The 115,343-nt window shown below is 42.3% G+C and carries 115 protein-coding genes and 4 tRNA genes (2 of these 119 running past the window's edge); 41 read left to right on the forward strand and 78 right to left on the reverse strand.

Annotated features, from left to right (window positions below; genetic code table 11):
* Window positions 1-1,511 carry the 3' portion of a LamG domain-containing protein gene (locus NWF01_03625; protein ID MCW4024109.1) on the forward strand. It extends 406 nt beyond the left edge of the window, so the window shows 1,511 of its 1,917 coding nt (coding positions 407-1,917); its start codon lies off the left edge, out of view; its stop codon occupies window positions 1,509-1,511.
* Here NWF01_03625 and NWF01_03630 read toward each other — a convergent pair.
* Window positions 1,508-2,458 (reverse strand): DUF362 domain-containing protein, encoded by a 951-nt coding sequence (locus NWF01_03630; protein MCW4024110.1) that lies wholly within the window; start codon window positions 2,456-2,458, stop codon window positions 1,508-1,510. The genes NWF01_03625 and NWF01_03630 overlap by 4 nt on opposite strands.
* Window positions 2,459-2,636: 178 nt before the next feature.
* Between NWF01_03630 and NWF01_03635 the strand changes: the two genes are divergently transcribed.
* Window positions 2,637-2,714: transfer RNA gene (locus NWF01_03635), tRNA-Lys, on the forward strand.
* Window positions 2,715-2,741: 27 nt separating this feature from the next.
* Here NWF01_03635 and NWF01_03640 read toward each other — a convergent pair.
* From NWF01_03640 to NWF01_03665, 6 genes are all read right to left on the reverse strand, one after another.
* A complete protein-coding gene (locus tag NWF01_03640; GenBank protein MCW4024111.1) occupies window positions 2,742-3,110 on the reverse strand; it encodes a DUF1667 domain-containing protein in 369 nt (122 codons plus the stop codon).
* Window positions 3,107-4,360 (reverse strand): NAD(P)/FAD-dependent oxidoreductase, encoded by a 1,254-nt coding sequence (locus NWF01_03645; GenBank protein ID MCW4024112.1) that lies wholly within the window; start codon window positions 4,358-4,360, stop codon window positions 3,107-3,109. The genes NWF01_03640 and NWF01_03645 overlap by 4 nt, the downstream gene beginning before the upstream one ends.
* A complete protein-coding gene (locus tag NWF01_03650; GenBank protein ID MCW4024113.1) occupies window positions 4,353-5,828 on the reverse strand; it encodes an NAD(P)/FAD-dependent oxidoreductase in 1,476 nt (491 codons plus the stop codon). Before NWF01_03650 ends, NWF01_03645 begins: the two co-directional genes overlap by 8 nt.
* A 274-nt stretch (window positions 5,829-6,102) precedes the next feature.
* Window positions 6,103-6,243, reverse strand: coding sequence for a hypothetical protein (locus NWF01_03655; protein MCW4024114.1), 141 nt, complete (start codon window positions 6,241-6,243; stop codon window positions 6,103-6,105).
* A gap of 253 nt (window positions 6,244-6,496) precedes the next feature.
* A complete protein-coding gene (locus NWF01_03660) occupies window positions 6,497-7,366 on the reverse strand; it encodes a hypothetical protein (GenBank protein ID MCW4024115.1) in 870 nt (289 codons plus the stop codon).
* 67 nt (window positions 7,367-7,433) lie between these two features.
* Complete coding sequence (locus NWF01_03665) at window positions 7,434-9,527, reverse strand: PAS domain S-box protein (protein ID MCW4024116.1); 2,094 nt, start codon at window positions 9,525-9,527, stop codon at window positions 7,434-7,436.
* A 198-nt stretch (window positions 9,528-9,725) separates the two neighbouring features.
* On the opposite strand from NWF01_03665, the gene NWF01_03670 reads away from it, so the two are divergent.
* On the forward strand, window positions 9,726-10,637 hold the full coding sequence (locus NWF01_03670) for a hypothetical protein (protein ID MCW4024117.1): 912 nt from the start codon (window positions 9,726-9,728) through the stop codon (window positions 10,635-10,637).
* Between the two features lie 129 nt (window positions 10,638-10,766).
* Here NWF01_03670 and NWF01_03675 read toward each other — a convergent pair whose 3' ends face one another.
* Entirely contained in the window at window positions 10,767-11,732 is a 966-nt protein-coding gene (locus NWF01_03675; GenBank protein MCW4024118.1) for a 6-phosphofructokinase, read from the reverse strand.
* A 105-nt stretch (window positions 11,733-11,837) separates the two neighbouring features.
* Between NWF01_03675 and NWF01_03680 the strand changes: the two genes are divergently transcribed.
* Together NWF01_03680 and NWF01_03685 are read left to right on the forward strand one after the other, a co-directional pair.
* Window positions 11,838-11,991: transfer RNA gene (locus tag NWF01_03680), tRNA-Tyr, on the forward strand.
* A gap of 70 nt (window positions 11,992-12,061) precedes the next feature.
* On the forward strand, window positions 12,062-12,829 hold the full coding sequence (locus tag NWF01_03685) for a GNAT family N-acetyltransferase (GenBank protein ID MCW4024119.1): 768 nt from the start codon (window positions 12,062-12,064) through the stop codon (window positions 12,827-12,829).
* On the opposite strand, the gene NWF01_03690 is transcribed toward NWF01_03685, so the two are convergent.
* The 3 genes from NWF01_03690 to NWF01_03700 form a co-directional block, all read right to left on the reverse strand.
* Complete coding sequence (locus NWF01_03690) at window positions 12,826-13,317, reverse strand: GNAT family N-acetyltransferase (GenBank protein MCW4024120.1); 492 nt, start codon at window positions 13,315-13,317, stop codon at window positions 12,826-12,828. The genes NWF01_03685 and NWF01_03690 overlap by 4 nt on opposite strands.
* Window positions 13,318-13,344: 27 nt before the next feature.
* Window positions 13,345-14,406 carry a flippase-like domain-containing protein gene (locus NWF01_03695; protein ID MCW4024121.1) on the reverse strand — a complete coding sequence of 354 codons (1,062 nt, stop codon included), beginning with the start codon at window positions 14,404-14,406 and terminating at the stop codon, window positions 13,345-13,347.
* A gap of 163 nt (window positions 14,407-14,569) precedes the next feature.
* Complete coding sequence (locus NWF01_03700; GenBank protein ID MCW4024122.1) at window positions 14,570-14,749, reverse strand: hypothetical protein; 180 nt, start codon at window positions 14,747-14,749, stop codon at window positions 14,570-14,572.
* A 142-nt stretch (window positions 14,750-14,891) separates the two neighbouring features.
* Between NWF01_03700 and NWF01_03705 the strand changes: the two genes are divergently transcribed.
* A complete protein-coding gene (locus tag NWF01_03705) occupies window positions 14,892-16,961 on the forward strand; it encodes an exosortase/archaeosortase family protein (protein MCW4024123.1) in 2,070 nt (689 codons plus the stop codon).
* Between the two features lie 27 nt (window positions 16,962-16,988).
* Here the strand turns inward: NWF01_03705 and NWF01_03710 are convergent, their stop codons facing one another.
* Window positions 16,989-17,153 carry a hypothetical protein gene (locus tag NWF01_03710; protein MCW4024124.1) on the reverse strand — a complete coding sequence of 55 codons (165 nt, stop codon included), beginning with the start codon at window positions 17,151-17,153 and terminating at the stop codon, window positions 16,989-16,991.
* A gap of 180 nt (window positions 17,154-17,333) precedes the next feature.
* On the reverse strand, window positions 17,334-18,638 hold the full coding sequence (gene tuf / locus NWF01_03715; protein ID MCW4024125.1) for a translation elongation factor EF-1 subunit alpha: 1,305 nt from the start codon (window positions 18,636-18,638) through the stop codon (window positions 17,334-17,336).
* An 85-nt stretch (window positions 18,639-18,723) separates the two neighbouring features.
* Here tuf and NWF01_03720 point away from each other — a divergent pair, with 85 nt between their 5' ends.
* Window positions 18,724-19,593 (forward strand): hypothetical protein, encoded by an 870-nt coding sequence (locus NWF01_03720; GenBank protein ID MCW4024126.1) that lies wholly within the window; start codon window positions 18,724-18,726, stop codon window positions 19,591-19,593.
* Between the two features lie 9 nt (window positions 19,594-19,602).
* On the opposite strand, the gene NWF01_03725 is transcribed toward NWF01_03720, so the two are convergent.
* The 6 genes from NWF01_03725 to NWF01_03750 form a co-directional block, all read right to left on the reverse strand.
* Complete coding sequence (locus tag NWF01_03725; GenBank protein MCW4024127.1) at window positions 19,603-20,766, reverse strand: cytidylate kinase family protein; 1,164 nt, start codon at window positions 20,764-20,766, stop codon at window positions 19,603-19,605.
* An 85-nt stretch (window positions 20,767-20,851) separates the two neighbouring features.
* Window positions 20,852-21,346: a DUF1622 domain-containing protein gene (locus tag NWF01_03730; GenBank protein ID MCW4024128.1), complete on the reverse strand. Its 495-nt coding sequence runs from the start codon at window positions 21,344-21,346 to the stop codon at window positions 20,852-20,854.
* A 73-nt stretch (window positions 21,347-21,419) separates the two neighbouring features.
* Window positions 21,420-21,560 (reverse strand): hypothetical protein, encoded by a 141-nt coding sequence (locus NWF01_03735; protein MCW4024129.1) that lies wholly within the window; start codon window positions 21,558-21,560, stop codon window positions 21,420-21,422.
* Between the two features lie 117 nt (window positions 21,561-21,677).
* Window positions 21,678-21,809 carry a hypothetical protein gene (locus tag NWF01_03740; GenBank protein MCW4024130.1) on the reverse strand — a complete coding sequence of 44 codons (132 nt, stop codon included), beginning with the start codon at window positions 21,807-21,809 and terminating at the stop codon, window positions 21,678-21,680.
* A gap of 121 nt (window positions 21,810-21,930) precedes the next feature.
* Window positions 21,931-22,008: transfer RNA gene (locus NWF01_03745), tRNA-Gly, on the reverse strand.
* Window positions 22,009-22,153: 145 nt separating this feature from the next.
* A tRNA-Gly gene (locus NWF01_03750) sits at window positions 22,154-22,227 on the reverse strand.
* Between the two features lie 413 nt (window positions 22,228-22,640).
* Here NWF01_03750 and NWF01_03755 point away from each other — a divergent pair.
* Both NWF01_03755 and NWF01_03760 read left to right on the forward strand, forming a co-directional pair.
* Window positions 22,641-22,892, forward strand: coding sequence for a hypothetical protein (locus NWF01_03755; protein ID MCW4024131.1), 252 nt, complete (start codon window positions 22,641-22,643; stop codon window positions 22,890-22,892).
* A 147-nt stretch (window positions 22,893-23,039) separates the two neighbouring features.
* The gene (locus tag NWF01_03760; protein MCW4024132.1) at window positions 23,040-23,897 is read left to right on the forward strand and encodes a GNAT family N-acetyltransferase; all 858 of its coding nucleotides are present in this window, start codon (window positions 23,040-23,042) and stop codon (window positions 23,895-23,897) included.
* Between the two features lie 69 nt (window positions 23,898-23,966).
* Here NWF01_03760 and NWF01_03765 read toward each other — a convergent pair whose 3' ends face one another.
* Window positions 23,967-27,191 (reverse strand): PQQ-binding-like beta-propeller repeat protein, encoded by a 3,225-nt coding sequence (locus NWF01_03765; GenBank protein ID MCW4024133.1) that lies wholly within the window; start codon window positions 27,189-27,191, stop codon window positions 23,967-23,969.
* 143 nt (window positions 27,192-27,334) lie between these two features.
* Here NWF01_03765 and NWF01_03770 point away from each other — a divergent pair, with 143 nt between their 5' ends.
* Complete coding sequence (locus NWF01_03770) at window positions 27,335-28,234, forward strand: hypothetical protein (GenBank protein ID MCW4024134.1); 900 nt, start codon at window positions 27,335-27,337, stop codon at window positions 28,232-28,234.
* Here NWF01_03770 and NWF01_03775 read toward each other — a convergent pair.
* The gene (locus tag NWF01_03775; protein MCW4024135.1) at window positions 28,217-29,137 is read right to left on the reverse strand and encodes a DUF1385 domain-containing protein; all 921 of its coding nucleotides are present in this window, start codon (window positions 29,135-29,137) and stop codon (window positions 28,217-28,219) included. The genes NWF01_03770 and NWF01_03775 overlap by 18 nt on opposite strands.
* 632 nt (window positions 29,138-29,769) lie before the next feature.
* Here NWF01_03775 and NWF01_03780 point away from each other — a divergent pair.
* From NWF01_03780 to NWF01_03790, 3 genes are all read left to right on the forward strand, one after another.
* Window positions 29,770-29,940: a hypothetical protein gene (locus tag NWF01_03780; GenBank protein MCW4024136.1), complete on the forward strand. Its 171-nt coding sequence runs from the start codon at window positions 29,770-29,772 to the stop codon at window positions 29,938-29,940.
* Between the two features lie 85 nt (window positions 29,941-30,025).
* The gene (locus NWF01_03785) at window positions 30,026-31,672 is read left to right on the forward strand and encodes a site-specific DNA-methyltransferase (protein ID MCW4024137.1); all 1,647 of its coding nucleotides are present in this window, start codon (window positions 30,026-30,028) and stop codon (window positions 31,670-31,672) included.
* A complete protein-coding gene (locus tag NWF01_03790) occupies window positions 31,665-33,851 on the forward strand; it encodes a DEAD/DEAH box helicase family protein (protein MCW4024138.1) in 2,187 nt (728 codons plus the stop codon). Before NWF01_03785 ends, NWF01_03790 begins: the two co-directional genes overlap by 8 nt.
* A 402-nt stretch (window positions 33,852-34,253) precedes the next feature.
* Here NWF01_03790 and NWF01_03795 read toward each other — a convergent pair whose 3' ends face one another.
* Both NWF01_03795 and ileS read right to left on the reverse strand, forming a co-directional pair.
* A complete protein-coding gene (locus NWF01_03795; GenBank protein MCW4024139.1) occupies window positions 34,254-34,439 on the reverse strand; it encodes a hypothetical protein in 186 nt (61 codons plus the stop codon).
* 11 nt (window positions 34,440-34,450) lie between these two features.
* A complete protein-coding gene (gene ileS, locus NWF01_03800) occupies window positions 34,451-37,471 on the reverse strand; it encodes an isoleucine--tRNA ligase (GenBank protein MCW4024140.1) in 3,021 nt (1,006 codons plus the stop codon).
* Window positions 37,472-37,862: 391 nt separating this feature from the next.
* Between ileS and NWF01_03805 the strand changes: the two genes are divergently transcribed.
* Window positions 37,863-38,111 (forward strand): hypothetical protein, encoded by a 249-nt coding sequence (locus NWF01_03805; GenBank protein ID MCW4024141.1) that lies wholly within the window; start codon window positions 37,863-37,865, stop codon window positions 38,109-38,111.
* 153 nt (window positions 38,112-38,264) lie between these two features.
* Here the strand turns inward: NWF01_03805 and NWF01_03810 are convergent, their stop codons facing one another.
* From NWF01_03810 to ndhC, 10 genes are read right to left on the reverse strand one after another with little or no spacing between them, the layout of a single operon-like run.
* A complete protein-coding gene (locus NWF01_03810; protein MCW4024142.1) occupies window positions 38,265-39,779 on the reverse strand; it encodes an NADH-quinone oxidoreductase subunit N in 1,515 nt (504 codons plus the stop codon).
* A gap of 10 nt (window positions 39,780-39,789) precedes the next feature.
* Window positions 39,790-41,382 carry an NADH-quinone oxidoreductase subunit M gene (locus tag NWF01_03815; GenBank protein MCW4024143.1) on the reverse strand — a complete coding sequence of 531 codons (1,593 nt, stop codon included), beginning with the start codon at window positions 41,380-41,382 and terminating at the stop codon, window positions 39,790-39,792.
* A 4-nt stretch (window positions 41,383-41,386) separates the two neighbouring features.
* On the reverse strand, window positions 41,387-43,336 hold the full coding sequence (locus NWF01_03820; protein ID MCW4024144.1) for an NADH-quinone oxidoreductase subunit L: 1,950 nt from the start codon (window positions 43,334-43,336) through the stop codon (window positions 41,387-41,389).
* The gene (locus NWF01_03825) at window positions 43,336-43,653 is read right to left on the reverse strand and encodes an NADH-quinone oxidoreductase subunit K (protein MCW4024145.1); all 318 of its coding nucleotides are present in this window, start codon (window positions 43,651-43,653) and stop codon (window positions 43,336-43,338) included. Before NWF01_03825 ends, NWF01_03820 begins: the two co-directional genes overlap by 1 nt.
* A 2-nt stretch (window positions 43,654-43,655) precedes the next feature.
* Window positions 43,656-44,129, reverse strand: a complete 474-nt coding sequence (locus NWF01_03830; GenBank protein MCW4024146.1) for an NADH-quinone oxidoreductase subunit J — start codon at window positions 44,127-44,129, stop codon at window positions 43,656-43,658.
* A complete protein-coding gene (locus tag NWF01_03835) occupies window positions 44,126-44,590 on the reverse strand; it encodes a 4Fe-4S binding protein (GenBank protein MCW4024147.1) in 465 nt (154 codons plus the stop codon). The genes NWF01_03830 and NWF01_03835 overlap by 4 nt, the downstream gene beginning before the upstream one ends.
* A gap of 4 nt (window positions 44,591-44,594) precedes the next feature.
* Window positions 44,595-45,590, reverse strand: coding sequence for an NADH-quinone oxidoreductase subunit H (locus NWF01_03840; GenBank protein ID MCW4024148.1), 996 nt, complete (start codon window positions 45,588-45,590; stop codon window positions 44,595-44,597).
* A gap of 7 nt (window positions 45,591-45,597) precedes the next feature.
* Window positions 45,598-47,163: an NADH-quinone oxidoreductase subunit C gene (locus tag NWF01_03845; protein MCW4024149.1), complete on the reverse strand. Its 1,566-nt coding sequence runs from the start codon at window positions 47,161-47,163 to the stop codon at window positions 45,598-45,600.
* The gene (locus NWF01_03850) at window positions 47,164-47,622 is read right to left on the reverse strand and encodes an NADH-quinone oxidoreductase subunit B family protein (protein ID MCW4024150.1); all 459 of its coding nucleotides are present in this window, start codon (window positions 47,620-47,622) and stop codon (window positions 47,164-47,166) included. It abuts the gene before it with no gap.
* Complete coding sequence (gene ndhC / locus NWF01_03855) at window positions 47,622-47,951, reverse strand: NADH-quinone oxidoreductase subunit A (GenBank protein MCW4024151.1); 330 nt, start codon at window positions 47,949-47,951, stop codon at window positions 47,622-47,624. Before ndhC ends, NWF01_03850 begins: the two co-directional genes overlap by 1 nt.
* Window positions 47,952-48,385: 434 nt before the next feature.
* Here ndhC and NWF01_03860 point away from each other — a divergent pair, with 434 nt between their 5' ends.
* Window positions 48,386-48,703: a zinc ribbon domain-containing protein gene (locus NWF01_03860; protein MCW4024152.1), complete on the forward strand. Its 318-nt coding sequence runs from the start codon at window positions 48,386-48,388 to the stop codon at window positions 48,701-48,703.
* Window positions 48,704-48,874: 171 nt separating this feature from the next.
* Here NWF01_03860 and NWF01_03865 read toward each other — a convergent pair whose 3' ends face one another.
* Window positions 48,875-49,507, reverse strand: coding sequence for a hypothetical protein (locus NWF01_03865; GenBank protein ID MCW4024153.1), 633 nt, complete (start codon window positions 49,505-49,507; stop codon window positions 48,875-48,877).
* A gap of 119 nt (window positions 49,508-49,626) precedes the next feature.
* Here NWF01_03865 and NWF01_03870 point away from each other — a divergent pair, with 119 nt between their 5' ends.
* The 4 genes from NWF01_03870 (at window position 49,627) to pyrH (ending at window position 52,375) form a co-directional block, all read left to right on the forward strand.
* A complete protein-coding gene (locus tag NWF01_03870) occupies window positions 49,627-49,863 on the forward strand; it encodes a hypothetical protein (GenBank protein ID MCW4024154.1) in 237 nt (78 codons plus the stop codon).
* Window positions 49,864-49,900: 37 nt separating this feature from the next.
* Window positions 49,901-50,827 (forward strand): ATP-binding cassette domain-containing protein, encoded by a 927-nt coding sequence (locus NWF01_03875; protein MCW4024155.1) that lies wholly within the window; start codon window positions 49,901-49,903, stop codon window positions 50,825-50,827.
* Window positions 50,824-51,639, forward strand: a complete 816-nt coding sequence (locus tag NWF01_03880; protein MCW4024156.1) for an ABC transporter permease — start codon at window positions 50,824-50,826, stop codon at window positions 51,637-51,639. The genes NWF01_03875 and NWF01_03880 overlap by 4 nt, the downstream gene beginning before the upstream one ends.
* Before the next feature lie 61 nt (window positions 51,640-51,700).
* Window positions 51,701-52,375: a UMP kinase gene (pyrH, locus tag NWF01_03885; protein ID MCW4024157.1), complete on the forward strand. Its 675-nt coding sequence runs from the start codon at window positions 51,701-51,703 to the stop codon at window positions 52,373-52,375.
* An 8-nt stretch (window positions 52,376-52,383) separates the two neighbouring features.
* Here pyrH and NWF01_03890 read toward each other — a convergent pair whose 3' ends face one another.
* The 4 genes from NWF01_03890 to NWF01_03905 form a co-directional block, all read right to left on the reverse strand.
* Window positions 52,384-53,235 carry a geranylgeranylglycerol-phosphate geranylgeranyltransferase gene (locus NWF01_03890; protein MCW4024158.1) on the reverse strand — a complete coding sequence of 284 codons (852 nt, stop codon included), beginning with the start codon at window positions 53,233-53,235 and terminating at the stop codon, window positions 52,384-52,386.
* A 257-nt stretch (window positions 53,236-53,492) separates the two neighbouring features.
* The gene (locus tag NWF01_03895) at window positions 53,493-54,194 is read right to left on the reverse strand and encodes an ABC transporter ATP-binding protein (GenBank protein ID MCW4024159.1); all 702 of its coding nucleotides are present in this window, start codon (window positions 54,192-54,194) and stop codon (window positions 53,493-53,495) included.
* A gap of 4 nt (window positions 54,195-54,198) precedes the next feature.
* The gene (locus tag NWF01_03900; protein ID MCW4024160.1) at window positions 54,199-55,662 is read right to left on the reverse strand and encodes an FtsX-like permease family protein; all 1,464 of its coding nucleotides are present in this window, start codon (window positions 55,660-55,662) and stop codon (window positions 54,199-54,201) included.
* A 308-nt stretch (window positions 55,663-55,970) separates the two neighbouring features.
* Window positions 55,971-56,468, reverse strand: a complete 498-nt coding sequence (locus tag NWF01_03905; protein ID MCW4024161.1) for a hypothetical protein — start codon at window positions 56,466-56,468, stop codon at window positions 55,971-55,973.
* 192 nt (window positions 56,469-56,660) lie between these two features.
* On the opposite strand from NWF01_03905, the gene NWF01_03910 reads away from it, so the two are divergent.
* The 3 genes from NWF01_03910 to NWF01_03920 all read left to right on the forward strand — a co-directional run bounded on the left by NWF01_03910 (window position 56,661) and on the right by NWF01_03920 (window position 59,002).
* Window positions 56,661-56,963, forward strand: a complete 303-nt coding sequence (locus NWF01_03910; protein MCW4024162.1) for a winged helix-turn-helix domain-containing protein — start codon at window positions 56,661-56,663, stop codon at window positions 56,961-56,963.
* A gap of 30 nt (window positions 56,964-56,993) precedes the next feature.
* Window positions 56,994-57,425, forward strand: coding sequence for a hypothetical protein (locus tag NWF01_03915; GenBank protein MCW4024163.1), 432 nt, complete (start codon window positions 56,994-56,996; stop codon window positions 57,423-57,425).
* Window positions 57,426-57,565: 140 nt separating this feature from the next.
* Complete coding sequence (locus tag NWF01_03920) at window positions 57,566-59,002, forward strand: NAD(P)/FAD-dependent oxidoreductase (GenBank protein ID MCW4024164.1); 1,437 nt, start codon at window positions 57,566-57,568, stop codon at window positions 59,000-59,002.
* A gap of 38 nt (window positions 59,003-59,040) precedes the next feature.
* Here NWF01_03920 and NWF01_03925 read toward each other — a convergent pair whose 3' ends face one another.
* Window positions 59,041-59,355: a hypothetical protein gene (locus NWF01_03925; protein MCW4024165.1), complete on the reverse strand. Its 315-nt coding sequence runs from the start codon at window positions 59,353-59,355 to the stop codon at window positions 59,041-59,043.
* A gap of 182 nt (window positions 59,356-59,537) precedes the next feature.
* Here NWF01_03925 and NWF01_03930 point away from each other — a divergent pair, with 182 nt between their 5' ends.
* From NWF01_03930 to NWF01_03950, 5 genes are all read left to right on the forward strand, one after another.
* Window positions 59,538-59,996 carry a DUF4352 domain-containing protein gene (locus NWF01_03930; GenBank protein MCW4024166.1) on the forward strand — a complete coding sequence of 153 codons (459 nt, stop codon included), beginning with the start codon at window positions 59,538-59,540 and terminating at the stop codon, window positions 59,994-59,996.
* 64 nt (window positions 59,997-60,060) lie between these two features.
* Window positions 60,061-61,773 carry a type II/IV secretion system ATPase subunit gene (locus tag NWF01_03935; GenBank protein MCW4024167.1) on the forward strand — a complete coding sequence of 571 codons (1,713 nt, stop codon included), beginning with the start codon at window positions 60,061-60,063 and terminating at the stop codon, window positions 61,771-61,773.
* 6 nt (window positions 61,774-61,779) lie between these two features.
* Complete coding sequence (locus tag NWF01_03940; GenBank protein ID MCW4024168.1) at window positions 61,780-63,540, forward strand: type II secretion system F family protein; 1,761 nt, start codon at window positions 61,780-61,782, stop codon at window positions 63,538-63,540.
* Window positions 63,541-63,573: 33 nt separating this feature from the next.
* On the forward strand, window positions 63,574-64,065 hold the full coding sequence (locus NWF01_03945; GenBank protein ID MCW4024169.1) for a hypothetical protein: 492 nt from the start codon (window positions 63,574-63,576) through the stop codon (window positions 64,063-64,065).
* Between the two features lie 91 nt (window positions 64,066-64,156).
* Window positions 64,157-65,026, forward strand: a complete 870-nt coding sequence (locus tag NWF01_03950) for a hypothetical protein (GenBank protein ID MCW4024170.1) — start codon at window positions 64,157-64,159, stop codon at window positions 65,024-65,026.
* Window positions 65,027-65,184: 158 nt separating this feature from the next.
* Here the strand turns inward: NWF01_03950 and NWF01_03955 are convergent, their stop codons facing one another.
* Both NWF01_03955 and NWF01_03960 read right to left on the reverse strand, forming a co-directional pair.
* Complete coding sequence (locus NWF01_03955) at window positions 65,185-66,060, reverse strand: radical SAM protein (GenBank protein MCW4024171.1); 876 nt, start codon at window positions 66,058-66,060, stop codon at window positions 65,185-65,187.
* 240 nt (window positions 66,061-66,300) lie between these two features.
* Window positions 66,301-67,101, reverse strand: coding sequence for a class I SAM-dependent methyltransferase (locus tag NWF01_03960; GenBank protein MCW4024172.1), 801 nt, complete (start codon window positions 67,099-67,101; stop codon window positions 66,301-66,303).
* Between the two features lie 146 nt (window positions 67,102-67,247).
* Here NWF01_03960 and NWF01_03965 point away from each other — a divergent pair, with 146 nt between their 5' ends.
* Window positions 67,248-68,123 (forward strand): methyltransferase domain-containing protein, encoded by an 876-nt coding sequence (locus NWF01_03965; GenBank protein ID MCW4024173.1) that lies wholly within the window; start codon window positions 67,248-67,250, stop codon window positions 68,121-68,123.
* 3 nt (window positions 68,124-68,126) lie between these two features.
* Here the strand turns inward: NWF01_03965 and NWF01_03970 are convergent, their stop codons facing one another.
* From NWF01_03970 to NWF01_04050, 17 genes are all read right to left on the reverse strand, one after another.
* A complete protein-coding gene (locus NWF01_03970) occupies window positions 68,127-68,738 on the reverse strand; it encodes a DUF1616 domain-containing protein (protein ID MCW4024174.1) in 612 nt (203 codons plus the stop codon).
* Window positions 68,739-68,750: 12 nt separating this feature from the next.
* On the reverse strand, window positions 68,751-68,966 hold the full coding sequence (locus NWF01_03975; GenBank protein MCW4024175.1) for a hypothetical protein: 216 nt from the start codon (window positions 68,964-68,966) through the stop codon (window positions 68,751-68,753).
* Between the two features lie 81 nt (window positions 68,967-69,047).
* Window positions 69,048-70,325: a polysaccharide pyruvyl transferase family protein gene (locus tag NWF01_03980; GenBank protein ID MCW4024176.1), complete on the reverse strand. Its 1,278-nt coding sequence runs from the start codon at window positions 70,323-70,325 to the stop codon at window positions 69,048-69,050.
* A 23-nt stretch (window positions 70,326-70,348) separates the two neighbouring features.
* Window positions 70,349-71,653, reverse strand: a complete 1,305-nt coding sequence (locus NWF01_03985; protein MCW4024177.1) for a putative glycoside hydrolase — start codon at window positions 71,651-71,653, stop codon at window positions 70,349-70,351.
* A gap of 74 nt (window positions 71,654-71,727) precedes the next feature.
* Window positions 71,728-72,903, reverse strand: coding sequence for a Coenzyme F420 hydrogenase/dehydrogenase, beta subunit C-terminal domain (locus NWF01_03990; GenBank protein MCW4024178.1), 1,176 nt, complete (start codon window positions 72,901-72,903; stop codon window positions 71,728-71,730).
* A gap of 2 nt (window positions 72,904-72,905) precedes the next feature.
* Complete coding sequence (locus NWF01_03995) at window positions 72,906-74,135, reverse strand: polysaccharide pyruvyl transferase family protein (protein MCW4024179.1); 1,230 nt, start codon at window positions 74,133-74,135, stop codon at window positions 72,906-72,908.
* A 23-nt stretch (window positions 74,136-74,158) separates the two neighbouring features.
* The gene (locus NWF01_04000; protein MCW4024180.1) at window positions 74,159-75,094 is read right to left on the reverse strand and encodes a glycosyltransferase; all 936 of its coding nucleotides are present in this window, start codon (window positions 75,092-75,094) and stop codon (window positions 74,159-74,161) included.
* A gap of 22 nt (window positions 75,095-75,116) precedes the next feature.
* Entirely contained in the window at window positions 75,117-76,820 is a 1,704-nt protein-coding gene (locus tag NWF01_04005) for a hypothetical protein (GenBank protein ID MCW4024181.1), read from the reverse strand.
* Window positions 76,821-76,836: 16 nt separating this feature from the next.
* The gene (locus tag NWF01_04010; protein MCW4024182.1) at window positions 76,837-78,021 is read right to left on the reverse strand and encodes a glycosyltransferase; all 1,185 of its coding nucleotides are present in this window, start codon (window positions 78,019-78,021) and stop codon (window positions 76,837-76,839) included.
* Window positions 78,022-78,057: 36 nt separating this feature from the next.
* Complete coding sequence (locus NWF01_04015; GenBank protein MCW4024183.1) at window positions 78,058-79,281, reverse strand: hypothetical protein; 1,224 nt, start codon at window positions 79,279-79,281, stop codon at window positions 78,058-78,060.
* 4 nt (window positions 79,282-79,285) lie between these two features.
* Window positions 79,286-80,509, reverse strand: coding sequence for a glycosyltransferase (locus NWF01_04020; protein MCW4024184.1), 1,224 nt, complete (start codon window positions 80,507-80,509; stop codon window positions 79,286-79,288).
* 44 nt (window positions 80,510-80,553) lie between these two features.
* Window positions 80,554-81,414, reverse strand: coding sequence for a glycosyltransferase family 2 protein (locus NWF01_04025; protein ID MCW4024185.1), 861 nt, complete (start codon window positions 81,412-81,414; stop codon window positions 80,554-80,556).
* Window positions 81,415-81,430: 16 nt separating this feature from the next.
* Window positions 81,431-82,528, reverse strand: a complete 1,098-nt coding sequence (locus tag NWF01_04030; protein MCW4024186.1) for a DegT/DnrJ/EryC1/StrS family aminotransferase — start codon at window positions 82,526-82,528, stop codon at window positions 81,431-81,433.
* 131 nt (window positions 82,529-82,659) lie between these two features.
* Window positions 82,660-83,256: a DUF1616 domain-containing protein gene (locus tag NWF01_04035; protein ID MCW4024187.1), complete on the reverse strand. Its 597-nt coding sequence runs from the start codon at window positions 83,254-83,256 to the stop codon at window positions 82,660-82,662.
* Window positions 83,237-83,731 (reverse strand): hypothetical protein, encoded by a 495-nt coding sequence (locus NWF01_04040; GenBank protein ID MCW4024188.1) that lies wholly within the window; start codon window positions 83,729-83,731, stop codon window positions 83,237-83,239. The genes NWF01_04035 and NWF01_04040 overlap by 20 nt, the downstream gene beginning before the upstream one ends.
* Before the next feature lie 18 nt (window positions 83,732-83,749).
* A complete protein-coding gene (locus NWF01_04045; GenBank protein MCW4024189.1) occupies window positions 83,750-84,085 on the reverse strand; it encodes a winged helix-turn-helix domain-containing protein in 336 nt (111 codons plus the stop codon).
* A 212-nt stretch (window positions 84,086-84,297) separates the two neighbouring features.
* Entirely contained in the window at window positions 84,298-84,516 is a 219-nt protein-coding gene (locus tag NWF01_04050; protein ID MCW4024190.1) for a hypothetical protein, read from the reverse strand.
* A 494-nt stretch (window positions 84,517-85,010) separates the two neighbouring features.
* Between NWF01_04050 and NWF01_04055 the strand changes: the two genes are divergently transcribed.
* Window positions 85,011-85,307: a hypothetical protein gene (locus NWF01_04055; GenBank protein ID MCW4024191.1), complete on the forward strand. Its 297-nt coding sequence runs from the start codon at window positions 85,011-85,013 to the stop codon at window positions 85,305-85,307.
* Between the two features lie 54 nt (window positions 85,308-85,361).
* On the opposite strand, the gene NWF01_04060 is transcribed toward NWF01_04055, so the two are convergent.
* Complete coding sequence (locus NWF01_04060) at window positions 85,362-85,787, reverse strand: CBS domain-containing protein (protein MCW4024192.1); 426 nt, start codon at window positions 85,785-85,787, stop codon at window positions 85,362-85,364.
* A 106-nt stretch (window positions 85,788-85,893) separates the two neighbouring features.
* On the opposite strand from NWF01_04060, the gene NWF01_04065 reads away from it, so the two are divergent.
* A complete protein-coding gene (locus tag NWF01_04065) occupies window positions 85,894-86,403 on the forward strand; it encodes a hypothetical protein (protein ID MCW4024193.1) in 510 nt (169 codons plus the stop codon).
* On the opposite strand, the gene NWF01_04070 is transcribed toward NWF01_04065, so the two are convergent.
* From NWF01_04070 to NWF01_04085, 4 genes are all read right to left on the reverse strand, one after another.
* On the reverse strand, window positions 86,400-87,398 hold the full coding sequence (locus NWF01_04070; protein ID MCW4024194.1) for a cobalamin biosynthesis protein: 999 nt from the start codon (window positions 87,396-87,398) through the stop codon (window positions 86,400-86,402). The genes NWF01_04065 and NWF01_04070 overlap by 4 nt on opposite strands.
* Window positions 87,398-88,525 (reverse strand): threonine-phosphate decarboxylase CobD, encoded by a 1,128-nt coding sequence (cobD, locus tag NWF01_04075; protein MCW4024195.1) that lies wholly within the window; start codon window positions 88,523-88,525, stop codon window positions 87,398-87,400. The genes NWF01_04070 and cobD overlap by 1 nt, the downstream gene beginning before the upstream one ends.
* Window positions 88,522-89,724: a 2,3-bisphosphoglycerate-independent phosphoglycerate mutase gene (gene apgM / locus NWF01_04080; protein MCW4024196.1), complete on the reverse strand. Its 1,203-nt coding sequence runs from the start codon at window positions 89,722-89,724 to the stop codon at window positions 88,522-88,524. The genes cobD and apgM overlap by 4 nt, the downstream gene beginning before the upstream one ends.
* Before the next feature lie 347 nt (window positions 89,725-90,071).
* Entirely contained in the window at window positions 90,072-91,133 is a 1,062-nt protein-coding gene (locus NWF01_04085) for a hypothetical protein (GenBank protein ID MCW4024197.1), read from the reverse strand.
* 369 nt (window positions 91,134-91,502) lie between these two features.
* Between NWF01_04085 and dph5 the strand changes: the two genes are divergently transcribed.
* Genes dph5 through NWF01_04105 form a run of 4 tightly spaced genes read left to right on the forward strand, consistent with a single transcriptional unit; the run spans window position 91,503 to window position 93,619 of the window.
* Window positions 91,503-92,300: a diphthine synthase gene (gene dph5 / locus NWF01_04090; protein MCW4024198.1), complete on the forward strand. Its 798-nt coding sequence runs from the start codon at window positions 91,503-91,505 to the stop codon at window positions 92,298-92,300.
* Window positions 92,297-92,572: a DUF357 domain-containing protein gene (locus tag NWF01_04095; protein ID MCW4024199.1), complete on the forward strand. Its 276-nt coding sequence runs from the start codon at window positions 92,297-92,299 to the stop codon at window positions 92,570-92,572. The genes dph5 and NWF01_04095 overlap by 4 nt, the downstream gene beginning before the upstream one ends.
* On the forward strand, window positions 92,548-93,003 hold the full coding sequence (locus NWF01_04100; protein ID MCW4024200.1) for an FAD synthase: 456 nt from the start codon (window positions 92,548-92,550) through the stop codon (window positions 93,001-93,003). Before NWF01_04095 ends, NWF01_04100 begins: the two co-directional genes overlap by 25 nt.
* Before the next feature lie 7 nt (window positions 93,004-93,010).
* Window positions 93,011-93,619 (forward strand): rhomboid family intramembrane serine protease, encoded by a 609-nt coding sequence (locus NWF01_04105; GenBank protein MCW4024201.1) that lies wholly within the window; start codon window positions 93,011-93,013, stop codon window positions 93,617-93,619.
* On the opposite strand, the gene NWF01_04110 is transcribed toward NWF01_04105, so the two are convergent.
* Window positions 93,616-94,311 (reverse strand): DUF120 domain-containing protein, encoded by a 696-nt coding sequence (locus NWF01_04110; protein ID MCW4024202.1) that lies wholly within the window; start codon window positions 94,309-94,311, stop codon window positions 93,616-93,618. The genes NWF01_04105 and NWF01_04110 overlap by 4 nt on opposite strands.
* A gap of 114 nt (window positions 94,312-94,425) precedes the next feature.
* On the opposite strand from NWF01_04110, the gene NWF01_04115 reads away from it, so the two are divergent.
* Window positions 94,426-95,148, forward strand: a complete 723-nt coding sequence (locus NWF01_04115; GenBank protein MCW4024203.1) for a class I SAM-dependent methyltransferase — start codon at window positions 94,426-94,428, stop codon at window positions 95,146-95,148.
* Window positions 95,149-95,228: 80 nt separating this feature from the next.
* The gene (locus NWF01_04120; GenBank protein MCW4024204.1) at window positions 95,229-96,197 is read left to right on the forward strand and encodes a zinc metalloprotease HtpX; all 969 of its coding nucleotides are present in this window, start codon (window positions 95,229-95,231) and stop codon (window positions 96,195-96,197) included.
* Here the strand turns inward: NWF01_04120 and NWF01_04125 are convergent.
* The 4 genes from NWF01_04125 to NWF01_04140 form a co-directional block, all read right to left on the reverse strand.
* Window positions 96,194-96,790, reverse strand: coding sequence for an MBL fold metallo-hydrolase (locus NWF01_04125; GenBank protein MCW4024205.1), 597 nt, complete (start codon window positions 96,788-96,790; stop codon window positions 96,194-96,196). The two genes, NWF01_04120 and NWF01_04125, sit on opposite strands and share 4 nt — an antisense overlap.
* Before the next feature lie 60 nt (window positions 96,791-96,850).
* Window positions 96,851-97,102, reverse strand: coding sequence for a hypothetical protein (locus tag NWF01_04130; GenBank protein ID MCW4024206.1), 252 nt, complete (start codon window positions 97,100-97,102; stop codon window positions 96,851-96,853).
* A gap of 93 nt (window positions 97,103-97,195) precedes the next feature.
* Window positions 97,196-99,082, reverse strand: a complete 1,887-nt coding sequence (locus NWF01_04135; GenBank protein MCW4024207.1) for a phosphoenolpyruvate carboxykinase (GTP) — start codon at window positions 99,080-99,082, stop codon at window positions 97,196-97,198.
* A gap of 10 nt (window positions 99,083-99,092) precedes the next feature.
* Window positions 99,093-100,058, reverse strand: a complete 966-nt coding sequence (locus tag NWF01_04140) for an asparagine synthetase A (protein ID MCW4024208.1) — start codon at window positions 100,056-100,058, stop codon at window positions 99,093-99,095.
* 128 nt (window positions 100,059-100,186) lie between these two features.
* On the opposite strand from NWF01_04140, the gene NWF01_04145 reads away from it, so the two are divergent.
* Window positions 100,187-100,675: an Lrp/AsnC family transcriptional regulator gene (locus NWF01_04145; protein ID MCW4024209.1), complete on the forward strand. Its 489-nt coding sequence runs from the start codon at window positions 100,187-100,189 to the stop codon at window positions 100,673-100,675.
* A gap of 16 nt (window positions 100,676-100,691) precedes the next feature.
* Here the strand turns inward: NWF01_04145 and NWF01_04150 are convergent, their stop codons facing one another.
* The gene (locus tag NWF01_04150; GenBank protein MCW4024210.1) at window positions 100,692-101,705 is read right to left on the reverse strand and encodes an FkbM family methyltransferase; all 1,014 of its coding nucleotides are present in this window, start codon (window positions 101,703-101,705) and stop codon (window positions 100,692-100,694) included.
* Window positions 101,706-101,775: 70 nt separating this feature from the next.
* Complete coding sequence (locus NWF01_04155; protein ID MCW4024211.1) at window positions 101,776-102,207, reverse strand: helix-turn-helix transcriptional regulator; 432 nt, start codon at window positions 102,205-102,207, stop codon at window positions 101,776-101,778.
* Between the two features lie 99 nt (window positions 102,208-102,306).
* Here NWF01_04155 and NWF01_04160 point away from each other — a divergent pair, with 99 nt between their 5' ends.
* Together NWF01_04160 and NWF01_04165 are read left to right on the forward strand one after the other, a co-directional pair.
* Complete coding sequence (locus NWF01_04160; GenBank protein MCW4024212.1) at window positions 102,307-103,671, forward strand: NAD(P)/FAD-dependent oxidoreductase; 1,365 nt, start codon at window positions 102,307-102,309, stop codon at window positions 103,669-103,671.
* 99 nt (window positions 103,672-103,770) lie between these two features.
* Window positions 103,771-103,974 carry a hypothetical protein gene (locus tag NWF01_04165; protein MCW4024213.1) on the forward strand — a complete coding sequence of 68 codons (204 nt, stop codon included), beginning with the start codon at window positions 103,771-103,773 and terminating at the stop codon, window positions 103,972-103,974.
* A 7-nt stretch (window positions 103,975-103,981) separates the two neighbouring features.
* Here NWF01_04165 and clpB read toward each other — a convergent pair whose 3' ends face one another.
* The 4 genes from clpB to NWF01_04185 all read right to left on the reverse strand — a co-directional run bounded on the left by clpB (window position 103,982) and on the right by NWF01_04185 (window position 108,787).
* Window positions 103,982-106,576 carry an ATP-dependent chaperone ClpB gene (gene clpB / locus NWF01_04170; protein MCW4024214.1) on the reverse strand — a complete coding sequence of 865 codons (2,595 nt, stop codon included), beginning with the start codon at window positions 106,574-106,576 and terminating at the stop codon, window positions 103,982-103,984.
* A gap of 509 nt (window positions 106,577-107,085) precedes the next feature.
* Complete coding sequence (locus NWF01_04175) at window positions 107,086-107,400, reverse strand: hypothetical protein (GenBank protein ID MCW4024215.1); 315 nt, start codon at window positions 107,398-107,400, stop codon at window positions 107,086-107,088.
* Window positions 107,401-107,414: 14 nt separating this feature from the next.
* Window positions 107,415-108,335, reverse strand: coding sequence for a paraslipin (locus NWF01_04180; protein ID MCW4024216.1), 921 nt, complete (start codon window positions 108,333-108,335; stop codon window positions 107,415-107,417).
* The gene (locus tag NWF01_04185; protein ID MCW4024217.1) at window positions 108,323-108,787 is read right to left on the reverse strand and encodes an NfeD family protein; all 465 of its coding nucleotides are present in this window, start codon (window positions 108,785-108,787) and stop codon (window positions 108,323-108,325) included. Before NWF01_04185 ends, NWF01_04180 begins: the two co-directional genes overlap by 13 nt.
* A 157-nt stretch (window positions 108,788-108,944) precedes the next feature.
* Here NWF01_04185 and NWF01_04190 point away from each other — a divergent pair, with 157 nt between their 5' ends.
* Window positions 108,945-109,712 (forward strand): hypothetical protein, encoded by a 768-nt coding sequence (locus NWF01_04190; GenBank protein MCW4024218.1) that lies wholly within the window; start codon window positions 108,945-108,947, stop codon window positions 109,710-109,712.
* A 2-nt stretch (window positions 109,713-109,714) separates the two neighbouring features.
* Here the strand turns inward: NWF01_04190 and NWF01_04195 are convergent, their stop codons facing one another.
* From NWF01_04195 to NWF01_04210, 4 genes are read right to left on the reverse strand one after another with little or no spacing between them, the layout of a single operon-like run.
* Window positions 109,715-111,256 carry an AAA family ATPase gene (locus tag NWF01_04195; protein ID MCW4024219.1) on the reverse strand — a complete coding sequence of 514 codons (1,542 nt, stop codon included), beginning with the start codon at window positions 111,254-111,256 and terminating at the stop codon, window positions 109,715-109,717.
* On the reverse strand, window positions 111,243-112,577 hold the full coding sequence (locus NWF01_04200; GenBank protein MCW4024220.1) for an ABC transporter ATP-binding protein: 1,335 nt from the start codon (window positions 112,575-112,577) through the stop codon (window positions 111,243-111,245). Before NWF01_04200 ends, NWF01_04195 begins: the two co-directional genes overlap by 14 nt.
* Before the next feature lie 8 nt (window positions 112,578-112,585).
* Window positions 112,586-113,668: an iron ABC transporter permease gene (locus NWF01_04205; protein ID MCW4024221.1), complete on the reverse strand. Its 1,083-nt coding sequence runs from the start codon at window positions 113,666-113,668 to the stop codon at window positions 112,586-112,588.
* A gap of 9 nt (window positions 113,669-113,677) precedes the next feature.
* On the reverse strand, window positions 113,678-114,643 hold the full coding sequence (locus NWF01_04210) for an ABC transporter substrate-binding protein (GenBank protein ID MCW4024222.1): 966 nt from the start codon (window positions 114,641-114,643) through the stop codon (window positions 113,678-113,680).
* Between the two features lie 276 nt (window positions 114,644-114,919).
* Between NWF01_04210 and NWF01_04215 the strand changes: the two genes are divergently transcribed.
* On the forward strand, window positions 114,920-115,343 hold the 5' end (the start) of the coding sequence (locus NWF01_04215; GenBank protein ID MCW4024223.1) for a flippase-like domain-containing protein. It continues 641 nt past the right edge of the window; the window shows 424 of its 1,065 coding nt (coding positions 1-424); its start codon is at window positions 114,920-114,922; its stop codon lies off the right edge, out of view.

Here is a 115,343-nt window from a genome sequence, read left to right on the forward strand (position 1 = left end):
TAGATGAAGAAGACCAAGAAGTTGACCCTGTTGTGATTGCTGATGATGACCAAGCATCGTTTTGGTCTAAATCTGCAAGTTTAACTCTCACTAACGAAACAATTATCAAAAAAACAGGAACAAATTCACTGAAAATAGTTGGTTCTTCTGTTAATGTTCAGGATGGACTTTGGCATTTATATGCTGGAAATCAGGATTTGAGTGGTAAAAGTGTTTTAAGGTTCTGTTTTTTTGGGGCAAACACTGGTAATGTGTGGCGGCTTTATTTAACAAATGCTATAACAGATAATCAGTTTACGGGTTCTTCAGGTTATTTCTTGTATGGGTTTGTAGATGATTTTGTGGGTGAAAGAGAGTTTGTTTTGCCGATAAGTTCAATGACAGTAGGTAATAGTCCAGACCTTTCAACTATACGCAAAGTGATTTTGCGTTGTGAAGTTCCTACAACAAGCAGTTTTGTCGTCTATTTTGACCGTTTTGTTGTTGACGATGGTGTTCCAGCCATAGATTACAGCGGTAACAACAACGATGGTGCAGCAACAGGCACAACCATAAGTTCAACAGGTGGTAAATGGGCTGGATTAAGATATAGAGTATTAAACGGTTTAAGTGGCAGATTTGATTTTGGAGATATTTTAGACCAAGATTTAACTTCAAGCTTTAGTTTTATGGTGTATTTCAAAACTTCTACAACAGGAGTTACTCAAACTATTTTAAGAAAAGGCAATACCGGCTATAATCCCTATTACTTTTTGCGCATTGGAGTAGACAATAAACTTAACTTTGCAATCTTTGATGGCTCAAACAACACTGAAATTGCACCTTTTTCAACTGTAACTGACGGAAATTGGCATAGTGCTATTTGCGTATATAATGTTGTTGACCACAAACTATACCTACATTTAGATACTGTAAAATCAACTTCTCCAGACACTTCTTCGGTAACCTCGCTGGTTAATGATTTGCCTTTTAGAGTTGGCTCTGATTCTGAAGCGTCGGCTTCGGGCTGTTTTAATGGTTCACTTTCATCAATCTTGTTTTTTAACACTGCTTTATCTGATGCTCAAGTTTCAGTTTTAAACTCTGGTTATCCTGACCCCACGTTGATTGAGGGCTCCATTTGTGTGCGTAAATGGGCAACCACCACAATGCCAACATTTGGAGAATGGAGTGCTGAAGAAAACATTATTTTTGATACAATGTCACTGGCGGATGCTGCATTAATTTTTAAAACAATTACCTCCTGTGACGTAATCAACTTGGAAGAGTTAACCGTCAGAGACAAACTCTTGACAATAACTGAGTTACTTTCAACTCTTGATGGGACAATCACGCCCACACGACTAATACGAGCATTAGAAACCGCAGGCTTAAACGACATAACGCACGTACAAAAAATCGTGATAATAAATGACGCCACAACAGCTCAAGACGCCGCCGCCAAAGTGAAAAACACAAAGATTTTTCTGCTCATCGGCGATTTGGCAATTCAAATATCCAACGCAGACTAAGCATACAAAACCTGCTCTATTTTCTCCACATCCTCCCTGCTTTCATCATTTAGAGGTGTTAATTGCACATCAGCAGCAGATGCAGCTCCAAACCCTAATTCACAGGCGCGTTTAAGTTGGTCTTGGTCAAAAATGTTGCCTTGCGCCACTTTGCCTTCTACACCATACATGCGCAAAATTGCCACGCCCACAGCGTCAATGGCTACGCTGTCAGTGCTTGCCAACATCAAGTTTGGCTGCACCAATGTGCCGTCTTCAGGTCCACCCGTAGTGAACGCGTAGATGGCATCCATCAAAACCGCATCGACCCTGTAGTGATTGTTTATTTCTGCTATCATTTGCCGCTGAAACGGCGACCCATGCAACTCCCACATGTAATCATAAACAGAACCAGGCAACCTTTTTGCAATCAGACCTACAGAGTTTTTCAGCGACAACGTAAAATGCCCACCGAACCGATGAGTTTTAAGACAACAGGTTTGCACGACTTTATCAGCGTCAAGAAAAACTTTGGCTATATTAAAGCCTTTAAGCCAGTGGGTACCTGCCCGCTCAATTTTAGCCCACTCATCTTTGCCCACAGAATCCAAGACCACAACCTTAAACCCCAACTCCTTAGATAGGTCAAGCACACCCATTTTATCCAGCACTTCCCCTGTTTTGCCCATGCCACTGCGCTCCGCCAAGGTGATGGCTGCTACATCTGCCTGCTTGAGAGCTAAAACAATGGCGCGTAGTGTGTCTATATGTGTTGATGCTGGGAATGGGTCGGCACTGTTATAGTTGGCTTTTAAGGCGACTGTTCTGCCTGAAAAAGCCGTCAAGTTAAACTTGCCCAGCAAAGCTTGAATGCCTGCTGCTCTGTCGGAGGTTTTGAGTATGAAGACTTCGCTTTTTACCACAAAAACACCAATAAAAATAACCATAAGAGTCTTTTTAGGCTTCACTGCATCCAACCTGCAACAACAAAACTCTGGGCGCGGTTAATCTTGAGGAAGTTAGACTGTTTTGCCTTCAGGTGTTTTGCTTGGAAAATTGCGATTAATGCTTGGGGTTCTGCAAAGGGTTTTTAAATAACCAAAGAATCTATCAAAAAGCACTCTCAAGAAAACGGGAGCAACATGCGGGTCCGTGGCTCAGTCAGGCTAGAGCGGAGGACTCTTAATCCTTAGGTCGCGGGTTCAATTCCCGTCGGACCCGCCAACAATTCTAATTCTTTAAAACAACCAGTTAGCTTGCTTTTTTGGGGATATTCTTTGTGGCTACTATGTTAGCGTCGGTGTTGAAGATGTTTTGGATGATTATGTCCCCGATTTCTATTGGTGCTGCCATTTCAACTTTTGCAAGCAAATTCATAGCATCAAGAAGCCTGTTTTTTGGGATGGGCTTTGTTGTTCTCACGCTAACCAGAGGAACTGCACCGTTTTTTACTTTGACGGTTGATGTTAAGGTTCGTTGAGGATTAGAAATCTCTTTTTCAGCATATTGCAGTCCGACCTTGCAGCGGTTCCCGCTTACGCCTATGACTTTTTCTTCATCATAATCGACTGTGAGATAGCAACCCATTGGGCAACCGATACAAATCATTTCCTTCTTCATTTCTGCAAAACCTCAAGTTTTAGTGAGTTAATAGTGCTGGTTTCGTTTGCGGGCAGTTTTATTTTTATCATCTGAGCAGGATGGACCTTACGATACTTTATCGACTTTAGCAAGGTTTCACCGTCAAATAGTCCGATGGATACGTCTTCTTCGGGGCAGGTTACGCGAATGGACAATTCAAGATCAGCGCCAGAATGAATATTTTGGGGTAGTACGTACCGAATTTTATTTCCTGCTTCTACGGTGATGCGCTCAGCCTTCTGAGTTTTTCCAAGGACGTATTCTGCTGCGGCTTTTCCTGCTTTTTCTGCTTCAAGAGAAACAAAATCCACTAAATCATGAACATGCAAAGCGTTTCCACACGCAAAGACTCCGGGCACTGAGGTTTCAAGGTTTTCGTTGACGATGGCGCCTCCAGTTATTGGGCTGAGTTTAACTTCGCAGTTTTTGGAGAGGTCATTTTCTGGGATTAACCCAATTGAGAGAAGTAGTGTGTCGCAGGGGATTTTTTGTTCTTTTCCTGAGAGTGGTTTTAGGTTCTTGTCTACTGGGGAGATTGTGACTGCTTCCACCCTGTTTTGTCCATGGATTTCTGTGACTGTGTGGGATAGAAGAAGAGGAATATCATAGTCGATTAGGCATTGTTGAATGTTTCGCGGTAACCCATTGGAATGCGGAAGCAATTCAACTACAGCGTGAACTTTAGCGCCTTCTAATGTGAGACGCCGAGCCATAATCAAGCCGATATCGCCTGAACCAAGAATCACAACGTCTTTGCCAACCATTACATTCTTCAAATTAATCAGGTTCTGGGCTACTCCAGCCGTGTACACTCCTGCGGGTCTGGTTCCTGGAATGCAAATTTGTCCACGAGTGCGTTCACGGCACCCCATCGCAAGGATTATAGCTTTGGCGTTAAAGCAAAACAGGCCCTTTGGGCTGGCAACATACACTTTTTTGTCAGGTGTAACCTCAATCACCATGCTGTTTAGCAGATAGGGAACATTTAGTTTGGTGAGTTCATCTATGTATCTTTGGGCGTATTCGGGACCGGTGAGTTGTTCTTTGAAGAGTTCAAGACCAAACCCATCGTGTATACACTGGGGAAGGATGCCGCCTAACCAATCGTTCCGTTCTATCAGGATTAAGTTTTGGATGCCATTTTTCTTTGCACTAATTGCCGCCGATAACCCTGCTGGACCCGCACCTATCACAACCAAATCAACATTCTGAGAAGGCAAATCATTCACTTTTTTTGTCCTCCCTAAGACTTTTAGTTTCCCCGATAAACAAGGTTGAAGCAGGATTTTTCAGTTTGATTTCTTCAGTGGGTATGCCGTATTCTTCTTTTAGAATTTCCACAATTTTTGGTAAGCAGAAACCTCCATGGCATCGTCCCATTCCTGCGCGGGTGCGGTATTTGACTGCGGAGATTGTTTTGTCTGAAACGGGATTGTTTAGGGCGTCTGTAATTTCCTGTTTTGATACTTGTTCGCATCTGCAGACGATTTCGCCGTAGTCAGGGTTTTCCTTAATTAGTTCAGCTTGTTCGGTTCGTGAGGATTCCCTAAATGAGGGTTTTCTTTTTCGAATTGGGTTAAAATCAGTTTTTTCGGCTAGGACCATTTTTTGTTTAATCATTTGAGTGACCAGTTTAGCAATGGCAGGAGAGGATGTAAGACCAGGGGATTCCATGCCTATCATATTGATGAAGTTTTCAGCGTCTTCTTGGATGATGAAGTCACGGGAGCCTTTTTCGTTGGGTGGGGTAATTTTTGAGCGTACTGAGGAGAACCCGTAGATTATTTGGTTTAGTGGACTTGAGGGGAGCAGGTTTTTGGCTCCATCGATTAGTTGCTTGATTTTTTCTTTAGTGGTTCGTGTATCTTCTCGTGTGTCGATGAATTCTTCGCTGGGTCCAATCAGTATGTTGCCATCCATTGTGTTGGTGAGGTGAACACCTAAGACACCCGCGATTTTTGGTGGCACTGGATAAACTGGAGCGTTGATTATGTTTTGGCAACTCTTGTCAAGAAGCAGGTATTCACCACGGCATGGGTACAGCTTGTAATTATCAACACCGACCATTGCAGAGATTTTGTCTGCATAAAGACCCGCACTATTTACGACCAAGCCCGCGTGGAAGTCGCCTTGGTTAGTGGTTATTTTGTATCCGTTGGTTTCTTGTTTTATTGCAGATACTTCAGTGTTAACATGGATTTTAACACCATTTGCTAAGGCATTTTCGGCTAGGGCAATGGTGAAAAGATAAGGAGGAAAGATACCAGCCACTGGAGAGTACAGCGCGTAGAGGGCATCGATTAGGGGTTCTCGTTTTTTGAGTTCTTCCCCTGTGATTATGGTTAATCCTTCAACTCCGTTGCCTTCTCCTACGGCTTTTATTTTTTCTAAATCTTTGAGCTCCTCTTCTGACCGAGCAATGACGTGTTTTCCGCAGAGGTTGTAGGGTACGTCGAGTTGTTTGGCTAATTCGGGAAACATGAGTCGTCCTTCAACGCACAGTTTAGCTTTCAAGCTTCCCTTGGGATAGTAAAGGCCAGTGTGAAGGACTCCACTGTTACCTTTGCTAACGCCACATGCAACGTCGGGTTCCTTCTCTAATAGAACGGTTTTAATTTGGTATTTGGATAGTTCTCTTGCGAGGGCGCAGCCAATCACGCCAGCGCCTATGATTATTACGTCACTTCTACTGCTCACAGTGGGTCATCTTTGCATTTTTTAGCATTTATTAGTGAGAAGAATAAACTTGCTCAGATAAAAATTGTACTAAGACTTCATTAAAAATAGCGCATGCAGTAGTCGATAATTCAATTTTATTAAACCATCAATTATCAGGCGGTTACTTGTAAAAAGTAGGAAGCTTGTTTTAAAAAAGGGGGAACTAATTTGATTTTTGAAGGTTGGTTTTTCCTGTTCATTCTTTTGTTCAATTTTCCTCCGTTTTTTAGCGGTTAGCTGGAAAGTGGCTGGGTCATATTGACCTGTGATAGCTGTGATGTTTGATTACGGCGTGATTATTCCTTAATTTGCGGTATTGCATTGCGTAGTATGCAAGGCTTGCCGTTAGCGTGCTTGCGCATAACGCGATTAGAGCTACACTTGATGCAATCATTTTTTCTTCACCTTATACGTGTGTGAAGTACACGTTTTCTTTTCTGGTGAGGCGTTTTTTTCCGATTTTTATTTTTTTCATTTTCTTTCACCGTTTACTGATAACTGATTATGCAGGGGCTAATAAAAAGATTATTGAGATATGTTCATAATTTTTGTGAAAACCTGTACGTATGCACATATAAAACAAAACAACAGGAGCAAATGCACCATGTTACAAACAAAAAACCAAACAATTGAAAAAAGAAGACGGGTTATGGTTCAAGCAGCTTCTTTAAACGCAAAGTCAAGTTATGACGTTCCTCAGGACGATTCTGCCATAAGGCACGGTTTTCTCTAAATTGCTCACCTGAAAGTTTACCTTGCCGCTGCAACTCACCCAACAATTTTATGAAGCCTTGAAAACTCAATTGCTCATCAGTTACTTCATTCACGTTTTTTCTTTGACCCAAAGTTACCCCGCTGGGTTCAGTATCTGGCGGCGTGTAATTTTCATATAGAAAACGTGAAAAGTACATGTTATCCCATGCGTGTGTGAGGGCTGAGGTGCTTTTTGCTTTTAGCAGTTCACTTGTGTAGTATGCGTATTCTTGTCCAAGCGAGAAATACCTTGTCTGCCCCACGCCCCCATCGACTATACGATTAACAAAGTACCGCAGATGCTGATTGCTAACGATGGGCAGAACCTGCTGGTTTTCACCATTAAAACAATAGATGATTTTTTTAGCAAGAACCCTATCAGAACCCATACCACCAATTTTTTCCCAGGCAACATCAACTTTCTCTGCCAACGTTTTGCGGTCATCCACTGTGGTTCGGAGGAGGTTTTTGAAACTGCTGAGTTGGAGCCGAGCGTTGCGGTAAATGTTTTGATTGCCTGCAGTATTGTAGCCTAAAGCTTTGAATATGTCGTCTATGAACTGAAAGAACTCGCCGATTTCGTCAGGATTTATCTTATAGAGTTTGTCTGGGTCTAACCATTCTATTATTCGCAGGTTTTCATTAAAAGGATATTTTTGCCTTAACTCCTTGAGCACACCGTTTGAGCGGTTTACCTCATATTTTATTGTTCCGACTTGGTCGTAATTTTTTGCTTTTTCTGTGAAGGTTGATAATTTGGACATTTGAACCGTTAATATATGCTGTTGAGGGTTATAAGGGTCTGCAAGTGCAAAATTAACAAAAAGCAAGTCAGTATAGCGAGTATTTAGTGGTTTCCTTTGAAGACGCCGCAATTAAACAAACGGGTTCTCCCCGTTTAAGGTTAAGAGGCAGCACTAACGTGAAAGTGGTGCCTTTACCTTTTTGTGTTTCAACAAAAATTTTGCCACTATGTGCTTCAACTATGCGTTTACAAATGGGTAAGCCAAGCCCCATGCCTTTGGCTTTAGTTGTGAAGAAGGGCGTCCAGAGTTTAGCCATTTTTTGTTCGGGAATACCATCGCCCGTGTCTGAAATAGAAAGTTCAAGGTTTTGATTATTTTCCCTGCTGCTCACCGTTAGAGTTCCGCCGTCTTCCATTGCTTCGATAGCATTTGAAAAAAGATTAACCATAACGCGTTGCATTCGGTCTGTGTCAAGGAAAATTTTTGGCGCATCACTTGCTTGATTAACGATTTGCACTGTTTTAGGAATAATGAGAATCTTTAGCGCCCTGTTGACAATTGTTTGCGGGTTAGTTTCGGTTAAGTCAAGCCTAAAGTTCTCAGAATAATCGACAAGGTCATTGAGGATTTTGTTTGAGTACTTAATTGATTCCTCAATATGCTGAATTGCAGACGCCAATTTTTCATTAGGCACATTACGCGTGGCTTTCTTCACATAGAAAACAGCCGTTGATAAGCCCTGAAGTGGATTACGCAAATCATGTGTCACCATTGTTGCCATTTCGCCTATTGCCGCCAATTTTTCAGACTTAAGCAGTCTCTCCTCCATTGCCAGTTTTTCTGTGACGTCGCGGTCCACGCCTCGGTAACCCACCATTTTTTGGTCAACATAAACAGGAACGCCGTGGGTTTCTAAAACAATAGTGTGTCCATCCTTATGCAGGCAATACCTGTTAATGCCACCTTTATCGGGGTTCTTAAAAACCTGTAAAAAGTCCTGCCAGCCTCTTTTGCAGCTTGACGCATTGAAGTCGCAGTAGTTTCTGCCGATTATTTCTTCTGCAGTATATCCTAAAATGTCCGCTACAACTTGATTTGAGTAGATAAATTTGCCTTCAAGGTCGATTTCCCATATCCAGTCACCTGTGCTTTCAGCGATGCTTTGGAACCGTTCCTGCTCGTGTTCTAAGGATTTAAGTAACCTGTTTCTTTCAGTTAGGTTTCGTAAAACAACCATGTCAGCAGGTGACCCAGCATATTCAATTTTTAAGGCGTTAACCTCAAACTCTAATTTCCGCCCATCTTTATGGTAAAGTTCAATAATGTAAGGCTCAATTTGTGCGCCATGCATACGTTTCAAATGGTTCTTTATCAGCAAGTCTCTACTGCTCGGGGTTAACACTGTGGATGTTGTAAAGTTTGCGCCGATTAAGTCATCTCTTGTATAACCAGTCATTAAAGTCACACTTTTTGTCATTGCCAAAAAAATGCCTTGACCATCAACAATCACCGCTGGGTCAGGAAGCAGACTAAAGAGTTTGGAAAAATTCTGTTCAGCAGCCGTTAACTGCTGTTTTAAAGCAATAATAGGCAAAGCCGCACTGTCCTGTCTATTTGCAGCCTCAAAGGCCAGCAGCAAAGTTGCCATTGCGGAGAATCCAGCAAAAAGTGCTAGTTCAATTAATCCGGGACCAATCGCTAAGAAGCAAGCCGTAAAGCAGGGAACTGAAAGAAACATGAGTACTGATGAAATGTCAAATTCTTTGGAATATTGCAAAAAAGCAAGTCCTAAGGAGAAAACTACGGCACCGATTAAAAAGTAAAAAGAGTTTATCGTGATAGGAACAAAAAATAGTGCAACAGATATTGCGGTTCCTAAAAGGAAGACTGGAAAGATTTTTTTGTTGCCTATGAAGAAGCGGTTATCAAGCAAAGTCAAAATAAAAGCTAACAAGATAGGAAGGGGGGACCAGTAAAAAACGTTTTTTTCAAAAAAAGTGTTTCCTACGCCTATAGCGGCTAGTATGTAAATGCCCGAACATATCAAAAGTCCGATGGTGAACATTAATTTGCGGGTGTCTTTGTCTTTTCGGTATAGCAAGAAAATTTTTATAGCTACTGCAAAATCAAGAGTGATAATTGCGCCCCAAAGAAGTAATGAGTAAAAGAAAGGAATCATATGTGCCATTCCTCGATTACTTCAATGTTAAACATAGGGGCGATACCTGATTAATTTTTTTGGAGCCAGAAATACTAGAAAGCAACTGGCAATATATTAATTATGAATTTTTAGTACGGAAGTAGGCAAAAGAGACATCTTTTTATCAAAAGCTTATAATATCAACATTGGCTTCTTTGCACCTAAAGGTAAACCCCCATGAAATTTGCCACATTCACCTACAAACCTGAAAAACCTGAGGGCTTTGACTTTAGCCTGCTCCGAGTTAAACCTGAAACAGGCATAAGAATCCAGCCAGACCCAACCATGCATAGCAACATCGCAGTTTTCGCTGATACCGCAACAGGCAAAGTTCACCCTGACTGGGTTTCCCAATCTGAGCTTGGACCAGCCAAATTTGGAAACTACAATTACAACATTTACTGGGATGTGCTCTGCCCTACTCAACCCGAATACCAAGCCGAACAGCTGGATTATATCGAGGAGGTTTCCCGTATGTCCAAGGGCATCTGGCTAAACAGCCAATACTTTGCCGACCATGGACACTGCACCTGCCCCCGATGCAAAGAAAGATTTCAGAAAAGTGGGTTAAGCTGGGAACAGTGGCGCCGAAAAGAAGTTACTGATTACATTGCCCAAATCCGCGAGCGGGTCAAGGGTGATTTGGTTTTATGTCTTCAACCAGACCCAGTAAGCAGCCTTGAGCGTTACGGCGTGGACTTTGACGACTTCGCCAAATATGCTGATGCCTTCTGCGTGGTCATGTTTAGCAAAAACTATGCTACGCCATGGTACTGGGAAATGATCACCCGCGGATTCAAAAAACAACTCAAAAAACCATTCTACATCAGCCTCTACATTTACGGGCCAGGAGACCTGCCTCAAGACGTACCCACCACATCTGAACTGCTAACGGTTTCTGTGCGTTGCGTTCGAGTCGGCGGCATAGAAGGCATACTCTATCTGGTTGACAGTGAAAAAGAAGCTGTAGAGTTCCAAAAACAAGCAGTCGAAAACACTGCGCTAAGACAAAGGCTAAGAGCATTTGGCGGCGCGCCTGTGCAGGAATATCTTGACAGGGTAGCCAGTTGGGAAAACATAGTCAAATAACACAATTTTCTAATTTTATTTGTCTATTTGGAGCCTAATAGTAATTCATTGCAGAAACTATAGAGGGAGGTCCCCTAATGGCGCATTCCCCAACCAAAAAAGGGAAAGCCACTGAGCAACCAAAACCGACTATATTGCCAGCATTTCAGCGAGTTTTAGCATGCGCATATCCAACTGTTTTCTGTTGGTTGCAGCTTCGGTTAGGTCGATGTCGCAGATTTGCCCTTTCTGCAAACCAACTGCCCTGTTTCCTGCATCCCTGCAAATCAGCTCCACCGCGCGGTCCGCAAACAAACTTGCTAATAGTCTGCTTCGTGCTGTTGGGCTGCCTCCGCGTTGTGAGTAACCCAGAATGGAGAGGCGGACTTCGGATTCGGTTTGCCGTTGGAGTTCTTGCATAAGTTTGTGGGTGTCTCCGATGCCTTCGGTGGCGACGATTACGCCTGCACGTTTACCTTTTTTGGCGTTGGCATCCATCACCTGCATGATGTCGTCCATTTTTGTGGGGTTCTCGGGGATAAGAATGATTTCTGCACCCACGCTGATGCCTACTTCTAAGGCGAGGAACCCACGTTTACGACCCATAACTTCAACGATGAAGAGGCGTTCGTGACTGATTGCGGTGTCACGGATTTTGTCAATAGCATTAACCGCAGTGTTCACAGCCGTATCAAACCCAATAGTTTCATCAGTACCGTACACGTCGTTATCAATAGTTGCGGGAATCCCAACCATTGAAGTACCGCTTTTTTTGCTCAAGTCCAAGGCACCACGAAAACTGCCATCCCCGCCAATCACTACCAAGCCGTCTACGTTGTTCTTGTTTAGCATGTCCGCTGCGCAATCCACGCCTTGAGGGTCCTCAAATGCGGGGCAACGAAGAGTATGCAGAAAAGTTCCGCCGAGCTGGATGATGCCGCCTACGCTTCTTGGGGTAAGTTTACGGAAGGAATTAGTGAGCAGTCCATCCCAGCCACGTTCAAAACCGATAACTTGTAGACCATTGTAGTGGGCTACACGGGTGACTGCGCGTATGGCAGCGTTCATTCCTGGCGCGTCTCCGCCTGAAGTTACAATACCAATAGTTTTAACCAAATAAATCAGCCTCAGATTTCACTATCGGCTAGGGATTTTCAAAATAAAAACTTATCTCACAAGCAAAACACATAAATTCTTAGTTAGTGTCGTATTGGTTTTTGTCGGGAGGTAGCTCAGCCTGGCAGAGCTCTCGAGCCCGTTCCTTTCGGGGATGGACGGAGAAGCTGTAGAGGTCTACCCATGGTGGGCTTCATTCTAGCCTGTCTAGGCCACAGATACCGAGCCGTCGCAGGTTCAAATCCTGCTCTCCCGACCATTATTCCAAACTACAAACAAGTTAACGCTTTATTATTAACCAAACACACATGTAAGTGGTGACCCCTCAAATGAGCAATCTTGCAAGTCTTGAGCAGTTTTGGTGTGACCTTGTCTTAAATTTTAGGGGTTCCAAAAAACTTGATGACGCAATCGCAATCTCCTATCCCAAAGCGCCATTTTTTGCGGTTAACCATGTAGCAGACGTTAAAGCAAAAGAAGAATCATCAGCAAACCTGCTGGTTGAGGCTGAAGGGTTTTTCCGTTCCCAAAAAGTGCCCTTTAGCAGTTTTAGAATTTCACCACAGACCCCAAGCACATTTAGGAATTGTTTGGAGGAGAACGGGTTTTTGGCACAAAGCGACCAATCCGTTATGATATACAGCAAAACTGCTCTGCCGCAATTTTCAAACAGTCAAGGAACAACTGTTAAGGCAGTGGAGAACATGGAGGATGTTGAGGTTATGTCGGATTTGATGATGGAGATTTTTGAGATGCCACCCGAGTGGAAGCAGGGATTTTTAGAGTTTAACGTGGAAAGTTTCCAGAGGGGCTGGCGGTTTTACTTAGCATACGTTGATGACGAACCTGTGGGTACCTGTGCATTGTTTTCGTCTGGCGGCGTGAGTGGTATATTTAATGTTGGCACACTCAAACAGTACAGGGGTTATGGTACGGGTTCAGCTTTAACGATTCAAGCCCTTAAAGACTCCATGGCTGAAGGAAATGTTTTGCATTCGTTGCAGGCGGAGTGCGGGGGAAACGCAGAGAGGTTGTACCTGAAGCTTGGCTTTGTGGTGGACCATAAAATTCAGTTCTACGCCAAAGACCTGACTTAATCAGCTTTAACCAGCACAATTTCGCTTGGCGCAAACCATATAGCGCGGTAAAATTTGAAAACACGAAAACCAACCCGACGCCATAACCCCAAAAACCCAATCTTTGAATAACCTTCCTTGCTAAAAGTCGCCAATGACGCTGTGTTTCCTCGGGTAGCAGATGCAAAAACAGCTTTTGACCCGTGAGCTTGGAGATATTTTGTGCCAGCATTGACCAGTGTGGTGGCGTATCCTTTTCTGTGCTGGGTTGGGTGTACTGCAAGCCACAATATGCATCCGTACTGCTCATCTTTTATTGTAAACCAAATCAGCTTGGCAAATCCCACAGTAGAACCCTTTGCTTCCCCAAGCAGGGTGTTGCCGTCTTTGGATTGTAAACTGTGAAGAGCAAAAAATCGGAAGAACCGTGGAAAAGAGGCATCCACAATCGTTTTTAGGGCTGAGTCGTCTTGTGGCTGTGCTTGTCTTATCAGTAAGGAATTGTTCACGGATGGTTGCCTCATAAATAGGGAGTGTTAAATTGTTGGTGGCGTGGGCGGGATTGTGTCGGGTTCTTTTTTGCGTGTGAAAATGAGACTGGTTGACTTTACGATTTGTGGAATACCGACCAAGTCCTCAAAAATTAGCAAACCCCGGGCTAATAGGGCAAATACGCCTGCGGGTCCTGCAGCTATGCCTAAAAGACCCAGAATTCCGATGATTCCGAATTCTTGCACTCCAGCACCTGCGGGGGTTATTGGAACAAATGCTAAAGCTGTTACTAACGGGTGTATTAAGAAGAATGCAAGCCAAGGAATTTGAGTCATGCCTAATGCTAAGCCTAAGAACCACCATTCAAAGCCTTTCAAAAGCCAACAGGCAAAGGTTAGAAGGATTATTTCAGGTATGGCTTTGCTGGTGCTTTGGGAGCTTTCTTTGTATTCTTCGAGTTTTCCCAGTAGACCGCCTGTGAATCTTTTTAGGTATCTGGAGTTGGCGATTTTGTCAAATATTGATATGGCTCGTTTTGACCAAGTGAAGAGGGCAAGCACAATTGCGCCTGCAAGCATCATGGCGATGCCTAGTCCTGCAATGATCAGTCCAAGGTTTATTCCTGCAACAGTTTGGGGAAATAGTTGGTTCCAAGTTGCTGCTGGAACAAAGGTGACAAGATAAAGCACTGCACCTACTCCGCCTATTACTTTAACCAGAAATTCTATTGTTTGAATCCCTAAAATGGTTGAGAGTCCTTTTGATGCGGGCACACCTTGGTCTCTTAGGTAGACGGGGGTTAGAATGTAGCCTGACCGTCCGGGTGTTACATCACTTGTTAACATTCCTGCAAACTGTGCCTGCAAGGTTTTGCCAAAAGTTGTTTTGACACCTGCTTTGCTTAGGACACGTTGCAATCTTACTGTGAAGAGCAGGTTAATTCCAAAGTACATAAGAAAAGCAAGGGCTAAAAATTCTATTTTTATGGTTAATATGGTTGTGTAGAGGTAATCTACACCTCTAATAATGGTAGGTTCATCGGGGTGAAAATCAGCTGGAACAGTTGTTCCTACATACCAAAGTAAAGCTATGAAAATGGCAATCATTGCCACAACTTGAAGTAGAATTTTAAGAATTCTTTTTGAAGACCCCTGCGATTTCGTTTGAGGTAAAGGTTGTAGCTCGGACATATCGCTTAGAGATTAGTTTGGGAAGTTAAATGGATTTTGGATAAACACCTTTTATCATCCATGAAGCTCAATGTACAAGTTATGGTCTTACGCATTCAGCTTTGGGCCTGTAGGTTTTTTTGGCTGTTCGTTTACGCTTGTGATAATCGCATTCTTTGATGCGGGTCAGCATCCAGCCTAAGTCTTGGTATATGCATCCGCAGGGCAGATTTGTTATTTTGGTTTTGTTTGCTTCAGCGGGTTTTTTGTTTTCTGCCATTGGTTATCTGTTCTTTATTGTGGTTTATCAGAGGCTTATTTAACTTACCTTTTTGTTAGTGTTTATTTCGTTTTGGAAAGTTAGTTTAAATAATAAAAAATACATTGGGTTACAATCAACCCGTAATTGCTTTGGATATCAAATGGAAAAACAGAAAATTTCATCCAAAATCAGTTTATCCTCACTTCGTAACAGTATTTCTTTAGCTGTAGCAGTCAAGTTTTCTGCAATTGCGGCGGCAGTGATAGTTTTTTACCTTCAGGATTTAGGGTTCATCTTTAATAATGCATTAAGTGATGAATCCTCAACACACCTGCTAATAATTCCATTCATGTTTCTCTACATTCTTTACAGAAAAAGAAAAGTGCTGCTGGCATCGGTAAACCAGACGCACCGCGAAGGTTTAGGCAACATATTTGACACAGCAATAGGTGCCTTGCTGTGTGCAACTTCGGTTTTGATTTACTGGTATGGCTCCTATACCTTCACACCCATAGAGTACCATATGTTCACGCTTCCAATATTCACCACAGGCTTAACCCTGCTATTCTTTAACAGGCACACTCTGCGGCATCTTGTGGTTCCAATTCTCTTCCTGTTCTTCCTCACACCACCACCTACCGAAATCCTTTATGGAGCAGGTTCAGCGCTTTCTGTTGTCAGTGCTATAGTGGCAAACGGCGTCACTAACTTGGTAGGTATAGCAACAAATTTTTCTGCCAGTCAGTATGGAAGCCCATTAATTTCTATGGTAACACCCAGCGGAGAAAGCTTGACGTTTAGTGTAGATATTGCTTGTTCAGGAATTTACAGTTTAATTGGTTTTGTCGTGTTTTCAGCTTTCATAGCATACATCATAAGGGAAAGCCCAACAAGAAAATTAGTCACACTACTTATGGGCATACCGCTTATTGTTGCCTTAAACATTTTCAGAATAACTGCACTGTTAATTATTGGCTATAACTTTGGCGATGAAGTTGCCCTACAAGTTTTCCACACAGTAGGCGGAACAGTGCTAATGTTTATTGGCACAATAATTTTGTTTGGAATCACAGAGAAAATCTTCAAAAAACGAGCCATCCCAGCAGGTTGCCTAACATGCGAACAGACCCCAGTTACCCCGCCACATGGCTTTTGTGACAACTGCGGGAAACTGTTAAGTTATCCTAAAGAAAAACTGAAAAAGGTTGACTTAGTGAAAATTATTTCAGTCATCTTTATCGTGATTGTACTTGTTTCTATCCAGTCACCTGTCTTTGCATTAACAAATGTGGGGGCAGAATTAACGGTTCAGACACCTTCAGGAGAGCAGGGCAACTCAGAAATTCTCCCCCAAATTGAGGGTTATACATTGAATTTTCTTAAACGCGACACCGCCTTTGAAGCAACTGCAGGCCAAGATGCATCCTTGATTTATGTTTACACGCCCATTAACCCTGGCAACGGCTCGAATCCTCAAATTTGGGTTACCATAGAAGTTGCCACAGCCGTCAGTTCGCTTCACCGCTGGGAAACATGCCTTGTTAATTACCCGATTAGTCAAGGTTACAAGCCAAGCGTTACTCAGTTAGATTTAAGAGATGTACAAATAAATGATAACCCACCAGTTTTGGCGCGGTATTTCTCTTTCCAAGATAACACTGACGACCTAACCCAAGTGGTTCTGTACTGGTACCAAACAGGAACCTTTTCACAGAACGGAACAAGCATCTCTCAAAACGTGAAAATTAGCTTAATTTTGTACCCAAGCAGCCCAGCACTTGTTCAGGCAGCGGAGGATGCTCTTTTGCCAGTTGCGGTTACAGTTAACAGTTACTGGGAACCCATTAAAAGCTGGGCAACTTTCTCTATAATTATTTCTCAAAACGGATTAACGCTGTCAATTGTGTGCCTTGCTTTGCTTGTAGCTTTGATAGCCTACAAACTGTTATTTATTGACCGGGCGCAGCGGGAATTGCTTAAGAACTTGTATGGTAAAATCCCAGAAAAAGACCGATTCCTACTACAAATAATCAACAAAACAAAAGGCAACTTTACACTGGCAACACTATCAGAAGAACTACAAAAAAGCGCAGGAACACCCGTACCAGAAGATTGGTTAAAACAGGAACTTGAGCAGGCAGAACAGGCAGGTTTCATCGAGAAAATAATCGTTAACAAAAATGATGTGCCGATAATCAAATGGAGAATTAACCTGAAATTAACTACTTAATCAAAGTCGCTGGTTTATTTTTTTGGTTTATTCGTATCGTATTAGGAAGAGCGGTTTTTGAGCTTCTCGGTGTCTCTCACTTAGGGGAACATCTTTTAGAGTTATTATCTGCGAAGAGCTAGCCTTGTATTGGAGAATATAGGTTTTGTATAGGTCTTTTTCTAATGCTTTTAATTTTCCTTGAGATACCATTCTCCTCACCCTGTTATAGGCTTCCTTTCTGAAAATATTAACATTAGTGACTGTACTAGTACAACAACAGCAATAGTACATGTGAGTTAACTAAAAAATGGCAAAAACGCCAACAAATCAACAAACTTATCTATCAAATAATAAAAAACAAAAACTAATTAAATAAAAAAGGACAGGGTTTTATGGACCCTTTTTGGTGACTTCTTTTACTGCGCCAGCGGCTACAGTTGTGCCCATGTCTCGGATTGCAAACCTGCCGAGTTCGGGGAAGTCATTGAAAGTTTCGATAGCAATGGGGTGCAGTGGCTCCATGCGTACCCAAGCAGCATCACCAGTTTTGAGATAGCTTGGGTGCTCCTCAGATACTTGACCAGTTCTTGGGTCAATCTTCTTGATTAGTTCAGTGAAGCGGCATGCGATTTGTCCTGTGTGGTAGTGAAGCACTGGAGTGTATCCTGCTGCGATTGCTGTTGGGTGGTAGATAACGATGATTTGCCCGATGAATTCTTTAGCAACTGTTGGTGGATTGTCAACTGGACCTGCAACGTCTCCACGGTGGACATCGTTCTTTGCGATGCCTCTAACGTTCATACCAATGTTGTCTCCTGGTTCTGCAGCGGGGATGCTTGTGTGGTGCATTTCGATAGATTTGACTTCAGCTGTCTTGTTTGATGGCATGAAGATAAGGCTTTGTCCTGGTTTTAGAACACCTGTTTCAACTCTGCCAACTGGGACAGTGCCGATGCCTGTGATTGTGTAGATGTCTTGGACTGGAACACGGAGTGGTTTGTTGGTTGGTTTTGCTGGAAGTTCTAGAAGGTCAAATGCTTCCATCATGGTTGGACCATTGTACCATGGCATCTTCTCGCTCTTCTTGAGCAAGTTGTCGCCTGTCCAGCCTGAAACTGGTATGAAGTGAACTTTCTCAATCTTGTAGCCGACCATTCTGAGCATTCTTGAAATTTCATTCTTCATTTCATCGTAACGTTCTTGGCTCCAGTTAACTGTGTTGTCATCCATCTTGTTGATGGCAACAATTAATTGGCGTATACCCAAGGTGAATGCTAAGAAGGCGTGTTCTCTTGTTTGACCACCTGCGCCGATGCCTGCTTCGAATTCGCCTTTCTTGGCTGAACTGAAGAGGACAGCTGCGTCAGCTTGGCTTGCGCCAGTAATCATGTTTTTGATAAAGTCTCTGTGTCCTGGTGCATCAATGACAGTCATGTTGTATTTCTTGGTTGGGAATTGTAGGAATCGAAGGTCAATGGTGACACCGCGTTCTCGTTCTTCCTTCAAGTTGTCGAGCACCCACGCGAAGTGGAATGTTCCTTTTCCTAGTTTTTCTGCTTCTGCCTTGTAAGCGTCGATTGTCCTTTGGTCAATAACGCCTGCTAGATATAGTAAGTGTCCGGTGGTTGTTGATTTGCCGTTGTCAACGTGCCCCATGATGATAATGTTCAGGTGGGGTTTATCACTTTTACTCATTTTTTCATCCTCAAACTTTTAATTTAAATTTTATGAATTCGTTAACACATCAGTCCTTCCAATTATTTTAAGCTTGCGACACTTATTGCCCGCACTACTCTTAGAAAAGCACCCAGTTACAGGCACAATCAGTACTGAAGAAATATTTAACCTCACAACAGAAGAAACCAAAAAAGCGCGCGCCAAGATCAAGGAAACTTGGATTTTAGATTTACCTTTTTATGTCTGTTCAACTGGATATGTGACTATGAGCGCTAAAAAGAGAGTTTGGGTGATTTGCAAGAAAATCTTCAGTCTCTCACTATTGTTCAACGCTCTTCTAACTATCGCCTACAGCGTCGGAATCCTTGCAGGTTTTTACTGGATATACAACAATTGGCAACCCTACTCACCCTACGTGATTAACGGCAACCTTTTCTGGATAGCAGTAGTTGCTGGGTTCATCAATATTTTCCCAAGCGCATTTGTGGGCAGAAAACTTCACACAGGACGCTTTCTTTTTCATCATTACTTTTACGGCTTAATTGTTTTGGCAGCAGCAATCTTTTACGTGACACTTTTTACGCCAGTAAACTTGCTAAACCTGTTTTTTGTAAATGACACCACCGTAGCGGTTAATATTGGCAGGTTTTTCATTTTAGGCGGCTTAACCTTGTTGCTGGATGATTTGCCTGACCTTGCCAAAGTGCTTGAACGTGGACTGGGCTGGTTGGATAGAAAAGCCATCAAAGCAAAAAAGCCCATCTACGCACTACAGTACCTTACAGGGTTTGTTTCCTTGTATCTTTTTGTTGCCATACTGCTGTTCTTTAACGATAACCCCGGCTGGATAACCCTTGCTAACTGCATACTTGCGGGCACTATATGCATAACGGGGTTGTGTTCAGTTATTTTTGCTTATAGAGGGTGGCTGGGTAAAGAAGAAACTCAGAAGGCAAAGAAAATGCCGCATTAAAGCAAAATGCTACCATTTCTTTGATGCTGCTGAAGCAATTATTCCCGCGGCTGTGTTTTCATCCATTTTCCAAGTATTCAAAACCAAATCATAAACGGCGGGGTCTTCCCAGTTTATACTGTAGAATCGGTGCAGATACTCCGCTGATGCACGGTCATGGTCTTCAATTAGTTTTTGAGCATCCTCTTTTGTTAATGCTTTAGTTTTCATGATTCGTTCAATTCTCTCATTGAGGGGCGCAATTATCCTTACGTGAAGCACTCCCACTTTATGCTTCAATATTGCTTGACCGCCCCGTCCTACAATAACCGTGTTACCTCTACCTGCCAAGTTGTTGATAACTGTTTGAATCACAGAGAGGCATTTTTCCTCGTCAAGAGTTTTACTGATTACCTCGTCGCCCTTCTGAGTTATAGATATAGCGGCAGGTTTCTCACGAAGCAAGATTTTATCCACTAAACTTTTAACCGTGTAAACATCCTCAGAAAAATCTGCAATATCCTCCTCAGAAACACCGATACACTTAGCCACATTCATCAGCATATTCTTATCAAAATAAGCATAGCCCAGAAGCGTGCTGACTTTCTGCGCAATCTCGTCTCCGCCACTACCTGCCTGTCTTGAAATAGTTATTATGGTATGTTCGCTTGGTGCTCGTTCTTCCAGCGAAATTTGTTTTAAAGTTTCACTTATTTCAGTATAGTCTGGTTCAGTTTCAGGAATATTAGAAGACCAAACATAACGGATTATACCGTCTTCGTCAAGGACAAAGATTGAACGTTTTGCAGCAGGGTAACAACCATCACCCAATCGGCATGCAACTGGTTCTCCTTCAGCGCCAACATAAGCAGGAACGTCTAAACCGTAAGCTTTGAAAACATCACGCTTGCTATCGCTTAATATTGGAAATTGTAACCTGTTTTTCTCAGCAAATGCCTTGTTTTTGGAGGGAACGTTGACGTCGATTCCGACAATTTGAGCTTTTAAATTAATGAATTGTGACATTGAATCTCTAAAGTCGCATACTTCTTTGGTTGAAGTTAAAGTGAAAGCTCCAACGAAAAAGACTAACACGACTTTTTGTCCTAGAAACTCTTTGAGACTGCGGGTTCTATTTTCTGTGTCTGGTAAAGTAAAATCAGGTGCCTTGTCACCAATTTTGACTCCTATCAAAATAAGCATCAACCTCCAAAAAAGCTAGAGATAATCTCACATAAATAGCTAATGCGAATTCAAAACCTTAAAAAACAAAAAATGTTCACTCCGTCTCAGCGGTTCCATGCCATCTCCTCTCCAAGTAGAGAATCAGGCTGAAAAGACCTCGGCTGAAAATTACTAAAAGAAGCAGCTCAAACTCAGCCATTGTTCTAGTAGCTACAGTGCGAATGATTTCTGCGCCAATAAAAAAGTTTAGACTTAGTGTTAAGTATCCTGACAAGTAATGGGTAGAAGAGGACGGACGATAGGGGTCTTTAAGTTTAATTTGAATAAACCTGACTGTTACAAACAAGGCGCCAAAAACGATAACACCGCCACCAATCAAATAAAGAGTATTAGCGGCTATAGACAGAACAACATAAATTGCATCATAAATTAAGCCTCCAGGAATGTATGTGGGTCCTAAAAATACTGAGATTAAATTAGGATAAAAGAAACTAAAAAAAGCACCCAAAACTGCAACAGCGATTATCAAAATTAACAGAATAACAACAAGAAAATTACATTTTGAGAAAAGTTTCTGGGTTACAACCATTAAAAATAAGCAACCTGCGCTAATTTGTAGTTAAATGACATGCCTAATAAACTTGATTAAACCCCAAAAACGCTCATTTTAGAACTTTAAACTTTAAATCAAAACACTCATAACTGCCAACACCTCCCCCCGCAGAAATATCACTGGCGCCAAGCACAGAAAACGTTGAACCATCCCACATCACCGAACCCACACAAAAAACGGTTCCTTCCATTACAGCACCCAAAATTTTTAGCATCAAAATAAACCAAAAAAAGACAACACCCCATTCAGCGCCAGAAGGCACATAAAAAAGGGTGCTAATGATTAAAAAAATAGAGAGGCACGTAAATTATTTTCCCGATATTTTTTGGGCAGCTTTTTTAGATTCATCAACTGTTTTTTGACCAGCACTTTTTGCGCCTTCAGAAGTTTTTCTTGCGGCTTCTTCAGTTTTCTTTTTTGCTTTATCTAAAACTGACAAAAAATCACCACCTTTGAATAAATCAAGGAGAAAAAAGGCAAAATAAAGATGTGTGATTGCACTAGAGCAGCACATTTCTGAAAAAGCATGTTTAGCATCAAGGCTGCAACGTATTAGAGAGTGGTGCGGTCGCCGAGATTTGAACCCGGGTCGTCAGCGTGGCAGGCTGATGTCCTAGACCAAACTAGACTACGACCGCTTTTCCATGGTTTCTTATTGGATTACGACCACCGTTTAGGTGCCATTAGCCATGCCGCCTTTGTGATAGACTGCGATAGTATTTATGTGCTTTTTGGTTGAATTGAACCTGCCGGAAATAGGCTGCTGGAAAAAGATAATGACAGTGCGGTAACCGGGATTTGAACCCGGGTCCTAGACTTGGCAAGCCTATGTACTAACCAAGCTGTACTATTACCGCTCAGTGATTCCTGTATTGGCGCATCAATACTTATGACTTCGCCGCTGTTTCAACTATAGAGCTAAATAAATAATTTACTATTCTAATTTCAATAGTTTTTTGGCGTTCTTACCATAAATTGGTTACCCCTTGAACCCCGAATAGAATATGATAGCCACGGAAAATTCACTTGAGCAAATCACAAAATGCAATTTGTTTAGAAAATGTTCCAGTTGCATTGGGGATATTTTCAGGCATAAATTGTGTAATACCCCAGTTTTGAAGAATTCTGGAAAGTGGGGATGTGGGTTTAACACGGGTTTTAGGGGAAAAATGGTTTAGTCAAGAAAGTTTGACTAAGCTTAGTCAAGATTTCTTGACGAAAATTCTTTTATTTTAAAAATTTGTGCCCTAGATTGTAGGTTGAAAATACAATGAGTGGAAAAAGAACTAAAGAGAAAAGGCTTTCTAAGGCGGTTGTATTGATGCGTAATTCTAATTGGCGATGTGGCAAACTTGAAAGGTCAATTATTCTGTACTTGCAGAAAAAAAATCATTTATTCAAAAAAGATGTTCCAGTAAAAGAGCTTGTTAGCAATTCAAGCTTGTCTGAGTATAGCAGAGACGAATGTTTAGATGCGATTAAAAGGTTGGAGCAAAGAAAAATCGTGATGCTACTTTCATAAATCATTAAGGCAAACGAGTTACGTTGTAAGACAAGGTTTCACTGCACATAGGACAAGTTTTCTTTAAGTGGTGCAAATACCAGCAAAGTAGGCAACGTTGCGTAATACAACCAAAAAACCATTAAGTCCAGAAATAAACGACTACGTATGAACCCACAAACTAAAGACCCAAACCAAGCCATAATCACCCCGATGAATCAGCAAGAAGTAAAACTGGCGGTTGAATGGGCACGCCAAGAGGGATGGAACCCCGGAATCCATGACGCTACATGCTTCTACCAAACTGATCCCGCGGGCTTTTATGCTGCCAAAGTTAATGGGGAAATTGTGGGGACTGTTTCGGCAGTAAATTATGGGGGCGGTTTTGTTTTTGCAGGTTTCTACATTGTGCGGACTGATATGCGCATGTTGGGTGTTGGAGCTAAGCTTTACAGTTTTCTTATGGATAAATTCCAAGACTGTAACGTTGGGATTGATGGGGTTTTGGAGATGCAGGCAACATATGAACGCCACGGCTTTCTGTTTTCCCACAAAAATAGCAGGTATATGGGAACCGCTAAAGGTGAATTGTCAAATCTTTGTATTTCTATCAGCCAAGAAAACTTTGAAGAAATCGTAGCCTACGATGCAAAATGCTTCTCAGTTCCGCGACCTGAATTTTTAAAACACTGGCTTACCCAAGAAGACAGTCATGCATTCATGACCAAAAGTGGGGGTGAAGTTTGTGGGTACGGAGTTATCCGCAAGTGCTTTGAAGGACATAAAATTGGACCACTTTTTGCAAACACAAAAGAGACAGCTTCAGCCCTTTTGGAGAGTTTGATGTCAACGGTGCAGGGTGAGATGGTGTTTTTGGATGTGCCTGAACCCAATTCAGCAGGGGTTTTGCTTGCCAAAAAGTATGGTATGCAGTCAGTGTTTGCCACGGTTAGAATGTACACGAAAAGGGCTGTTGCTTTGCCGCTGGACCAGATTTATGGCGTGACCTCATTTGAGTTGGGGTAACTGGTTAATACAACCTGATTGCTTGAAAAATATGGAAAAAAAATAAAAGGGATAGAGATTTGTTGCAGACTACTTTTTACGGCTTCGCAGAAGCATTACTATAGCAACAATCACAATTATCGCTACAATAATGCCTATGATTATGTAAAGGTAGTCCGTTGGAATGATTGGTGGGCTTTCTGAGGAGGCTGTTGGTGATTCAGGACCTGGAGTGCTTTCACCCATAACGTTTATGCTGGTGTAGGGTGTGTATGCTTCGTTTAGGTTTAAGCCGCTTGCTAATTCAGTGCCTGGGAAGTAGACTAGCCATGATGCTTCGCCAGATGTTGTTGGTGTGTAGGTGAAGTTAAAGAATCCTTCGTGGTCTGTTGTTGTCGAAATTTCTTCACTGCTACCGTCTGGGTTAACCCAAATCAAGTTGACGGTTTGGTTTTCAAGTGGTGGTGTAAAGGTTGCATTGTTGTTGGGGTCAGCTTGTGACTGGAAGAACTGGTAACCATTCAATCCGCCTGCGATAATTGTTGCTTCGTTTGCCAACATTGATTCGCCTTTGTTGGATTGTGCATAAATGTTAACAGTTCCCTGTGCACCGCCAATGAAAGCGTAGAGATGACCGTCGTTGGATGTTATGTACACGTTGTTGTTTGCAAGGGCTGCTGTAGCGAAAACTTGACCAAGAGCTGTGAAAGTAGACAGCACCGCACCGCTTGAAGCATTATATGCGGTAAAGCCGTAGGCTGCGTTGCCCATGTAGAACACATTGGTTCCTGACACTTGTGCAACAGATGCAGACGCAAAGATTTGGTGTCCACCCCATGCATTCCATATTTGAACAAAGTATGGTACAGTAGAGTTGACAATCCATGCGGAACTGCCGCTGCCGCCTAAGTTGGTTCCAGGTTCAATGAGTGCAAGAGCAACTGCATTGGTTGATGCTGATACACACAGCGTTGGGAAGTTCATGACAGTTGTGTCGTTAAGAAGATATTGGTAGTCTGTTCCATCGAGTTCGTAGCCCATGTCGGTTTGATTAGCGAAAACACACACGTTATCTGCGATGTATGTAGGAGTCTGTGTCATTGGAGTGCTGGCAGTTTCTCCAGCATTAATAGTGCCAATATTGATACGCTCTAAGGATGTTGCATTGTATATTGCTATAGTTCCCGCACCGCTTCCATAGGTTAAGAATAGGTAATCATTGACAATTGTTGGTGTACCATGGTTTGACCTTGCAGAACCAACCGAAACAGAGTTAATTATGGTTCCATTGATGTCTATTTGGGTCAGTGCACTTCCGCCAGCTTGAATATACAAACATGTTCGATTAAGCAGGTCTGTATGTATAGCTAGACTTCCGCCTTGACCGTCCTCAACTGATGAAACCGTAGTAGCCCATTGCTTTAGGCCCGTAGCAGCATTGATGGCGTACAGGTTACCGTCCTGCGCAGCAACATAAAGCGTTCCATTCCAAAATAGTGGAGAGCTTTTAACTTGCCAAGCAGTACGTTGAGTTGGCATATCGTTTATGTTTCCAGCAGTAGTACTCCATATTGTATTCCCGTTAGTAGCGTTCAAAGCATAGACATTGCCATCGTCAGCGCCAGTGTACAAAACTCCATTAATGATTGTGGGTGTTGATAGTAGCCTTGTATTGAATGATCTATTCCAGACTTCTTCGCCGCTAATAGAATCTACTGCATAAAGAGTTCCAGCCCATGACCCAAAGAAGACTGTACCATCACCAACAACTGGCGAACCAGACACTGGTGAATCAGCCTCAAAGGACCAACTTGCGGTCCTTATGTTAGTTGGGTAACTTCCAGATACAACACCTGTTTGTGTACCTGTTGTATCCATTGGACCATGGAATTGTGGCCAACCATCTGATTGTGGAAAATCAGATATACCACCGGAAACGTCACCAATACAGTAGATGTACCGACCATCGCTATCTGAATGAGTGCCAAATACACAACCATAAGCGACTATAGGCATAACAAAGTGTACAGGTAACTCCCAGAGCTTTTGACCAGTTATAACGTCGTAAGCTGTGAAGTGATACCCATCAAATGGTATGTCTGTTCCAGGCACATTTCCAGAGCTACGGTCAGAAGCGCTAATGAATAACTTGCCGTCACCGACACATCCAACCATGTATGAAATGTAGTATTGTGCCGGTTGCTTCCATAATTGAACAAGTGTTTTAGCATCGAATGCACTTACCCAGCCTTGAGGACTCTCAATGCTGTTGGCATATATTCGGCCATAAGCTGCCTCCGTGCCATAAGCATAGAAAGCTCTGCCGCCTGCTACGTCAAAGGCGCCAACTACGGCACCAGTATTTCCATCGAATGCAGTGATTTGTGTTGAAGAACCGCAGTGATACAAGATACCATCATAGTAAGTAGCGGAATAACCAGCATTACCTTGTTTGTATTGTCTCCAAATTTCTTGACCTGTATCTAGGTCTACTGCAAAGACAATACCTTCGCCATAACCGCCAAAGAATGCTTTTCCATCGGCAATAGCCAACGCCTCAAGACCGGTACCAACATAGTAAGTCCATTTGCCTACGGCTCCACTCGATGGTTGAGAGCAGTCGATGGCAACACCAACATGCTTGTTAGTTTCGGATTCTACAGCGGCTCCGATCAATACCTGCGTTGCAGGATCATACATTACCTGCCAGTAGCTGACTATAAGATTGCTTAAGCTTGTATAGCCAAAGGGTGTGCCGATATCTGTCATAGATGTTTCCGTTAACAATTCACCGTTAGTAGTGTTGACAAAGTATAAGGAACGAGTGTAGACTACAAGCAGAACGTCATCAGTAACTTTTACTGGTGCTTGAGTACCGAACAAGCCAACACCTGAACGTACACTATTACAAGTCCACACTTCTTCACCGTTAGTGATGTTAAATGCGGTTAAAGCACGGCTGCCTGTAAAAGCATAAACTAAACCGTTAAATGCAGTACATGCAGAACCGCCAAACATACTTGAGTAGAGCGGCATAGCGCTTTTCCAAAGTACAGTGCCAGTGTTAGGTGCTGGTCCAGTGCCAAAGCGTGTGTTTGCTCCGTCATTGCCCCAACTTGCCCATTCATATTGCATGACATCTCCGTATGGTTCACCTGTTTCAGGATTAATTTTTTCAGCTAAGACTTCTTGTGAAGAAACAACTGCATCATCAGAGTAGTAACTGACTCCTTGAGCAAATACTGTTAATATTGAGATAATCAGAATAGTAGATAGAATTATTGTTGCGATTTTTGAGTTATTCAGTTTTTTCATTTTTTTCGCCCAAATAGGGTTATATTAGCGTAAAAACGCATACCATTCAAGTTCTACGCTTTTTAATTTAATAATTAGTGTGTGGGACTCCCACTGACAAAAAATAAAATTTAAAACATAAACAAACAATAATAAGAACTGACATGAAGAAATGGATTGATGAGAAGGATGACGAACAAGAGGCTCATACGCTAATTAGTTTAGGAGTAACTGCTTGCCAAGCCAAGATACTGATTTTTCTATCAAAAACAGGTGGCTCAAGTGCCCAAGCCATATCAAAAGCAACGGGCATAAATCGCACAGATATCTACCGCATTATGCCCACCCTGTATAAAGAAGGATTAATTAACAAGATAATAAGTGCACCCGTCAAATTTGAAGCAGTTCCAATAAAGGATATTATAACAATTCTTATGAAGCACAAAACCGCTGAAATGATTGCTTTAAAATCAGCTACAGACAAAATGATCAGGGACTATAAAACAAATAAAAATCCCGTTGTCTACTCAGTTGATGAAGATCAAGACCGATTTATACTCATCCCAAAAGGTAAAGCGGTGTCGAAAAAAAGAAAACAAGCAATAGAGAAAGCAAAAGAAAGTATTGATTCAGCCTGTACTTACTCAAATTACATATACAATATTACAGATAATTATACAAGAATTATGGATGCCTTAAACAGAGGTGTACAAATCAGGCACATAATTGAGATGCCCAACATCCCAAGGTCGTTCCCAAAAGAAGCCCAGAAAATTTGGGGGCACCCTTATTTTCAAATCAGAGCAGTAGCTAAACCACTCACAAGCATATTTGAAATTTATGACAACAAAGAAGTAATAATTAGTGTTTCCGCGCACAAAGTATATCGTTCAAACATTTTTTGTTGCAATAACACCAGCATCTTAGAAATTACAAAAACTTATTTTGAAAACACATGGACCAACGCCAGCTACCCAAACGAAATAATTAACAAAATGACCATAACACAAAAAATAAGCGGAAAGAAGAAACCTAACAGTACAGAGTCAGCTATTTTCGTGTAAAGGCGTACAAATCAGCTTGTTAACTTCTTTTACTGCTTTTATTGATACTTCCAACATGTCATCGGTGGGTTCTTTGGTGGTGAGATACTGGAAAGCCATTCCCGGTGAAACGAGCGCCTTTACAATGGGTGAGTTTCGGTATTTGCCGCTGAGTCTTAGTAGTTCATAGGATATGCCCGCGATAACGGGGATAAGCAAAAGCCTGTATGATAGGTTTATTGCAAATCCCAAGTCAGGCATTAAAGTGAACACTACTATGCTGATTATGAGGACGATGAAAAGGAAGCTTGTTCCGCATCTGGGGTGTAGCCGTGAGTGTTTTTTGACATGTTCCACATCCATTGGGACGCCTGCTTCATGTGCGTTAATAGCTTTATGTTCTGCACCATGATACATGAGCACACGTTTGTATTGTCCCCAAAGCGAAATCACTGACAAGTACGCTACAAACATTGTGAGGCGGATGATTGCTTCAGCAAGGTTGAAGAGGAACCCTGAAAGATTAAACCATGTGGCTAAAAGGAAAGGAGCCAAAAAGAACACGGCGGTTATACCTAAAACGCCACCGATTATTAAGGCGATTTCACCAATGCCAAACTCGATTTTTTCTGGTTCTTTACCATCAACTGCTTCTTCTTCAAAGGCAGCGCTTGCAGAAAACATTATCCCTTGAATTCCCAGATAGAGGTTTTCAATCATGTTTACAATGCCGCGGAAAAAGGGCAATCCGAAGAGGCGGTTTCGTTCAGAGTAGGGGTTTATGTGTTTTATGTCTGTTACGATTTCTTGGTTGGGTTTTCTTATGCAGGACACCATGTATCTGCGGGAACGCATCATGATACCTTCAATGAGCGCTTGTCCTCCAAATGCAAGTGACGGTTCATTTTTTGAACTGTTGGGCAATTACGTATCAACCTTTTATCGCTTGGGATTCGTTTTTATTATTGTTTCCCAGCTAAATAAACACGGTATACACATTTTGTTAATGTCTTTTTCAGGTAAAATATGTGGGTTTAAAATATTGTCGAGTTTAAATCACGCTATTTATGAAAAAATTATGTTAGATACTTTGTTCCAGTTTTTGGAACACCCTTGTTTTATTTCTTTCAAAAGAAATATCGGTTAACTTTTCAATGTTGCCATTTGAACAAGCCAGAGTTTTCAAATAAAGAATTATTTACAGTCAAAATGAAGAGGGTCCTTGAGAGGCTGGTGGATAAAACATGTTAACATTTAGTACCTTGTTGATTCTTTGTTAAGTACCAGTGAATAGCCACCAAAATTATGATATGCTTAAAAAGTGTGCCAAGTTGTGTCTAAACCCTACAGTTTTCTTCCATAGCAGCGTCTTGCTCCATCATAAACACCTAAGCATTCATGACAGAATCAAAACCCTTTTGGCTTGAAATCAACTGTAAAGCGTGTTCCACAACTTGGCAAAATATTATTCTTTTTTTGAAATATAACGCTTTGTTGTAACAGATTGAAACCCACCGCCACATCGACTTTTATTCCAAACGGTACCGGACGCGAAAGTGCACGACAAAATTCACCTCGAAAACGGCGACCACATCATAATCAACAAGCCCAGCCTCACCGAAGAATGGTACGTGGTAGGCGAAAAAGTAACAATCACTTACCCACTGGAAAAAGCAAACGTATGCCTATATCCGCCAAACGAGTTAGCAGACGAAACAGCAGTCTAAAAACAACAAATAAGACCACAGAGTGCTATCTTAACTTATTAATACTAACAATACATGAATACAGAAGAAGCTAAGGGATACTTGGATGGCTAAAGACAATCTATCTGAATTGTCAAAAGAACAACTTATAGATGAAATAAAAAGGCTTAAAAAAAGAAAAAAATACGGCATAGTCTGGGAGAACAAACCAGAAGAAGTAGCAGAGCTCTGCAAAAAAAAACTGCCTATATTTGTAGAAGATAAAGAAAAAGAAATCAACACAGACAAAGAAGCACCAGTCAATATTTTAATCGAAGGCGACAACTATCACGCCCTCTCAGTTCTCAATTATACTCACAAAGGCAAGGTTGATGTGATATACATTGACCCACCGTACAATACAGGAAATGGAGACAGCTTTATCTACAATGATAAAATCGTCGACAATAATGATGGATATAATCACAGTAAGTGGCTGTCTTTTATTTCAAAAAGATTAAATTTAGCTAAGAACCTCCTTAGCAAGAAAGGAATAATTTTCATATCTATTGATGACACAGAAGTATCACAGTTGAAACTTTTATGCGACGAGATATTTGGAGAAAAAAATTTTATTGCTAATGTACTATGGAAAAAAAAGACAAACGCTAATAACATAGGCTTCATACCACCGGTACACGACTTTATCCTTGTTTACTCACGAACTAATAGACCAAAAATTACAGATTTACCAATTTCTGATGAATATATTAAAAGCGTCTACAAGAATCCAAATAATGACCCTAAAGGTTTTTGGAAGACGATGGATTTATCTGCAAATCACAAAGGTCCTTATTTCCCAATAAAAAACCCGAAAACAGGAAAGGACTATTATCCACCAAAGGGGAGGTATTGGGTATTTAACGAAGAAGAGATAAAAAGACGAATCAAAGAGGGCTTAATTATCTTTGGTACAAGTGGAAAAGGGGCACCAGTTCAAAAAAAATACTTGAATGAAGCAAAACTCACTGTGAAACCTGATACATGGTGGGATAAAGTCGCTCAAAATAGCGAGGGGACAACAGAAATTGCAGAAATCTTGGGACCAAAAAAATTTGTGCACCCAAAACCAAAAAATCTCATTAAACATATATTAAGACTAAGCGGCGATGCTGACTCGATCATTTTAGATTTTTTTGCAGGTTCAGGGACTACAGCTCATGCAGTTTTAGAGCTTAACGACGAGGATAAAGGTAATAGAAAATTCATTCTTTGCACCAATAATGAAAATGATATCTGTAGTGAAGTTTGTTATCCACGAATTAAGAACGTAGTGGAAGGATATACTTCATTAAAAAGAGGCAGAGTAAAAGGCAGCCAAGGACACCTTAAATATTTTAGAACAGATTTTGTTGATGCTGAACCTACCGATATCAACAAAAAAAGATTAGTTGAGAAATCAACTGAGATGTTATGTTTAAAGGAGAATTGTTTCGAGGACACTAAGATAGGTCAAGACTTCAAGTTATTTTCCAATAGACAACGCAAAAATTTGGGTATTATTTATAGTGAAGAAGGGATTGAACCCTTTAAACAAGAAGTTAAAGCTTTGAAAAAGAAGTTTTTGGTTTACGTTTTTTCTCTTGATGAAAATGCTAGAGATGAAGAATTTGAGGATGTCGCAGAATTCGTCCAATTAAAACCCATTCCCGCAGTTATATTAAATGTTTATAAAAGAATTTTCAATCCAAAAAGAGGTAACTCTAATGATTGAGCTTAGAAATTATCAGAAAAGAGCTGTTAAAAGCCTTAAGGGTAAAATTGAAAATGTTTTGCGGTCTTCTGAAAGGGGTATTGTTATTTTTCAAGCGCCCACTGGTAGTGGAAAAACTGTTATGGTTTCTGAAGTGTTAAGGCAGCTTGTGAAAAGTCAGCAAGAACATAGAGGGTTATCGTTTATTTGGGTTTCAGTGAGGATGCTGCATGAACAAAGTAAGGAGAAGCTTGAAAAGTTTTTTGAGGATGAAAGGCTTCTTCAGTGTTCCTATTTTGAAGATTTATCCGACAGACAAATAGGCGAAAACGAGATTCTGTTCATTAACTGGTCTAGCATAAACAAAAAAGACATCAACATTTTCGTGAGAGACAACGAACAAGATAACAACCTCAACGCAGTGGTTCAAAACACAAAAGAAGAAGGCAGAGACATTATCCTAATTATTGATGAAAGCCACCACACCGCAAACTCTGAAAAATCAAAAGAACTAATCAACATCATTTCACCCAAAGTAATTCTGGAAGTATCCGCCACACCTCACCTCAAAGAGGACGTATCAGAAATAGAAAATGTACACTTATCAGATGTTAAAGCAGAAGAAATGATAAAATCAGAAATTGCAGTAAATCCTGAATTTCTCAATTTGAAAGTTAATGCTAAAAGTTCAGATGAACTTATTATAGGACAAGCACTTAAAAAGCGAGAAGAATTAGCTGATTTATACAAAAAAGAAGGGGTAAACGTTAACCCACTGGTTTTGATACAATTACCTGACCAAAAGGGCAACTTAATTAACAAAAAAGAAGATGTCATTCAAATCCTCGAAAAGTTCGGAATAACCGATGAAAACGGAAAAATGGCAGTTTGGCTCTCAGAAGAAAAAACAGATACACTACCAAATGTCGAAATCAATACAAACGAAGTAGAAGCGCTAGTTTTCAAACAAGCAATCGCGCTAGGATGGGATTGCCCAAGAGCATCAATACTGGTAATCTTTAGAGAATCACACAGTTTCACATTCACTATTCAAACTATTGGTAGAATAATGAGAATGCCCCAGCTAAAATACTACAACGAACCAGAACTAAACAAAGGCTTTGTTTTCACTAACCTATCAAACATTGAGATAACAGAAGACTACGCAAAAGACTACATCACCACCAATGAAGCAAAACGCAACAATAACCTCTACCAAAAAATAGAACTTCCCTCAATTTATCTAAAAAGACAAAGAGAACGTACAAGGCTATCTGGAGAATTTGTAAAAATATTTGCCAAAGTAGCTGATGAAACAAACTTACAACAAAAAATAACCGTGCCACCATCAAGGGTTGTTAGCCCAATAATAGCCGATGGAAAAATTGTTAATGTAGACAAAGCAGGAGAAATTGAGCATAAAGGAACCATCAAGGTACAATTAAGCCTGTTAGAGCTTCAGCAAAAATTTGATAAATTTATAACGGATTGCTGCACACCGTATGCCCCCTCAGATTCAAGCGACCGCCTAAAAACAGCGTTATACAACTATATTTCTCAAAAGTACAAGACAGAAAAATTTGACCCGATGGCACAAAGAATAGTTTTAGGAATAGAAAACACTCAAGCGTTTGTAGACACAATTAATCTCGCCAAAGAGCAATACAAAAAACAAATTGTAGATAAAATAAGCCAAAAAAGAGAAAAAATAGCATACCCAAAATGGGAAATCCCCCAAATAATCAGCTACAACAGCAGATACACAAAAACTGAAAAACCCAAATCAATTATGTCACCATTTTACACAAAAAAACCAAGTCAACCCGAAAAGCTCTTTGTTGAATTAATAGACAAATCTAAAAAAGTCAAATGGTGGTTTAAAAACGGGGAATCGGAACCAAAATTTTTTGCGGTACCCTACACTGAAAGCGACATCGAAAGCGCATTTTATGTTGACTTCATCGTACAATTCCAAGATGGCTCAATAGGTTTATTTGACACTAAAAGTGGAATCACAGCCAAAACCGCTAAATCAAAAGCGGAAAGCCTACAAAAATACATAAAAGAACAAAACAGCAAAAACAGAAAGCTATGGGGCGGCATAGTCATTAACATAAATGACAGTTGGAGATATAACGACCAAGAAATTTACGCATATAACCCCAATGACCTCAGTAACTGGAAAGTTTTAAACATTTAGTTAGTTAACAATTTTTCTGCTAAAAGCTGTTTTTTGTTTGGTTTTTTGTTTGTGAAAATTGTTTATAGGTCATCATTGCGGGGATGGTTTGAGGTGGGAGATGGCGTAGGTTTGTTGTTTCTGGGTGATTCTTGTAAGCCCACTTCATTGGTAATTGCTGTTCATTGCTTTCTGTTGTTTGGCACCTTTGGGGGTTATGAGCGGTTAAACCTCCGTGCAGAATGTAGATAAAGTCTATTTGCCGCCTATTTGGCTCCTAATAGTCAAAGTATGCAGAAAAGATAGAGAGAGGTCAAAGTCTATTTGGAGCCTATTAGAAATACAATGCAGAACCTATAGAGGGGTCTACCAGAACAATAGATGGGGGTCCCCTAATGGCTCATTTTCAAACCAAAAATATGGTTATTCGCTGCTGTAGCCGTGCTCTATTCTTCCATGAGTTCTGCGGTACTCGCTCTCATGCATTGCTTTGTCTGCGCCAAAGACTTGGATGTGTTGTTTTAGGTCTGCTTGTGTCATGAAGATGCAGGCGCAGTGGGGGCATTTGTAGTGATGATTATGGTTTTGGGGTTCGTTTATTTGGTCCATGTTCTTTTCACCTAGTGAATGTTTATTTGGATTTTTTTGCCATCCAACTCGCTCTCACGCCATTCCGCGTCAACTTCGCTTCGGTTCTTGTGCAAATACACTTTACGTGTACGAACTAGCCCCGCAAGCTCATCAAGGTACGGTTGCAGCAGAGCCATGCTTTCCTCGTCAAGCTCTGCGACATGCACAGATTCCATAATGTCGGTTGGTGTGAAACCCATCTCTTTACGTTGCGCTTGGATTCTGCGGGCTAAATCACGCATAATACCCTCACCGAGCAATTTATCATCACGCTGACCACTGAGAAACACAGTAACAGGGTCTTCTTGAGCAGACACCCATTTCTCAGCGCCTAAATCAGGAACAGCCTGCACATACTCAGCTGACTTCACGTTAACCTGCTCCAAAAACAGCGCCTCCAAGCTCTTCAATGCTTCAAGCGTCTTTTCGGGTGCAACCACAATTGCTTTTGCCAAAGGCCAGCGACGTTTCAGTTTACCCTGTTGACGGGCAGCATACGAGATTGAGACGCATTTGAGTAGGATGTCAAATTGTTCCTCGATGGTGCTGTCTTGCATTTGCGGGTTGGGTGTAGGCCACTCTGCCAAATTGATGGTTTCAGGCAGGTTAGGCTCCATAACACGGTAAATTTTCTGATACAGCATTTCGCTAAGGTATGGCGTTACAGGGTTAAAGAGTAACGTAACAGTTTTAAGAGTATGATACAGCAGTGCATAGATGGTTTGGCGGCGCATCATAGCTTCGGGCTCATCGGTCCAGAGTTCCTTGCGAATCATTGGCACGTACATGCGGCTCAAGGTTTCAATTACAAAGTCCTCCAAAAGCGCAACTGCTGCGTTGAACTCGCAGCGGTCGAGTTTCTGAGTGTACTCGTGGATTTTGCCCTGCAGTTTGGAGAGTAACCATTTGTCAGCTGCGGAGAGCGTGCCTGATTTGAAAGCCCAATCCAGCGTGTACTTTTCTGCGTCAAACTTGTCAAAGGTTGCGTTTTGCACAAAGAACCTGCTCAAGTGGTACAGTGTGCTCAATACTTGGTAGGGTCTGCGGGTGAGTTCTTGCATGTCAAAATTCATAAAGTCAATTGGGCTGCATTTGCGCATCATGTAGAAGCGGCAGAGGTCTGCACTGTTTTTCTCGAGCAGCTGGCTGGTTTGAACAACGTTTCCTAAGCTTTTGCTCATTTTTCTGCCTTTAGCATCCTGAGTTAAACCTTGGAACAAAAACGCCTTGTAGGGTGCAATGGGTTTACCTGTTAAAATCACGTACTCAAGTAGCAGCGAGTTTGCCCATCCCCGTGTTTGGTCAATGCCCTCAGTTAAGAACTCTGTTGGCACGAATTTGTGGGATTCTTCGTCTGTGAAGCGTGCGTATGGTGAGGCTCCGCTGTTGTGCCATGTGTCTAAAACGAAGTCTTCTCTGTGCATGACTCCTCCGCAGGTTGGGCACTCAAACGTGATGCGGTCAACCCAGGGCTTATGCAACTCAAAATCTGCTGGAATCTCTTCTCTTGCCAGTTCAAGCAGTTCTTTTTTGCTGCCTACCACGCGTTTGCCACCGCATTTTTCACAAGTCCACAGGGGTAGCGGTGTTCCCCAGATGCGTTCACGGCTGATGCACCATGGTTTGCCCTCTTTGAGGAAGCCTAAGAAGCGGTTTTTGGGTTCATCATAGAAGTATTCTACGCCTTCCGCAGCTTGGAGAACTTTGCTGTTGATTTTGTCTGTTCGTAGGAAGTATTCTTTTCTTGCGAGCCAAACGATTTTGTGGTGGCTTCTCCAGCAGGTTGGGTAATCGTGCTTGATTCTCTTGATCTTTACGTAACTGTTGCGAGCTTTAAGTTCTTCAACCACCATCATGTCCGCGTCACGTGCAAACACGCCTGCAAAGATTCCTGCGTCCTTGGTAAATTTAACCTCATCATCGTAGGGTGCAAAGATGGGGACTTTTCTGCGTTGGGCTGCCCAGAAGTCATCTTCACCGTTGCCTGGGGAGAGGTGCACGACGCCTGTGGCAGTGTTTACTTCAACGAAATCTTCGCCGATAACATGGTGGACAAGGTTGTGTTTGGTTTCGAGTTCGGCTTGTTTGGGGATTACATCTTTTAGGGGGTAATCATACGCGGGACCTTCGAGGCTTTCGCCTGTGAGGGTTTGGAGGATTTGGTAGTTTTTGATTTCCAACTCTGCCATCAAGGGCTCGACGCGTTCTTTAACCATTATCCAAATTTCACTTCCCACCTGAACTTTGACGTATTCTGCTTTGGGTTGAACCGCAAGCATAGTGTCCGTAATAACGGTAAACGGCATAGTTGTCCAGACAAGGAAATACTCGTTTTCTGTCCCACTGACTTTGAATTTGAAGTACAATGAGGGGTCTTCAACTGGCACATAACTGCCTTCGTAACCAACTTCCGCGCTTGAAAGGCTGGTTTGGCATCCAGGACAGTAAGCAACCACGTAGTGACCTTCTTCAAGCAGGTTTGTTTCCCAAGCACGCTTAAGAATTGTCCATTCACGTTCAATGTAACTGTCTTTGTAAGTGAAATAGGCTTTTTCCTGATTAATCGCAACGCCTAATCGACTGTCAGCATCCAGCCACATTGCATGATATTTCATGATTGCTTTTTTGCATTCCGCGATGAAGCGTTCCATCCCGTATTTTTCGATGGATTCACGTTTATTACGGACACCAAGGAGTTTTTCGACTTCAAGTTCCACTGGCAAGCCTTGACAGTCCCAACCCGCCCAAAACGGCATGTAGTAGCCTTGCATGGTTCGCATGCGGTATTTGATGTCTTTCATGATTCTACCGCGAGCGTGCCCAATGTGGGGAATACCGTTAAGTGTCGGTGGTCCTTCCACGTAGCCCAAGTTTGCTTTGGCGCAACTTTGGATGTTTTCCATTTTCTGGCGGATTTGATTTTCAGTCCAGAACTTGCGCATTTCTGCTTCAAGCTGCAAGGGAGCATAATTAGTTGGTAAACCTGAATTATCCTGTGTTTGGCTTGTCACTTTGGATACCTGCTGACGCAAAAATACGCTAAAAGACTATAAAAATCTATACAACCAAAAACAAAAAACACCAAACCCGGCTACTCTTTGTTGCAAAACTTTTAGTCGTGGATACACCGATATTTTAAATACTGTCAGATAAAATTAATCATTAGGGATTTATGTGAGAGGCAAAATCAACAGTGTAGTTTTAGTAACCTTTTTGGTGTGTTTAACTACTGTGTCTGTAGCTTTAATAGTATTGCAGCAACAAAATGAAAGTTTAGGACAAACAGAAATTCCGCAAGCTCCAGGGAATTCTTCAAACAAAATATATCCCTTATTTTATAACGTCAGTTTTCATTATGATGAGTCAAGCGTGTTGGTATACTCTGATGTCCCGATGCAAAACTTGACAATAGTTTACCAGTACACGACCATAGCTGGAACAACCCTTACCGAAAGCTTTGATTACGGAAGCTACTATCCCACATGGAACCCAAATCACGCAGTTTCACCTGGAGAACACCACTTTCAATATTACGAAATTCCCCAGTACATCATAAAAGCTTCTTCGACAATGAAATGGACCAGCGCGGGTTGCTTAATATTTGATATCGCTCCTCAAGTGCAAATTACGGAAATTTATGGCTACAGTTAAGTTCAGATAATTTAAGAACAGCTAAGTAACTGAAACTAAAAAAGAAAAATCATATATTTACTATTTTTCAGTAGGTAGACGAAACTCTGCAAGTGTAAAAAGAAAACAAGTTTTTTCTGAACTAAACAGAAGAAGGGAAAAGAAAGATTGTGTTTATGCGATTGGTGTGAAGGGTAGTTGTGGAAGGACTGGGTTGATGAGTTGCAGTACGATGTCTGGGAAGAGTCCGAGGATGAAGATTGCAGCGACCAGTATGAATACGGGAATGAGTATGTACTTGTTTTCAACGATTTTTGTTTCATCTTTGGGTTTGCGTGCATACATTACGTTGACGAGTCGGAAGATGTAAGCAGTTTGCAGTACACTGGTGATTACTCCGATGATTGCTAACCAGACCAAGTTTGCTTGAATCGCGGCGGTGAATACGAAATACTTTGCAATGAAACCACCCAATGGTGGAACACCAGCAAAGCTCAGACCTGCAATGATTAAAGCTAAGCTTGCAATGGGCATTCTCTTGCCTAAGCCTGCGAAGTCTTCTAGTGTTCGGAATCCGTGACTGTTGATTATGCCAATTACCATGAATGCGAGTGCTGTGGTTAAGCCGCCTATTAGGAAGAAGTACAAGTTTCCTGCTAAGCCGAGGGCGGTTGCGCTGGTGATGGCGACGAGGTTGTAGCCGACGTCTGCGACGCAGATGTATGCCATCATGCGTTTAACGTTGTTTTGTATCAGTGCAAAGATGTTACCTACAATCATGCTTAAGGCTGCCATGACAGCGAGCATGAATGCCCAGTCAACGGGACCTAATGGAGCGGGTAATACGATGTAGAGGAGGATTCTGATGAGGATGTAGTAGCTGCCTTGGTCAACCAGTGCGGATAGGAAGGCTGCTGATGAGGCTGGTGCAGCTGTATATGCGTCAGGTAGCCAGAAGTGGAAGGGCACAATTGCGGCTTCGATTGCGTAGCCTGCAGCGATGAAGATGAAGCTGATTATGAGCAGGTTTTTGTCTGCTGGGTTAATTGCTGATAGGGCGTTTCGGACGCCTTCATAGTTTAGGCTGCCTGTGATGCCGTACACGATGGAAAGACCCAACAATACGAAGGCGCTGGCGATGATGACCATGATTAGGTATTTCATGGTGGCGTTTAGGCTGAATGCGTTTTTCTTAAACAACATTAGAAACGCGGCTGCTGCCGTTGCGGCTTCCCAGAATATGAAGAATGTAAGTAAATCGCCTGCAAGGACTGCACCAACTAGTGCGCCTGTTAGCATGAGCATTACGGCGAAGTAGCGGTCTGAGGGGCGCTCGTTAGAGTTTACAAAGAACACCGTATAGATCATGATGACCGCAGCTATGCCCACGATGATTATTGCCATGTAAATGGATAGGGCATCTACAAGGAATGTGGTAGCTATTGCTGTGTCTATGTCACCTGTTAAGCCGATGTATTGGGCACCTGGGTCAGCTACGCTGTAGTAGCTTAAAGCCAAGTTTGCTATGGTGACTGCAGATAGGACAAAAACTACCAGTATCCACGCGAGGGTGGCGGCGGTTTTGTGGTTGCTGCTGTTTTTGCGGATTAGTTTGAAGACTGGGATGGTTAGTAGGGAAGCGATTATGAAAGTTATTATGGGTAATATTATGTCAAGTATTTGTACCATCTTTTTTCACCTATCCTATCAATGTTGCTCCAAGTGTGGCTGTCTGAATTAAATCCATAAAGAAGGTTGGATAAACACCAATAAGGAGAACCAGCACTACCAAGATTGCCAGTGATAGTTTCATCCAGTTTGGAACATCAACGATTTTGTGTCCTTCATGTGTTACTGGTTCTGTGGATATTTCGCCTTCTGCGGGTTCATCTTTGGATTTACCAAAGAAAACTTTGCTTACAAAACGCAAAGAGTAAGCAAGCGAGAATACTGTTGCAACCAGCATAAGTGCGGTTGGCCAAATGTAGAAGCTGGCTAAGCCACCTGTGGCGCCTATTATTTGGAATGCACCTATAAAGATGAAGAATTCACTAATGAAGCATGCAAATGGTGGTGCACCAGAAATGCTAAGGGCTGCGATGATTCCTGAAACTGCGCTGAAGGGCATTTTGCCTGCTAATCCACCCATTTTGCGGATGTCTCGTTCTTCAGTTTGGTGCATGATTCCGCCTGCGGTAAGGAAGAAAAGTCCTTTGCTTGCGGCATGAGTGATAATGTGCAGTACAGTGCCCACAATTGCTAAAGATGAGCCAATCATAACGACGCTTGCACCTGCAAGTGATACAGGGACTAAGCTGAGGCCAAACATTATGTAGCCCATGTGGGCGATGCTTGAGTAAGCAATTAAGCGTTTAATATCGGTGGATACTAGAGCTATGAATGAGCCAAAGAAGGCAGTTATGACACCGATTATTGAGAGTGCCTGCAGGAAGGTTGTTCCAAAAGCAATTCCAACTGAGGGGAAAACCATGTCAAAGGATAATCTGAGAATTGCGTATGCTCCTGCACTGATGATAACTCCGCTTAATAATGCAGACATTGGGGCAGGTGCTTCTCCGTGTGCATCTGGAAGCCACATGTGAACTGGGAAAACAGCCATTTTCACTGCGAACCCAGCTGTTAAAGCTATCAGAACATAGCGGACAGCATCTGTTGCAAAGGAAGTACTCATGAGGCTTTCTTGAGCTATGAACATGTCTGTTGTTCCTGTGAGCCAGTAAACTGCTCCAATGCCCAACAGCACAAAAACTGCGCCTGCATGGGTGAAGATGAATAGTTTGAAGGCTGACTTGTAGCTGTTACGATAACCCCATTCGCCCACTATGAAGTATGCGGGTACCAGCATGAGTTCCCAGCAGAAGTAGAATAGTATTAGGTTGCTGGTTAGGAATACGCCGATTAAGCCTACTGATAGCATGCATAGTAGTGCGTAGTAAGCGGGCAGGTGTTTTTTGCCGTGCATGTAGTTAACTGAGTATAGTGATGCCACCATCATTAAGGCTAAGCTGATTAGCGCAATGGATGCACTGATGCCGTCTAAGTATAGCGTGAATTCTGTGTTTATTATGGAGGGTATCCATGTGTAGGTTTCCGTGTAGCTTCCAGTTTCCAGTATAGTTGGAACCGTGTAGGCTACAAGTGCGATGTTTATCAATGCGATTAACGCGACAAAGATTGCCGCTGCTTTGATTGATTTCTTTCCTGTAAGGTAAACAAATGGGATGCTAATTGTTGGTATAGCGAATACTGCTAGTAATAATGGTAGCGACATTGTTTTACACTCCTAAACCTGTTTTCAATATTATTAGTACAATAATCAGTATGAAACCAAGCACCGCCGCAGCCACGTAATTGCGGAAGGAAGATGATGGTCCCTTCTTTAGCATCTGTGCTTTTTCAGGGTCGGCTGTTTGGTTAACGGATTCACCAAGTTTGTCAGGGTAGTTACTGAAGAGTGAATCTTCAACATGTTTAAGCCCGCTTGATAGTTTTTCGACGCCTTTTGCGAGTCCATTGTAGAAGTCATCAAAGAAGAAGGCGTGACGTAGAGTGAAGGATATTGGGTTTTTGCCTGCTGCGATGTTGCGGAGTCCGTTGAAGCCTTTGTAGTATGTGTAGTACCCAAGGATGAATACAGGCACCAGAAGCAACAGGAATATGGGCGTTTCTAGGGTTTCTATTGATTCTATCATGAAAGTGCCCAAGCTGGTTAAGACGCCGTAGTTTAGCAAGTGTTCAGTGTAAATTGACTTAGACATGAATTCAGTGAGGAACGGCAGCAGTAAACCCCAAATCACAGCTAACCCAGCGATGATTGCTGCTGGAGCCATCATAACTTTGGGTAATTCGTGAACATGCTGTTTCTGTATGTGCTCTGAGGGTTTACCCATAAAGACTAAGCTGAACATGCGCACACAGTAAGCAAACGTTAGCATTGCCGTAGCGTACAGTATGATTATTTGGATTAGACTACCTGCCTCGGTTACGCTGGTTAGGATTAAGCCTTTGCTAAAGAAGGCGGCAAATGGCGGTAAACCGCTGGTTGTTAAAATCATAATACCCATTAAGATGAAGCTTACAGGCATAAGTTTTCGCAGTCCACCCATAAGACGCATATCCCTTGTACCAATTGCGTGGATGATACCTCCTGCAATGAGGAATCCTAAGCCTTCGAAGAAAGCATGGCTGACCATGTGGAAGAGGCTTGCAAACCAACCTATGGATGCTGCACCTTCAACTGCTGCACCTAAGCCTGCCATCATGAAGCCGATTTGGCTGATGGTGGAGTATGCAAGGACTCCTTTGATGTCAGTGGTGTTAATCGCTAGGCATGCACCGATAAGTGCGGTTAAGACGCCTATCCAAGCGACAGCTGGGAACCATAACGGGTGTAATGCTTCAATTAATGCGGGTACTGCTGATACGATTAGTATGAATCTTGCAAGAAGGTAAATACCTGCTTTGACCATTGTGGCAGCGTGAAGTAAGGCACTGACTGAGGTTGGTGCTTCCATTGCACTGTATAGCCAAGTAAACAGGGGTAGCTGGGCTGATTTTGAGATTGCCGCGCCAAGGAACAGGAAAGCAATTACAACCAAGCTTTCAGTTGGGACTAATCCGATGTTTTCGATTGTGCCTCGGAAACTGAAAGTGTTAGTACTTAAGAACAACAAGGCAACTGCGGCTAAAAGACAAACGTCACCGACGCGGGTCATGAGGAAAACTTTTACACCTGCGCGGATTGATTCGGGCTTTTTGTACCAGAACGAAATCAGCGCGTAGCTGCATAAACCAACCATTTCCCAGAAGATGAACATCTGGAGCATGTTGTCTGATATGACTAGCCCAATCATTGAGCCGATGAAGAGCAAGATTAGGAAGTAGTATCGTGTTAGTCCTTCTTCACCCTTCATGTAACCTTGCGAGTATACGGCTATGATTAAGCCAAAGAACCCTACTAGACAGGTGAATAGAACGCTTAAGGGGTCAAGGTAGACTCCTGCGTCGATGCCGGGAATCCATGAGATGTAGGTTCCGCCGGCTGCTCCGTCGCTTGATAGTACGGCGGGCACCATTGAGAATGCCAAAACCGCAATTACCGCGGCTACTGCTACTACGTAGTAGTTTCGGGCTTTTTCACTGAATTTGCCGATTAATGGAACAAAAAGGCTGGCGATTAAGGGGCCAAGCCAAACTAGCCATGATGCAATGTTTGTGAAGTCCATTAGGATTCAACCTCTGTTTCGTCTTTTCCTTGCATTTTTTCTATTATTTTGTCCATGTCGCTTGTGCCGTAACGTTTGGATACGATGACGAGCAAAGCTAAGATTATGCCGCTAACTGCGGTGTCTGTTGCGAAGGCTAATACCAAAAATGCCTGTCCTAAGCCTACACCAGCTGATGAGACAAGCATGACAAAGTTGAGTGTTGCCGCTGTGGCGATTAACTCAACGCTGATGAAAACTTTGAGTAGTTGACGGTTGGTGAGCAAGCCGTAGATTCCAACAGCTAGCATTACCAGTGATAAAATCACAAAGTCCATTCTTACTTGCGCCTCCATTCATACAAAACGATTGCTATACCAAGCGCTACCGTTAAGATAACCAGCGCCTGCAAAACCACGTCTATACCACGTAAATCCCATAACGCTTGACCAAAGTCAAGGTTTGATTCAGCTGATGAAACGCCTGAAACTGAAAGGAACAATGCAGGCAAAGATAACATTACTCCACCAACAAATAGGGCGGCTATGCGTAGGGGCGGAGTTTTCTTTTTGGGTTTATCACCAAGCATTTCTCCTGATAAGAACAAGATTGCAAGAGTTCCAACGCCCACAGCAAACTGGAAAATTCCAGCAAACAGTGCGCCAGAAAGGGCGTAAATTAGTGCTATAAACAAAAAGGTTCCTGCTAGTGCCGTTACGGAGTAGATTACTTCGTCAAGGAACAGAGCTAAAACCGCAGATACTAGTAAGCCAACTGCGAATAATTCAATTAGGATGGTTGCATCGATTATCATTGTTTTTTGTCCTCCTCATAGCTTGGTTTCATAATTAACGCTGCCTTGTTTGTGGTGGCAAGCTCATAGAGCACTGAACTCTTGATTGCGTCTCTTGGGCAACTTTCCACACATTGATGACAGAAAATACATTGGTTAAGGTTGATTTGAGGGCGTTTTTTACCGGGTTCAACCTCGACGATTTCTATTGCCTGAGCGGGGCAATCACGTTCACACACGTGACAACTAGAACCCACAATTGATTTAACATCTAATCGGAAGTCTTTGCCACTGCCTAAATCGATGCAGTTGCAGTCTTTGATTTCATAGATGATTTGACCGCGCATGTCATCAGGAAGCTTTGGTTTCTCAAATGGATACTTTGTAGTTGCTGGCTTAGTGAATACGTGTGATACTGTACGTTTCCACATTGGAGAAAATATGGAACGTTTCTTGGTTTTTTTGTCGCTTTTGTCACTCATTTTGCTACACCACCGCTAATAAGGGGTAAACCCAAACTGCTAAAGCCACAGTCAATATCAAAGAGATAATTGCAAGTGGCAGGATAATTTTCCAGTTAGCTGAAACCACTTGATCAATGCGGAAGCGTGCAAACAATACCGTGATATACTCGGTAATGACGACCACTATAAGCAGTTTTAGCACAAACCAGAGGCTGTACCAGAATGCAGGCAATCCAAAGAACACTGGACCATTGGAACCGCCAAGGAATAACACAACCACCAAGGCTGAGCCAAACACGACTTGTACATCGCGTGTCAAGTGAAGGAATGCAAGTTTTGCACCTGTAAACTCTGTTTCTAATCCGCCGACCAGTTCGCTTTCTGCGTCTGGAACATCGAAGGGGTCTTTTTCAAGTTCCGCCTGCAAAGTGATTATGAATAATATGAAGGCTAAGGGAGCAAGAATTATGAATGGAATAACCGCTTGGCTATTAACAATCTCAAAGACACTTAGACTTCCTGCCAAAAAGGCTGGAGATAACGCAAGTATGAACAGTGGGATATCATAGCCCATGAATTGAGTGAGCACTCTTGCTGAGCTAATTGTACCATAGGGATTTGCAGAGGCCCAGCCTGAAAGGAACATCAAAAAGTTTGCTATAGTTGCAAACGCTAAGATAACAACTAAATCACCTGTAAAGCCGGCGCCTAGAACGCTTGAGCCATCAATTGGCAAAAAGCACATCGCAAACATCATAACAGCAAATGCCGCTAAGGGTGAGAATTTGAACAGGAATTTTTTGGCGTCACGTGGTTCAATGTCTTCTTTAGTTAGCAGTTTGATAAAGTCTGCCAATGGCTGGAAAAGCCCTGCTGGACCTGCAACTAGGGGACCGACACGGTTTTGCATGCGTGCTTCAAGTTTTCTTTCTATCCAGTCACAGAAGAGGGTTAAGAATAGTATAAATGTGAAGCCTGGGAATACCAGTATTCTAAAGATTAATTCTATGTCAATCATTGTCATATCACCTGTCTGTGCATGAGAAACATGGATCTAAGCTAACAAAGTTCGGTGGCACGTCAGCTATGTTCTCACCGATTGCTGATTTAAGGAATGCTGGAATGTTAGCAAATGTTGGAGTGCGGATTTTTACGCGGTCGGGAATAGCAGTACCATTGCCTCTAACGTAATAGAATAATTCGCCTCTTGGGGCTTCAATACGGTTTACAGCTTCACCCACAGGCACATTTCTTGGTGCGTCAAGTCTGAAGGGTCCTTTAGGCATGTTATCAAGGCAGTACTCTATGATGTTTATGCTTTCTTCAACTTCGTCAAGACGCACGTTCATTCTTGCCCATGTATCGCAGGTATCATAGACGATTTCTTTGAATGGAATTTCACCGTACACTTCGTATGGCTCGTCTTTGCGGACGTCAATATCATAGTTTGAACCACGCGCTACTGGACCAACGGTAGCCAGATTTATAGCATCTTCACGGCTAAGTATGCCCACTTTAGCCATTCTTGCTCGTAGTGTTGGCTCATCACCGTAAAGTTTACGGTAAAAGGGCATTTTACCGCGGAAATCTTCCAAGACAGTTCTGATTTTGGGAACATCACTGTCTCTTATGTCACGTCGTACACCGCCAACAACCATCAGTGAGGAGTAAACACGGTTTCCACTGGTTAATTCAATCAAATCCATGATTGGTTCGCGGTCTCTCCAGAAGTACTGGAATAAGGTTTCGTAGCCGATTTCGAGGCAGGCGTGACCTAAAGTTAGAAGGTGACTGTGAAGTCTGTTAAGTTCCAACGCGATAACTCGCAGGTATTGGGCTCTTTTTGGAACTTCAAATTGTAGAATTTTTTCTACTGTTTCAACAAAGGCGCAAGCGTGGCATGCATTGCAGATTCCGCAGACGCGTTCTACAAGGTAAACGTCCTGCAGGTAAGTGCGTGATTCTGCTGCTTTTTCGATGCCTCTGTGCACATAGCCGATGCGGGGTTCAACTTTTGTTACTTTTTCGCCTTCCACCAAAATGTCGAATTTTTCTGGTTCTAGCAGTGCGGGGTGTTGTGGTCCGATGATGATTTTTACGATTTTGCTGTCTGTTGGTGGTTTTTCTGGTGGAGAAGGTCTGAGTTTAACGTCGCTTACGTTGAAATCTTTACGTAGTGGATACATACCTTCAGGCCACTGGTCGGATAGGATAAAGTGTCCTGTAAGTTCATTTCCCTTGAAAACTACACCGAATAGGTCTGAGACTTCCAGTTCATGGAAAGCTGCACCAGGGTGAAGGTCAACTAAAGATTGAATTTGTGGGGTAGCTTTTGGAACATGCGATTTTATTGTTAAGAAATCGTTTGTGGCATGCACGTGGTAGTATATACCAAGTTTTTCGCCAAGGTCCATGCCTGTTATGGAGGTTATGCCGACTTTTTCATCTACGTCCATCATTGCTTGGAAAACATCACGGTGCAAGCCGTTGTCTGCCACCACTGCGGCGGTTCCAAGTTGTCCCGGATAAATCTGGACTTTTCCATCAAGTTTAGATTCGATTGCTTTTACTGTGTCTATTTTATTTGGCATTTACTTTTTTGCCTCCTCTTTTGATTTTTTCTGTTTGGGCGGATTTAGTGCGTTAAGCAACTTCACTACTCCATCTAAGATTGCTTCTGGACGCGGTGGGCATCCAGGAATGTAGGCTGTAACTGGAATAACCTTGTCTACTCCGCCGGCAACATTGTAGCAACCCGAAAAAACGCCACCGCTACATGCACATGCACCAATGGCTACTACGAATTTAGGCTGTGGCATCTGATCGTAAACTCGTTTAAGCCGTTCTGCACATTGCTGGGTTACTCCTCCGGTTACTAGGAGCACGTCGGCGTGGCGTGGTGAGGGTTCAAGTTTTACTCCGAAGCGTTCAACATCATATTTAGGCGTTAGCAGGGCAACGATTTCTATGTCGCAACCGTTGCAGGCACCGCTGTTGAAGTGAAGTACCCATGGTGATTTTACGCGTGCCCAAGTTAATGTTCCTGGCATTAGTCTTTTCCTCCTTCCACTAAAACTACTCCTGCGGCAAGCAGTATACCAAGGTATAAGATGAGAAGAATCGGATTAACTGCAGCAATTGCAAATGAGGCGAATGCGAGGACTAATACGGCTGAGTCAAAAATTACAAAGTAAATCAGGTACTTGTAGAGTGATACGTTGATTTTTAGTCCCAAGAAATTAGCGTCTTCGCCGCAAGCATAGGATGCTTGAGCGTTTTCGCTGATGGTTGTTTTTGGTGCTGCTCTTCTTCCTAAGGAATAAATTGCCACGGTGGACATGAAAATTAAGATGAAAGCTACTAACATTTCCTCAAGCATGTAGAGACCCTCTCCCCTGAACTTTAACCATTAAGGCGCCCTCAAAGCCTTGTCTGGAATGATTCATAATGACGGATTGCTTTCTCTTGAAAATATTTAAGAGTATTGCCACAGAGTCCGCCCAAACGTATGCTTTGAAAGTATTATCGAGGATGCTAACTGGCATCACCCAGCCTCTAAAAGCAGGGTTAATTATAGTTTTTTCTAACTTGCCATTTTCCCCCATAATACCCCAAACTCAAGCACACAGAATAATGCAACACACATTTAAGGATTAACCAAAAAATATTGAAAAATTGCCTTAAAATTAAACGAAAAAACTGCCTTAACTTGAAAAAATCCGCATTCTTACCCATGTAAGCTTGCTTTTTGTCCAAGAGGTCTGCGGGCAACATTTAAATTTCCAGTTTGCTGCTAGACTGGTAGTGATTAAATTGGCTTATTGCACTAAATGTGGAGAAAAACTGCCCGATGACGCATATTTCTGCGCTAAATGTGGCGTTAAAACCCAAAAAGGCGTAGAAGCAAATGTTCCAACACCAGCAGATGAACTGCGGGAGGCATTCACACGGGTGGGTGTTGAAATGGAAAAAGCTTTTCTTGTTGTCGCCAAAGAAGCACATAACGCTTTCCAGAAAGCAAAAGAAAACGTGCAAAAATCACAACAGCCAATTCAATGTGTAAGCTGCCAAGCCAGCATACCTCCAAACTCAGTTTACTGTTCTAAATGTGGCGCTAAACAAGGAGAATAAATCTAAAAAACAAACAGGACCCAAATTTCTTTTGGCTACTAACCGGAACTGGGTTTAAAGATGCTTTTGGCAGGCTTTTTTGTTACAATTTTGCCACTTGCCGGTTTCAGCAATCAGTACAAAACCTCAAATAATGCCCAGATTCAAAAAAACAGGATAACAATCATTCCATCATAATTTAGACACCCCATAAGTTGTTTTGATTGAGCCCCAAATTAAAAATAAATGGCAGAAAAAAATAACACCAAATATTAGGTAATAAACGAGACCATTTTGCCCAAATACCCACACTGGCAAGAAATTAATTAAAATAAAAAGTGGGTAAATAGCGTAGAGTCCAAATAACAGAGGAACAATAAGCAAAAGACTATTGTATCTACCATATTTTTGGATCACTAAACTTGAAAACATTAAAGAAAGACCCAAAAGAACCATAAAAAAGCCAACCCAAGGTATGCTGAAAAATTTATTTTCGAAAGCAGCACTCATAAGGATTATCGGGAAAAGTAAACCGATAGTTGTTATGACAACAGATGATAATTGCAGGTAAGTCCTTTTCTTTTTAAAAAAAGAAAACAAGCCGATAAATCCGCCAATTGTGCAAATTAAAAATTTTAGAGAAGCTTCGTAAAAACTAAATTGAAACTCTGGATAAACAATTTCTGTATGAATCTGTGTAAAGGAAGTAACATTAATTACGGTGTAAGCCAGAGGAGGTATAAATGCAGTTAAACAACCAAAAAGTATAACAAAAATTGAACCGCTTAAAAAAAGTGTATCGAATTTATTTTTTATTTGTTGCATGGATTTGGTAAGTGAGTTGAAAATTTAAAATCTTTCACAATAGAATATATATCAACTATTTCCACGATTCAAGTGATGTTAAATACAGGGTAATTATGTAAAGAATGGAGGTATAAGTTATGCGTATTGGTGTATGTGGAATAGCTTGCGAGAAATGCCCAAAAATGCAGAAAGGAACTTGCCCAAATGGCACGGCAGGCTGTGTTCCCAGAGAGAACAAAATGTGCAAAATCTGCAATTGCGCATTCACAAAGGGTAGACGGTTCTGTTTTGAGTGTGAAGAGTTTCCATGCGAGCTCACTAATCATGGACCCATAAGTTATGGTTACTGCCAATACCTTGCAGGCAAATTCTAAAAAGCATAAAAATAATTATTTTTACAGTTGACCAAGCATGAGTGCACCACAGGTTCTGATTACAGCAGAAAAACTAACCAAAAAATATGATGACTTCTTAGCAGTTGACCACATAGATTTTGAAATCTACAAAGGCGAATGCATAGGCTTTTTGGGACCAAATGGTGCAGGAAAAACCACGATAGTGCGAATGATGTACTGCTTTCTCTCGCCCACATCTGGCAAATTAACCATGGCGGGACTGGATGTTAACACGCAAAGCAGGGAAATAAAATGCATCATTGGTGTAGCTCCGCAAGAGGATAACTTGGACCCTGATTTTTCAGTAATACAAAACCTGATTGTTTACGCCCGATACTTTGACATACCAAAAGAAGAAGCAAAAAAACGGGCAGAAGAACAACTAAAATTTTTTCAACTACAAGAAAAAATGCAGGTGCCCATAATGGCGCTTTCTACAGGTATGAAACGTCGCCTAATAATTGCACGAGCGCTTATCAATCACCCGCAGATTCTGCTTTTAGATGAACCCACAACGGGGCTTGACCCGCAGGCGCGGCATCTGGTTTGGGATAAAATCCGCCACTTAAAAAAACAGGGCGTCACAATAATTTTAACTACCCATTACATGGATGAAGCCCAAGTACTATGCGACCGCATCTTAGTAGTCGATAAAGGCAGAATCATTGAAGAAGGCACCCCAGCGGGTTTAATCAAAAAGTTTGTCGGGCAAGAAGTTCTCGAAGTGGATTATGACGAGAAAAACGAGAAAGAACTCAAAAAAACCTTCCCAAACATGCACCTTGAACGACTCGGAGACCGCATACAAATCTTCACAGACCAGCCCCGGGGAGTCTTTGAAAACTTTCTCAAAAAGCACCCGATGCAAAACGTAACGATCCGCAACGCAAACTTGGAAGATGTTTTTCTTAAATTAACTGGCAGAGGCTTGAGGGGAGAATGAGCAAACCAGCAGCATTCACGATTCCTAAACTGACGTATCGTGTGTGGAAGGTTTGGCGCAGAAACATAGATGTTTTTCTCAAAACCATAAAAGTCAACTTTTTGCCCAGCCTTTTTGAACCCATAATTTACCTTATAGCATTCGGGTTTGGTCTTGGTGGCTTCATCCCCCAAATCAATGGGCAACCCTACATCAACTTTCTTGCACCTGCCCTTGTCGCAATCGCTATCATGAATGGCAGCTTTTTTGAGTGTACTTTTGCCTCGTTTGTGCGCATGTATTTTCAGAAAACCTTTGATGCTATTGTGGCAACGCCTGTTAGTCTTGAGGAAGTTGTGGCAGGTGAGCTGCTTTGGGGTGCAACAAGAGCCACAATTAATGCAACAATTGTACTGGCGGTTATTGCAGCGTTTGGGTTAGTGACCAGCCCACTGTTTTTGCTGGTTCCCGTGGTCGCGTTTGTTGGTGGGTTAATGTTCTCAGCTATCGCCATGTGCTTTACAGCAATTGCGCCAAATATTGACTTCTTCAATTATCCCTCGTTCTTGTTTCTTACACCCATGACCTTTATCAGCGGCACATTCTTCCCCCTCACAGCCCTACCAATTGCAGCACAAGCAGGAGCCATCGCAATTTTACCCTTGAACCAACTGGTTAACATTTCCCGAGGCTTAATCAATGGTGGAGTTGAACCGATTTTGGGTTTAAACCCGCAACTTATAGTGCTAATTAGTGTGTGTTGGGTTGCGGTGGCAACCGTGTTCTTTTTCATCTTAAGCATTAACTTGATGAAGCGGCGACTGCGAAACTAACCAAGTTTTATGAAGGTTTTTAACTGCAAACGCTAATGTAGCCAGTGAAGAGGACTCAAGTATGCGGTTAGTTGTGCGAATAGGCGGCTCCGTCGTAGCTTCACCAGTAAACACAGAGCTCATGGCAAAATACGCCGAATTAATCAAAAAAGTCCACGCAGAAGGGCACGAAATCGTCGTGATATTGGGCGGCGGCGCGTTGGCACGTGAATTTATCGGCATAGCTAAAAACTTGGGCTTAGAAATGAACGCTCAGGATGAAGTTGCGATTTCCTGCTCAAGGCTGTATGCTCAGCTTTTCCTAAAAAAACTGGGCGATGCGGGATGCAGCAAGGTTGCGGTGTCGCTGGATGAGGCGGCGGCGTGTTTGGCTGAGGGCAAAGTTGTGGTTATGGGAGGCTTAAAACCGGGACACACGACGGACGCGGTTGCGGCTTTGGTTGCTGAGCGTATAGGTGCGGAGCTTGTGGTTAAGGGCACTGACCAAGAGGGCGTTTACGATAAAGACCCCCGAAAGCATCCTGACGCGGTAAAACTTGATAAAATCCCAATTGACGAGTTAGGCAAAGTGTTTGAGGAAAACACGCACACAGCAGGCATTCACCAAATCATCGACACCAAAGCCATTGAAGTTTTAAAACGTAGCAATCTCAAACTGGTCGTAGTTAACGGTTTTGACCCAGAGAATATTCAGCGGGCAATAAAGGGCGAGGCAGTCGGCACAGTCATAAACTAAATTTTTGCTTATTTTATTACGCCAAAGATGTATGCCAGCAACCCAAACAAGAACAGGAACAGCACGATTTTTTTGATTTTCCGCGCTTTCTCCCGCGAGTGGTCAAGAAGCAGAATTACTGAACATGCAATCAGACCGATGTCTGTAACCAGCACAAATGGGATGAACCAGACGCCCACAATCCCCAAAACCCACGTCACCGGCGTCAAAGCCACTGCTGAGAGGTAAAACACAACTGCAACCACTGCTGCCGCGCGTTCCCCAAACCGCACCGCCAAGGTTTTCACGCCTTCTGCACGGTCACCTTTAGTGTCTACGATGCCTTTGGTTATTTCTCTGCCTGTGTTGGAGAGGAATGCCATGGACGCAAACAGCCAAACATTAAGCGGGACATAGTTGAGGCTGACAAAACTGCCGTAAATGAAAGGAATCGCAACACATGCGCTGACCAGAAAGTTGCCGGGTAACCCGCTTTTTTTGCCCACTGTCAGGTAGGATGCTGTGAGTACCAGTGAGATGGCGGCTACTATCATGCATGCGATGCTGACTTTGAAGGCAAAAACAAACCCTACAACAATCAGAACCACCATAAACGCCAATGCCTCGTTAGGCTTTATCAAGCCGCTGGGAATTGGGCGTTGGGGCTCGTTGATTAGGTCGATTTTTCGGTCATAGTAATCGTTAATGACCATGGCGGCAGCGCAAAACGTGAATCCAGTTATGAACCCGAAAATTACACTAAGCCAGTTTAAGCAGGTGAATTGTCCTGTGGCAAGAACCGCGCCCACCAGCACGGCGAACCCCATCATTATGCAGTTGATTGGACGCATAAGTTGAATGAAGCCGCCGAGTTTGCTCATGATTGTTCCTGCCGTTGCTGTCCATATTGGGTGAGGTTGCCTATAAAAATTGCAGCCACATCCGGCCTTTGATGATGATTTTTTAACATTTAATTGGTTAAAAACACGATTAGTGACTCTCCCCTCTATAGGTTCTGCAATGAATTTCTAATAGGAACCAAATAGAGCCTTGACCTCTTCCTATCATTTCTGCATACCTTGACTAATAGGCTCCAAATAGAAAGTCACCAACAAAAGAAAAAAAGGAAAAATTTTGGTTATGGCGACGTTTTCTTTGCGTACAAGCCTTCTTTTTCTTTAATTATTTTTCCATCCTTGAGCAAGAGCATGCGTTGCGTGTGCGCTGCTACGGGGCTATCATGCGTGACGGTGATGATGGTGGTTCCTTGGCTTCTGTTGAGGCTTGCCAGTAGCTTGACGATTTCCTGCTTGTTTTTTGAATCCAAGTTTCCTGTGGGTTCATCTGCAAGGATAAATGCGGGGTTGTTGGCTAAGGCTCGGGCGATGGCGACTCTTTGCTGCTCTCCCGCGCTGAGGCGGTTGGGTCGATGGTTTTCTCTTCCTGAAAGCCCCACCATCGATAGCAACTTGTTTGCGCGTGCGCGGCGTTCTTCTTTGGATTTTATTTTGCCCTCCATAGGTAACTCCACGTTTTCTCTGGCGTTTAGGTAGGGGAGCAAGTTGAAGGTTTGGAACACAAACCCCATTTTGTCGCGGCGAATTTTGTAGAGTTTGTTCTCAGCCATTTTGCCGACGTCGATGCCGTCTAGGAGTACGGTGCCGCTGGTTGGCTTGTCGATGCACCCAATCACATTTAGCAAGGTGGTTTTTCCTGAACCCGAGGGTCCCATGATGGAAACAAAATCGCCTTCTGCCACGGTTAGGTTGAGGTCTGCTAGGGCATCAACTTTGCGTTTGCCCAGCATGTAGGTTTTGGTTAGGTTTTCTATTTGCAGCACTGTTTTACTCATATCTCATCGCCTCCGCAGGTCTAATTCTAGCAGCACGCCACGCAGGATACAAACTGCCCAAAGTTCCCAGTAGCAACGCTGCGCCAAACGCTAACAACACAAGGCTAACTTCCACAGTAACTGAAGTTGTGGAAACTGCGGCATTTGCCATAAAAGACCTGCCCGCGTTGGCGGCTATTGTGTTAATGCTTGGGAGCAGCAGTGAGGATAGGACGGGTGCGGCAAAAACGCCTATTACAACACCGACAACGCCTGCGATGGCGCTGAGCATTATGCCTTCAAGCATGAACTGTCCCATGACTGTATAGTTGCTAAAGCCGATTGCTTTGAGTGTGCCGATTTCTTTGGTTCGCTCCTTTACGGTGTAGAGCATTACAAACAGCACAATTAGGCTGGTTGCTGCGACAACTACAAGGATTTCTTCAAACGCAACTGTTTGGGTCTGGCTAATTGATGCTTCAGCGCTTTCTAAGGCGGTGGTGTACATTTCCTGCATAGCTGTTAACTGGGACATACGCTGCTGCGCGGTAGTGACGGTTAATTCTGAATGTAGAGAGCTTATCTCGTTGGCAATGTTGGTTACCATGGAGCTGTCTTGTGCAAAAACTGAAATGCTTGTTATGTAGCCAGTGTTATTGGTTATTGTCTGTGCATCTTCTAGGCTCATGTATAGCAGTTGGAGGTCTTCATTACTTGTTGTACCATGAATCCCAACTACAGTGAAGTTATAGTCCAAAATCGAGATTTCATCACCTACACCAGCGTTAAAGTAAACGGAGTTGTTTTCGCTAAGCACCACCACACCAGTTTCACCAGCCAAAAGGCTTCGTCCAGCAGTGATATTGCTTGATAACTCAGTATAATGGTCTATAGCCTCAGAGGTTAAAGATACACCCTCAATCACGTAATCAGGCACAATTTGAGTAAAATTTCGACCCATTAACTCAGTGGTAACATTTTCACCCTCAGTAGCCTGCAAAATGTAAGCAACAGCATCAACACCACTAATGTCCTCAAGATCCGTGTATAAAGTCTGATTCATTGGACTAACCTGCCCGCCGCTAAAAGAGCCCCCGCCAAACTGACCAGGAGCAGTTCCTCCACCAAACTGGTTAGGGTCAAAAACGCTGGTTGAAGGCGTCGCGCCGCCACCACCTGGACCAAAAGGTTCACCTGGGTCAGTAATAGTAACGTTTGGGGCGCTAAAACCAAAACCAGAAAAACCTGAAGAAAGACTGCAATCAATCTGAGTTAAGGTTTGATTGATTGTTTGGTCAGATACGTTGATGGTGCCGCTTAGGTTTTCCGCGAGGCTACTTGCAGCCTCCTGATTGGCTAACACACCCGCAGGAATTGACACTAAAATGGCCATCGAAAAGCCTAACGCGATGATTACTAGTAATGCTCGAATTTTTCTTCGTGAAATATTTCTTATTGCCCTACTTGTTATTCCCATTATTTTTTTCACCTTCATTTTAAGCAGCTAATCGTCCATCAGCCACTCACACGAAGGTCAATATATAATTATTAAAGCAATTTTCTAAATTATACCCAAATCTCCCCCAAATTTGGAGAACAAAAAACAGAAACAAAAATAAAAAATTAAAAAAAATAAAATTTGGCAATCTCTGAGAGGCTGAAAGGGGCACTTTAGGAGTGAAATCAAACCTCTCTTTGACTGCTTAACAAAACCTTCACGCCAGCTAATTAATGGTTTTACCCAAATCTTGCCCCAATCATAAAAATCTTCCAAAAAAAATTAGATTAAGGCTGACTTACCTGTGCTGGTGGGGCAGGTAGAGTGGTTATGTTTGTCACCGTTCCCTCAGCGATGTTAACTGTCACCAGAACTCTGCCCTCCGTGCCCTGAAGCACTACATCTGCTGCTGTCGCCTTCAAAGTCACGTTTCCATCTGCGTCAACTACCGTGGTTATAATTGGGTGCACAGCGGTAATGTTGTATCCTTGGTCTAACAATGCAATAACTTCTGAGTCGCTACTGGCTATGTCGGTTGCTTTTGCAGTGTATTCATCGCTTACCTCCATCTGTCCAGGTCCTCCCTGCCCATGGCAGCCAGGTCCCATGCGCATACCCATTGTGCTGTTATCCATCATTGCTGGAGCAAAATCAGGCATACCAGAGGGTGTAGTTGTTGTGTCGTCTGTTTGTGTTGTGGAATCAAGAGCGAAAACCATGGAAGTTGCAACGGTTGCAATCGCCATTAAGGAAAGAATCAAAAGAGCCTTGCTTTTCATGTTCAAACTTTTTCACCTCCATCTTAACCAAAACCTCAAAAGCCAATTTCTTATTAAGGGATTTTTCAACATTACACCCAAATTGATGCCAAATTCCACCTTAAAGCAGTCTAAGCCTATGTTTTGGGATAACACTTTATTACTAAAACCAGACTAATGGTGACAAAGAAATCTCTTCATGCACGGAGCCACTCAGAAATGCCAACAAACGCGCACTCGCTAAAATACGTACTCGGATGGTTGATAGCGGGCACACGCGGAGGACCCACTCGTGCAAAAATAATAGAAATCCTAAAAGAAACCCCGCAAAACGCAAACCAGCTTGCAACAACTCTGGAAATGGATTACAAAACCATGAGGCACCACCTGCAGGTTCTGGAAAAAAACAAGATAATCACGTCAGTTGGTGACAGGTACGGTGCAACATATTTTCTATCACAAACAATGGAGACCAATTATGACTTGTTTGAGGAGATTAGTAAGAAAATAGGGAAAAAGTAAAAAAAGGAGCATAAACAAGAGGGAAAACTAATGGACAATCGAGTAAAAATCGGGCTAATTGTTTCAGTAATCGCGTTTGCAGCTGTTTTATCAGCGGTTTGGGCATTAACAACCCTGCAACCACCTCAGTTTCCAGGTCCAGGAGACCACCGCTCAGAACTTGTCGCAGGCGACTTGGAAGTTTTCTATCTAACCTATGCAGTAATCTCAACAATCAACATAGTCCTACTGGTCATACTAGTCCTAAACTTTGTAAGCATCTACAGAAAAACACGCTCCCCATTCACCGTAGGATTAGTAATCTTTGCAGGAGCATTCCTAATAAAAGACATCACAGCCAACCCACTAGTAATAGGCATGTTCAGGTTTCAACCATCAGGACTAGGTCCCTTCGTGTTTTTGCCAGGCATCTTTGAACTCATGGCGCTCTCAGCACTGCTCTACCTAAGCATAAAATACTAAAACAAACTAAAGCATCATTTCCCATTTAGGAAATAGCTTTAATACCCACCAAAATAAGCAATTGCCAAACAAAGGAGAAGGGACCGGACATAAGCGACATCCAAAAAATCTTTGAAAGCGACCACATCAGCGACTTTTTAATTGTTGGCGGTGGACCAGCAGGCGCAACAGCAGCATACTACCTTGCTAAAGCTGGAAAAAGCGTGATTTTAATTGACCGCCAAACCTTTCCCAGAGACAAAGTCTGCGGAGATTTCGTCAGCCAAATCGCCATTGCTGAACTGGAAAAAATGGGCATAACCCAGCTGCCAGAGTTTCAAGATACAAACGTGATAAACTCTGCCTCTGTTTTTGTTGACGGAAAAGAACTTGCCTCAGCTACAATGCCTCTTCTAGCAGAGCTTTCGCAGCCTGGAAGAGTAATTCCAAGAAAAACATTAGACAACTGGATATTGGATGCAGCAAAAAAAGCAGGCGTAACCGTCTTAGAAAATGTTTTAGTAACGGATTTTGTGGTTGAAAACAATCAAGTGCGCGTTATAGCACAAGATAAAGAAGGAGTAAACCACATATTCCACTCTCGACTCCTAATCGGAGCAGACGGCAGCAACTCATTAATTTCACGCATAATGCACGGAAATTTGCCCCCTCAAACAAACCGCATCATTGGCTTGCGAGGCTACTTTGAAGACGTAAAAGGCCCCTTTGACCGTGCAGACATGCATTTTTCAAGCAAAAACTTCCCCGGTTACTGCTGGCTTTTCCCCACAGGACAAAACCAAGCAAATGTTGGGATAGGCGTGGTGCTTGAAACAATGCCAAAAGAAGACAATCCAAAAGAACTCTTAGATCAGCTTATTCATCAAGATGAAGGCGTAAAGCAGCGTCTTGCCGATGCCAAACTCAAAGGACCAATCCAAAGCTGGCCTATTAACGTTTATAACCCACACAGAGAAATCACGAGTGAAAGGGTAATGCTTGTTGGAGAAGCCGCAGGACTGGTAAACCCCCTAAATGGAGAAGGAATCCAGTATGCTCTACTAAGCGGAAAATGGGCAGCTCAAACAGCCCTAAAATGCAAAGAAACAGAAGATTACAACCGAACTGCCCTGTTTGAGTACGCAAAAAAAGTCCGTGACGAACTGGATTTTGGCTTTAAACTCTCATCACTTCTGATTCAGCTTACGCGAAACCGCAATCTTAACCCGCTTTGGCTGGCAACCTTTGAGGTTATGCTCTCACGTGCCAAAACGGATCCAGAATATGCAAAGCTCACAGGCGGCATACTCTCAGGCATAACTCCCGCAACTGACGGGTTAAATGCCAAATTCGTAATCAGCACAATAGAATCCGCAGTAGCATCTACAAAACAAAAAATAATCAAAGACCCCGCCAGTCTGCCAAAAGACGCGGTAAAATTCACTCAGACAACGCTAAAAGTAGCTCAAGACACCGCCCACGACCCTGTTGGCTTTATTGAGTGGGGCATATCAACAGCGCTTCAAGCTGCTGAATTTGCCGCAACAATCCCCATGCGAGCTCTAAGAGCGTATGCTAAAGAAAAAACAAGTCAGTAACCCATTTTTTGTGTGCTTGTGCAGCCCCCCTTTTGGCGTTAGGAGGTTGTTTCTTTTTGTTGAGCTTTTTTTAATGCAACTATCAGGGTTACGTAGGTTACGCTTAGTGTAGCTAAAGTCCAGCTGGGTACGAGAAAGCCGTAGACTAACCAAACGTAGTAGTCCATAATTGCGTTTATAATTTGAATTATAAGAAAGATTTTTATTATTTTCCAAATAGTTTGGAAAGTGGGCAAAAGTTTAGCACTCCAGACATTTGAAGGGTTTGCTGGCACTTGATTGATTACAGGCTTGTTTGAGAATATATTGGTTTGCTGTTGCACCCAATCAATAACAAATTTGACAATTGTCAAAAGTTTTCACCTGACGCTTGCTCGCCAGCCCTTCAAGCGCATGTTTAACAAAACAGTTGTCACCTGTCTGCCACACACTAATATAACAGTTGTCCAATAGTTAATTTACCTGATTTTTAATCAATCAAGAGGAATCACGGTATTCCATCATAGGAGAAGGCGGTTTTTTGGAGGTGAAATGAATGAAACGAAAGAATTTTTTTAGGAGCATAAAGGCAGTTAGTCCAGTCATCGCCACAATCATTCTTGTAGCAATTTCAATTGTAATGGCAATCTCAGTAGCTTACTGGGCACTAGGCATCGGAGGCTCATTCACCAAATTCGAAAAAATGCAATACACATACGCATATCCAGTTGCCAACGAGGATTCAACATGGAGCATAATGCTTAATGTTAAAAACACAGGAACTGCAACCGCGACAATCAATAACATTTTCCTCAATGGACAACCATACACCACTTACACAACAGAACCAACAGTAACCTTTGACCCAGACAGCATGCTAGTGAATCCAGGCCAAAACTCTACCATTACAATCACTGCAGGATATGCAGAACCTTGGGCATCAGGAATGAGTATTCAAGTTGATGTCATGACTGCTGCAGGAAACAGTTACCCAACAACAGTGATGATCCCATAAGGAGTTACTGTTGACCTAATCTCTTTTTTGTTATTTTTTTAAGCCATTTTTTGGAGAAAGTAAAATGAATTCTAAAAAAAGTTTAACTAAGAAAAACGGAAGAATTACAGCTCACAAAACAAGAAGCCTAACCCACAAATTATATGCTAAAAGCGAAAATGTAACAGTTAAGTCCACAAAAACAAAGACAAGTGGTTTATTCTTAAAGAAAAACAAAAAACAGCCGTTAAGTATCAAGGCGACAGCAATTTTTAAAGAACTGCCACAAACTGCTCAGACGGTTGAAGTTTACCCTGTTGAGGAGGCTTTCTCAAAAATCACCATTGCCTCTTTACCTGAACTGGGTGGAGGCAAAGCATACTTTATTGATGAAATCAGGCTTTCTGATGAAGAGAAAGCGTTTTTGTTCACACTTAATGAAATGATAAGCAAGGAGCTTGAACCTCCAAAAAACATGGTTGACGCCAAGAGCCATGTTGCCCAAGAAGCGCTCAGGTTAGCAACAAAATATGGTCTAAATAAGAAAATATCCAGTGAATCTTGGTCAAAAATTCAACATTACCTGTACCGTAACCTCATCGGTTTTGGCGACATCGACGTCATCATGAAGGATCCGCAAATCGAGGACATATCCGTTAATGGAGTAGACCTACCAGTTTATGTGTGGCACCGCAAATACGAAAGCATCCCAACAAACCTTGTGTTCACAGATGAAGTCGCGCTTGACAATTTAATCGTAAAGCTCACACACATGGCAAATAAACACATCTCCACTGCTTTTCCATTACTTGACGCCATGCTACCAGGCAAGGACCGCTTAGCGGCAACGTTTAAACGGGAAGTCTCACCTAAAGGCGGCTCGTTTAGCATCCGTCGTTTCCGTGAAGAACCCTTCAGCATAATTGACCTAATAGAACTGGGAACAATAAACGAAGAAATCGCAGCTTATTTCTGGCTACTGATAGAAAACCGCATGACCCTTGCGGTTATAGGCGGCACAGGCGCAGGAAAAACAAGCACACTAAACGCGGTCGCCAGCCTTGTTAAGCCGTCTATGAAAATTGTTACAGTCGAAGAGATTCCTGAACTAAACCTGCCCCATGAAAACTGGGTTCAACTCGTCAGCAGAGAAAGCTACGGGTTAGGAACAATAAAAACAGGCGAAGTCGCACTTTTCCACCTAGTTAAAACAGCACTAAGATACAGACCAGACTACATCGTAGTTGGCGAAATCCGCGGAGAAGAAGCATTCGTCCTATTCCAAGCACTCGCCACAGGCCACGGAGGATTAACCACCCTACACGCTGACAGCATCGACTACGCCATTAAACGCTTAACCAGCCCACCCATGAACGTTGCAGAAACATACATGCCGCTAATCAATGTAACTGCACTGGTCGAACGCCAACAACTTCCAACAAAATCAGCCAGTGGAGCCTCATTTGGAAGACGCATAACAAGCATTGCAGAGGTTGAAGAATTCGAAAAATACAACACCATAAGCCAATGGAATCCAACAAAAGACGTTTTTAACGTAAATCTTCAAAACAGCGTTATCCTGCAAAAAATAGCAGTTAGACAAGGAGTAACCAAGCAAGACTTACTCAAGGAAATTGCTGCTCGCGCCAAATTCCTTCATAAAATGAAAGAAAATGGGATAAAGAATAACACTGAACTGGCAAAACGGGTAACAGCACACCGTTCAAACAAAGAATCGCCAGCGTCGGATGCTGAAATGATTCCATTGATACCTGTTGAGGTAGAATTGATTAAGTGATATAAAATGGCGAAACAAAATTTTTCTCTTTTAAGCTTTAGTTACCGTCACTTTAACTTTTTAGGCAACGCTCTAAGCCGATTATACTCAAGTAAACACGCAAAACTTGAACAATCATTGGCTGACAGCGGACTAAAAATTTATCCGCCAGCATACTATGCAATGGTCGGCTTTCTTTTCCTTTTAGCAACGATAATAAGCACCCCAATTATAGTGGTAACTGGCTTAATTTTTCTGTTACCTGCACCATTTTTGGTTCTGCTTTTAGGCTACATGATTCCAAGTATCATGGCTACAGATAAGGCACAAAAACTGGATTTGGAAGTACCTTTTGCAGGCACATATGTGAGTGTTATGGCAACAGGTGGACTTTCACCTTACGCTAGCCTAAAACGCCTAAAAAAATGCGATTTACTGCCAAACATGTCCAAAGCCATAAATGACATAGAAATTGACGTGCAAATAAAAGGCATTGACCCAGTTTCTGCAATGGAAAAATCCGCACGACACCTACCATCTAAAGACTACAAGGATTTAATGCTTGGCTACACATCCACTCAACGCACAGGCGGAGACGTTGTCCATTACCTGTTGATTAAAACTGAAAATCTCTTCAAAAATTTAGCCATAAAAGTGAAATCGTTTGGGGAACGCGCGGGTGTCCTTATTGAATCGTACATAACAATCAGCATTCTAATGACACTGATGCTAACCATAATGTTTATGACCTCACTGTCTCTGCAGCAGTTTTGGCAAGGAAACATCTCAGCGTCAACCTTTCTGATTTTTGGCTACTTAATAATCCCGATAATCTCGCTACTTTTCATCTATCTGTCAGATTCCCAGCAGATGAACCCACCAATGAACGATTGGCGAACATACAAGGTATTCTTTGCATTCTTACCCTTGACGGTTTTTTTGGCTTTCACAATGTTTGTACCGTTTGCTTTCCAATCATTAACATTACCTTTTGCACAACCATTCATGAATGTTATAACAGCATTGGTGGGTACCACAGGTTTACCGACAGGTTACGAAGCAGCCATTGGTTTAGGGATAGCTTTACTTGCCAGCTGTGCCCCAGCAGCAATAGCCAATTACGTGTATGCAAGCAAAGGAAAAGGAGTTGAACATAATGTTTCAGTTTTTATGCGTGATTTAACCGAAACCCGCAAGACAGGCGCTTCACCAGAAAGCTGCTTGGCCACCCTTTCAGGACGAGACTATGGTCAATTTACGCCTATCTTGGAGGTTGCATCACGGCAAATCCGCTGGGGATTACCGTTCAACGTTATTTACAAAACTTTCAAGGAAAAAATGCATTCTTGGCTTGCTTTAATCAACATTTACTTGCTGGTGGATGCCATCGAAGTAGGCGGTGGAACACCTGAAACCCTTGAAACCCTGACACGTTTCAGCGAAGAAATAAACACACTACAAAAAGAAAAAAAACAAGCACTACGACCCCTGCTTTTTATGCCATACATCGGCGCAGGCATACTAATTTTCTCAACAATAATTTTCTTGGGCTTTAGCGGAACAATACTGGGCTCGTTTGGTCATCAAGCCATCCCAAGCGCTCAAATCGCCACAATAATTTTACCCCCATTAATGCTACAAAGTTTCTTTATCGGGTTAGTATCAGGAAAAATCAGTAGCGGCGATACAGCGTCTGGTTTTAAGCATGCCACTATCTTGGTGATAATGGCGTTGATAATGATGCCTATGGCAGGTTTCCTTACAGCATCATTTAAAGGAGGACTCTAAATGAGAAAAAAACTTTTTTTAAGAAATAGACAATTGAAAAAGCTGCTTTCAGATAAACGGGCAGTAAGTGTTGCTTTATCAACTTTGATTATAACGGCTGCGGTTATTGCAGCAGGCATTTCAGTTTTGTACTGGGCTTATTCATGGGGTGACATAGCCAATCAACAATACAGCCAAACCATGGAAGGAAACCGAAACGCCACATCAGAACTGGTGACTTTTGAATACATAACCTATTCAGAGCAAAAAATAACAGTGTACTTGATTAATTGTGGACAATCCAACGATTTAGCAGTTGCCAGAATATACATCTGGGACAATTCAGGGCAAGCAATCACCTATTTACCTGACGACCCAGGCTTAAAATTTACAGCCAACAATTCAAGAATTGACAGCAACAGTCTAGACATTGGCCAAGAAGGCTACTTTACGGTAACCATGAATACCCCGTTGCCGCCGGGATACTACTCAATGCGTCTTGTAACTGAAAGAGGGAGAAATTTTGACGCTACATTCTCAATTTAAAAAATTATTCAAAAACAAAAAGGGCTACTCAGGAATAATAGCCACAATCTTTATGGTTCTAGTGTTATTGTTTCTAGTTTTTAATGTCTACATGTTCACACAACAGCAAAATGTGGGATTACAAGACACCATAAGCCAAACCCAACAATTAAACGCTGACCGAACATCAGAAGACATAACCGTTTCAGACATGCTCTTAATCCCCACCCAAAACAACATTGACATTTACTGTCAAATCTTCAACTCAGGACCCATAGCCACAAACCTCGTAAGTTTATGGGCAAACGACATTGACTCTCAAACACACAATTCAATACCAATCTCAGTCAGCCTTCAACCAGGAGAAAGCAAAAACTTCAACATACTCATGAACTTAGATGGCGCTCAGCCTTCGGATGAACAAATTGCAGCATGGTTTGTTACTGCCCGAGGAAACTTGATACCTATAGTAGAAGCAGAGGATGATATAAGTGAATTACAGCTACCTGAGACAGGTTCCATTAAGCTTGACTGGAGACAAATCAAGTACTACGATTTTGGAATTGACCCACCATTAAGCGGTGCAGCCTTGCCAGCAACGGCGACATATGGATGCACAATTCCAAGCAACCATTATGTGCTAATCGCCGCTGTCCTAACAAATTTAGACCCCGAACAGCAGCCAATAACACTCACCAACGACACATACATTTACGCCATTGCAAAAAACAGTCACTCAGGAAACCCGCATGATAACGTGGCGTTCAGCATGAATATTGCAGCAGTCAATGGAAACCATTACAGCACAACTTTCACAACTCAAACACTCATGTATAATGAGCCAGTAATGGTCTACTTTGGCGTTGACACTTATGAAAATGACATATTACCCTTTAACATGGTGCTTTTCGGTTACACCAGCTCAGGAGCAGCCTACGGACAAAACATACCCTTCGTAACCTTCAAATTCTCAAACACCTGAACACTACAGAGTGGAGCCTAATCAACAGCGCTTCAAGCCGCCGAGTTCGCCGCAACCATTCCTATTCGGACCCTAAGAGCATACACCCAATCAATAACAATTGCTAAAAAAGAGGACAGCAATTTCTCAAGTGCGGGTTACTATTTTTGGGAGTTGTTTTATTCTATGAGGGGTAAATTGTATCTTTCTCGCAGAACATTACCGTACTGCTTCACCGTGTTCAACTGCACATTTCGGTTTATTCCCTTGATGAATGAATATTTACTTAAGCATAAACACGAGTTGTATGGGCATTTTATGGGTAAAACGGGTTTTTGAGGTAAAGAATCACTTTTGAATATATTGCCGTTATGCATTGGTGCACAACCTCCAGTTACATTGCCAGATGGACCCATTTCATAAGCTAAAGTAGGGTACAGACAAATTTTTCCTTTTGTCGAACAACCTGTTTTATAGTAAAAATCCAATTCACCTAAATCAGCTTTCATCACATCAACATAATCATCAACTAATTTTGCACCCACAAGTGGCCCAGGGTTTAAAGGTATTCCAATTTGGCTAAAACGCTTTTTTACAGCTAAATAATGAGGTGCTTGTGTGGGGGTCATCATGTAATTTACAAAACTTATTGTCCAGCCTAAATTCGAGAGCTGCTGTGTTTTTTCGAAAAATTTGTCTATGGAAATCTGCGAGGGGTGAAAAGAACCCATTAAGTAAATTTTGCTTTTATTTTGTAGTTTTTCATATTTTTTTGGGTTCCATGCAAAGTTAGTGGTAATAAAAATGCTGCGTAGGAATTTTTTATCTGAAATCAACTGGAGAAAAAGTGACATATTCTCTGCATCAAGCATGGGTTCCCCACCAGTAATATGAAGCTCCAACATTTTGTTCCTAAAATTGCGCTCAATAGCATCAACCCATTTCTGCGGGGAAGCATTATCAAAACAATGTGCAACTCCATTAGCTATTCTGTGATTTCTTGAGTGGTCACTTTGGAAGCAATAAGGACAGTTATAGTTGCACCAATCGGTCATGAACCAAGCTAATATTTCAGTTTTTTCCCAAGCCTTCATCATTTCTGTAAATGCTGGAACTTCATTTGGTTGCTGCTTTAAGGGACGAACAAATCTGCAGACCAAGCTGAATACTTTTTGTTGAGCATGTTTGAGGATTTGAGGCATTTACAAGTCTTTTGTCTTATTTGCACCACCTTGCTTAAATAATTATCCACATACACTAAAATCACGACTAATTATTAGAATATCAAGTCAATATTATTGATGTCTTAGAACACAGTAGACATTTACAGAAAAATACTCTCTTAAAAAGGGAATTTTTCTGATAACGTTGAAAACTGAAAACAATATTTTATCTTTTAAATTGGTGCTCACATTGACTTTAAAGTACTCAATTTTTAGTCCGCTTTCCTTAATTAGGTTTAAAAACCCTTTAAAAGAAAGCTGATTTAAGCCCCCAATGTTTGTGTCGTTAAAACTTTTGATATTATTATTTGAGTGATATCTTCGCAACTCATCTAACAATAAATCCTCATCAAAGATAACATGCAGCCAAGGAAGAGAACTAAATTTACCTAAATGCCCACCAATAGGTGAATTCCACAACCCTGAAAAACCAATCACCAGTTGCCCATCAGGTTTCAAATGTTTCTTCATTTCATCCAGAATTAGTTCAGGATTTGAATAATGTTCAAAGCAATCTTTTGATATTATAATATCAAATTGCTTGTCTTTTGCCATTTTGCTTGTAAATTCAAGATTTGTAACTGAGGGGTCCTCTTTAAGTTTTTCATTTGCTCGAATTAACGCTTTTTCGTTAATATCTAACCCAGTGACATCCTTTGCGTATTTACCTATTTCAAAACAGGTTACGCCCCAACCACACCCAAAATCAAGCACACTTTTATTTTTAAAATCAAGCGAATTATTGAAGCGTTTAAAAAATTCTGCCGATTGCGCTTCATATTTTTTAAGCCACACTTCTTGCGGGAGAGCATAATTTTTTGCGGTGCCTTTTCTGATGAAAATTTTGAGTAATCGTTTACTTTTTATTTTCAAGCTTGCTCTTCCAAGTTGGTTTTTATAATTTAGAAATACTTATTAAGTTATGGGTAAGTTGATTAGACGCCTAAAAACTAAATTCGCAAAGCAATATTGCTTAAAAATAAAAAGGGATACATCATTCTCACTTAAGGCGCACCCAATTGATTGAAAATGATATAAATAATCATCTTTCATGCCCAGATTGCATGGGAAAAATTAAGCAGTTAAAATGTCAATCCTGCGGTAAAAGCTTCGTTAAAGAAAACAACGTTTTAAAACTACTACCCACCGAGTTAACGTCTCATGATATTTCCTCAGATAGCAATTGGGAAAATCACAAGAAAAAGTTTGAGTCAAAACCATTGACTATTTTACTGAGAAGAGCTGACGCAATTCTCCACTTTAACGAACAAATCCTGCCCAAACTGGACTTAAAAGGGAACATTTTAGAGATAGGCAGTGGATACTGCTGGATTAGCTCATTAATTAAACTTAATTTTCCACAGGTTAAAATGGTTTCAACCGACATCTCATACAATGCCTTGCTTATAGGCGAAAAAATAAGCCAATTCTTAAACACAAAAATAGATTGCTATGCAACCTCTAAAATAGAAAAAATCCCTTTTGAAAACCAATACTTCGATTACGTCATAGGCAGCGCAGTACTACAGCAAACAAAACCTGAAGAGTCAATTAAAGAAATTTTTCGCGTCTTAAAAGAAGACGGCAAATACATAGGCATCTGGGAACTTTGTAGCCCACACCTTTTAGGGTCAATATGGGGGAGCCGCTTTGGACTACAAGGCAAAACCGCAAGACAGGACAAGGTAACGTACCGCAATTACAGCGTCAAAGAATGGGAACAGCACTTCAAAGAGGCAGGATTCAAAAAAGTAGCCATAGAAATGGATATTGACCCACGTTACAAAAAAAATCACTGGTTCATATGCTTCTACTACAACCAGCTAAAACACGTACCTCAAAAAATAGTTAAAAACTACTTACCGTACAGCATCAACATTTACGCAGAAAAATAGCAGTTAGGAAACTTTAGCTGCAAGATACTCACGGTAACCAGCAACAAACGCAAAAGCCAACGTTAAAAACAGCATACAAACAGTTAATGACTCTAAGCGTATGCCCCAAGGGGAATAATTCAAAACTAAAGCAACCAACGGCGCAAGACACAAACTTGAAGCCAAACTTAAAGCAACACGCTCAATTTTGTTCTCTGACGTGATTTTTATGGGGATTTTTGTGTCTGCGGGAAACATTGCCTTTATGAAAACGTACCCAGGAAGGAACGCCAAAAAAATTAAACCTAAAACATATCGGGTATAAGCCACCGCTAAAATGTTAGCTGGAAGGAAAAAAACCAGTGCAGCCACGGTTGATAAAACAATAGAGAACCAAAACCATAAAGCACACCTAGAAAGCAGGTAGTCTTTAATTGAAAAAAATCGTTGTGCCTTGCCTTTCACAAAAGAGACCGTCTCATCCGCTTCCAACTCAATCAAAGCTGCAGCTACTTGCTCCTTTGACAGGAAATAACGTGTTTGCATAATGTCGACTAACTGCTCAACATTTTCAGGCTGCTCTGATGCTATTATTTGAGCTATGAGAGCCTTAGTCTGATCATTTGTGACGGCCATACTCAAGTTGTTTTAGCTTCCTAAGATTAAGTTTACTACAACAATTAAGAAGGTAATCAAGAATAAAACAGCAATAACCATCGAAATAATCCGTAACCGTCGCCTGTCCAAAATAATATTTACCTGCTTATAACGGCTTGATAACAATTCAAGAGTAATCAGCAATGCAATAGCAGCTAAAGCCAGCAGTAAGGCGATATTTTCAAAGGTTAACTGTGGAAGCTGCATATCAGACCGTTTCCTTCACTTTAACAAACACTTGTTAGGCAAATAACTTAATTATAACTTTTCTGCGTATGCCAAAAAAAATTATTTTTCCGTTGACACAGGTTGCCCTAACAATTTTTTTATTTCAGAGACACTGGCAATTATTGACTTATCAATTTGTGGTTTTCTGGCTTGCAGGTCTTTTTGTATTGTTTCTCGGTTTGCCCAAGCCCCATCTATCATTGAAACCAACTTGGAATATGTCAGTGCGTTTATACTGCAGAAGTAGTCTTGCTGGTTTAGCATGTTCATTATTCCAGAATATTTATGGCTCCAGCCGATGACCACTGTTGGAACACCCATTGATAGAGCAGCTATGTTTGAATGCATACGTGCTCCAATGAATAAATCGCAGATGCCAATAATGCCTTTTAGTTCTTCAGGAGAATAATCTGCAAGTAAAATTTTGATTCTGTTTTTGTTTTTTGCTTTGCCATAAATTCTGTTTGCGATTGTACGATCATCATTGGACATGTAACCCTCAGGAATAATCACATGAGAAATTAACAGTATATTAGCGTCTAACTTTTCAATTAAATAGTCAGCAACTTGCGCCATTAAATCAACATAGGTGCCTTCTTGGGCTCTGAAATGTTTATTCATTAACTCGTTAGGTCCAATACCGATGAGAATACCTGGAGGTCTTTCATATTTTTCTTGAGCCAATATTTCGGAAACTTTTTGTTTACTTACGGGGTTTAAAAGGAAAGCTACATCAGGCATTAACATAATTTTTGAGTTGGTCAGATGCATTTCTTCTATAATAGCAACACTTTCTGTTTCTCGGACAGCTATGAGGTCAACTTTGTTTAGGCAGTACCTAACTAAAGGCGCATTTAACCGTCGGAAGGGACCAATTGACTGCGAATAAACAACAACTTTTTTCTTTAAAAAAACACCAATCAAGGTATGAAAAATAGAGTAAAGCGCATTTGCACCATGATCACTTAAGGTATCACCGCTTAAATCAAGAACAAAGTCAGACTTTTGATACTCCTTTAAAACCTCATCGGACAGCAGAAAATCACTTTTAATTTTTGCTTTGCTTAAAGCGTACCATAGGGCACTTCTTAAAACCTCATTAGAAAGCACCATTAATCTGCGGACGTAAGCTTTTTTTGAGAAAACCTTACCCATTGGGGAACCAACAATATGGATGTTGGATGCCTTGCAGGATGGATAATCCAATTCGTAAGCTTCTGATACCAAAGTAAAAGTTAGATTGGGGATATACTGTTTAAGAACACCAATTGTGCTTGAAACCTGTGCCGCTGAGCCTTTGTTCCACGAATAATTCGTGTTAATTAACAGTATATGCATTTTATGCGTAATAGAGAAACGTCCTATTTAAGCAAAAGCAGACCACTGTGAGCAGCAACAGTTAAAACCCCTGTTACTTCTTCGCCGTCAAGAGTGGTGTAGACACCATCTAATTCAAAGTTTAGGGCATTGGCGGTAGGATTAACCAACACTTTTCCATTGCTGAAGTCTCTTGCATAAAGGGGCAGTGAATTTATTTGGTAGTAGTCTCCAAGGAAAACACCAAGATCTGCGTTTTGTAGTTTTTGAAGCAGATCCACAGAGTTAGAGTAACGTTCAGGGTTTAAGCTAAAAGAGATTATGTTTTGAGGTGAAGAATATTTTGCGGCAAGCATCAAAGAGCAAAAGCCGTATTGAATAAGTTGATCAGCTGTCGCATCAGAAGGCAAGATCGCGGCTTGACAAGTTGCTATGAAAACTTTGCCCTGCTGTAGGAAACTGTTTTGCACCCAACTAACCATATCTAAGGATTTACGCCAATCGCTTTCACTGTACCATTGACCGTTGTAGGTGATGAAGGTTCCTTCACTCATCAACCCGCTTAATCCGGGCACTTGAGATATTATTTGGTTGTATGGATCGGCGCTATTGTAGAATGATTCGCCATTCCAGATTCCGTTAGGAACCACAAGTTTGGATGGTCCAACGGCGTTGATTATTTCATTTAAAATTTGGATGTAACCTGTTCTTATTTCGTCCCAAGTGAAGTTTGTGCCTGTTTTTGGGTTAATGGGGGAGGCACTGCTACCAGATTGCCAAGCAGCCACAGAAGAGGCTAACCCGTTGTCAACCATTACACCATCAAAGGAAGGGTACTGATCTAGCCATGCCTTTATTTTGTCTGCTACCCAAACTTGGTAATCAGGGTTTGTAATATCAACTCGATAGTTTTCAGGGTAAGCCTTACTCACAACGTAGTTTCCTGAGGAATCCTTAAGCAGCCACCCGTTACTGTCTGCAGTATTCCAGTCATCTGCCCAATAATCGTATATGCAAACGATATCTCGGTAGATTAGCGCTTTGTAGTTGGGGTTTATGGCGTGAATTTGGTCTATTTTTGAAATGTATTTATTGTCTATGTTAGTTGGTGAAACGTACCAAGATTGGCTTGCGCCGAATGCTGAGGTAAGGACGCTTGTTTCGTATTCGGCTAGATTCCAAGAGGTTGTGTAGAGGGAAATTTTTAGGGATGGGAAAATTATTTGTCCACTCGCTTGGATTGTTTGGGTTTCTTGCAGCGGGGCTGCTTGGGTGAGGGCTACTCCGTTTGAGAGTGCTATGATGAGCATGAGCAATATAGCTGTTATGCAGGGTAATCGCTTACGCATGTTTTAGTCGTAAGAGTTACGATTTAATAAACATAACTTTTAAATTGTACAACAGAAGTACACTAAAAACTTTTTCACTTATGCCCCCTAAGCTTACCCAAAACCACTTTATACAAAGGAGTAAACCACAAAAACCATTCAGGATACACCAAATTCCTTGTAAGAAACAATTCACATGCTTTCTCATAACCCTCTGCCTTAAAAACATTGAAAAAAGTCGTCCGTTGACTTATTTCCATAGAACCACTGTTAACACGGGGGTTTTCTTTTAGCACAACATCTAAAGAAATGGGAAACTTTACGACTTCAATTTGTTCAAATAATTTTTCTGCTTTCGTGGTGTTAGTCAAGATTATAGAAACACCATTTCTGTTGTACAGATTAAAAGGCACACCCCAAAAATCACCTATCGTCAAATCTGAAGAGCGGGGAACCTTTGCAAAAGGACAGGAGTAACATGAAGGTCTCATAAGGAGATTCTTTAAGTAGCCAACCATAAAAGGGTCGGTTCGGTAGCTTTTGAAGTAAGCAGATTTGTCTTTAAAAGTTGCTTTTTGCCCGTAATTTTCCCAGCCTAATTTTTTATCTCTAAAACTGTACCCAACAAGAACGCTTTTGGCACATATATTCTCTAAATATTTATTAAAAAAAAGCTCAGAAACCACCCCATGACAAATAAGGTCACATATATAAAACTCGTTAAATTGTTTGTCCAATTTTTTATTTTTTAAATACAATTTTAAAGCTGCTGTTTGACAGGGGGTACCACAGAAGAGAACAGGTTTGCCCTGTTTTGCCAAGGAAACAGCAGATTCATACGCATTACCGATATGGCTTTGAATATATTTTGAGCCCCTCAAAGGAGCCAATTCTTTTTCATTTGTGGCAACACAATGTTTTAAGGTAAAATTTTCATCAAAGGCAGCCCCAAAAACTACCCCATTCTTTTTAAGGACAACATTGGCGATTTCAGAAAAAATTCCACCCGATGAGCTTGCCAAAATTATTTCTTTGTTTTTTGACCATGAAGCAAATATTTTAGGGTTTTCCACGCTGTTTTCTACAGGGGTAATGATAGGGCAGTAATGCTGGCATTCTCCACAACTCACGCATTTGCCACTGTCAACATTAGGGAAAAGGAAGCCTTCATCATCTAATTCCATACGGATAGCTTGTGTTGGGCAAGAACTATAGCAAGCGTAGCAACCGGCGCATTTGTTTTTGCCTATGACTTCGATTGCAGGTTTCATGTTCACTGAATCTTCTCCGCTATATCATTTATTTGAGCAAGAGCTAAAGTTTTACAATCCTCAACCTTAGCTGTAATTCTAAGGATGATTGTATCATAATTTCCGACTACGTAATCAACCTTTTGAGCGACCTTCTCTGATATTTCGCCTGAACGCCAAAGTCCTTTATCATCAGCTTTAACAATCAAGTCACTTGAACCCAAGCCCTCACCAACTACGCCGTTAAATTTTACGCTGGCAGCTATGCAGATGGCTGGTTTATGCATCTGGAAAGTTGAAACAGCAGCGTGCATCCTAGCGGTAACTGTGAACAATCCACCACCCAAAAGGCATCTTGCCTGACTGGGCAGTAAAACATCTGAAATAAACTGCACACAGTCTCTTTTGTCGTTAGATAGGTGCTGTAAAATGTCACGTATTACTTTGCGGTCATCATTATGGGCACTTAAAACGTGGGGCAACAGAACGATTTTATAGCTTTTTAGCTGCGAATTATCCAGCAGTGAATTAATGATTTTAACCCATGAAGCCACATAATCATCGTAATTGTTTGTGTAGAAACGATATAACCCTGAGGGCACAACACACAGGTAAGAACAGTCAAAAAGCCCGTATTGTTTTAACACATTATTTTGATAGCTAGGGTCAGTCTGGTTGGGCAAATCCAGAAAAGCCAAATCTCTTGCTTCAATTACACGCCTCAAACCCAAGGTTTGAACTGCATAATCATTTTTTAGGGGATTACGTGGGTAAATATAGCTGTACTTTAGCAGTGCAGTCGCCAGCGGTTTGCGCCAAGAAAAAAAAGGACCAATAGTTTGCCCAACAATAAAAAAGCGTGATTTAATTGAGAAAAAAAATACACGTAACAAATCTAAAACGACGCCCTTGCCGTAATAGTATTCACCAAAATTATCACCGCCCACATCAACTACACCTGTAGGATTTTCTGAAAAAACAGCAATGTTTTCTTTGAAAAAATTTATTTGCTCAGTTAGGCGCGGAATTTTTGAGTTTTTACTGTTTTTTCGTGGAACCCGAAGTTTTCCAAGATTAACTTTGAACTTGAGTTCTGTATTGATTCGTTCAAAGTCTTCTGTGGTGAATACATCAATCAAAAATGCAGCATTTGCTCCCAGTTTTTTTGATAGATAATAAATTAAATTAATGCCCATCATAGCTGAGCCGTAATTTAAGGTGTCTTCGACGCTTACAACAGCAATTTTCTTCACAAAATCTTCCTCAGAACACTGTTTTATCTTGGACAGATGACTCTGCTGCATTGCAGGATTTTTGATAGGATATCGTTGAATTTTAAGCCGAATATGCAAATGGTCAATTTAAAGTAGGCTGCAATGTTTGCGGGGTTTTCTTTTATTGCTTTTATGTAGGCTTTTTTAGCATTTTTTGTATCGCCGTTTTCGAAGTGAATCAAGCCAAAATGGGTGTACCATGTACTAATTAGCTTATTTTTTTGAGGCAACGCTTCTATGTCAGGCAAGAACTTTTTGAGTATGATTCTTACTGCATTGAGCCGTTTGTACGTGTTAACACGGCTGCTAGCTCGATGTGCATGAAGCCTGTACATGTACTGGAATCCATCAGCAGGTTCAAACTCGTATTTTTTTGCAAGCCTAATCCACATATCCCAATCTTCACCGGCGTACAAACTCGCATCAAACAGTCCAACGTCAGAGAAACATTCACGACGAACCATTACGCCAGAACAGTTTCCAATAATGTTTTTCTCCACAATCTGAGCAAAAATATTGCCGCTTACAGATGCACCATGAAATTTGACGACTTGCTCATCCATCCGTATATAGTAACCGGACGAACAATACACTACCCCGACCGCATTTGATGCCCCACGAAATACGGTCAGTTGAGTATTGATTTTTTTAGGTAGCCACAGGTCGTCGTCATCCAAAAAAGCAACAAAGTCGCCTTTTGATTTTGAAATCCCCAAGGTCCTCGCAGCACAAACACCCTCGTCTTTTTCTTGGCGTAGATATTTGATTCGGGAATCATTAAATCCGTTAACCACTTGGGAGGTATTATCTGTTGATGCTGCGTCAATTATTATGAGTTCAAATTCTTTGAAGGTTTGACTAAGCACGCTTTTTATTGCAGGTTCAAGAAAGCGAGAACGATTTTTTGTTGGCAAGATAACGCTAACTACTGGGTCCATTTTGCAGTCAAACCATTCTAATTTATCGGTGATGTTGCAGTATGTGTGATTCTCCGTTTGTATAAATAACGCTATTATTGCCAATTGCCTGATTTATTATGGCGGGAGTACGATACTGAGCTTGCTCGTCAAATACACCTGCTTTTCCTTGAAAATGAATAATGAAAAAGGAGTACCCTTCAGGGTCTGCTCGTGGGTCGAGAGGGTAATATCTGATAACGTGCAAGAGCCTAAAGTTGTAATCAGCTACTCCTAACATTTGATAATAAGAAACATCATCGCTTGCTATCCTGCCCGTAATGATGTGGTCACAGGCGAAATGTACAACCTGTCGCTGATAAACGGAGTTCACGACGTTTACGTACCCTAAAGGCACATTAGAGGGAATATCAGGGTACAAAGTATTTGCCGAAGAGATTAACGGTTGACAACCAAACGCTTGAGCAGCAGACAACAAAAGCATAACCGAAAGAATAACAGGAACCAGCAACCTAACTTTTTTGCTGACAAAGAAAATAAGGCCACCTGCAAAAAAAGGAGCCAGCAATCTTCCAAAGGCTAAAGCTCTGGTTCCACCAAAAGAGAAGAAGACACCGATAAACAAGAGGAAGAAAACGATCCCAACAATCAACATAAAAAAGGATTCTACACGGTTAATCTTCTTTCTTTTAACAAAAACAATCAACAAACTAAGAGATACCAAAAGCAACAAGAAAAGGTCGTAGCCATAGTAAGCTGCAAATGTTTTAGCTGCTTCAAACACGTTAACATCTAGTAAACTGTAAAATGTTGATGGAATACGTTCTGATGAAGGCGTAGTTCCTGTTGGTACACCTGAAACAAAGGATTTTATTGCGTCAATCAAGTTTGAAATGCCAGGGAACATTAGCCAAGCAAAGTTTACACACACAACAGTTAAAATTACTGGAATTTTTATGGCGGGTTTGATACGTAAGAAGGGCAGTAATTTTAAGACCAAAATAGCCAAAAGAATCATCGATAAAATAATGGACGAAACTGCATGTGCTGTTGCTAATGCTACTACAAAAAACACGCTTAAAATCCAGTAGCGACGGTCACTTTTTTGAATCAGGTTTACAAGAAGATACAGCACCACAAAAGACAAAACAAGACCAAAAGTTGTTCCCACAACCTCATAACTAATCATAGAAATGGGGACACAGGATACAAGAAGGGCATATTTCAAAATTGACGGGTTGTTGAAGAAGTGTAATTTTTTGACTATACAAAAAGTCAACAGGGGATATAGGGGCACAAGCAATGATGGGACATATTTCATTGCAGTCTCTACGTGAACGTTTAGGAAAATTGAGAAAACTGAAAAAAGAAGATGAAAAAGCGGAGAACTGGTGTAGTCAACAGAAACGGTGGCAGTTAAAGGTGCGATTCTGCCCGTGTCTAATACAGTGTTTGCTAGGTTGTACTGCACGTTTTGGTCTAAATATACACCTTGGAACCAAACATACTTGAAGTTAGGAATAAGCACAAAGACAACCGCGCTTACAACAGCAATCAGAACAAGGCGTAACTCGTTTTTTTCATAGTAAAAACTCAGAAGCATTGATGAAATAAACAAAGCAAAAGGGATTTCTAAGCCTTCAAGAATCCAACCGTCTTGATAATCCCGCCTAAGAAGCAAAGCAACCGCTAACAAGAGGACTATTGAGGCAATAAAGAACAGCCTCGACAAAACAATTTTTTTCATACATCAACCGCCAAAACTATGCAGTCGAATTTGCAGTTAACAAAGACTTGTAGATAGAGCAGTAACTTTTTGCGGTACGGTTAATATCAAAATGTTCTTGGGCAAAACGTTGAATCCGTTTCTGCTGTGTCTGTATGTCCTCTGTTGAGCAGTAATTTTTTACTTTAAGCGCCATATCGGCTATGTTATCTGCCAAAATTCCAAAAGCACCCTCATTGGTGAACTCGCGGGAATACGGCAGATTAAACGTTACAGGAATCTTGCCCAAACACATCCCCTCCAAAAGCAGCATAGGCGATGCTTCATCAAAACTTGGAAGCAAAACAAACATTGACCTCTTAACGTTTGCCAAAAATTCTGAGCGTTCGGTGAAGCCTTTAAGCACCAAATTCTTCAAGCCATGACGGTTTTTGAAGTCCAAGATTGTCTGGTACATTGGTCCCGAACCGTAAAGTTCCACTTTCAAATCTGACTGATACCGTTTTTCCAGCAGATAAGCCAAGTTAACTACGTTCATTACACCTTTGCTCCAGAAAAGACGTCCACCAAAAATCAACGTTTTTCCATTGTCGTTATCTGAAGGCGTGCTTGTGCTTAGTTGGTTAAGTAGTTCTATGTTTACACCATTGTGAACATAGGAAAAATTGTTGCCGCCCAGTTCAGTATTAAGCTGGTTCATTAAGGATTTTGAAACGGCAACACTTTCATCGGCATGGGCATGTTCTTTTTTGTTGATATAGGCAAATGCTGGGTAGCCTAAACCGTTGACAAAAAAGTCCCCAAAGGTTCCGCCCTGCCCAAGTGAACGTATACTCAGGTTTTTTTGCATTAAGGGGCTGCCGTGAAAAGTAATCACTATGGGCGCGATTTTTTTCAGTGACGCAATTGTTGGAAAACTTGAGTCTGATTGCCCGTGAATAATGTCGGGTTTTAACTCTTTTATTTTGTTGACAATTTTTTTGTGGTTACAAGTTTGAAAGAGCAAGTAACGCATTGTTAAATTGGGATAGCCAAATTGAACCACGTTAATTTTAGGGTTACTTTCAACTTGTTTTTTTGGCTCTGAAGGAATAGGGCGACCACAGATAACCGTTACTTCATGACCCAGTTTTGTTAATCCGTTGGCAAAGTCTTTAACAAAGGTGCCTACGCCGCCGAATTGGTAGGGCGGATATTCGTGGGATAACAAAACAACATGCATTTAACTCAACAACAAGTAGTTTCTTAATCTAACTGCTTACCAGAGTTCAGCGCCCGATATTTTTCGCTCTAAGACTTCACTGGACAAATTGAGCGCGTGTATAGCAAACATTGTTGCCCAAGAGTAAAGTCTTGCAAGTTTATGTTTGGCAAGTTTGAAATCAAGTTCAGCTAAATGGAAACCGCCTGATTGTGCTGAATCGCTGGTGATATGCTGCATCTTTAGCAGATAAAACAGGGACTTGTTTATGGCATCAAGGTATTTTTGGTCGCCAGTTTCAGAGTATAGCACGCACCATATTCTGATTGACTGGGCAACTGCACTGATGTCAGTGTAGCTCATGGGCCAGTTGTTGTTTGTCCAAGCGGAAATTCTGCCATCATCTCTTTGCAGTTTAACCAGCCAGTCCCCACCTATCTTGGCGGACTTAAAGAGCGCATCATCTTTGAGTATTGTGGAAGCAAAAAGTAATCCTTCAACTGCATAACAATGTGTATGGGAAAAAGAGACATCGGAGTTAACGGCTACTTTGAAGTATCCGCGTTGGCTTTGCTGAGAAATAAGCCAATTACATAATGAGGACACGCTTTTCAAGATTGATTGGTCTTTACTTAGCAAGTAATATTTGGACAAGCCAATCGCGATTTTTCCGTGGTGGCAACCAGGTAAAAAGAACCATGATTTACGGATGGAATTAGGTATAGGGCTTTTCTGGATGGTTGCATCTTTGGCATTTTTTTTAATGTCACAGAGGGATTTGAAGGAGCCATCAGGGTTTTGCATTACCTGAGTTAGCCATCCTGCAGCCTTTGAGGCAGAATCACGATAAGCAGCATTATTTGTGACTTCATAGAGCCGAGTTAACCCGCCAAGGCAAATTCCTGCATCAAAAGAGTAAGCTTCGTCGGATGTTTTCATGTTTTCAAGATTCACGCGATAAAGGTATCCGCCATCACCCTCGGGCAGGCTTCCATTGTACTGCATAGCCCTTACCCAGTTAGCAGCATGTTTTGCAGCTTCAAGCAGGTTGGCAGCATTATTTTTTTTGTACAAGTCTAAAAGTAGCTCTACACTGTACCCTGTTATTTCAGTGTAAGCATACTCACATTGTTGACTGCTAAGGTCAAGGTAATTATTGAAGCTTCCAAACAGTTTTTTGTCAGACAGAGTGTTATTGTGAATTTTTGAATTAAGCAACCAATCTGTGGCTAAATTGGCTTGGTTTTGAAGTGTCTGGTTTGTGTATTGCAGTGTGCCCATTTTTTCACTTCAGAGGAATTTTTGGTTGGTTACCATTAGGTTTTTCATTGTTGACTAATTGTTGGATTAGGCCAGCTAAGATTTTGGTAGATTTTGCCCAGGTCACGTTTTTAGATTCAAGATAGCCTTTGCAGGTTTTATCCATCAGGGATTTGTCTTTTGAGTACAGTTTTGAAAACATTGAACTGTAATCAGATGGCTTGTTTACAATTGATAGGTAATCAGAGTTTGCTAAAGCCTCAGGAATGGGCGTTGACAATACAGGTACTTCTTGTGATAGATATTCCCAGATTTTGTTTGGAGAGGAATAGTATGCAGTGTGATTTGTTACATCAAAGGGAACAGTGCCAACATCGATTGCGTTCACGTAGTATGGGACATCATCATGAGATATGAAATCAAGCCATGTCGTGTTTTTTTCAAGCCCAGCACGTTTAATCTGATTCTCAACTTTGAGTGTGTACCCAGTATGCAAGCCTTTTCCAACCAGCAAAAGTTTAGCGGGCAACCCATCTTTTATCGCAGCGGAAACACCCCTAAAAAGAGGCTCCATTTCTAACCAGAACTCCACGCTACCAATGTAACCTATAACGTAATCGTCAGGTTGAAAACCAAGTTTTTCTCTAACAGCGCAGTCTCCTGTGCGTTCAAGAAAATGTTCAGAGATGCCGTTTGGAACAAGTTCAACATGTTGTGCACCGTTTTTGAAAGCATATGATTTGAGAGCATGAGAAACAACTGTAACCAAGTCAGCGTGCTTCATTATTCGGCGTAGCATAAGGTCAAATGTTGTGTTGAAGAATTTGCCGGTAATGCTCTCAACATCAAAGACGTTGCCGGTTGCGCTGGTTGGGAAATAGTCGGGTAAATCCACTATTGTTGGAATACCGATTTTTGATAGTTCATTAAATAATGTATAGGCAAATGGCGAAGCTAAGTTGGATAAAACCACAACATCAATACCGTTGTCACGTATTATTTTTCTTATTTGTGCAACGTGGCTTAAAGAGTTAAATAAGTAGTAACTGGCAAGAGAACCACGATTTGTTCCTCCAAGTTCATGCATTATAAGTTTTGAAGACAGCCTGTTGGTTTTAAAAAGGCGGTATCTTGCCACATGCACTTCAAAATCGGGAATGTTATTTAATCGTTCAAAAAGTTGATTGTGCCTTTGGGGAAAAGGATGCCCTATATAGTCGCTGCTGGGCACCAAGAGGACTTTAATCAAGAGATTCACCTTAACGATTAATGATTATTTTGAAATAGACAAGGTTAACGTGTATATTCTATAAAAATTCTTTTTAGAATACTCAAACCATGTCTAACTTTTAGTTTCTTTTCACCTACACGTTCTCGATACGTTATTGGAACCTCAACTATACCAAACTTTTCTCTTTCCACATGATGGTTTAGTTCAACTTCCATGTCAAAGCCTTTGGAGCGTACATCCCAATTTCTAAGAAGGTCAGCTCGCACTACACGCAAGCCAGTCAGCGGATCAGTTAAGTGGATACCGTTTAGGATATTGTGAACAAATGCTAAGAAGCGGTTTCCAAAAAAGAATAAATCACTTTGGTTTGGAGAGTTAATTTTGTTGCCAAAGCGGTTTCCGCAGACCATGCCAATATTGGGGTTTTCATTCAATATTTTTATCATTTCAGGAATTGTGTCTGCCGGATAAGTGAAATCGGCGTCAGTGATTATAACGTACTCTGTCTCAGGCTGCAGGTACTGGATTGCTTTTGCAAATGCGTCACCTTTACCTTTGCCATCCTGAAAGACAGTTTTTGCACCTAATTTTTGTGCAACTTCAACGGTGTTATCACTACTTTTTCCATCAGCAACAATAATTTGAGATGGACGCAGATATTGGCTGAATTCTTTTATTGTTGCTTGGACACCTTCTTCTTCATTTAATGCTGCCATAATTACCTGTGTTGAGGGCAGATCGTTAACTTGATTGTTTTTGTCGTGTTTTTGTGTAAGCGTAGTCATTGAAAACACACTTGGTTTGCAATTTAATGAGGGTAAAGTAAATTTTGTCGGGCAGACATAATCATCTAATTCTTTAAAGGTGTTTTTTTCCCAATCTTCTGCAATGCTTAACTCATCAGTTTTATCAAGTTTTTCCATTTTACCCAACACTGTATTAAGATTTAAGATACCCTTCTGTTTGTTTGCTTATAAAGGATATTTCCGAATTCGTAATGTCAGTGTACATTGGAAGAGTCAAACAGGTCCCACACAAGTCTTCAGCATTCGGGTAAGCACCCTCCTTAAACCCAAAAAGCTCTTGATAAATAGGCTGCAGATGTATTGGAAGCGCATAATGAACCCCACAGCTAACTCCTTGGCTTTCAAGATGCGTTTTTAGTTGGTCGCGGCGTTTTGTTCGTACCACATAAATGTGATATACTGGCTCGATTTCTTTGGTGGGGGCAGGAGGCAAAGTTAAACCCTCAATGCTTTCAAGTTCATCATTGTAAGCTTGGGCTACTTGCCTACGCGTCTGGTTCCAGCCATCGAGGCGTTTGAGTTGAACACGTCCAATTGCAGCGCTAACCGTGTTTAGCCGTGCAGTGTAACCGATGACATCATGGAGGTACTGGCTTTTTCTGCCGCAGTCACGCAGTTTAGATGCCATTTCCGCGATTTTTTGGTCATTAGTAGTTATCATGCCGCCATCTCCGCAAACAGTCATGTTCTTGGAGGGATAAAAGCTAAAACAGCCCACTGTTCCTATGCTTCCGATTCGTTTGCCGTGGTATTTGGCGCCGTGTGCTTGGCAGGCATCCTCAATAACGGGTAGGTTGTGTTTTTTTGCAACTTCATTAATTGCATCCATTTCTGCTGGGTAACCATATAAGTGCACAGGTATTAGGGCACGGGTTTTTGGTGTTATAGCTTTTTCGATTTGGTGGGGGTCTATGGTGTAGGTTTGCAGGTTTATGTCTGCAAATTTGGGTTGCCCTTGTGCGTGGATGATTGCGTTTGAACTTGCGATGAATGATGCAGGTGATGTGATTGCAGCTTCCCCGGGTTTTAATCCCGCTGCAAGAAGAGATAATTGTAGTGCAGCTGTACCTGAGCTAACTGATACAGCATAGTCTGTGCCGCAGAATTTTGCGAATTCTTCCTCAAACCTGAGTACGCTTTCACCCATTACAAAGCGTTCATTTTGTAGTGCATGTACTGCCGCGTTTTCCATTTCTTTATCAAATACAGGTCTTGCCAGAGGAATTTTCATTAATGAATGCTCCTTTCAGATGAGTACTGCGGTTTTTCTAACTTACCAAGCAGTTGAGCGTGTGATTTAAATAATGTGGTAAGAGAGCGACTGATCGTTTAACGAGAATTTTCATCGTGGGTAAATATGAATTATATGCAACTTAGTTGAAGACTAACAAATCTGTTGTTGAACTGGGCACTGCCAGATTCGGGATTAAACAACCAAAGCTCAAAGAAAAGAACATACTGGTAGGTGCTTTGGGTTGCATTGAAAGTTGACTGCTTATTTACTGTATACTGCACATCGTTGATAGTTAAACGTCCAATTGTTGTTTGATTTCCCGCAGAGTAAAAGTTAGATATGCTAAACGTTACAGGTTTAAGCCAAGTTTGCCCGTCTTGCACTTGAAATCTGAACTCATAAAGTGGCGCAAGTGAACTTGGGGTTCCCTGCTCACTGTTGGGCAAGGGATCGTCCCTGTTTGCAAGTTTCAGGTATAGTACGTAGTAAGAGGAGGAGCCAAGATGATTGGTTACGCCAGCATAAAAGGTGTAGCTAACATCGCTATCGATGTTGTAGGGATAATTGTCAGCAATCTGCAGCTGGTCAAGCAGGAAAAGCTCTGAAAAAGGCTCACCCTGAGGCAACTTAACAATTAATCCAACAGTTGGAGATGCAACAAGCAATACAGCAATTAAACAGGTAGCTGCGAAAACAAGCTTGTAATCACTGAGTTTCAGGGGCATTTACCTCCGGCGTCCAAGTCATCATACGTTTTAGGTATATTTTTTTGAAAAATTTCCACCCAAAAAAGAAAACAGCCAAACAAACAACTATACCACCAACAGAACCCACCGCTGTTTCAATAAGAATTGTCTGTGTTTTTTCAATGCCTTCCTCTTTTAAGGTTGCAGCTTGAGCTTTCACTGTGTTAGATATTTGTATTACTTGTTCAGTATAAGATGCAGTGGAACCAGTGTTTCCCGAAAGGTAAGCGTTTTGGGCGTCCGCAAGCAGTATCGATGCAGTATCAAGCTGCTCAAGAAGACTTGTGATGTCTTGCCCAGTTTTTTCTGCCTCAAAGGTCGCTGTGAAAGCTTGATTTAGGGCAGTTTCCGCTGCACTTATACGTGCATCTTGTGCACTTACTAAAACTGGAAAAGCAAAACCACACAGTAACAGAACCAGCAATACAGTAACTGCAACTTTAGTTGTGTGCATTTGTTTCATCACTTAAGGTTACAGATTAGTGGCACGGCTAATTTTCAGATTAGAAATTTTTTCCAGTTCAGCGCGTTTTTGCTGCATGTCGCATGCCCATTTTCTCATAGCACTGCTACATCGTGTGTACTCAGTGTAGATGCTTAAAAATTCATGGCCAACCTCGGTTGGAGTGTAACATTCAAGGGTTTGGTCAAATTTTATCAGGGAAGCCGCACCCATTTCTGAGAGGTAACGCTGCAGAACCTTATAGTTTAGGTTTGCCTGATACATAATTTGTGTTTTTTTAGCGTTTCCACTTGCTATTTCTAAGATTTTTGCCATGATGTCTATTTTTTCACGGTAGATTCCCAAACAGAGTCACTCCTAAAAAACGTTTAAAATGAATTATTTACTAAAAATACAAGATTTTGTTAAGGTTACTTGTGGAGCCAGCCTCTGCCGCCTTTTTTTGGCTGGTTACGCTCGGCTTTGGCTTCTGGTTTGAAGGCAATTTTTTGTTTTTGGGTTTTTATTTGGGTTTTTACGAATTTGTTCCAGCCGCCAACTGTAGGGGTGGTGGGTTCTTACTTGGAGGGAACTTTGTGCTGTTTTAATATGTCGGTAAATTCTATAGGTTTGCAGTTGCGGGTAGCGTGAATGATTGTGCCTTTGTCAACAAAAAGTTTATCATAATTACCCACGGCGATGCCTTCGGCTCGGATTTTATCATCAAGGCGTTCGTTCCAGAGTTTTTTCCACTCTGTGCGCAGTTCGTCTACGAGGTTTTTTTGGTTCAAAGCCAAGCTATTAAATCCCTTCCTGAAGGAAGCAGATGAGCAAGGGTTTATGTTGCTTTCTGTCTTTTTTGCTCATTCTCTCCTTTCTAGTTAGCCATCTCAACTAAGCTATACGGAAGTGTAACAAATATATAAATTATCTATATGAAAACATCTAATAATCCATAATTTGAAGTTTATAAACAAAACCCAAACCTTAACCGTCTCAGAAGGCTACTGTGGCGAAAAGTTTGGCAATCACTGTTTGTATTATTTCTACAGCAACTCTGAACCTAAGCAACTACCACATAATCAGCAAGCCTATTTGCCACCTATTAGGCTCCAAATAGAAATTCTATGCAGAAACTATAGAGGGGAGAGCACCCTAATAGAACATTTTCAAACTAAACCGTTATTTTCATACTATAACTCTTCTTTGAGAGCAACAGATGTTTGAAAGTGTTTTTAGGAAAAGTCTATAATGACTAAACACATTGTTGAGTGTTAGGATGTGAAAAATTATGTCTACAGATCCACAGGGAAATTGGGATCAGTCAACCTTTGACCAGAAAATGAAAGATAGCAAAAACGAGCTTCAAGTGCTACGCGACGAACTCAACAGCCTCATGATCAGGTGCGTAATACGTGCACTCAAAACTTATCAGGCAACAAAAAATGACCCTCTAAAATCAAATGAAATTGCAAACCTAACCCGCTACGAACTCAACAACGTAATCTCAGATTTGCAACAGCCAGACAACATTGCAGAAATCAACCAGAAAGTCAAAGAAGAATGGGAAAAACAGCAAAATCCCTAATCTCTTATTTTTTAGATTGTTTTAAAAAAGAAAAAATTTTGTTAAAAAGGAAAATTATTGTTTTCTGAGACAGAACTCTTCCATTACTGGCATGAGTTTTGGAGCAGCATAAACAACTTGTCTATCGTCCAGTAAACCAACCAGTGCGCCTTGTTTGTCAACAATTGGTAAGTGCTTTATGCGCCAGTGTTGCATCAGTTTTGCTGCTTCTTCAAGAGTTGCGTTTTCTTCGATAACTACGAGTGGGTTTGTGTAGACCATTCTTGCAATGATTGTTTTAAGAGGTGTTCCTGCTTCGACTGCGCGGATCAGGAGGTCTTTTACTGTGATGATGCCTGTTGGTTTTCCGCTTTGGATAACTAGGATTGCGTCTTTGTCGTATTTGTTCATGATTTCGACTACTTCTTGCACGACTGTGTTGTTGGTTACGGTTTTAACATCTTTTTGCATGATATCTTTTACGACGACATTGCTTGTCATTTATATTTTTCACCTTAATGCTGTATGACAGACGCACTTGTGGTTTATCAATTTTTTGTATAAACCACCAAGTCAACATTTAAAGGCGCCCAAGCAGCCATCTATAATGGAGAAAACACAGTTTTTGAACACGCCCAAATATGCACCCGAACTTGACAACGCAAAAACCTACGCCCAAATCTGGAACATTGTAAAAGACACTGCTGAATACGCGTTGAGTAAACGCAGAGGCAACCTGATGCTGTTTTTGGAAGATTTACCTCTTCAGTTGGGAGCATACTACCCCGTGGGAACCAACAACATTGTCCTAAACCGAGCCTTAGTTGACATTGTAGAAGCCCAAATTAAAACTAAACCAACCATAAACGCTTTGATCTATAATCTTCTTCTGCACGAGTACCTGCACGCGCTGGGCGAAATGTCTGAAAAAGAAGTTAGGCATCAGGTGATTGAAGTTGCCAAAAAAAGTTTCGGAGAAAATCACATAGCAACGGAGCTTGCCTGTAAATCGCCGTGGATTCTGCTCAAAGATTTACCGTTGGAGTCTGTAGTTGCACCTAAGCGTGTGATGGAGATTGTGTCAGATTTTGAAAAAACCAGCGGCTACATCGTCTAAAAGACAAGAGCAATCAGGTACCCAACAACATAGACTCGTACGGCCAGAAGTGGCAAAATCACAACTAACCCAAACAATGCTGCAGTCACAGTCATAACCCGCAGTGCCATAAAAATGTCATCAGCCGCGATACCATGGTCATCGCCGAGTTTGTAGCAGCCCTGCTTTTCCAGTTGAATGTTTAAGGCGCCTGCCATCGCTGAAATTGTCCAGCCAGCGTTAAGGCTTGTAGTCTTGTTTTTGTCACGTTTGATGATGCGCAGGGATTCTTTCCAGTTATGCCCAAGTAATCCTGCAGCGGCAGCCATCAAAACCGCGGTTAAACGTGTTGGAATGTAGCCCGTCCATGAATCCATCTTTGCAGTAAACCAGCCGATATTGCGCAACTCAGGAGTCTTATACGCTACCATGCTATCTAACGTGTTAATCACACGAAACGCGAATGCCCCGGGAACCCCAAGAAGCATATAAAAGAAGAAGGGTGCTGTGATGCCGTCAGTTGTGCTCTCCGCGATTGATTCTACAGCGGCTGAGACGATTTGGCGCTCGTTTAGGCTGTTTGGGTCTCTGCGGACAATGTAGGGTAACCATTTTCTTGCCCCGTTGATGTCATTGTTTTTGAGAGCTTTTGCAATGGGAATCGTGTATTGCCCCATGCCGCGAATCGCAAACGTTGCCTTAAACAAGACTGCGCCAATGATGATGTAGATTATTGAGCCCAAATAAAGGCGTACGCCATAGAGCAGAAAGAAAACAGGCAGGGAAACCAGCGCCACCAACCCAACAACCAGCAGAACCCCGTTGGCTTTTTCAATTTTTGGGTTTTTGTTTCTAAGTTTAGGTCTAATGCAACCGATGATTTTGCCTATGCCAATTGTTGGGTGAATACTGTCTGGGATTTCGCCAAATACCATGTCAATTAAGAATCCGAAAACAAAAATCAGCACAGAATCCAAAAGCAGCGGCAAATGGAAAGCAAACAGACCCTCCAGCATCAAGCCTTCACAATCCCTCTCAGAGCATTAAGCAACCGCTCGTTTTCGCTGCGAGTTTTAACTGCGATACGAACAAAATATTCATCCAAACCTCTAAAAGACGTACAATCCCTAATCAAAAGACCCTGCTCTAGCATTTTTTGGCTAAGTTGCGCTGCTGTGAAACCTGTTTTGCGGATGTCTATGAAGAAAAAGTTTGCGTCAGCAGGAAACAGCTTAAACCCGCTGATTTGGCGCAATCCTTCTTGAAGGTATGCTTTTTCGGTTTTGATTAATGTAAGGGTTCTCTGTAGGTGCTCATTATCTTGAAGAGCGGTGACTGCGGCGGCTTGACCCAAACAGTTGAGGTTCCAAGGGATTTTGGAGCATGTCATCACGTCGATGATGTCTTGGTTGGCTATACCATAGCCGATACGCAACCCTGTTAACCCATAAATCTTTGTGAAAGATTTGAGAATGAACAAGTTAGGGTAAATGTTAATTTTGCTAACCATGGAAAGCTCACGTTCACCCTCAATGAACTCCAAGAAGTCCTCATCCAAAAACACCAAACAATCGCGTTCCATGGCGGTTTGGATTATTTTTGTTAGCTCTGCTGTTGGGGCTAGCATGCTGGTTGGATTGTTGGGGGTGCAGATGAAGATGATTTTTGCGCCCTTTACCTGCTCAAGAAAGCTGTCGGCGTCAATCTGAAAATCCCCCTCCAACTTGATAAAACGCACAGCCGAACCAGTTTTGCGAACGGCACTCTCATACTCGCCAAAAGTGGGCGCGGGCATGGCTGCATATTCGCCGGGTTTTAGGAAAACCTCGCAGAACAGGTACATTAGTTCGGTTGAGCCGTTGCCCATTATGATGTTGTTTTTGGTTACGCAGTAGTGCTTGGCGATTACAGCGCGAAGTTCGTTGCTGTTTGAGTCTGGATATGCTTGAATTCGGCTAAAACTGTCCACTATTGTGTTTAGCACTTTTTGGGATGGTCCCAGCGGGTTAACGCTTGAACTAAAATCTAAAATGTCCTCGCGGTGGAACCCAGTTTTCTCTGCTGCGTCTAGAACTTCGCCGCCGTGCACGCAGGGCGTTAGATTTCTGAGTTTATCGTTAATTAGGCTGCTGATGGGTTTCACTGTTGCTTCCTCCTCATTAAATCCAGTATTAGTGGCATAACATTTTTGCCCAGCATGTGACCCAATCCGCCATTGAATACTGCCTTTTCATTATAATGCTTTACGCCATCATGAGAGATATGCTTGCTTGCAACTGTAATGGGAACACTTATACCCAGATGCTTGCGGGTTTCGGTGCTGGTAGCGTGGTCAGCCATCAAAGCAACACAAACCTCACCCAAATCTACCCCATCAAGGATTCTGCCCACCATAGAGTCGATTTTTTGAATTACCTCAATTTTGCCTTGCAAGTTACCATCGTGACTAGCCTCATCTGTACCCTCTACATGAACAAAAACAAAATCATAATCCTTCAACGCCAAAAGCGCCGCGTCCGCCTTTGCCAGCGTGTCCGTATCCACATCACCCGTTGCACCCTCAACATCCAAAACCCTCATACCTGTAAGTTTGCCAATGCCCTTAATGATACTCACAGCGGCTACACAGGCAGCTTTAAGCGGATATTTTTGACTGAAAGGTTCAAGCTCAGGAACTAATCCGCCGCTCCAGGGAATAACAATGTTAGCTGGGAGTTGCCCTTTTGCGATTCGGGCTTGGTTTATGGGGTGGTTTTGGAGTGTTTGGTGGCTGATTTGGATGAATTCGTTGAGTGCGTCTGCGGTGGCTTTGGCTTCTGGTGTGCTGTTTAAGGGTTTTACGAGGGTTTTTTCGCCTTTTATGGGGATTTCCGCATTAACGCATCTTGAAACGTTGTTGCCCCGAATCACCAAGGCACCTTTGAAACCTAAAGTTTGCTTAAAGATAATTTGGGAGTCAGGGTTTTCTTTAAGCGACACATACTCAAGCAGTTTGCCAAGCGTTTCTGCTTCTGCACCGATGCGTCCTGCACGTTCATCCACCAAACCCATTTGGACATCAACGGTAGCAAAGTTACATCGAAACGCCAAATCCCCAGGCACAACAGGCAATCCTGCGCCTGCGGCTTCGAAGGGTCCGCGACCAAAAATTGGGATGTCATAGCCTAAAATGGCAAGATTCGCAGCGTCACTACCAGGTGCAAAGCCTGGTGAAACGGAATCTAAAAGTCCTGAGGCACCATTTGATGCGAGGCGGTCAAGGTTTGGGGTGTTTGCGGCTTCCAGAGGGGTTCTATCTTTAAGTTGGAGCAGGGCTGTATCTGCCATTCCGTCTCCCACGATGAGTATGCAGCGCGTTTTGGTTTCCCCTCCTGATTTTATGTTGACAATTTGGGATTTGGGGAGACGATATAAACATTTACGTATCCAGTTTCTGGAACAAAAGATGTGAAGGAAGCTTCTCCTTTCCCTTCAACACCCAATTTAGGCGTTGAGTATTAAAAGGGTTAGTTCAAAGCTGGGCATGTATCAAAAACCGAAATATCCACTTATTGTCTGTTAGGTGCGCCATCAGCTTAAGCCAGTTTTTGGCTTGGAAAAGCGCCATTATTGACCTCTCCTCTATCTTTTCTGCATACCTTGACTAATAGGCACCAAATAGGCAGCAAATAGGAATGTTGGTTGAACTGTTAAGCTTGCGAGGCTTTGATGGGTGCATGCTTAAAACGATACACTACAACGCCAGTAACTGCAATAACTGTACATGCAACAGCCACGCCAGCAACTAACGCTGTCATCGGCAAAGAGGGATTCTCAGAAGAACCACCAGTTAGAGTGCTTGTTGACACAGCAGACGGATTATCCTCAGAAGCTGTTGGCGATGACGTAAGTGGGGGATTTTTCAAAGACGGTCCACTGTATCCTAATGGAATATATCTTTCGTTTGTGGCGAACTTTGATGGGTTTGGTGGAGCAATCACAGTGTCAATATCCTTGCCCCCTATCGCATATAACAGGTCATTTACAACAACTAGACCAACAGTATCTCTAGAAGTAAGCATACTTGTACAGTTGCTCCAAGTGTTGGTTTGTGGGTTATACACTAAATTTAGGGTTTCCATAGTGATTCGCCCAGTATAGTCAACGCCTATTACATAGATTCCTTTAGGTGCATAGGTTCCCGAAGTAGCTGCCGCAGAAGCACAAAGAACTGTAGGTGTGGCTGCTCCGTTGTTCCATGAATCGGTTATAGTATCATAAATCTGCAGTGCATCTTGGCTTATTATGTATATTTTGTCGTCGAGTACTGCTGAAGCGTAGTCCACAACAGGATTTGGTATTGGTGTTTTTGTAGTCCAACTATTTGTTGCAATGTCGTAAACATCATTAGAATTAGTTTCTCCACTGCCGCTTATCAGATAGATTTTTCCGTTTACAACGTTTGCACATGTGTATTTTGGCGTGGGGATTGGTGTAAGTTTTGTCCATGAGTCTGTTGCTGGGTCATATACTTCGTTTGCATCTGAAACTTGGCCACCTGCCACAAGCCCTCCAATGCAGTAAACCTTGCTATTCCAAACCGCCACTCCAAAAGTGCATCTAGCCGTTGGCATGGACTGTTTTGTTGCCCAAATGTTTGTTTTTGTATCATACATTTCGTTGACGTTGGTCAGGTCTCCAGTGGTTCCACCGATAACGTAAATTTTGTTATCCACAACAGTGGCACATACTGAGCTTCGAGCTGTGGGCATATTTGCCATTGTTTGCCAAGTATTCTCTAAAGCAGATGCCTCAGCATTAACGCATAAAAAGGGAAATAAAAGCACAATAATAAAAAATGTAACTGCGAACGCTAATTTTCGAAATTGACCCACCCACACACCACCAAACAATGCAACCAATACTCTTTTAAATTTTATCACAAAACCTCCAATCAGCCACAACATTGAATCACAAATAACTTTTTCACCCTAATTCACTTTTTCATACAAAACTTCCACCCAAGCCACTAAAGTCAGAAGTTTCCTACTAAACATTATACTAATAGGAAGTATGCCTTCTTTTGAAGGTGAACCTTTAAAGTTTTGACCACTCTTTTTATTCCCCTTTGAGGCTTAACTTTGGGTGAACTGGTCTTTGTTGGTTTAGGCTTAAACGACGAAAAAGGCATAAGCTTAGCAGGCTTAGAAGAAGTCAAATCTGCAGACGCAGTTTTCATGGAAACCTACACAAGCCTAATGCCTGACTTCTCAATGGAGCGATTTGAGGCACAGGCAGGCAAAAAGGTCAGACAAATCCAGCGGCACCATTTAGAAGAGGAAAACGGTGCTGTAATTTTGCAGGCAGCCAAAGCAGGTAAAGCAGTGTTTCTGGTTCCCGGCGACCCATTCATCGCCACCACCCACACGACACTTCGCATTGACGCCGAGAAAATGGGCATCAAAACCCGCGTAATCCACGGCGCCTCGATTATTTCGGCGATAATTAGTGTTTCTGGTTTACATAATTACAAGTTTGGCAAAACCGTCACAGTACCCTTTAAAGAAAACTTTAGCCAAACCCCCTACAACGTGATAGCCCAGAACAAGAAACAGGGCTTGCACACGCTTTGCCTGTTGGATTTGAAGATGGCTGAGCACCAGTTTTTGGGGGTTGACAAGGCTTTGGAGATGCTTTTGGAGGTTGAAGCAAAAAGAGGCGAAAACATCGTGACACCTGACACGCCCGTGTTGGGGTTGGCAAGGGCAGGCAGCAAAACACCCACTCTCAAAGCCGATTTTGTTAGGAACCTGATTAAATTTGATTTTGGACCGCCACCCTACACGCTGATTTTCCCCGGCGAGTTCCAGTTTATGGAGGTTGATGCGTTGATTGCGTTTGCGGGTGCGCCTTTGGAGTTTAAGAGGTTGGCGCGATGAGTTTGGAAGAATTAATCACCAAATACATTGGGTCTGCCGAGAAAGTTTTGGCGAACCTGGAGAAGAATCCTCCACCTATCGCCATCACCGAGGAAGGCCTAAACGAAATTCTCAGTTACACGCGGGATTATTTGGAGGACGCAAAATATTATAAGGATGCAGGTAAGCTTGAAACCAGCTTAACCAGCGTTGCCTACTGTGAGGGACTGCTGGATGCACTTAGACTACTGGGAGCGGTGAAGTTTGAATGGCCGACAAGAAAACAACCATAGTTTTAGCCTCAGGCGTCTTTGACCTGCTCCATTTGGGGCACGTAAAGTACCTTGAGGAGGCAAAAGCCGCAGGCGGAAAAAACGCTAAACTCACTGTTATTGTTGCCCGAGACAGCACAGTTGAAAAACTCAAAGGTAGAAAACCCATCATGTCTGAGGATGAACGGTGTGCTCTTGTGAAGGCGTTGCGGATTGTTGATGAGGCGGTTTTGGGGGCGGAGCATTTTGACATGGCTGAAGTTATTGATTTGGTGAAGCCTGATGTTATTGCGTTGGGTTATGACCAAGAGGATATTTTGCGTCAGGTTCAAAATTATGTCACCGCAAACAAATCAGGCATTAAGGTCGTGCGGGTTGGAAAGTTTGGGCAGAATACTTTAGATAGTTCCTCAAAGATTAAAGAAAAAATAATTGAGAAATCTAAAAGATGAGCACGTGATGGAAAAAAGCTCGCAAAAATTCAGGGTTACTTACGTTCTGATTGCAGTAACCATTGCTGCGTACGTTTACACATCCATTGCAGGCGGTGACGCAGTGAACACAAGCGCCAGCATGGTGTACCAGTGGGGGCAATGGAACTTTGCGGTTTTCCACGGATTATACTATCAACTGTTCACATCCATGTTTGTTCATGCAAGCATCGCTCACTTAGCGGGAAACATGTTGTTTCTTTTGATTTTCGGGTTACGGGGCGAAGAACTGTTCTCGCTGCCTGAATACTTGGGAATTTACTTTATCGGTGGCTTAATGGGCAATTTGTTATCGCTTTCATTTGGTCCAGACTTTGTCAGTGTTGGGGCATCAGGAGCTATCTTTAGCTTGTTTGGCGCATGCGTAATTTATACGCGTCGTTCAGTTCGGCAGTCAATTGTGGGTGCGTTGGGATATGCTTTCTTTTTGTTACTGTTTAGTTCAGGAGCTGGCGTTAATGATTTGGCGCATATTGGCGGTTTAGTGTTTGGGTTGGTTGCAGGTTACCTTTTAGCTTCAAGAAGAAAACCTGAAGACCAATACAATATCAGATTCTCGATGACGACGCCGTTTTAGGCTTCAGGAGAAGTGAAAACTTCCACTTTAACCTTGACGCCATCTTTAAGGTTTAGTTGTTTTCGCAAAAACACAGGCGCAATAATTTCAAGAACCGAAAAGTCGTAATGGCTACGTACAGCAATAATTAAGGCACCTTTGACTTTGTTTCCGATGATTGCGGGGTAACATTTTACCAAGCCAAACGTTCGGTCTTCTCCTGTGAAGCCCTGAATTTCAATGGCGGGGTAAGCGTCTAGTTCCATGCGGGTTTTAATGTCGTAGTCTGTGGTTAATTTGAGGTTTAAAGTGCCGACGTAGGGGTTAAAACCCAGTTTTTCAGCTAACTGTTTATGGTATGCTTCCCGTCCAATGTAGTATGCACCTTCTCCAAGCCCAGTGAAAACTGTTCCTTCTAGGGTAACGGAGGGTGGGTACTCTTTTTCCATTAGCATTTTAAGGTTAGAGTACAGTTTGAGCAGTTCGTGGCTACCGGCTTCGTCGATTTTGATTAGGCTGCCTTCTGGGGTTATGTTGCGTGTTATCCAGCCTTTGCGTTCTAGCTCGATGAGGTAGCGTGAGGCGGTCTGTTGGCTAATGCCAAGCTTATCGGCTAAGAACTCGGTTGATACTTTGGCGGTTCGCCTATACGCGCCCATCTCTGCCAGTTTTAGTAGCATAAAAATGTGTTGCCAGTTGTGTTTTTCAGCCATACCAATCTCTCTAACTTAATTTTACAGTATGGTAAGTGAATATTTAAGCAAAACGAAAGGGACACCTAAAAACCAATAAGTTTAGGCACTTAATTAATTGTATTTGGGAGCCCCTTGATAGGAAACGTTTTTGATGAAATGGGAACTTACTGGGCACAAATCGCACAGCAACACTACACAGAAAAACAAGTGCACTTCCTAAAAACCATACTCAACAAAAACGCCGCCATACTGGACCTTGCCTGTGGAACCGCCAGACATCTAAACAGCCTCACCGAGAACGGTTTTGAAGTTGTAGGCTTGGACACCTCAGCAGGGCTTCTGAAAATTGCTAAAACACAAAACCCAAACGCACAACTGGTTAGGGGTGACATGCGGAGCCTGCCGTTTAAGAAGGGATGTTTTGGAGCTGTCGTTAACATGGACACAAGTGTGGGGTATCTGCCGTCGGCACAGGATGATTTGCAGGTTTTACGGGAAGCAAATCGAATCCTTGCCAGTGGGGGCTTGCTTGTAGTAGACATCTTTAACAAGTTGCAGATTGCCCAAAAATATGCAGTACCTAAACAGGAAATGTGGGAGTATCCAAGTTTTTATTTGACTCAGCAAAGGGTACTGGATTTAGATGAGGTGATGGAGGATTTTTGGGTTACCAAAGATAAGGCAAATGGTGAAATCCGCAGTTTTGTTCATCGTGTCCGCCTCTACGGGGTAGGGGAACTGCAAGGTTTGCTTGGGAGCGCAGGGTTTTTGGTGGAAGAAGTGTTTGGTGATTATGACTGCTCAGTTTTTAGTGTTGAATCTAAAAGGTTAATTTTGATTGCATACAGCAGATGACAGATTTCAGTGAATTACAAAGTGTTTTTACATAAAACCTATAAGTACCCTGAAAGAAACAACAATATAAAGTGAAATTGATGAAAACGTGGAAACTCCAGCTTTCTATGGTTACCACCCTAGCAGTGATTTTTGGATTAACAACTCTTGTGTTCACCGCTGTTCTAACCTTAGCTAATGTGGGTCTTAGCTTAATCACCATCGGCGTGCTGGTTGTAGCCTTTAACATTGGTCAGTGGCTACTGGCGCCATATCTTGTTGATGCAATGTACAAAGTCAAAGCTATCCCAGAAAATGAGCATCCCGAACTTCACCGAATCGTTGAGGAACTAAGCAGAAAAAGCAAAATCGCCAAACCCAAACTCATGCTCGCCCAAATCCCCCTGCCAAACGCTTTCGCCTATGGCTCACCATTGTCAGGAAACCGTGTTGCCATCACAGAGGGACTACTAAACAGCCTAAACCCTGGGGAAGTTGAAGCCGTTATTGGGCACGAGTTTGGACACCTAAAACACCGTGATGTCCAAGTTATGCTTGCAGTTTCATTTCTGCCTGCATTGTTCTACTTTATTGGTTACTCACTTTTGCTCTCAGGCATATTTGGCGGAAACCGCAGAAACGGTGAAGGCAGCAACGCGCTTATCGGGTTTGCCTTTATGGCGTTCTCATGGTTGCTCACATTATTCACACTGTATCTTAGCAGACTTCGTGAGTATTACGCTGACCAGCACAGCGCCAGTGTTGTTGACAATGGAGCAAGCAAACTCTCAACGGGCTTGGCAAAAATTGTTCATTCAAGCAAAAACGTCATGAAATATCAGCAGCAGAGCCAGCAACAGCAAACTAACACTTCCTTTAAAGCCCTTTTTATTGCGAACCCTGACACTGCAGCTATGGATTCCCAATTATTAAATGATGTAGCTGCGAATGGTTTGGTTGAGGAAATTCTCAAGAAAGAGCCAACCTTTGGCGAAAAACTAATGGAAGCTCTTTCCACGCATCCAAATATTGTGAAGCGTTTGCGTGCACTAAAAGAGTTGGGCGCCTAAAAGAAGGAATTGAAGTTTTTTTCTTGTCCTATTGTTGTTGCTTCGTAGTGACCAGGGTAAACTGTAAAGTTTTCAGGCAACGCCATCAGCTTCTTTAGCGATTGTGCCATATCCTCGCCTGAGCCACCTTCAAAATCAGTTCTGCCGATGCCTCCAGCAAATAGAGTGTCACCGCTGAAAACCAGTCTATCACTGACAAGACAAATACTGCCTGGTGAGTGCCCAGGAGTTTCCATGACTTTTAGGGATTCCGCGCCAAACCTGATAAGTTCACCTTCTTTGAGCGTTGTGATGTCTAAGTGTGCGTTTTCGCTTCGCGTGGTTAGGTAGTGCTTGTCGTTTGGGTGTATGTATACGGGTACACCGTACTTTTTTTGAAGATAACTGTCGCCGCCGATATGGTCGTGGTGTCCATGCGTGTTGATGATGCAGTTAATTTTTAACCCTGCTTTCTCTATGTAATCAACAACCTGTTTAGCTTCGTAAGTGTAGTCAAAACCAGGGTCTATGATTAGTGCTTCCTTGGTCTGGGAATCACTTACAACGTAGCAGTTTGTTTGCAGGTTTCCAACAGGGAAAACTTCAATTTGCATACTAAACCATCACGCAAAATAGTAAAGAGAATAAAATAAAGTGTTTGCTGACAAAACAGCTTATTGAATGTCAACCACTTGGTTAAAGCCAGTGACTTTTATGGTGCTTTTGCATTTAGCGCAACTAACTACCAGTTCAGCCAGTTCATCATTAACAATTTTGGTCTCCAAAATTTCGTAAGTCGTCTCTGTTTCGTCTTCCGGCGAAATCAGCGCACTGCATTTTGGACACGCAAAAGAACCATCGCTGTTAGCATCTACAACTTTTATTACATATTCTCCGATGTTTTTTGCCATTTTTGCTTTCCTCATAACTCTTGCCAACTAATTCTTCTTTCCCTAGTTTATCTTTCTGTAACGTTTTGGCTTTTAAAACTAACTGTAAAAAAAGTAAAAAAGAAAAGATTATTCCTCAGAGAAATTCTCTGGGGAAATATAGTCGCCATACTTCTCTTGGGCTTCCAACAGCCTGCTACGTTGCAAATACAAGATGCCAAACATTTCCAGCGGGATTTCTGTGACGTTTTCTTGATAGAACTGGGAAACCCGCTCAATTTTTGCAAGGTTTTCTGGCACTCTAAGGGTAAATTGTTTGATGTAGTCTTCTTTTGAGTAGTCCTTGTCTAGCACTTCTTTGAAGAGCACTTTGAGGTCCTCATATTTTGGAAGGTAGCCCGTTGGGGATTTCAGTGCACCAGCTTCACCGTGGACGCGTAGTTCCATCCATTTAATCCACACATGCTTGTCTTGGGGAGTATTGAGGTATTTGTTGGTTTCGCGGTCTCGCAGGAAATAGTTTACGCCGAAAACCAGAGGTGCTTTTTTGAGTTTTGCACCAAAGTTGAGGTTGTTTTGAACGTTTTTACCCAGTGGAATGCTGATGAAGTCTTGGATGCTCATCATGTTGATTTCGGGAACGCCTTCTTTCCCGATTGTTGCAAAGGTGGTTTCTGTTTCAAGGGATGCGCCGTAGGCAACGATGCCGTGTTCCCAGCTGAAACTTTGCTGGACAGGCACGTAGGCTTTTGCGTCTCTTCCACCATACATTACTCCGCCTAACTCTACACCGTTGGGATTGTTAAGTTCAGGATCAACATTTTCCAGTGCTGAAAGAGTTACTGCATAACGAGCGTTTTTGTTTGCTGCGGGGACATCTTTGCCGGTTTCGTCTTTTTTGCCCTCGTACCATTTGCCAGTGTAGTTTAAGCCTTCTTTAGGTAATTCTTGTCCCATTCCAAGCCAGTATGGTTTGCCATCTTTTACTAGAATGTTGGAGAAGATGATTTCGCCTGGGTTAGTGAGAACCTTCCAGATTAAGGCATCATCTTTGGGGTTAACGTCCTGTATGATGCCAAAAATGCCTGATTCCACGTTAACTGCGCGGGCTACAGAGTCAATATCGCGGATGTATGCGATGTCATCTCCAAGGATGGTTTCGCCGGGCAGCATAGCAGTTGAGGTTTTTCCGCATGCACTTGGGAAAGCACCTGCAAAGTAGGTTTTACGCTTGTTTGGACCAAACACACCCATAAGCAACATGTGCTCAGCCAGCCAGCCTTCACTGCTTGCCTTACGAATGGCAAGGCGGAAAGCGAGTTTTTTGAAGCCAACACTGTTTCCAGCATACTGGGTGTTTACGCTGTAAATGGTGTTGTCCATGTGGTCAATGTAGATGCATTTTTTGTTATGGTCTGCGCTGACCATGTCCTCTGTTAGTCTTCCTGCAGAGTGCAGCACACATAAAAAGTCGCTTTTTGGTCCTGCCTTAACAAACTGTTCATAGCCTGGGCGGTACAGAAGGCTTTCAGTGTGGGCAACGTACCATGAATCAGTGCATTGCAAGCCAAGAATTGTAAAAACAGAGTCAGCAGGTCCTAGGGAAATAAAGCGGACAATCATTGTTTTTTCTGTCATTGAGTTACGCAGTAAATCGCGGACTTCGCCTAAACCTTCCTGCCTGTCTATCTGATTGAGTGCTTTGCTTAAAGTAACACCTTTGGGTACAAGATATTTGGTTGCTTGGCGGTCTCGGCCTTGGTCGTGTTCACCATCAAAATGGATTGTGTGGCCTTCAAGAGTCAGGATTGCTTGTTCTTCGCCTGAGGCTATTGCCATTTTTCTTAGGTGTTCGAGGTCTTGGGGTGAGTCGCTGCAGATAAAAATTTCTTTGGGATGGCACAAATCACTTCTTTTAGCGATGAACTCGTGCACGATTGGGTTGCCAATTGCGCTTAGTTTTTTGAAATCTGCTGGGCTTAATTTTGGTTGGAGTGCTTCAAGATATGCATTCATTAAAGTTCACTTAAAGTTGGTTTACGTTTCCAGGTACTCTTGGGAAGGGTTGGCACTCAGCAATATGTTTTACTCCGGTAATCCATCCGACTATGCGTTCCATTCCGATGCCGCCGCCAGCTGTGGGTCTTAGCCTGCCTTCTTCTGCCATTTTGAGTACGAGGGAATAGTTTTCTTTGTTGACTTGGTCACGTTCGATTTTGGTTAAGATTTTACTATATTCATATTCACGTTTGGCACCTGAGAGAACCTCACCAAAATCAGGCATAAACAGGTCATAGTTGTCCCATTTGCCAGTTGTAAAGTCTTCAAAATCGTAAAATTCTCTTGGAATGTTAGTTACCCATGCAGGCTCGGTTATTTCATTTGCTATACCTGCTTCCCAATCTACACCATATTTGGCTTCTAAATCTGCGCGGTCATACACTTTGAAGGGACGTGTTGGAACTTTTAGGGAGTCACATCTGCAAAGCAGGTTTAATTCGGGTTCCATATCCTTCTGCAAGTCTTTGACGAGAGTGCAGATGGCTTCTTCAACTAATGTAAAAACATCCTTTGAGCTTGCATCACATAATTCAAAGTCTAACTGGGTAAACTCGTAGATGTGTTTGCCTGTTTGGGCGCGTGCTGCTTTTTCTATGCGGATGTTTGGTGAGAGAATGAATAGTTTGGGGTAGGCTGTTGAGGCAGCGATGAGTTTGTGGATAATCATGCTGGCGGTTGTGCGGACTGGTTTTCCGTAAATGTCTACTTCTATGCGTTTTTCGATGGACGCGCCTGGGTCTGGCCAGAGGGGGTCGGTGCTTTGGCTTAGCGCAACGGGTAGGAGCCATTGGAAGCCTTTGTTGGTGTAGGTGTTTGTTAGGCTTTTTAGGGTGTAGGTCATGATTTTGCCTATGCAGGCTTTTCTTTCTATTTCAGTTGGAGTTAGTTGTTCTAGTGATTTTGGAATTGGAATAACTTGCTGAGTTTGCATTTTAATCACTGGATTTTTAATTATGGGTGTTAAGGTACCAAAAGACGATTATAAATTTATTACTGAAAAACCTGAAGATTTTACCATTTCCTGCAGATTTTTATACTTGAGCATTGTAATATTTACACATGAGCATTAAACTTGACCAGAAAGACCTCGCCATCCTACAAATCATCCAAGAAAACAGCAAACTAACCGCCAACCAAATAGGCAAAAAAATCAACGTACCAATCACCACTGTCTTCGCAAAAATTAAACGCATGGAAGAAGCAGGCATAATCAAAGAATACCGCGCCATCCTCGCACCAGAAAAAATCAATACCGCAACCGCAGCCTTCATATTAGCATCAGTATCATACAATAACTCCCAAGTTACACAGCGAGAAGTTGCCATGGAAATCGCCAAACTATTAGAAGTCCAAGAAGTCCATATAATAACAGGCGACTGGGACTTGCTCATTAAACTCCGCGCAGAAAACGTGGAAGCCATCGGCAAATTCGTAGTTGACAAACTCCGCTCCATCAAAGGCTTAGACAAAACCTTGACCTGCATGGTTTTTGAAACAGTCAAAGAAACAACCAGTCTGCCGACGCCACCAAAGAAGAACTCCCTCTAAGTTGACGACTAATAGTTTATTTTCTTGTGAAGTAGAGCACAGCGATGCAATCGTTAAGTTGCGTTGGCTCTCGTGCTTTCTTGAAGCCTGACTCTAGAAATTTGTTCTCTACCAAAGTTTTGAGTTCTTTGGTGTGAGTTTCGATGAAGTAAAAATCAACTAATCCCAAAACCTCTGGGTCTATACTGGTTAAGCATTTTTCGGCTCCTTCACAGTCAATTTTTGCAATATCGGGTTTACTTTCCAAAATGACGCGGGAGATATTTTTGATTTTAATGACAGCTTGCTTTTGTCCTCTGCTTAATAATCCAAAGCCTATATCTATCTTGTCATAGTTGATAACCTGTGTTCCATCCGTCTCCCCGATGCCTTCATTATACAATTCAGCATTAATGTGATTTAACCGGATATTTTCCTTAATCAATTCTTGATACTCAGCAATGGGTTCGTATATGACGACTTTAGCTGCACCTATACTTGAGAAATACGCGGCTGTTTCACCGCAGAAGCCACCAACATCCAGCACCACTTTGTTTTGGAAGTTGTTTTCGTAGAGTTTCTCTTCGAGACATTCGATAAAGTATACATAAAGTACGTCCATGGGACCGATGAGGTTGAGTTTTTCAGATTTTATTTCAAAGAGGTTTTCGCCTGTTTGCTCTATGCTATAGACAGAGCCGTCTTTGCAGAGGTCATATTGGGTTAAGGTTCGCTTAATAGTCCAGTTTCGGCTATTTAGGTCAAGCAATAAATCGAACAAGAAACGACCGGTTGCGGGATAGTTTGTTTGGTAGACAAAGCCATCTTTTTTGATTATACATCCGCTGCCAGTTTTTTCTATGCTGTACCCTTGCTTTTGCAGTTTCCAAAACCAGTCCCTTAGCAGGGTATACTGCAAGTAGTTTGTTTTTGCCTCGACACCGTTTCTAAACCTGATTATTTGAGGGGTTTGGGATTTTCTTAGCCGCATAACACTCCAAAAGCCACGTGTTGTTAGAATAGTTCGATATAACCCACTAAGTGTCGGCATAACGGTAATCCCCAATAACATAGCTTTGTATCATAAACATCTTTCGCGTTTTATAAAAAGAAAAATTGAGTTAAACAGAACTTGAATAGTACAGCAGCGGCAGCGCCAGAAGCACTGTGTTTTTTCCCTTGGATGTTAAGGTGTATTCCACACGAAGCGGCGGTCCCGATGTGATGTTACGGGTTATGTAGCCGTTTTTTTGGAGCATTTTGAGTTTGTCGGAGAGGGTTCTGGAGTTTACGGTTAGTGTTTTTTTGATTTCTCCAAATCCGATGGCGTCTTTGAGGAAGAGGGTGTAGAGGATTTCTAGGCTCCATTTTTGGAAGAGCAGGTTGAAGGTTTCTTGTAGGCTGTCGAGTTCGAGTTTGAGTTCGGTGGGGGTGATTTTTTGGGTTTCTACGATTTGGCTGAAGGTTTCTTCTACGCCTTTGAGGACTTGGTTCATGCGGGTTTCGACGATTTTGCGGAATTCAGCGCTCAATGTTAATGGTGGGTTGCTCATTGCGGGTTACACCTGGTGTATTGTGGCTCACTTCACCCTTTATAAGGGTTTACTTATACAACAAGGTATACAAAGTAAAGTAACTTGGAGGGCACATTAATGGAAAAATATGACGCCATAGTAGTAGGTGCTGGAACAGCAGGCTGCCTCGCAGCAAAAACCATCGCCGAAAAAGGCTTAAAAGTAGCAATAGTTGAAAAAAAACCCAAAGATGAAATCGGAAAAAAAATCTGCGGTGACGCCCTAGGCGAGCACCACCTAACATTTTTGGGACTTGAAAAACCCAACGGCGGCGAATTAGAAACCAAAATCGACGGCATGAAAATCTTCTCCCCAGACGAAAACACAGTCTTTACCGTCGCAGACAACGATTTCAAAGGCTACATCCTCAACAGGCACCTATTTGGTCAATGGTTACTCAAAAAAGCCACCGACACAGGTGCTCAACTAAAAGACAACACAAACCTACGCTCACCTATAATCGAAAAAGGCGCAGTAGTAGGCATCACAGCCAAAAACATGAAAACAGGCGATGTCTGCGAATTGCGCAGCAAAGTAGTCGTTGATGCTACAGGCTATTTTGGTATGGTACGCAAGCAACTTCCAGCCGAACTTGGCATAGACCGTCAAATCGACAACGAAGATGTTGAAGCATGCTACCGCGAAATCCGCACACTTAAACAGAACACTGAAAACACTAGGTACTGCGAAATTTACCTCAACCAAAAAGCATCCCCTGGCGGCTACATCTGGATTTTCCCCTACGGCGGCGCACGCGTAAACGTAGGCATCGGAGCCATCATGAGAAAAACCGGTTACCCCAACCCTAAAGAACAACTCTACAAAACAGCATTCAAAAAACCAATGTTTGAAGACTCAACCGTTGAAACAGGCGGCGCATGGTTTGACCCCGTACGCAGACCCTTAGACAACATGGTCGGCAACGGAGTTGTCCTTGTCGGCGATGCGGCATCTTTGGTTAACCCGATTCACGGCGGCGGTATTGGGCCTTCAATGCTTAGCGGTCACTTTGTAGGGCTACAAATCGTTGAAGCACTAAGCAAAGGTGAGCCAACTAAAGAGGCACTGTGGGGCTACAACAAGAGATACATTGACACCTACGGCAAAAAGCAAGGCGCACTAGACATTTTCAAGCTGTTCCTTCTCTCATGCAGTGACGAAGACCTCAACTATGGCATGAACCAGAAACTCATGACTGAAGATGACGTCCTCAAAGCAGGTATGGGAGACGACTTCAAACTTAACATCACCGAAACAGCTAAACGCGTCTTCCGCGGCATCCGCAAAGTCGGCTTCCTAAACAAGCTCCACACCACCGTATCGATGATGAAGGAGTTGAGTGCACACTATAACACCTACCCAGCTACACCAGTCGGCTTTGAAACATGGCAAACACAAACCATCAAAATCATTGATGAAGCCAGAGAAAAACTCGTAAAGTAACCCCAAGGCGGTTTTTATCGCCAATTATTTTTTTCTGTTTTAGAGCAAACGCTAAATTATGCAGAAGCACGTGATATGTGAAAACACGTGAACAAAAACATGCCAGACCCTAAAAGCACAAAAGCAAACGCGATGCTGTGCCCTTTCTGCTGTGTTGAATACCTTGAGATAGAGGTTGACCTTGAAATTGACGGGGAGATTTTGCGTGATGTGAAGGCGTTGCGATGCCCCAACTGTCAAGATGAACAGTTTTCCCCTGAGCACTTAGAAGAAATCAGCAAAAAACTAAAAGAAAAAGATTAGGAAAAAATTAGGGCTTGTTTTTGAATTCTAAAGCGCCATTCTTTTCATCAATTATGATAGTAGCGGTTTTGTCGACTTTTTCTTGCAGAATTATCTTTGAAAGCTCATTGAGAATGTTGCGCTGAATTACTCGTTTTATTGGTCTTGAGCCGAATTGGGGGTCAAACCCTACTTTTGCAATGTGGTCTATTGCTTTTTTTGTGACTTCGATTTGGATATTGTTCTTTTCAAGCATTTTTTGGATGATTCGCAGTTGGTTTTCAACGATTTTCTGGATTTCTTCTTCATTTAGAGGCTGGAACATGATGATTTCGTCGACGCGGTTTAGGAATTCGGGTCTGATGGTTTTCTTCAGTAAACTGAAAACTTGTTCTTTGGTTTGGTTCCACACTTTTTCGCGGTTCTCAGTTGTGGCTTTTTCTAAGTTTTCTTGGATGATATGAGAGCCAATGTTTGAGGTCATAATGATGATGGTGTTTTTGAAGTCAACGGTTCGGCCTTTGTTGTCGGTTAATCTGCCATCGTCCAGAACTTGCAGAAGTATATTAAAGACGTCTGGATGTGCCTTTTCAATTTCATCAAGTAACACAACCGAATATGGTTTTCTTCGCACAGCCTCGGTTAATTGACCACTCTCTTCATAACCAACATAACCCGGGGGCGCACCCACTAACCTTGAAACCGTGTGGCGCTCTTGATATTCGGACATGTCAATGCGGATCATATTGTTTTCGTTATTGAACAAGAACTCAGCGAGGGCTTTTGCAAGCTCGGTCTTGCCAACACCCGTGGTGCCTAAAAATATGAATGAACCAATGGGACGTTTGGGGTCTTGGAGTCCTGCTCGGCTTCGTCTTATAGCATCAGAAACCGCTTCTATCGCCTCATCCTGCCCGACAACTCTTTGGTGAAGCGCATCCTCAATGTTTAGTAGTTTTTCTTTTTCGCTTTGCAGCATTCGACTAACAGGAATACCCGTCCAGTGGGAAACTACTTCAGCGATTTCTTCAGCGCCAATTTCTTCTTTGACAAGCGGTGTGTCCTTTTGTAGTTCGGAGAGTTTTTGTTTTAGGGTTTCAATGGTTTTGGTTGCTTCAGGGATTTTGCCGTACCTGATTTCGGCGACTTTTCCCAAATCGCCTCTACGGTTGGCATTTTCCTCTTCAAACCTTAACTGTTCAATTTCGTTCTTTTTCTTTTGAATTTGGTCAACGATTTCTTTTTCAGCTTGCCATTTTGCTTTAAGTTTGTTTCTTTCCTCGCCCAGATTTGCGATTTCTTGATTTAGTGCTTTGAGTTTTGTTGCGTCTTTTTCTCTTTTTATGGCTTCCCGCTCGATTTCCAGTTGTCGGATTTTGTGTTCGATTGTTTCTAATTCTTCAGGAGCTGAATTGATTTCCAATTTTAGTTTTGATGCTGCTTCATCTATTAGGTCAATTGCTTTGTCAGGAAGGAACCTGTCAGTTATGTAGCGTTGGGATAACTCGACTGCAGCTATGATTGCTTCATCTTTGATTCTAATATGGTGAAACACTTCATAACGCTCCTTTAAGCCTCGTAGAATAGAGATTGCATCAATAGTATCAGGTTCATTAACCATTACAGGCTGGAAACGCCTTTCAAGGGCTTTGTCTTTCTCAAAATATTTCTGGTACTCCTTAAGAGTGGTCGCGCCTATTGCACGTAACTCACCTCTGGCCAAGGCAGGTTTTAAGATGTTTGCTGCATCCATGGCGCCTTCACTTGCACCCGCACCAACTAACGTGTGGATTTCATCAATAAACAAGACTATTTCACCTTCAGAGGAAACCACCTCTTTTACGACGCTTTTGAGTCGCTCTTCGAATTCACCCTTATATTTTGCTCCAGCAATCAACGCACCCATATCCAGTGAATAAATCTGTTTGGATTTGAGGTTTTCAGGAACATCACCATTCACTATGCGATGAGCTAATCCTTCTGCAATGGCGGTTTTACCAACTCCAGGTTCGCCGATAAGAATAGGATTGTTTTTTGTTCGTCTTGACAGGATTTGCAGGACACGGCGGATTTCGTCTTCTCGACCAATAACTGGGTCCAGTTTTCCTGTTTTGGCTTTGTCGTTGAGGTTTATTGCAAACCGGTTTAGTGCATTGTAGGTTTCATCTGTTGTTTGTGAATTCACAGTTGATCCCTTCCTTAATTGCTTAATTGCTTCTTTTAGTTCTTTTTCTGAAACTCCGCTGTTTTGCAACAATCGCGTAGCTGAATCATTCAACGACAAGATTGCTAAAAGCAACTGCTCAATTGAGACAAATTTGTCCTGACTCTCCGAAGCAAGGTCTTGAGCTTTCCTAAGAGCCTTGTTAGAATTAGTAGATAGGTAATGTTCACCGCCAGTGACCTTGGGCAAGGAATCAATCAGTCTGTCAAGTGAAGCGGATAAGCTGGCTGAATCTACATTGAACCGTTTTAGCAGAAAAGGAACTACGCTTTCGTCAACAAGCAACATTGCCTTTAGAATGTGGGCAGGCTCGATTGCTTGGTTTTGGCTGGATGTGGCTATTTCTACGGCTTTTTGGAGGACTTCTTGAGATTTGATTGTAAAATTGTTAAGACTCATAATCCCAAATTTTCTTAAGAATATTTGAATTTTTTGGAAAGGGGACGACTTGACGCTGAATTTCAAAGCGAACCTTCAAAGAAGAATGGTTAACTCAGAAAGGCGACAAGCAACAATGCAAACAATCAAGCAAAAAAACCAAAAAGGGAAGAAGGAGAAAGAATTTGTATAGCAAAGTGTCAAGTGGTTTGGGTTTTGCTTTTCTTTGCTTTTTTGGCTTTTCGCTTTTCGTCGCGTTCTTTTTTAGTTAAAGGTTTTTCTTTTTTTGGCATAACCATCCTCAGAAAAAATATTTTGTTTGTGCTTTAATATTTTTCGTAAGTCACAATTCTGTAACGATAATTTTGAGCATGCAAACCTCAAAGAAAAAGTGCTGAATCAAACATAACCCATCAACATTCCTATTTGGCATCTATTAGGCTCCAAATAGAAAGTCAATGCAGAAACCATAGAGGGGATGTCATTAATACTGATTTCACAGTCAAAAAATCTAAAAAGAAGAAAGGGGTTTATCGTACCATTCGTTTGTTTTTCTCAGAGCCTGTTGAGCGTCGGTAGGCTTTTTGCATTTGCATCTGCTTGTATTCTTCGTAGGTCAATTTGCTTCGGGGGTATAGTTGCTTGAAGCGTCGATATGGTTGTCGCATATCAAACTCAAATTGTGTGCCTCCAATTGGTGTGTATGATGAGGAGTATTTTTTGTAGTCTTTGAATTGATAGCGCTTCTTTTCGGGTTTAGGTTTTGCCAGCGAAGCCAACGCAATTACCACAACGATGCCGCCGATGATAAAGAGGGGAAGAATTGAAACAAAGGCAGGTTCCATTAGCAACCCCCAAATTACTTGCTGGTTTGGTTCTGTTTCGCCTCTGTCTTCACCGGCAACACTGATGAGCCTTCAAGTCCAATAACGTTTAACACGTCAGAGGAAGCAGGCACAACGATTTTGGTTTGCTGGGCAAATGTGTCTCGTACGACATCTAATTTCTTGTTGATTTGCGCAGTTTCTTTGAAGTGCTGGTTGGCTGATTCCGAAACCACCTTGATTGCTTTTGCCTGCGCCTCAGCTACAAGCTCAACTGCTTTGGCTTGACCTTCAGCGCTAAGTATGGCAGCTTGCTTTTCACCTTGAGCCTTTAGTATGGCACCAAGCTTTTCTTGCTCGGCTGCTTCTTTTCGGCCTGTGGCTAGTAAGCGTAGTTGGCGTCGTTCCTGCTCAGCGGTTTTCTGCTTGTGCATGGCAGATTGGATGTCGCTTGGCGGGTCGATTCTTTGAAGTTCAATACGGTTGACTTTAGTGCCCCACTTATCTGTCGCTTGGTCAAGGACACTGCGGAGTTCAACGTTGATTTTTTCTCTGGAAGTCAAACACACATCCAGACTCATTTCGCCAACGATGTTTCGAAGTGTTGTCTGTGCTAATTTGACGATGGCAAGTTCAAAGTCTTCGATTTCATAGAGTGCACGTCGGGCATCTATGACTTGGTAGTAAATGACGGCGTCAATAGTAACGACAACGTTGTCCTCAGTGATGATTTCCTGTGGCGGCACATCAATAACCTGCTCACGCATGTTTACTCGTAGCATTCGCTCAACAAAGGGAACTATCATGCGTAATCCAGGTTCAACAGTTTTTTCGTAGGCGTTGAATCTTTCCACTAAGCCTTTTTCGTACTGGTTTACTTGTTTCACGGAAAGCGCAAAGATAATTAGCGCAATTATTACCACTACAGCAACTATTATGGCTATTATTTCGTACATTCTTTTTCACCTATTTCGTCCACTATGAGGCCGACTCCTTCCACCCTGACGACTCGAACTTTTGAGCCCTCCTTTATGACATTGCAATCAACTGCTTTTGCAAGCCAAAGCTCCCCACCAATTTTTACCACACCACCATCCACAATATCTATGTCTGTTTTAGCGATAGTTTCTTTGCCGATTAAGGCATCAACATTTGTGCGGAGCAGGCTGACGTTAATGCTGTCAAGCAGACCTCCACCGCGTACTTCTTCTACTTTGTATGTGGCGTCTTTGAGGTGGTTTAGGCGTCGTATGAATTCGCCGAAGTCGTCGCTGTTTAGTTCTACTTCAAGTTGGTAGCTGTCGGTTTGTCGTTTGAGTTTGTAGCTCATGTTGTATTTTTCTGCAAATTTTGAGAGCAGTTGTGTAAGTTTTAGCTCATCTGCTTTGACAGTGAGAGTAGATTTCATTTAGCCTCAATCATCTATATGTATCGCCGAACATATAAGATTATCGGCGTTTATCGAAGCTCATCGTTTAGTATTGGCAGCCAACAGCAAACAACACAGCCCTAAATAACCAAAAACCAAAAAAGCCCAAACAAACCCATACAATACGGTAACCAACATGAAACAAGCCCTAATCACCCCCGCCGCAGGCAAAAAACTCATCGCAAAAGCCCTCACCAAACACCCCGCAATCCAAACCACCCTCAAAACAGGCACACTAGTCATAATCGCAGGAACCACAAACGGATACTTAGCAAAAGAAATCCTACAAACCCTCGGAATCAAAGACTTCTCCACAAAACGCTTCTTCAGAGGCATCAACCTACCACCAAACCAGCCAGTAACCAAAGAAGGCAGACTGGAAGATGAAAGCCAATTTAACGGAGACGTAATCATAACAAAAGGCGTCTGGCAAAAGGGCAAAACCTTAGCAGAAGTTGCCCCTTCACTAACTCAAAGCGACTGCATTGTTAAAGGCGCAAACGCACTGGATTTAGAAAACAAACAAGCCGCCATCCTCATTGGGCATCCTCAAGCAGGCACAGTTGGGCTTTCAATTCCTGCAGTGTTTGGGCGCAGAGTCAAACTAATCATTGCAGTCGGTTTAGAAAAACGCGTAACAGGAAACCTCAATGTTTTAGCAGAGAAACTTTCCCGCCCTGACGCAGAAGGGTACAGGTTGCTGCCTATTCCAGGTGAAGTGTTCACGGAGTTGGACGCTGTTAAGTTGTTGTCGGGTGCTTCGGCTGAGATGATTGCAGCAGGGGGAGTTGGTGGCGCGGAAGGCGCGTGTATGCTTGCCATTTCGGGTTCAAAAGAGCATGAAGAAGAAGCACAAAAAATAATTGAGTCTGTCGCGTCTGAACCACCATTCAAAATGGACTAGGTCTAAGGTGAATCTGACGAGCCGCAGTTGTATTCAGTTAGTAGTTTTTTGAATTTCTGGGCAAACGCGTCATAATCAACCTCCACAGTGCAGGGCGGCTGGGCAACATCCACAAATCCGTTTAGGTTAAGGTTTGCTTCTGCTGCCTCGATGGCTTTTTCTCCAAAGGTTTCGTAGCGGATTTCTATTTCAGGAATCATGCCTCTTTCTTCTAGTTGTAGTCGGGGCATAATGCCTAAAAGTTTGACACCTACGTTTTTGAAGGCTAAATCTACTGTTTCGCGGATGCCTTTGGTGATGTATGGTAGGTATGCTTTGTTTAGGATGACGCCTGTTACGTTGATGCCTAACCGTTTCATGATGGTGATGTAGTTTAGGGCATTTAGCATTCCGCCTTCGATGCCGCCATGGTTACAAGCAACCACAACCACAACTGACGCGCCCATACCCGCAGCAACTTCAATTGTAGACATTGGACGCTTACCATCCGTTAAAAGCCCCGTGAAAGCACTCATCGCACCCTCAACCAGTAGAAAATCGTACTGCTCAGCGGCTTTCTTGACGGCTTCTTGCAGTGGTGTCCAGCCTATGCCAAAAACCTCAACCGAGGAGAAATCCAAAATCGGCTCCTTAATCAAATACAACGCGGGAACAATGTCTCGGATATCTCCACCGACTTTGAGGAGCCCAAGGTTGAAACCTTGTTTTTTGAGAGCACCTGCGATACCCGTGACAAGGAATGTTTTTCCTGAACCGCTTTCAATCGCGGTGACCATGACCAGTTTGGGTGCTTTTTTAGTGGTGGGGGCTGGGCGAGTTTCTGTTGCGATGCCAATTTCGGCTTTGATTTGGCGGATGAGTTTGGCGTTGGTAGCGCGGATTTCTTTGAGTTCGTTGCTGGTTATGTTTAGGCTTTTGCAGATGCTGTCAATCACTGCAGGGTTATGGTCAAGCAGTCCATGGGTTAAGATACCGACTACGTTGCCTTCTTTGTTTGCGACCCCTGAAACTAGGTCCTGTGGTGCAGAGCGGTAGTTTACGCGGTTAACATGAGAGATGATTATGGGTTTAGCCTCACTGCCCAAAACTATTTTGCCGTATGTGTGGCAGTGAAAACCAGAAAGCTGCTTGCATGTTTCCGCGGTGATGAAACTTGTGCCTATCACTGTGGCTTTAACTTGGTCAGTGCAGATAAGCGGTGTGAACTCTGCATCTAATAAGCCGATTCCGTCGCGGAAAATAGGAATTGTTGATAGGCGACCCACGTCGGTTTTTTTGGAGAGTACCTGAAACCCAGCGCAAATCCCCAGCACATACTTGCCCACTCGTGCCATCTTGAGGATTTCTTCTGCGACTGCGCCGTTGGTGCTTCCTGACTCGATCAGGCTGCCGCCTGGAATAATTATCATGTCCAGAACTTCTGAGGCGGGTTTGCCATCCACTAAGCCGTCAGCGCCGACAAGGTCTGTTGGCAAGTTTCCAAACGCTTCAAAGCAGGGAAGCGCGCCTGGAACGTAGACTAAACCTATTCTATGATGGGGCATTTTGGGGTTCTCCTGATTGTGATTTTACGTGTCCAAAGGGCGGGCAAGATTTGTCCATTATGGCTTTGTCAAGGTTAATGTTCAGTAGCGCGGGTAGGTCATCTTGGCTTGCTACAAAGGTTGCGCCCAGCTTTCTGAGTTGCGCCATAAGTTTTGTTGCTTTGCCGTTTGTGAAGTCTCGGCTTTCAATGGGGAGTTCATCAATCACGTAAGTTGGAATTCCAGATTTGAGTGCTTCCACGGCGGCTTCCAAATTGCGAAGGTTTCCCGAGCCAAACGGCACTGAAGTCACCACAACCATGCCTGCCCGTTTAATCATATCCAAATTTTGCTTATGCATCTCATTGGTTATCGGGGAAAAAGGAACTTCAACAACTGCTGGAATCTTGAGTAACTCGCAGGTTTCATAATCCGAATCTAACATGTTCAAAACACCCGCAGTCACTGTGTAGCCCTCATCTTTTAGTGCCTTCATCAGAAGCGTTCCTGTTCCTGCGCCGCAGATAATGTGTACGCCGCAGTGTTTTTCAAGTGAGGGTTTTTGTGGGGAAAGTGGGATAACATAGAGTGAGTTGGTTACGAGGTTTTTGCGTACGATAGCGTCAACTTGGAATACGCTTTTTATGTTTTCGCTGGTGAAGGCATCTTCGATGCTACCTGCAACGTGTACCTTGCCATCTTTTAGCATTATAACCGTGTTGCAGTATCGTGCTGCTAAGTTAAGGTCGTGAATGACTGTGAGAACCATGAGGTTGTTTTTGACACATAAACTTTTGATTAAGTCCATGACTTCAAGCTGATTAATGATATCAAGATGGGTCATGGGTTCGTCTAAGAGAAGAATTTTTGGTTCCTGCGCCAGTGCACGGGCAATTATGACACGTTGGCGTTCGCCCCCACTAAGTTCATGGATTGAGCGATCTGCTAGTTTCCATGTGTTGGTTAGTATCATGGCTTGTTTGGCGATTTGTACGTCTTTTTCGGTTTCCATCTGGAAATGGCTTAGATGTGGGTTGCGTCCCATCAAAACCACATCCATAACGCTAAAGTTAAATCCTACCACGTTGTCTTGGGGAACAACCGCCATTGTTTTGGCAACATCTACGGGTTTTAGGTCGTAAATGTTTGATTTGTCAATTAGAATTGAGCCGCCGTGGGGCTTTAGAACACGACTGATGCTTTTGAGCAGCGTAGTTTTTCCTGAGCCATTAGGTCCTAGTATACCCACAAAATCACCAGGGCTAACGTTTAGGTTAACATCTGAAAGAATCTTAACCGAGCCGTAACGGCATTCTACACCATTCACGTTTAAAGTTACCATGGTTGAGCCTACATTTTATAGTTCAATTTCCTTCTTCGCAACAGGAAGATAAAGAAGGGTCCACCTGCCAAAGCAGTTATCACACCCACAGGCAACTCACCTGCACCCGTGACAACCCGAGCCAATGCATCACAGAGAACTAGAAATATTGCGCCAACAACCACGGAGGCAGGCAGTAGAATGCGGTGGTCGGGACCCATAATTAACCGTGTTATGTGAGGAATCATCAAGCCTACAAAGCCAATTAAGCCGCTTATAGAAACGGCTGCTGATGCCATCAATGAGCCTAAAACGAGAACGATTTTTTTGGTTTTGTCTGTGTTGACGCCAAGGTGTTGTGCTGTGTCTTCGCCGAAGGCAATCATGTTTAGGTCTCTTGTGTAGAAGTATGAAAGGATAATTCCGATAAAAATGAAAGGCATAATGGAAAATATGTCCATCCAAGTTATGTTTGAAATTCCACCGATAAGCCAAGTCACCAACGCGTGAAGTTTGACGTTTTGACTTGTAACCTGCAGAATCTGGAAAATCGCAGATAAGAAAATAGTCATAGCAATACCTGAGAGCAACAGTGTCATGTCAGAGACGCGGTTGCCGACTTTGGAAATATTAAACACAATAAATATTGTGATTAAACCACCTGCGAAAGCGCATGCTTGAACAATAGGTATGCCAAGTAAGCTTAAGCCTGAAGCAAAAACAATTGCCAATCCTGCACCCAAAACTGCACCTGAAGAAACACCAAGCACAAAGGGGTCAGCCATCGGGTTTTTGAAAACACCCTGATAAAGAACACCAGAAGCAGCTAGCCCTGCACCTATTAATGCACCAGCAATCACTCTAGGAAAACGAATTTGCATAATGATAGCTTGGTTAGTTAAGAACTCAGAGGTTTGTGTGCCGGGTCCACCATTCAAGAATGGAATCTGATTGACCATGATGTCAAAAATTTTTGAAAAAGAAATGGGGGCATAACCAATGTTTAAAGCCACTATAAGGGTAGCAACCAGCGCTACTATAAGTAGCCCTAAGGTTGTTTTCCATCGCTTTGAACGCTTTGCATAAGACTTTTCAACATTGGTATTGGCCATTTTTTCAGATTAGAGCTCCGGTGGCGATATAAGGGTTGGGTATAAACATGCTGCAACTTGTTGGACTTGTAAACCAACATTTGACGTGGGTCGGTTGAATAGGTCTTCGTCGAAAATGTAGATGTGGTCGTCTATTACTGCGTTGATAGTGTTCCAACCTGGTCGTGCTTTTACTGCCTCGACACCGCCAGAAGATGAGCTTCCCATGCCTTCTGGCATCATGATAACATCTGGGTTTCTTTGAACGATTACTTCTGAACTGGTGGACACATAATCTCCGCTTAAGTCAGCAAAAAGGTTAGTTCCACCTGCTTTTGCTATAACATCGTTAAGCCATGAGTCTGCTCCTGCCGTGGTTATGCCTGATTCATCGAAGTAAACTTCCCAGTAAACTGTTGGTTTTTCAGTAATGTTGGCAATCTTTTCCTGTACCTCGCTGATTTGGCCTTGGATGTTGCTGATTAAGGTGGTTGCGTTTTCTTCTGCGCCAACTGCTTTGCCGATGAAAGTGATGTCATTGTAAATGTCTTCAATGTTGGTTGGATCGGTTATGATAACTTTGAAGCCTTGACCTCTGAGATTGTCAAGGATGTCGTCGTGGATTGTGGTTCCAAGAATCAAATCAGGCTGCAGTGAAGTGATAACTTCCAAACTTGGGTTATAGAAGCCACCTATGCTGGTCATGTTGCCTGCTTCAAACCATGCAGAGAAGTCGTAGGGGTAATCGTCATAATCGGTTACGCCGACAACTCTGTTGCCAACGCCAAGGTCAAAGAGGAACTGGGTGTTGGCTGGTGCCATGGAAACAATGCGTTGTGGGACACCGTCAAGTGTGGTTGTGTATCCTTCGTCGTCAGTTATGCTGATTGTACCTTCGGAAGATGATGGATTGTTCATGTTAACATAGACAATTGCAGACGCTGAAACTATGATTATCACAAGAATAGCTGCATAAAGAACATATTTTGTATTCATTTGTGTTTTTCTCCTTGTGAGGATGGTTTATCCAGCCCAAATTATAAAGTTTTCCAAAAAACACCAAAAAACAAGCAAACCAAAATCAACCCGAAAAACAGGGCTCAAGCGCTCTTTTTCTAAGCAAAAAAAAGAAACCAGTCAGATAAGAGCATGCGTCTATCACTTTGTTTGTATGGAGTTTTCAGGATGTTGTTGGCTGAGTTTATTTTTTTGGTTTAGCAACATATTTAATATGTGGTAAACAACTTTGCGTTACATAAGCGAGACGCCTTTATGGAAAAAGTTAAGCCTAAACTGTCTTGGAAGACGGTAGTGTTTCCGATTATTGGTTTAGTAGCCTTTTTCCTCTACATCTACCTCTACAACGTAGACATCATAACAATAATTTCCAACATGCAAAAAGCCAACCCAGCATTCTTCATAATAGCAGTCCTTTGTGGAATACTGGAAGTCTTATTTTTCACCATTTCCTGGCGCTCAATCACAAATCATCTTGACATCAAAATGAGCCTAAAAAAAGCCTACCTTTACGTTTGGTACGGACTCTACGTTGACATAGTTATCCCAGCAGAATCTATCAGCGGAGAAATTGTCAGAACTTACCTGCTCACCCGAGACAAATGCGGAAGTCTTGGAAAAATCGTCGCCTCCCTCTTTACCCACCGGTTAATCGGAACAGTCATGAACATTGTTGTGT

The organism is Candidatus Bathyarchaeota archaeon (genome assembly GCA_026014585.1).
GTDB lineage: Archaea > Thermoproteota > Bathyarchaeia > Bathyarchaeales > Bathycorpusculaceae > Bathycorpusculum.

Bases quoted from the DNA above. Each gene is read 5' to 3' on its own strand.
- NWF01_03640 (MCW4024111.1), bottom strand. From the start codon at position 3,110: ATGAAGAAGGAAATGATTTGTATCGGTTGCCCAATGGGTTGCTATCTC.
- NWF01_03655 (MCW4024114.1), bottom strand. From the start codon at position 6,243: ATGATTGCATCAAGTGTAGCTCTAATCGCGTTATGCGCAAGCACGCTA.
- NWF01_03660 (MCW4024115.1), bottom strand. From the start codon at position 7,366: ATGTCCAAATTATCAACCTTCACAGAAAAAGCAAAAAATTACGACCAA.
- NWF01_03665 (MCW4024116.1), bottom strand. From the start codon at position 9,527: ATGATTCCTTTCTTTTACTCATTACTTCTTTGGGGCGCAATTATCACT.
- NWF01_03670 (MCW4024117.1), top strand. From the start codon at position 9,726: ATGAAATTTGCCACATTCACCTACAAACCTGAAAAACCTGAGGGCTTT.
- NWF01_03685 (MCW4024119.1), top strand. From the start codon at position 12,062: ATGAGCAATCTTGCAAGTCTTGAGCAGTTTTGGTGTGACCTTGTCTTA.
- NWF01_03695 (MCW4024121.1), bottom strand. From the start codon at position 14,406: ATGATTGCCATTTTCATAGCTTTACTTTGGTATGTAGGAACAACTGTT.
- NWF01_03700 (MCW4024122.1), bottom strand. From the start codon at position 14,749: ATGGCAGAAAACAAAAAACCCGCTGAAGCAAACAAAACCAAAATAACA.
- NWF01_03705 (MCW4024123.1), top strand. From the start codon at position 14,892: ATGGAAAAACAGAAAATTTCATCCAAAATCAGTTTATCCTCACTTCGT.
- NWF01_03710 (MCW4024124.1), bottom strand. From the start codon at position 17,153: ATGGTATCTCAAGGAAAATTAAAAGCATTAGAAAAAGACCTATACAAA.
- tuf (MCW4024125.1), bottom strand. From the start codon at position 18,638: ATGAGTAAAAGTGATAAACCCCACCTGAACATTATCATCATGGGGCAC.
- NWF01_03730 (MCW4024128.1), bottom strand. From the start codon at position 21,346: ATGGTTGTAACCCAGAAACTTTTCTCAAAATGTAATTTTCTTGTTGTT.
- NWF01_03735 (MCW4024129.1), bottom strand. From the start codon at position 21,560: ATGGAAGGAACCGTTTTTTGTGTGGGTTCGGTGATGTGGGATGGTTCA.
- NWF01_03755 (MCW4024131.1), top strand. From the start codon at position 22,641: ATGAGTGGAAAAAGAACTAAAGAGAAAAGGCTTTCTAAGGCGGTTGTA.
- NWF01_03760 (MCW4024132.1), top strand. From the start codon at position 23,040: ATGAACCCACAAACTAAAGACCCAAACCAAGCCATAATCACCCCGATG.
- NWF01_03765 (MCW4024133.1), bottom strand. From the start codon at position 27,191: ATGAAAAAACTGAATAACTCAAAAATCGCAACAATAATTCTATCTACT.
- NWF01_03770 (MCW4024134.1), top strand. From the start codon at position 27,335: ATGAAGAAATGGATTGATGAGAAGGATGACGAACAAGAGGCTCATACG.
- NWF01_03785 (MCW4024137.1), top strand. From the start codon at position 30,026: ATGGCTAAAGACAATCTATCTGAATTGTCAAAAGAACAACTTATAGAT.
- NWF01_03790 (MCW4024138.1), top strand. From the start codon at position 31,665: ATGATTGAGCTTAGAAATTATCAGAAAAGAGCTGTTAAAAGCCTTAAG.
- NWF01_03795 (MCW4024139.1), bottom strand. From the start codon at position 34,439: ATGGACCAAATAAACGAACCCCAAAACCATAATCATCACTACAAATGC.
- NWF01_03810 (MCW4024142.1), bottom strand. From the start codon at position 39,779: ATGGTACAAATACTTGACATAATATTACCCATAATAACTTTCATAATC.
- NWF01_03815 (MCW4024143.1), bottom strand. From the start codon at position 41,382: ATGTCGCTACCATTATTACTAGCAGTATTCGCTATACCAACAATTAGC.
- NWF01_03820 (MCW4024144.1), bottom strand. From the start codon at position 43,336: ATGGACTTCACAAACATTGCATCATGGCTAGTTTGGCTTGGCCCCTTA.
- NWF01_03825 (MCW4024145.1), bottom strand. From the start codon at position 43,653: ATGGACTTTGTGATTTTATCACTGGTAATGCTAGCTGTTGGAATCTAC.
- NWF01_03830 (MCW4024146.1), bottom strand. From the start codon at position 44,129: ATGATAATCGATGCAACCATCCTAATTGAATTATTCGCAGTTGGCTTA.
- NWF01_03835 (MCW4024147.1), bottom strand. From the start codon at position 44,590: ATGAGTGACAAAAGCGACAAAAAAACCAAGAAACGTTCCATATTTTCT.
- NWF01_03840 (MCW4024148.1), bottom strand. From the start codon at position 45,590: ATGATTGACATAGAATTAATCTTTAGAATACTGGTATTCCCAGGCTTC.
- NWF01_03845 (MCW4024149.1), bottom strand. From the start codon at position 47,163: ATGCCAAATAAAATAGACACAGTAAAAGCAATCGAATCTAAACTTGAT.
- NWF01_03850 (MCW4024150.1), bottom strand. From the start codon at position 47,622: ATGCCAGGAACATTAACTTGGGCACGCGTAAAATCACCATGGGTACTT.
- ndhC (MCW4024151.1), bottom strand. From the start codon at position 47,951: ATGCTTGAGGAAATGTTAGTAGCTTTCATCTTAATTTTCATGTCCACC.
- NWF01_03865 (MCW4024153.1), bottom strand. From the start codon at position 49,507: ATGCAACAAATAAAAAATAAATTCGATACACTTTTTTTAAGCGGTTCA.
- NWF01_03870 (MCW4024154.1), top strand. From the start codon at position 49,627: ATGCGTATTGGTGTATGTGGAATAGCTTGCGAGAAATGCCCAAAAATG.
- NWF01_03875 (MCW4024155.1), top strand. From the start codon at position 49,901: ATGAGTGCACCACAGGTTCTGATTACAGCAGAAAAACTAACCAAAAAA.
- NWF01_03880 (MCW4024156.1), top strand. From the start codon at position 50,824: ATGAGCAAACCAGCAGCATTCACGATTCCTAAACTGACGTATCGTGTG.
- pyrH (MCW4024157.1), top strand. From the start codon at position 51,701: ATGCGGTTAGTTGTGCGAATAGGCGGCTCCGTCGTAGCTTCACCAGTA.
- NWF01_03890 (MCW4024158.1), bottom strand. From the start codon at position 53,235: ATGAGCAAACTCGGCGGCTTCATTCAACTTATGCGTCCAATCAACTGC.
- NWF01_03900 (MCW4024160.1), bottom strand. From the start codon at position 55,662: ATGGGAATAACAAGTAGGGCAATAAGAAATATTTCACGAAGAAAAATT.
- NWF01_03910 (MCW4024162.1), top strand. From the start codon at position 56,661: ATGCCAACAAACGCGCACTCGCTAAAATACGTACTCGGATGGTTGATA.
- NWF01_03915 (MCW4024163.1), top strand. From the start codon at position 56,994: ATGGACAATCGAGTAAAAATCGGGCTAATTGTTTCAGTAATCGCGTTT.
- NWF01_03930 (MCW4024166.1), top strand. From the start codon at position 59,538: ATGAAACGAAAGAATTTTTTTAGGAGCATAAAGGCAGTTAGTCCAGTC.
- NWF01_03935 (MCW4024167.1), top strand. From the start codon at position 60,061: ATGAATTCTAAAAAAAGTTTAACTAAGAAAAACGGAAGAATTACAGCT.
- NWF01_03940 (MCW4024168.1), top strand. From the start codon at position 61,780: ATGGCGAAACAAAATTTTTCTCTTTTAAGCTTTAGTTACCGTCACTTT.
- NWF01_03950 (MCW4024170.1), top strand. From the start codon at position 64,157: ATGTTCACACAACAGCAAAATGTGGGATTACAAGACACCATAAGCCAA.
- NWF01_03955 (MCW4024171.1), bottom strand. From the start codon at position 66,060: ATGACCGATTGGTGCAACTATAACTGTCCTTATTGCTTCCAAAGTGAC.
- NWF01_03970 (MCW4024174.1), bottom strand. From the start codon at position 68,738: ATGGCCGTCACAAATGATCAGACTAAGGCTCTCATAGCTCAAATAATA.
- NWF01_03975 (MCW4024175.1), bottom strand. From the start codon at position 68,966: ATGCAGCTTCCACAGTTAACCTTTGAAAATATCGCCTTACTGCTGGCT.
- NWF01_03980 (MCW4024176.1), bottom strand. From the start codon at position 70,325: ATGCATATACTGTTAATTAACACGAATTATTCGTGGAACAAAGGCTCA.
- NWF01_03985 (MCW4024177.1), bottom strand. From the start codon at position 71,653: ATGCGTAAGCGATTACCCTGCATAACAGCTATATTGCTCATGCTCATC.
- NWF01_03990 (MCW4024178.1), bottom strand. From the start codon at position 72,903: ATGAAACCTGCAATCGAAGTCATAGGCAAAAACAAATGCGCCGGTTGC.
- NWF01_04000 (MCW4024180.1), bottom strand. From the start codon at position 75,094: ATGGACCCAGTAGTTAGCGTTATCTTGCCAACAAAAAATCGTTCTCGC.
- NWF01_04005 (MCW4024181.1), bottom strand. From the start codon at position 76,820: ATGAAAAAAATTGTTTTGTCGAGGCTGTTCTTTATTGCCTCAATAGTC.
- NWF01_04010 (MCW4024182.1), bottom strand. From the start codon at position 78,021: ATGCATGTTGTTTTGTTATCCCACGAATATCCGCCCTACCAATTCGGC.
- NWF01_04015 (MCW4024183.1), bottom strand. From the start codon at position 79,281: ATGGGCACACTGCAATACACAAACCAGACACTTCAAAACCAAGCCAAT.
- NWF01_04025 (MCW4024185.1), bottom strand. From the start codon at position 81,414: ATGGAAAAACTTGATAAAACTGATGAGTTAAGCATTGCAGAAGATTGG.
- NWF01_04030 (MCW4024186.1), bottom strand. From the start codon at position 82,528: ATGAAAATTCCTCTGGCAAGACCTGTATTTGATAAAGAAATGGAAAAC.
- NWF01_04035 (MCW4024187.1), bottom strand. From the start codon at position 83,256: ATGCCCCTGAAACTCAGTGATTACAAGCTTGTTTTCGCAGCTACCTGT.
- NWF01_04040 (MCW4024188.1), bottom strand. From the start codon at position 83,731: ATGCACACAACTAAAGTTGCAGTTACTGTATTGCTGGTTCTGTTACTG.
- NWF01_04055 (MCW4024191.1), top strand. From the start codon at position 85,011: ATGTCTACAGATCCACAGGGAAATTGGGATCAGTCAACCTTTGACCAG.
- NWF01_04060 (MCW4024192.1), bottom strand. From the start codon at position 85,787: ATGACAAGCAATGTCGTCGTAAAAGATATCATGCAAAAAGATGTTAAA.
- NWF01_04065 (MCW4024193.1), top strand. From the start codon at position 85,894: ATGGAGAAAACACAGTTTTTGAACACGCCCAAATATGCACCCGAACTT.
- NWF01_04070 (MCW4024194.1), bottom strand. From the start codon at position 87,398: ATGCTGGAGGGTCTGTTTGCTTTCCATTTGCCGCTGCTTTTGGATTCT.
- NWF01_04085 (MCW4024197.1), bottom strand. From the start codon at position 91,133: ATGCCCACAGCTCGAAGCTCAGTATGTGCCACTGTTGTGGATAACAAA.
- NWF01_04095 (MCW4024199.1), top strand. From the start codon at position 92,297: ATGAGTTTGGAAGAATTAATCACCAAATACATTGGGTCTGCCGAGAAA.
- NWF01_04100 (MCW4024200.1), top strand. From the start codon at position 92,548: ATGGCCGACAAGAAAACAACCATAGTTTTAGCCTCAGGCGTCTTTGAC.
- NWF01_04105 (MCW4024201.1), top strand. From the start codon at position 93,011: ATGGAAAAAAGCTCGCAAAAATTCAGGGTTACTTACGTTCTGATTGCA.
- NWF01_04110 (MCW4024202.1), bottom strand. From the start codon at position 94,311: ATGGCTGAAAAACACAACTGGCAACACATTTTTATGCTACTAAAACTG.
- NWF01_04120 (MCW4024204.1), top strand. From the start codon at position 95,229: ATGAAAACGTGGAAACTCCAGCTTTCTATGGTTACCACCCTAGCAGTG.
- NWF01_04125 (MCW4024205.1), bottom strand. From the start codon at position 96,790: ATGCAAATTGAAGTTTTCCCTGTTGGAAACCTGCAAACAAACTGCTAC.
- NWF01_04130 (MCW4024206.1), bottom strand. From the start codon at position 97,102: ATGAGGAAAGCAAAAATGGCAAAAAACATCGGAGAATATGTAATAAAA.
- NWF01_04135 (MCW4024207.1), bottom strand. From the start codon at position 99,082: ATGAATGCATATCTTGAAGCACTCCAACCAAAATTAAGCCCAGCAGAT.
- NWF01_04140 (MCW4024208.1), bottom strand. From the start codon at position 100,058: ATGCAAACTCAGCAAGTTATTCCAATTCCAAAATCACTAGAACAACTA.
- NWF01_04145 (MCW4024209.1), top strand. From the start codon at position 100,187: ATGAGCATTAAACTTGACCAGAAAGACCTCGCCATCCTACAAATCATC.
- NWF01_04150 (MCW4024210.1), bottom strand. From the start codon at position 101,705: ATGCCGACACTTAGTGGGTTATATCGAACTATTCTAACAACACGTGGC.
- NWF01_04155 (MCW4024211.1), bottom strand. From the start codon at position 102,207: ATGAGCAACCCACCATTAACATTGAGCGCTGAATTCCGCAAAATCGTC.
- NWF01_04160 (MCW4024212.1), top strand. From the start codon at position 102,307: ATGGAAAAATATGACGCCATAGTAGTAGGTGCTGGAACAGCAGGCTGC.
- NWF01_04165 (MCW4024213.1), top strand. From the start codon at position 103,771: ATGCCAGACCCTAAAAGCACAAAAGCAAACGCGATGCTGTGCCCTTTC.
- clpB (MCW4024214.1), bottom strand. From the start codon at position 106,576: ATGAGTCTTAACAATTTTACAATCAAATCTCAAGAAGTCCTCCAAAAA.
- NWF01_04175 (MCW4024215.1), bottom strand. From the start codon at position 107,400: ATGGAACCTGCCTTTGTTTCAATTCTTCCCCTCTTTATCATCGGCGGC.
- NWF01_04180 (MCW4024216.1), bottom strand. From the start codon at position 108,335: ATGTACGAAATAATAGCCATAATAGTTGCTGTAGTGGTAATAATTGCG.
- NWF01_04185 (MCW4024217.1), bottom strand. From the start codon at position 108,787: ATGAAATCTACTCTCACTGTCAAAGCAGATGAGCTAAAACTTACACAA.
- NWF01_04190 (MCW4024218.1), top strand. From the start codon at position 108,945: ATGAAACAAGCCCTAATCACCCCCGCCGCAGGCAAAAAACTCATCGCA.
- NWF01_04195 (MCW4024219.1), bottom strand. From the start codon at position 111,256: ATGCCCCATCATAGAATAGGTTTAGTCTACGTTCCAGGCGCGCTTCCC.
- NWF01_04200 (MCW4024220.1), bottom strand. From the start codon at position 112,577: ATGGTAACTTTAAACGTGAATGGTGTAGAATGCCGTTACGGCTCGGTT.
- NWF01_04205 (MCW4024221.1), bottom strand. From the start codon at position 113,668: ATGGCCAATACCAATGTTGAAAAGTCTTATGCAAAGCGTTCAAAGCGA.
- NWF01_04210 (MCW4024222.1), bottom strand. From the start codon at position 114,643: ATGAATACAAAATATGTTCTTTATGCAGCTATTCTTGTGATAATCATA.